Annotated in this window: 83 protein-coding genes, 1 pseudogene and 1 riboswitch (1 of these 85 cut by a window edge); of the genes and pseudogenes, 16 read left to right on the forward strand and 68 right to left on the reverse strand. The window is 39.9% G+C overall.

From position 1 onward, the window contains the following. Positions 1-145, reverse strand: partial view of a Spx/MgsR family RNA polymerase-binding regulatory protein gene (locus NFR51_RS03120; RefSeq protein WP_202230911.1) — the start only. It extends 290 nt beyond the left edge of the window; only the first 145 of its 435 coding nucleotides appear in the window; the start codon lies at positions 143-145; its stop codon lies off the left edge, out of view. A gap of 174 nt (positions 146-319) precedes the next feature. After that, positions 320-553: a 30S ribosomal protein S20 gene (rpsT, locus tag NFR51_RS03125; protein ID WP_202230910.1), complete on the reverse strand. Its 234-nt coding sequence runs from the start codon at positions 551-553 to the stop codon at positions 320-322. 152 nt (positions 554-705) lie between these two features. Here rpsT and NFR51_RS03130 point away from each other — a divergent pair, with 152 nt between their 5' ends. Then, on the forward strand, positions 706-1,215 hold the full coding sequence (locus tag NFR51_RS03130; protein ID WP_202230909.1) for an HD domain-containing protein: 510 nt from the start codon (positions 706-708) through the stop codon (positions 1,213-1,215). A gap of 42 nt (positions 1,216-1,257) precedes the next feature. Here NFR51_RS03130 and recD2 read toward each other — a convergent pair whose 3' ends face one another. From recD2 to aroA, 4 genes are read right to left on the reverse strand one after another with little or no spacing between them, the layout of a single operon-like run. Continuing rightward, the gene (gene recD2 / locus NFR51_RS03135) at positions 1,258-3,690 is read right to left on the reverse strand and encodes an SF1B family DNA helicase RecD2 (protein ID WP_251712287.1); all 2,433 of its coding nucleotides are present in this window, start codon (positions 3,688-3,690) and stop codon (positions 1,258-1,260) included. After that, complete coding sequence (locus tag NFR51_RS03140; protein ID WP_251712288.1) at positions 3,687-4,283, reverse strand: histidine phosphatase family protein; 597 nt, start codon at positions 4,281-4,283, stop codon at positions 3,687-3,689. The genes recD2 and NFR51_RS03140 overlap by 4 nt, the downstream gene beginning before the upstream one ends. Continuing rightward, on the reverse strand, positions 4,280-4,768 hold the full coding sequence (locus NFR51_RS03145) for a shikimate kinase (RefSeq protein ID WP_251712289.1): 489 nt from the start codon (positions 4,766-4,768) through the stop codon (positions 4,280-4,282). Before NFR51_RS03145 ends, NFR51_RS03140 begins: the two co-directional genes overlap by 4 nt. Continuing rightward, positions 4,765-6,069 (reverse strand): 3-phosphoshikimate 1-carboxyvinyltransferase, encoded by a 1,305-nt coding sequence (aroA, locus tag NFR51_RS03150; protein ID WP_251712290.1) that lies wholly within the window; start codon positions 6,067-6,069, stop codon positions 4,765-4,767. Before aroA ends, NFR51_RS03145 begins: the two co-directional genes overlap by 4 nt. Before the next feature lie 157 nt (positions 6,070-6,226). Here aroA and NFR51_RS03155 point away from each other — a divergent pair, with 157 nt between their 5' ends. From NFR51_RS03155 to NFR51_RS03185, 7 genes are all read left to right on the forward strand, one after another. Beyond that, positions 6,227-6,478, forward strand: coding sequence for a bacteriocin immunity family protein (locus NFR51_RS03155; protein ID WP_251712291.1), 252 nt, complete (start codon positions 6,227-6,229; stop codon positions 6,476-6,478). A gap of 160 nt (positions 6,479-6,638) precedes the next feature. Next, on the forward strand, positions 6,639-6,830 hold the full coding sequence (locus NFR51_RS03160; protein ID WP_251712292.1) for a bacteriocin leader domain-containing protein: 192 nt from the start codon (positions 6,639-6,641) through the stop codon (positions 6,828-6,830). 19 nt (positions 6,831-6,849) lie between these two features. Further along, on the forward strand, positions 6,850-7,116 hold the full coding sequence (locus NFR51_RS03165) for a hypothetical protein (RefSeq protein WP_251712293.1): 267 nt from the start codon (positions 6,850-6,852) through the stop codon (positions 7,114-7,116). Between the two features lie 116 nt (positions 7,117-7,232). After that, positions 7,233-9,380 (forward strand): peptide cleavage/export ABC transporter, encoded by a 2,148-nt coding sequence (locus tag NFR51_RS03170; protein ID WP_251712294.1) that lies wholly within the window; start codon positions 7,233-7,235, stop codon positions 9,378-9,380. A 9-nt stretch (positions 9,381-9,389) separates the two neighbouring features. Continuing rightward, complete coding sequence (locus tag NFR51_RS03175) at positions 9,390-10,811, forward strand: bacteriocin secretion accessory protein (protein ID WP_251712295.1); 1,422 nt, start codon at positions 9,390-9,392, stop codon at positions 10,809-10,811. 181 nt (positions 10,812-10,992) lie between these two features. Beyond that, positions 10,993-11,184 (forward strand): hypothetical protein, encoded by a 192-nt coding sequence (locus NFR51_RS03180; protein WP_251712296.1) that lies wholly within the window; start codon positions 10,993-10,995, stop codon positions 11,182-11,184. 9 nt (positions 11,185-11,193) lie between these two features. Then, the gene (locus NFR51_RS03185; RefSeq protein WP_251712297.1) at positions 11,194-11,490 is read left to right on the forward strand and encodes a hypothetical protein; all 297 of its coding nucleotides are present in this window, start codon (positions 11,194-11,196) and stop codon (positions 11,488-11,490) included. 124 nt (positions 11,491-11,614) lie between these two features. Here NFR51_RS03185 and NFR51_RS03190 read toward each other — a convergent pair whose 3' ends face one another. From NFR51_RS03190 to NFR51_RS03255, 14 genes are all read right to left on the reverse strand, one after another. Then, positions 11,615-13,270, reverse strand: coding sequence for a hypothetical protein (locus NFR51_RS03190; protein ID WP_251712298.1), 1,656 nt, complete (start codon positions 13,268-13,270; stop codon positions 11,615-11,617). Positions 13,271-13,525: 255 nt separating this feature from the next. Continuing rightward, positions 13,526-14,083: a GNAT family N-acetyltransferase gene (locus NFR51_RS03195; protein WP_251712299.1), complete on the reverse strand. Its 558-nt coding sequence runs from the start codon at positions 14,081-14,083 to the stop codon at positions 13,526-13,528. Beyond that, the gene (locus NFR51_RS03200) at positions 14,073-14,963 is read right to left on the reverse strand and encodes a sensor histidine kinase (RefSeq protein ID WP_251712300.1); all 891 of its coding nucleotides are present in this window, start codon (positions 14,961-14,963) and stop codon (positions 14,073-14,075) included. Before NFR51_RS03200 ends, NFR51_RS03195 begins: the two co-directional genes overlap by 11 nt. Beyond that, the gene (locus NFR51_RS03205; RefSeq protein WP_251712301.1) at positions 14,950-15,606 is read right to left on the reverse strand and encodes a response regulator transcription factor; all 657 of its coding nucleotides are present in this window, start codon (positions 15,604-15,606) and stop codon (positions 14,950-14,952) included. Before NFR51_RS03205 ends, NFR51_RS03200 begins: the two co-directional genes overlap by 14 nt. A gap of 359 nt (positions 15,607-15,965) precedes the next feature. Next, the gene (locus NFR51_RS03210) at positions 15,966-16,184 is read right to left on the reverse strand and encodes a hypothetical protein (RefSeq protein WP_251712302.1); all 219 of its coding nucleotides are present in this window, start codon (positions 16,182-16,184) and stop codon (positions 15,966-15,968) included. Further along, positions 16,185-18,152, reverse strand: a complete 1,968-nt coding sequence (locus NFR51_RS03215; RefSeq protein ID WP_251712303.1) for an FtsX-like permease family protein — start codon at positions 18,150-18,152, stop codon at positions 16,185-16,187. Beyond that, entirely contained in the window at positions 18,145-18,933 is a 789-nt protein-coding gene (locus tag NFR51_RS03220) for an ABC transporter ATP-binding protein (RefSeq protein ID WP_251712304.1), read from the reverse strand. Before NFR51_RS03220 ends, NFR51_RS03215 begins: the two co-directional genes overlap by 8 nt. Positions 18,934-18,969: 36 nt before the next feature. Then, positions 18,970-19,320, reverse strand: coding sequence for a YxeA family protein (locus tag NFR51_RS03225; RefSeq protein ID WP_251712305.1), 351 nt, complete (start codon positions 19,318-19,320; stop codon positions 18,970-18,972). Between the two features lie 129 nt (positions 19,321-19,449). Further along, positions 19,450-20,619 (reverse strand): chorismate synthase, encoded by a 1,170-nt coding sequence (gene aroC / locus NFR51_RS03230; protein ID WP_251712306.1) that lies wholly within the window; start codon positions 20,617-20,619, stop codon positions 19,450-19,452. A gap of 1 nt (position 20,620) precedes the next feature. Next, positions 20,621-21,211, reverse strand: coding sequence for a DUF1054 domain-containing protein (locus NFR51_RS03235; RefSeq protein ID WP_251712307.1), 591 nt, complete (start codon positions 21,209-21,211; stop codon positions 20,621-20,623). Positions 21,212-21,217: 6 nt separating this feature from the next. Further along, positions 21,218-22,144, reverse strand: coding sequence for a DMT family transporter (locus tag NFR51_RS03240; protein ID WP_251712308.1), 927 nt, complete (start codon positions 22,142-22,144; stop codon positions 21,218-21,220). A gap of 141 nt (positions 22,145-22,285) precedes the next feature. Beyond that, positions 22,286-23,368 carry a 3-dehydroquinate synthase gene (gene aroB / locus NFR51_RS03245; RefSeq protein WP_251712309.1) on the reverse strand — a complete coding sequence of 361 codons (1,083 nt, stop codon included), beginning with the start codon at positions 23,366-23,368 and terminating at the stop codon, positions 22,286-22,288. Continuing rightward, positions 23,352-24,218 (reverse strand): shikimate dehydrogenase, encoded by an 867-nt coding sequence (locus tag NFR51_RS03250; RefSeq protein ID WP_251712310.1) that lies wholly within the window; start codon positions 24,216-24,218, stop codon positions 23,352-23,354. The genes aroB and NFR51_RS03250 overlap by 17 nt, the downstream gene beginning before the upstream one ends. Before the next feature lie 86 nt (positions 24,219-24,304). Further along, positions 24,305-24,961 carry a VTT domain-containing protein gene (locus NFR51_RS03255; protein ID WP_251712311.1) on the reverse strand — a complete coding sequence of 219 codons (657 nt, stop codon included), beginning with the start codon at positions 24,959-24,961 and terminating at the stop codon, positions 24,305-24,307. Between the two features lie 236 nt (positions 24,962-25,197). Between NFR51_RS03255 and NFR51_RS03260 the strand changes: the two genes are divergently transcribed. After that, complete coding sequence (locus NFR51_RS03260) at positions 25,198-27,342, forward strand: amino acid ABC transporter substrate-binding protein/permease (protein WP_251712312.1); 2,145 nt, start codon at positions 25,198-25,200, stop codon at positions 27,340-27,342. A gap of 13 nt (positions 27,343-27,355) precedes the next feature. Continuing rightward, positions 27,356-28,093 carry an amino acid ABC transporter ATP-binding protein gene (locus NFR51_RS03265; protein WP_251712313.1) on the forward strand — a complete coding sequence of 246 codons (738 nt, stop codon included), beginning with the start codon at positions 27,356-27,358 and terminating at the stop codon, positions 28,091-28,093. A gap of 180 nt (positions 28,094-28,273) precedes the next feature. Here NFR51_RS03265 and NFR51_RS03270 read toward each other — a convergent pair whose 3' ends face one another. From NFR51_RS03270 to NFR51_RS03325, 12 genes are all read right to left on the reverse strand, one after another. Next, complete coding sequence (locus NFR51_RS03270; protein WP_251712314.1) at positions 28,274-29,305, reverse strand: cell division protein FtsQ/DivIB; 1,032 nt, start codon at positions 29,303-29,305, stop codon at positions 28,274-28,276. Further along, positions 29,305-30,399, reverse strand: a complete 1,095-nt coding sequence (murG, locus tag NFR51_RS03275; RefSeq protein ID WP_251712315.1) for an undecaprenyldiphospho-muramoylpentapeptide beta-N-acetylglucosaminyltransferase — start codon at positions 30,397-30,399, stop codon at positions 29,305-29,307. Before murG ends, NFR51_RS03270 begins: the two co-directional genes overlap by 1 nt. Before the next feature lies 1 nt (position 30,400). After that, on the reverse strand, positions 30,401-31,762 hold the full coding sequence (murD, locus tag NFR51_RS03280; protein WP_251712316.1) for a UDP-N-acetylmuramoyl-L-alanine--D-glutamate ligase: 1,362 nt from the start codon (positions 31,760-31,762) through the stop codon (positions 30,401-30,403). Between the two features lie 122 nt (positions 31,763-31,884). Then, positions 31,885-32,622 (reverse strand): amino acid ABC transporter ATP-binding protein, encoded by a 738-nt coding sequence (locus NFR51_RS03285; RefSeq protein WP_251712317.1) that lies wholly within the window; start codon positions 32,620-32,622, stop codon positions 31,885-31,887. After that, on the reverse strand, positions 32,623-34,194 hold the full coding sequence (locus NFR51_RS03290) for an ABC transporter permease subunit (RefSeq protein WP_251712318.1): 1,572 nt from the start codon (positions 34,192-34,194) through the stop codon (positions 32,623-32,625). Positions 34,195-34,384: 190 nt separating this feature from the next. After that, positions 34,385-34,552: riboswitch (Lysine riboswitch) on the reverse strand. Between the two features lie 142 nt (positions 34,553-34,694). After that, positions 34,695-36,185 carry a HAMP domain-containing histidine kinase gene (locus tag NFR51_RS03295; RefSeq protein WP_251712319.1) on the reverse strand — a complete coding sequence of 497 codons (1,491 nt, stop codon included), beginning with the start codon at positions 36,183-36,185 and terminating at the stop codon, positions 34,695-34,697. Between the two features lie 87 nt (positions 36,186-36,272). Then, entirely contained in the window at positions 36,273-36,968 is a 696-nt protein-coding gene (locus tag NFR51_RS03300) for a response regulator transcription factor (RefSeq protein WP_202231358.1), read from the reverse strand. 97 nt (positions 36,969-37,065) lie between these two features. Beyond that, on the reverse strand, positions 37,066-37,614 hold the full coding sequence (locus NFR51_RS03305; protein WP_251712320.1) for a YceD family protein: 549 nt from the start codon (positions 37,612-37,614) through the stop codon (positions 37,066-37,068). A 155-nt stretch (positions 37,615-37,769) separates the two neighbouring features. Continuing rightward, positions 37,770-38,012, reverse strand: coding sequence for a type B 50S ribosomal protein L31 (locus tag NFR51_RS03310; RefSeq protein WP_251712321.1), 243 nt, complete (start codon positions 38,010-38,012; stop codon positions 37,770-37,772). A gap of 124 nt (positions 38,013-38,136) precedes the next feature. After that, positions 38,137-39,462 carry a bifunctional folylpolyglutamate synthase/dihydrofolate synthase gene (locus tag NFR51_RS03315; protein ID WP_251712322.1) on the reverse strand — a complete coding sequence of 442 codons (1,326 nt, stop codon included), beginning with the start codon at positions 39,460-39,462 and terminating at the stop codon, positions 38,137-38,139. Between the two features lie 19 nt (positions 39,463-39,481). Beyond that, positions 39,482-40,783, reverse strand: a complete 1,302-nt coding sequence (locus NFR51_RS03320) for a PqqD family peptide modification chaperone (protein ID WP_251712323.1) — start codon at positions 40,781-40,783, stop codon at positions 39,482-39,484. Between the two features lie 1,366 nt (positions 40,784-42,149). Beyond that, a complete protein-coding gene (locus NFR51_RS03325) occupies positions 42,150-42,965 on the reverse strand; it encodes a hypothetical protein (protein ID WP_251712324.1) in 816 nt (271 codons plus the stop codon). A gap of 228 nt (positions 42,966-43,193) precedes the next feature. Between NFR51_RS03325 and NFR51_RS03330 the strand changes: the two genes are divergently transcribed. The 4 genes from NFR51_RS03330 (at position 43,194) to NFR51_RS03345 (ending at position 47,383) form a co-directional block, all read left to right on the forward strand. Continuing rightward, positions 43,194-43,790, forward strand: coding sequence for a TetR/AcrR family transcriptional regulator (locus tag NFR51_RS03330; protein WP_251712325.1), 597 nt, complete (start codon positions 43,194-43,196; stop codon positions 43,788-43,790). Between the two features lie 175 nt (positions 43,791-43,965). Next, positions 43,966-45,024, forward strand: a complete 1,059-nt coding sequence (locus NFR51_RS03335) for an ETX/MTX2 family pore-forming toxin (RefSeq protein WP_251712326.1) — start codon at positions 43,966-43,968, stop codon at positions 45,022-45,024. A 118-nt stretch (positions 45,025-45,142) separates the two neighbouring features. Further along, positions 45,143-46,186, forward strand: a complete 1,044-nt coding sequence (locus NFR51_RS03340; protein ID WP_251712327.1) for an ETX/MTX2 family pore-forming toxin — start codon at positions 45,143-45,145, stop codon at positions 46,184-46,186. Between the two features lie 153 nt (positions 46,187-46,339). Next, positions 46,340-47,383 (forward strand): ETX/MTX2 family pore-forming toxin, encoded by a 1,044-nt coding sequence (locus NFR51_RS03345; protein ID WP_251712328.1) that lies wholly within the window; start codon positions 46,340-46,342, stop codon positions 47,381-47,383. A 75-nt stretch (positions 47,384-47,458) separates the two neighbouring features. Here NFR51_RS03345 and NFR51_RS03350 read toward each other — a convergent pair whose 3' ends face one another. The 28 genes from NFR51_RS03350 to NFR51_RS03485 form a co-directional block, all read right to left on the reverse strand. Further along, positions 47,459-49,363 (reverse strand): PTS fructose transporter subunit IIABC, encoded by a 1,905-nt coding sequence (locus NFR51_RS03350; protein ID WP_251712329.1) that lies wholly within the window; start codon positions 49,361-49,363, stop codon positions 47,459-47,461. Between the two features lie 14 nt (positions 49,364-49,377). Then, complete coding sequence (pfkB, locus tag NFR51_RS03355; protein ID WP_251712330.1) at positions 49,378-50,304, reverse strand: 1-phosphofructokinase; 927 nt, start codon at positions 50,302-50,304, stop codon at positions 49,378-49,380. Beyond that, the gene (locus NFR51_RS03360) at positions 50,301-51,002 is read right to left on the reverse strand and encodes a DeoR/GlpR family DNA-binding transcription regulator (RefSeq protein ID WP_251712331.1); all 702 of its coding nucleotides are present in this window, start codon (positions 51,000-51,002) and stop codon (positions 50,301-50,303) included. The genes pfkB and NFR51_RS03360 overlap by 4 nt, the downstream gene beginning before the upstream one ends. Positions 51,003-52,038: 1,036 nt before the next feature. Continuing rightward, positions 52,039-52,191 (reverse strand): hypothetical protein, encoded by a 153-nt coding sequence (locus NFR51_RS03365; protein ID WP_251712332.1) that lies wholly within the window; start codon positions 52,189-52,191, stop codon positions 52,039-52,041. 40 nt (positions 52,192-52,231) lie between these two features. Beyond that, positions 52,232-52,384 carry a hypothetical protein gene (locus NFR51_RS03370; protein WP_251712333.1) on the reverse strand — a complete coding sequence of 51 codons (153 nt, stop codon included), beginning with the start codon at positions 52,382-52,384 and terminating at the stop codon, positions 52,232-52,234. A gap of 197 nt (positions 52,385-52,581) precedes the next feature. Beyond that, positions 52,582-52,980, reverse strand: coding sequence for a Spx/MgsR family RNA polymerase-binding regulatory protein (locus NFR51_RS03375; protein WP_251712334.1), 399 nt, complete (start codon positions 52,978-52,980; stop codon positions 52,582-52,584). A 260-nt stretch (positions 52,981-53,240) separates the two neighbouring features. Then, on the reverse strand, positions 53,241-55,067 hold the full coding sequence (gene dnaK / locus NFR51_RS03380; protein ID WP_251712335.1) for a molecular chaperone DnaK: 1,827 nt from the start codon (positions 55,065-55,067) through the stop codon (positions 53,241-53,243). Between the two features lie 74 nt (positions 55,068-55,141). Next, a complete protein-coding gene (gene grpE, locus NFR51_RS03385) occupies positions 55,142-55,702 on the reverse strand; it encodes a nucleotide exchange factor GrpE (protein ID WP_251712336.1) in 561 nt (186 codons plus the stop codon). Between the two features lie 36 nt (positions 55,703-55,738). Beyond that, the gene (hrcA, locus tag NFR51_RS03390; protein ID WP_251712337.1) at positions 55,739-56,776 is read right to left on the reverse strand and encodes a heat-inducible transcriptional repressor HrcA; all 1,038 of its coding nucleotides are present in this window, start codon (positions 56,774-56,776) and stop codon (positions 55,739-55,741) included. 143 nt (positions 56,777-56,919) lie between these two features. Continuing rightward, the gene (locus tag NFR51_RS03395) at positions 56,920-57,324 is read right to left on the reverse strand and encodes a hypothetical protein (protein WP_251712338.1); all 405 of its coding nucleotides are present in this window, start codon (positions 57,322-57,324) and stop codon (positions 56,920-56,922) included. 32 nt (positions 57,325-57,356) lie between these two features. Next, the gene (locus NFR51_RS03400) at positions 57,357-58,142 is read right to left on the reverse strand and encodes a M15 family metallopeptidase (RefSeq protein ID WP_251712339.1); all 786 of its coding nucleotides are present in this window, start codon (positions 58,140-58,142) and stop codon (positions 57,357-57,359) included. Next, complete coding sequence (locus NFR51_RS03405) at positions 58,126-58,830, reverse strand: histidine phosphatase family protein (RefSeq protein ID WP_251712340.1); 705 nt, start codon at positions 58,828-58,830, stop codon at positions 58,126-58,128. The genes NFR51_RS03400 and NFR51_RS03405 overlap by 17 nt, the downstream gene beginning before the upstream one ends. A 252-nt stretch (positions 58,831-59,082) precedes the next feature. Continuing rightward, on the reverse strand, positions 59,083-60,003 hold the full coding sequence (locus tag NFR51_RS03410) for a hypothetical protein (RefSeq protein ID WP_251712341.1): 921 nt from the start codon (positions 60,001-60,003) through the stop codon (positions 59,083-59,085). 98 nt (positions 60,004-60,101) lie between these two features. Continuing rightward, entirely contained in the window at positions 60,102-60,800 is a 699-nt protein-coding gene (locus NFR51_RS03415) for a hypothetical protein (protein WP_251712342.1), read from the reverse strand. A gap of 185 nt (positions 60,801-60,985) precedes the next feature. Beyond that, positions 60,986-61,411, reverse strand: coding sequence for a F0F1 ATP synthase subunit epsilon (locus tag NFR51_RS03420; protein WP_251712343.1), 426 nt, complete (start codon positions 61,409-61,411; stop codon positions 60,986-60,988). Positions 61,412-61,428: 17 nt separating this feature from the next. Next, positions 61,429-62,838: a F0F1 ATP synthase subunit beta gene (atpD, locus tag NFR51_RS03425; protein ID WP_251712344.1), complete on the reverse strand. Its 1,410-nt coding sequence runs from the start codon at positions 62,836-62,838 to the stop codon at positions 61,429-61,431. Between the two features lie 59 nt (positions 62,839-62,897). Further along, the gene (locus NFR51_RS03430; RefSeq protein WP_251712345.1) at positions 62,898-63,773 is read right to left on the reverse strand and encodes a F0F1 ATP synthase subunit gamma; all 876 of its coding nucleotides are present in this window, start codon (positions 63,771-63,773) and stop codon (positions 62,898-62,900) included. An 11-nt stretch (positions 63,774-63,784) separates the two neighbouring features. Continuing rightward, complete coding sequence (gene atpA, locus NFR51_RS03435; protein WP_251712346.1) at positions 63,785-65,293, reverse strand: F0F1 ATP synthase subunit alpha; 1,509 nt, start codon at positions 65,291-65,293, stop codon at positions 63,785-63,787. A 68-nt stretch (positions 65,294-65,361) separates the two neighbouring features. After that, positions 65,362-65,889, reverse strand: a complete 528-nt coding sequence (locus NFR51_RS03440; RefSeq protein ID WP_251712347.1) for a F0F1 ATP synthase subunit delta — start codon at positions 65,887-65,889, stop codon at positions 65,362-65,364. A gap of 14 nt (positions 65,890-65,903) precedes the next feature. Next, complete coding sequence (atpF, locus tag NFR51_RS03445; protein WP_251712348.1) at positions 65,904-66,410, reverse strand: F0F1 ATP synthase subunit B; 507 nt, start codon at positions 66,408-66,410, stop codon at positions 65,904-65,906. Positions 66,411-66,423: 13 nt separating this feature from the next. Beyond that, positions 66,424-67,137 carry a F0F1 ATP synthase subunit A gene (gene atpB / locus NFR51_RS03450; RefSeq protein WP_251712349.1) on the reverse strand — a complete coding sequence of 238 codons (714 nt, stop codon included), beginning with the start codon at positions 67,135-67,137 and terminating at the stop codon, positions 66,424-66,426. A gap of 54 nt (positions 67,138-67,191) precedes the next feature. Beyond that, entirely contained in the window at positions 67,192-67,407 is a 216-nt protein-coding gene (locus tag NFR51_RS03455) for a F0F1 ATP synthase subunit C (RefSeq protein WP_003135074.1), read from the reverse strand. 215 nt (positions 67,408-67,622) lie between these two features. Then, positions 67,623-68,399 carry an alpha/beta hydrolase gene (locus tag NFR51_RS03460; RefSeq protein WP_251712350.1) on the reverse strand — a complete coding sequence of 259 codons (777 nt, stop codon included), beginning with the start codon at positions 68,397-68,399 and terminating at the stop codon, positions 67,623-67,625. 153 nt (positions 68,400-68,552) lie between these two features. Beyond that, complete coding sequence (locus NFR51_RS03465) at positions 68,553-70,763, reverse strand: DNA internalization-related competence protein ComEC/Rec2 (RefSeq protein ID WP_251712351.1); 2,211 nt, start codon at positions 70,761-70,763, stop codon at positions 68,553-68,555. Positions 70,764-70,783: 20 nt separating this feature from the next. Then, positions 70,784-71,434: a helix-hairpin-helix domain-containing protein gene (locus tag NFR51_RS03470; RefSeq protein ID WP_251712352.1), complete on the reverse strand. Its 651-nt coding sequence runs from the start codon at positions 71,432-71,434 to the stop codon at positions 70,784-70,786. A 48-nt stretch (positions 71,435-71,482) separates the two neighbouring features. Continuing rightward, positions 71,483-72,658, reverse strand: a complete 1,176-nt coding sequence (locus NFR51_RS03475) for an SLC13 family permease (RefSeq protein ID WP_251712353.1) — start codon at positions 72,656-72,658, stop codon at positions 71,483-71,485. Positions 72,659-72,902: 244 nt separating this feature from the next. Next, entirely contained in the window at positions 72,903-74,459 is a 1,557-nt protein-coding gene (locus tag NFR51_RS03480) for an ABC-F family ATP-binding cassette domain-containing protein (protein ID WP_251712354.1), read from the reverse strand. A gap of 341 nt (positions 74,460-74,800) precedes the next feature. Continuing rightward, positions 74,801-75,067: a hypothetical protein gene (locus NFR51_RS03485; protein ID WP_251712355.1), complete on the reverse strand. Its 267-nt coding sequence runs from the start codon at positions 75,065-75,067 to the stop codon at positions 74,801-74,803. 84 nt (positions 75,068-75,151) lie between these two features. Between NFR51_RS03485 and NFR51_RS03490 the strand changes: the two genes are divergently transcribed. Then, positions 75,152-75,493, forward strand: a complete 342-nt coding sequence (locus tag NFR51_RS03490) for an MmcQ/YjbR family DNA-binding protein (protein WP_251712356.1) — start codon at positions 75,152-75,154, stop codon at positions 75,491-75,493. A gap of 211 nt (positions 75,494-75,704) precedes the next feature. Here the strand turns inward: NFR51_RS03490 and sufB are convergent, their stop codons facing one another. The 7 genes from sufB to NFR51_RS03525 all read right to left on the reverse strand — a co-directional run bounded on the left by sufB (position 75,705) and on the right by NFR51_RS03525 (position 83,194). Beyond that, positions 75,705-77,102 (reverse strand): Fe-S cluster assembly protein SufB, encoded by a 1,398-nt coding sequence (sufB, locus tag NFR51_RS03495; protein WP_251712357.1) that lies wholly within the window; start codon positions 77,100-77,102, stop codon positions 75,705-75,707. Positions 77,103-77,126: 24 nt separating this feature from the next. Beyond that, entirely contained in the window at positions 77,127-77,582 is a 456-nt protein-coding gene (gene sufU, locus NFR51_RS03500; RefSeq protein WP_251712358.1) for a Fe-S cluster assembly sulfur transfer protein SufU, read from the reverse strand. A gap of 24 nt (positions 77,583-77,606) precedes the next feature. Further along, positions 77,607-78,818, reverse strand: coding sequence for a cysteine desulfurase (locus NFR51_RS03505; protein ID WP_251712359.1), 1,212 nt, complete (start codon positions 78,816-78,818; stop codon positions 77,607-77,609). Further along, positions 78,818-80,074, reverse strand: a complete 1,257-nt coding sequence (gene sufD, locus NFR51_RS03510) for a Fe-S cluster assembly protein SufD (protein ID WP_251712360.1) — start codon at positions 80,072-80,074, stop codon at positions 78,818-78,820. The genes NFR51_RS03505 and sufD overlap by 1 nt, the downstream gene beginning before the upstream one ends. A 70-nt stretch (positions 80,075-80,144) precedes the next feature. Then, the gene (sufC, locus tag NFR51_RS03515) at positions 80,145-80,915 is read right to left on the reverse strand and encodes a Fe-S cluster assembly ATPase SufC (protein WP_251712361.1); all 771 of its coding nucleotides are present in this window, start codon (positions 80,913-80,915) and stop codon (positions 80,145-80,147) included. Between the two features lie 338 nt (positions 80,916-81,253). Next, complete coding sequence (locus tag NFR51_RS03520; RefSeq protein ID WP_251712362.1) at positions 81,254-82,507, reverse strand: glycosyltransferase family 4 protein; 1,254 nt, start codon at positions 82,505-82,507, stop codon at positions 81,254-81,256. A 3-nt stretch (positions 82,508-82,510) separates the two neighbouring features. Beyond that, complete coding sequence (locus tag NFR51_RS03525; protein WP_251712363.1) at positions 82,511-83,194, reverse strand: adaptor protein MecA; 684 nt, start codon at positions 83,192-83,194, stop codon at positions 82,511-82,513. A gap of 246 nt (positions 83,195-83,440) precedes the next feature. On the opposite strand from NFR51_RS03525, the gene NFR51_RS03530 reads away from it, so the two are divergent. Further along, the gene (locus tag NFR51_RS03530; protein ID WP_251712364.1) at positions 83,441-84,349 is read left to right on the forward strand and encodes a diacylglycerol/lipid kinase family protein; all 909 of its coding nucleotides are present in this window, start codon (positions 83,441-83,443) and stop codon (positions 84,347-84,349) included. Between the two features lie 86 nt (positions 84,350-84,435). Here the strand turns inward: NFR51_RS03530 and NFR51_RS03535 are convergent. Then, positions 84,436-85,131: pseudogene (locus NFR51_RS03535) on the reverse strand (hypothetical protein); the annotation flags it as partial.

Below are 85,131 nucleotides of genomic sequence, written 5' to 3' on the forward strand. Positions count from 1 at the left end.
TTAATGAGAGCATATTAAGAAACTCTTGTTTTTCGATATTATCCGTCAGCAAATTAATCTCTTGATACTCAATCCGGTGTTCATCCAGCCACTCTTTTGCCTTTTTAGATGAGCTACATGTTGTTACTGTATAAATTTTTAGCATAGTTATTTCTGCTTTCCTTATTTTTTTCTTATTTATTCATAAACTAATTATAACATTTATAACAGAACTGTCAAGTATATATCTAAAAAAGTTTTTTCGTAATTTATTTGTAATATAAAGAAGGTAAAAAAAGAAACCTATCATCCGATAGGAATATTTTTTGTAGTTTAAGAATTAGCCCAATTTAGCAGCCAAACGTGACTTATCACGTGAAGCCTTGTTAGCGTGGATAAGACCTTTTGATGCAGCTTTGTCAATCGCAGAGCTTGCAGCTTTGTATGTGTCTTCACTTGGTGCCTTTTCAAATTTTTTGATTGCAGTACGCATTGCAGATTTTTGTTGTGAGTTGCGTTCGTTAGCAGCCACATTCAATTCAGCGCGTTTGATTGCAGATTTGATATTAGCCATTATTTCCTCCAAATTTTTGTAATACCTATAAATTATACAGGATTTTTGGCTTTTTAGCAACTGTTTATCTGAATAAAATCCAATTATTTTCCCTTTTTTTATTTGAAAAAATTGCATATTGCTATTTACATTTTATCGATTGGTGCTATAATATGAATATGAAATTAGATGAAAATCCTTGGTTGACAGATGCCGAATTTATGAGTTACGTTGGTCACTTTCTTGAGATGCCGGAACTGAAACAACTTGATGAAATCACACATCACTATACTTCAACACGTTTAATTCACTCTATAAAGGTGAGTTATGTAAGTTATTTGGTTTGTAAAAAAATGGGCTGGAATGCTAAGTCAGCTGCACGTGCAGGACTTTTGCATGACCTCTTCTACTACGATTGGCGCGACACTAAATTTAACAAAAGTCATGCCTATGTTCATCCACGCATTGCTGCACGCAATGCTGCAAAAATCACAACACTTTCAGATCTTGAATACGATTGTATTGTTAAACACATGTGGGGCGCAACACTTGCACCGCCACGTTATAAAGAAAGCTGGGTCGTTACCCTAGCAGATGATTATGTCGCAATGACTGAAGGTATAGAAACAGCACGTTTCAAATGGAAAACGCGTAAATACTTTAAACGCCACCTCCCTATCTAAGAAAAAGACTTGCTTATCAGTTTTCTGAGCAAGTCTTTTTTTCTATTTGAAAATAAGGAAATCTTCTTCTGTCAGACCAATCATTGGGTCAAAAGCTCCCGAATTGATTAAAGCTGCAGTAAGAAAAGGCTCTCTCACTAAATCTTCCGATATATCTTCTTCTGAAAAAAGGGAAATTTCCCCCCTTGTGGTCTTTCCACTTTTTTTCTCAGTAAGGGAGTCAACCTGAGGCTGTTGTTGTTTATCCAGAAGCTCAGATTTACTGGAAAAACGCTCAATCAAATAAGTTTTACGATTGGCACTTTCTTTTTGTACAGCCTGAGCAAATGCTCTTTGCTCTCCAATAAGGATCAGACTCTGTTTGGCACGCGTGATAGCCGTATAGAGTAAATTACGCTCCAGCATTCTTGAATAAGAAGAAACCATCGGAACAACGACTGTTGAAAACTCGCTCCCTTGCGACTTATGAATAGACATAGCATAGGCAAGCGTTATCTTATACCACTCGGCACGTGGGTAAGTCACTGTTTGACCATCAAAATCCATCACAATTTCATCTTGTTTGCTTTCCGTATGCTTGGCAGGAACAAGTTCAACAATTACTCCTAAATCTCCATTAAAAACATTGCATTCTGCATCATTAACCAGATGTAAAACCTTGTCTGCTTGACGAAAATGAACATCATGGTAGTTAAACTCTTGTCGTCCTTCTAAAGGATTAAAAAGTTCTTGGAGCAAACCATTGAGTGTGTTTATCCCTGCCATTCCTTTGTACATCGGTGCCAAAACCTGTAGTTCAAAAGGATTATTTCCTCTCTTTTTCCAAGCTGTTGCAACTTGCGTCACCAGATTCGCTACCTGACCTGTATTCGCTTCAAAGTAAGAACGGTCTGGATGGCGGCTGGTAAAATCTTGGGGCAGCCGTCCCTCCCTAATCTCATGCGCAAGATCAATAATGGTTGACTCTTCTCCCTGACGGAATATTTTATCCAATCTTACTGAGGGTATTTCATCTATCTTTAAGAGATCCGCAAAAACTTGACCGGGACCAACAGAAGGGAGCTGGTCCGCATCTCCGACAAAGAGAACTTTCATAGAAGGTGGAATGGCCTGCAAAAGTTTATTTGCTAACCATGTATCCACCATTGAAAACTCATCCACAATGAGCAGGGAACCCGAAAGAAGATTGCTTTCTGTGTCCATGGCTTCATCTGTATTTAAACCCAAATGGCGATGTAAAGTTGCTGCGGGCAAACCGGTCAACTCATTCATCCGTCGGCTTGCTCTTCCTGTCGGTGCAGCCAAAAGAATGGGAAAAACATCATCATGATAGCCCTCGGGATTCAAATCAATACCATAAAGCTTCGCATATGTTTCAATAAAACCATTGATAATCGTTGTTTTCCCTGTGCCAGGCCCACCAGTTAAAATAAAGAATTGACTTTTTAGCGCTTGAATAATCGCCTCTTTCTGTAACTTATCGTATACAATCTCCAAATCATGCTCAACCTGTCCAATCTGCTCCAGAATTTTCTCATCTGAAAAAGGTTGTGAACTGGGTTGAATCAGTTTTTTTAAAGAGGCACTGATACCTTCTTCAGCAAAGTAAAGCGAGTTTTCAAATATTTTTGTGTCTTCTTGCTGAATTTTGCCTTCTTCTAAAAGAGGGTTGATTTCTTCAGCTACACGTTCTGGTGCAAGCTCAACTTGCCTAGACTCCTCCAAAAGTTGAATCGTTTCCAGTAAAAGGTCGTGTGCTTCGATATAAGTATCCCCTGTAATCATCGGTTGTGTCTTCACCACGTGCATTAAAGCTGCTCTAAAACGAGAGCTGTTGTCAGCCGCAATTCCTAACTCTTGAGCAATTTGATCTGCCGTTTTAAAACCAACACCCTTTACATCTTCTACCAGCTGATAAGGATTTTTAGCAACAATCTCTAATGTTTCGTCCTTGTAAAGCTCATGAATCTGAAATTGTAACTTGCTTGGAATACCATACTCAGCCAGCTTGGACAGAATTTTTTCAACACCATGATTGTCACGTAGACGTTTAATGAATGAATTTTTTCTTGCGAGGGGCAGTATTTCTCCTAACTCTTCAGGAGCACCTAAAATACTGTCCACAGTATTTTCAGGAAACCGTGCAACGATTTTTTCGGCCGTTTTTTTGCCGATACCCGGAAACTTATCTGATGAAAAATACTTGATTAAGCCTGCAGCACTGGTTGGCACAGCTTTTTCATAAGTTTCTACCTGTAACTGTTCACCATACCTTGGATGAGTTGTCATCTGCCCATAAAACGTATAAGTATCCCCCTCTATCAGGTCACCAATCGTTCCCGTCACGACAATCTCATAGCCCATATAATCGCTGTTTGTTTCATCAATCTCCAGCAAAAGAACCTTGTAAAAATTGCTAGGATTGCTGAAAAAAATAGCCGCAATGGTTCCTGTAAAATAAATTTTTTCCATCATAATTCTTGATTCCAATGAGTGATTTGAAAGCCTTTATCCTTTGCTTCCAAGACAGTTACACTGTTGTTCGCTAAGCCTCCTGCTGCGCGCAATTCCCATAGGGGAAACCCTGCCAGATGTCGCATACCTGCTGTTCCAGAAGCACCATGCCCGACAAGTAGGATATTTTCAGCTTCATCATTACGCAAATCTAACGCTAAGCTGTCAAAACGATTTAAAACCTGTTCTACTGTTTCAGCTCCAAAGTGTCGACCGTCAAAGTTTTGCAGTTCATTTCGAGATGCATACATTTCTTCTGGGTATTTTAAAAGCGCATCTGCAACAAGCTGTCCTTCAAGCTGGCCAAAATTCCATTCAGACAGGCGCGGATCTTTATGCACTGGCAAATCAGTCAAGAGTTCCGCTGTAGTAACCGCTCGAGCTTGCGGACTTGAAATCACCTTATCAAAGCGTACCATCTGTGACAGTTTTTCACTGACACGTGCAATGGCCTCATAGGATTCCGGCAAGAGAGGCGAATCCCCCTTCTGCCCTTGAAGCCTTTTTTCTAAATTCCACTGTGTTTTTCCATGTCTTACAAAATAGATTTTCATTTTAATTCCTGAATTTCTTTGACTACTTCCTCTAGACTTTTGCCCTGAGTTTCAATAACAATATCGGCCACTTCTTCATAAAAAGCGGCACGTTGAGTAAACAGCTTTTCAACTTCTTCCTTTGATCGCAAAGCCAAGGGACGACTGTTCTCTTTATCTGATAAGATACGACCATAAAGTGTTTCAAAATCTGCCTTGAGATAGACAACATTTTCCAGTTCTTTCAAACAGTTGCGATTTTCTGCAAGTTTCACAATACCACCGCCTGTAGCAATGACAGCATAACCTGATTGCACTGCTGTTTTGAAAACTTCCCTCTCGATTTGTCGGAATTTGTCTTCGCTATATTCTTGAAAAAACTGCGCAATAGTCATGCCAATCTCTTTTTCAATCTTTTTGTCGAGATCTATAAACTTTCCCTGATCAAAGGCTTTTGCGACAGTGGATTTCCCTGCAGCCATAAAACCTATCAAAATTACTGTCATCCCTCATCCTTTCTGCCCACAGCAAGCAAAGTTTCCATGTCATCAAAAAAAGTTGGATAACTTGTGCTTATGGCTTGACTGCCTTCTAGGATAACTTCTCCTTCTGAGACGAGAAGAGCTGCGACGGCTGCCATCATACCTATACGATGATCGCCATATGTCCTTATCTTCTTCTTTGGCGCATGCAGCTTTGTCTTACCTTTGATGATCATTCCATCTGCTGTAGGTAGAACATTGGCTCCCATAGCTTGCAAAACATCTGCCACTACTGCAATTCGGTCTGTTTCCTTTATTCTAAGTTCCTCAGCATCCGTAATGACTGTTTTTCCCTCAGCCTGAGTTGCTAGGAGCGCAAGAATAGGTAGCTCATCAATAAGCCTTGGAATTAAGGCAGCAGATATTTCCGTTGCTTTTAGGGCACCGTGCTTTACCTTAAGTGTTGCTGATAGCTCTGTCCGTTCGGCTACTTCAACTTGTCCCCCCATAGCTTCAATGACATCAAGAATTCCTGTTCGGGTTTGATTTATACCAACATTTTTGAGCTGGATATTACTCTCTGGGATAAGCAAAGCTGCCACAATCCAGAAAGCTGCGGAAGATATATCTCCAGGCACAGTTATTTCTTGTCCCTCTAGTCTCTGTCCCCCTGGAACTAAAATTCTCTTACCAGATATCTTAAGTCTTCCCCCAAATTGTTGAAGCATCTCTTCTGTATGATTACGGGTCAGCTCTTTTTCAAATATTTCTGACACTTGACCTTTCTTCGTTTGTAGGGCAGCAAATATCAAAGCAGACTTAACCTGTGCAGAAGCTACTGGAAGCTGATAGTTTATCGGCTTCAACCGCCCCCCGCGAATTTTCAAAGGGGGAAGGAAGCGTTCGCCTTCTCCCTCAATTTCCGCGCCCATCAGTGTTAGAGGTTGGGCAACACGATCCATAGGTCGTCTTGAAAGAGAGGCATCGCCATACATACCAGTTTCAAAAGGTAAACCTGCTAAAATTCCAGACATTAAACGCATAGATGTTCCCGAATTTCCCATGTTCAAAGGCTTGCGAGCAGGTCTTAACCCCTCAAAACCTCGTCCCTGAATGCAGACTATGTCTCCCCTCTCTTCAATCTTAACACCTAAAGCCTGAAAAGCTTGAATGGTTGCTGTGATATCTTCTGCTCTCAAAATGTGGTGTACTCGTGTCTGTCCATGAGCAATGGCACCAAACATAATCGAGCGATGTGAGATTGATTTATCTCCAGGTACTGTGACAGTTCCCTTAAGTGCTCTTGCATTTGTTTTGAGTTTCATCGACCTTCCAGCTTCCTTCTCTGCATTTTATCTTCTATTATAGCACAAGTCTTAAGATGAAATATTGGAGTGCAGTTATGTAATAAGAGTGGCTTAGTTAAAGGAATTATATGAAAAAAATCAAAAAAAACAGTTCGAAGCAGAACTTTTAGATAAAATGAATTATTTATTATCAATTGAACTTACTCTCAAAGAATCCGAAGCTCTAATACTTGCAAAGAAGCAATTAGAAGCATCAACATATTTACCTCGAGTAGTATCAGCTCTTAAAATAACTTTAACTCCCTTGGCACTAAAACAAACGATGACAAAAGAAATGTCAGACTTCTATCATTTTATCAATAAAGCAAGTTCAGAAAATAAGAATTTAGGAGGAGGTCTGATTTCTAGTTGGGGTAGAATATTCTAATTTAAAATCACTGATGGTAATACAAAGTAGATTATCATTTTTTGTAACATAACACCAACACATTCTTAACGCTTTTGATACTTTTGCTAAAGAGGAAAAATGTTAGAATGTGGAGTAGTTTGAGTACAAAGATTTGAATATTTCATAAAAAGGAATAAAAATGGAAAACAAAAATTATACAATGCTTTCAGATAAAGATTTACAAAAAATCGATGGTGGAATTGGTGGTCATCTTGGAAATGCTCTTAATGGACTTGGTACGTGGGCAAAAATGATGAATGATCGAGGTTTTGTTAATCAGTGGGAAGTTTATGCTAACAAAGGAAAGATAAATCAGTATCGTCCATATTAAATGCAAAGGTTAATAAGCTATGAATAAACTTGAAATTATGACTGAACTAGATTACTTGATTCAACAATCACAAATAAGTGAAGCTGAATTAATTGTTTTAAAAGAATTAAAGACAAAGTATCAAAATGATAAGAACATATCTCGTATCGCTCATGGAATTAAATCTTCTTTGACTCCTTTAGCAATACAAGGAAAGTTGTCAAAGGAAAGCCTTGCTTTATTTAAAAAACTTGCTCAAGATAATTTTTGGAATAAAGGAGCTGGGATTAGCCCATTTTCTATGTAAATCTATCTAAACTATAAAAGATGAGAAATATTAGTTCTCATCTTTTATAATGTAAATATTTCTTAAAGTTTCTAAAATGAGGCTTTATGTGAATGAAATAATTATAGAAAGGTACTATGCGTTTTAAAAAGAAATATTATACTGCACAAGTAGATGAAAGAGATTGTGGTTGTGCTGTTCTATCTATGATTCTAAAAACTTATGGGACAGAGCAGTCCCTAGCCTCTCTTCGGCTACTGGCTGGGACAACCATAGAGGGGACTTCTGCTTTAGGTATCAAAAAAACCGCAGAACATTTAGGTTTTAGTGTCCAAGCCCTTCGGGCAGACCATACTCTATTTGACATGAAAGAGATTTCTTATCCTTTTATCGTTCATGTGATTAAAGAACAGAAATATCCTCATTATTATGTTGTTAAACACTCCAACAAAAAATATATCACCATTGCAGATCCTGACCCTACGGTTAAGATAAAAAAGATGAGTTGGGAACAGTTTTATTCAGAATGGACAGGTGTAGCCTTGTTTATTGCTCCACAGCCTGATTACAAACCAATAAAGGAAAAATCAGAGTCCTTGCTTTCTTTTATACCAATCATTGTACGGCAAAAATCGCTTGTTTTTCAGATTATTGCTGCTTCCCTCTTGGTAACCTTGATTAATATTATAGGTTCTTACTATCTTCAAAATATTATTGATGAGTATGTTCCTAATGCTATGATACAAACTTTAGGTATCATTTCTCTTGGCTTAATTGCGATGTACATTATCCAACAACTCCTTAGTTTTGCCCAAACTTTTTTACTTGCCATACTGGGGCAACGTTTAGCTATTGATGTCATTCTTTCTTATATACGTCATGTTTTTCAACTCCCTATGTCCTTTTTCTCTACACGAAGAACGGGAGAGATTACCAGCCGTTTTTCGGATGCCAACTCAATTATAGATGCACTAGCTTCTACTATTCTATCGCTGTTTTTAGATGTTACCATTGTACTTATGACAGGGCTTGTTCTGGGACTTCAGAATATGAAGCTTTTCTTACTCGTATTGTTCTCTATCCCTCTTTATACCCTTATCATCTTTGTTTTTGTTCCTGTGTTTGAAAGACAAAACAATGCAGTTATGCAGGCAAACGCTGTTTTAAATTCTTCAATCATTGAAGATATTAATGGGATAGAAACCCTCAAGTCTCTTGGGAGTGAGGAAGTCCGCTATCAAAAAATAGACCGCGAGTTTACGGATTATATGAAAAAATCCTTCTCCCAACAAAAATCAGAAGCTTATCAAGCTGCCTTAAAATCAGGACTACAACTTATTTTAAATGTCCTAATTTTGTGGTATGGAGCGACACTCGTGATGGATCAAAAAATTACTTTAGGTCAATTAATCACTTTCAATGCCTTGCTTTCTTACTTTATGAATCCTCTCTCTAATATCATCAACTTACAAACAAAACTTCAAGCGGCTCGTGTGGCTAATCATCGATTGAATGAAGTTTACCTGATAGAAAGTGAGTTTGACACAAAAAAGACCGAACTCATGCTTTCTCATTTTGACGTTAAACTTGAAAATATCTCTTACCGCTACGGCTTTGGAAGAGACATTCTCTCCAATATCTCACTAACGATAAAAGAAAATGAGAAAATAACTCTTGTGGGTATGAGCGGTTCAGGGAAAAGTACACTCGTAAAATTGTTAGTAAACTTTTTTGAACCTGCACAAGGTCTTGTCCAACTAGGAGGAGTTGATGTGCAACAGCTTGATAAACATCAACTCAGAAAGCTTGTCAATTATCTTCCACAACAACCGTATATCTTTACAGGAACAATACTTGAGAATTTGACACTAGGAATTGAGGGAGAAATTACTCAAGAAGCACTTTTTCGGGCGGTAGAGACTGCGGAGATTCGAACTGATATTGAACAGATGCAGTTAGGATATCAAACCGAACTCTCCAGTGATGCTACAACACTCTCTGGAGGACAAAAGCAGAGAATTGCCTTGGCACGTGCCCTACTCTCTCCTGCAAAAGTACTTATTTTAGATGAAGCCACCAGTAATCTCGATATGATTACCGAGAAAAAGATTTTGAAAAATCTATTTAAGCTAAACAAAACCATTATTTTTATTGCTCATCGTTTGTCTATTGCGGAAAAGATCGACCGGATTATTGTTATTGAACAAGGTAAAATAATAGAGGAAGGTAACCATTTGGAACTTCTTTCTAAGGGAGGATTCTATGCACAACTTTATAATCAATAGGAGGTTAATGTGTTTGATAAACGCTTACTAGCAAGTTCGGAACTTTATGAAAAAAGATATAAAAATTTCCCCGTATTGCTGATATTTCCTGTCGCGTTTCTTTTTGTGGGGCTGTTTGTTTTTTCTTTCTTTGCTAAAAAAGAATTAATCGTCACTAATATTGCTAGTATTGAACCTCAAAAAGTTATTTCTAACATACAGTCCACAAGCAATAATCCCATTATTGAAAATTATCTGAGTGAGGGGAAAACTGTCCAAGCTAATAGTTTACTTTTAAAATATAATAATGACTCTGACAGTACCCTAATTAAAAATTTAATGAATCAGAAACAAGAGCTGTTAAATAAAAAAGAGCAGCTCCAGCTTCTTTTAAAAAGTCTAACTTCAGGTAAAAATGAGTTTCAAGTAACAGATGCTTATGGGTATGAAAAGACATTTGAGAGCTATGAAGCGCAATCTTCCAGTTTAAGGGAAAACATAAGTAAATCTAACCGAGCTATTGACGATCAAAATAATAATATTTTAAATCAACAGTCTGCAATTAGCCGACAAATTGCAAATGTCAACAACCAAATTGATGCTTATATTGAAATCCAAAATGCAGTTTCTAATAATGGCACTGTCTCCTCCAGAAACCCTTATATAGCTCAATACAATAACTATTTAATTCAAAGAAAAGCTATTGAAAGTCGTGCTCAAAATCAAGAGAAATTAGGAGAAATATCAGGACAGGATATAAATAAGCAAACAGAGAGCTTAAAAGCTCAGTTTCTTGCAGGTATATCTTCAAGCATTGATAGCTTAAGAGAGCAAGTCCAATCTTTTGATGTCCAAATGAGTGGTTTAAATGCGAGCAACAGCTATGACTACAGTCTAAACAGTCAGCTTCTTACACTTAAAACTCAGGCTTTAGCTTCTGCAAATAAGGAATTATCAGACTTTAATAGTGCTTTAACCGACTTGGAAACAAAAATAAGTTTGCAAAAACAAGCGAACAAGTATAATGAAATATTTGCGGAAAAAGAAGGAGTTTTGCATGTTTTACCAAATATCTTAGAAAATAAGACTATACCAGTAGGAACTCCTATCGCACAAATCTATCCCCCACTGAAAAACAAGACTCAAGTCTATCTCGTTTCCTATATTCCAAGCACTCAAATTTCTGGGATTAAGCGAGGTCAAAAGGTTCGTTTTACGATTCAACAGAATCTTCCGAAAACAGAAATTCTAATAGGAACAATCTACCAAATTGACAGTGCCCCAACTCCCTTGAAGAACGGGAATGCTTATAAGGTTTCGGCCTTAGTCACTTTGGATAAAAAAGAGCTTTCTTATATTCGATATGGTCTGGAAGGCAAGTGTGTCGTGATAACAGGTCAAAAGACTTATTTTAACTACTACTTAGATAAAATAAAAGGAGAGTCTTCATAAAGTTGCTTATGTTAAGCAGGATAACACAAATATCCAGAAAATAGTAAAGCATAATTTTTATTTAAATAACTACAGATAAAAAATTTCTAATTTGTCGTGTTTTGTCATTCACCACACTCTTGAAAAACCGCTTACAAAGCGATACAATCTGAATGGTTAAAATATTTAAAAGGAGCGATAAATGGAAAATAAAAAATTCACTATACTCACTGATAATGAATTACAAATTGTTAATGGTAGTGGAAAAGAAACCTTGGCTAATGGAATACTAAGAGTCTATAACTCCATATGGCCTAACCCTACTCCAATTAAACATACGCCTATACATTATTCTTATATGCCTCCATATAATCCTTATGGAAATTATAGATAAGGAGAGATAATGTTAAAAAAAAATAAAAAGACAATAAAAATTTTAGAGGATGAAATTTTAAACGATTTAAAAAGAATTCTTGAAAATACTAATACCACTAATTTCGAAAAAGAAAAAGTTTCTATTGCAATAAACTTAATTGAAAAGGGCACTCCTATATCTAATGTACTGAGACGTCTTCAAATCACATTTGTTGGTAAAACACAAAGTCCAGAAGTCAAGTTATTTAATAAAAATATTACTCAGTATCTTAGAGATAGCCAAATACTAGGAACGGCTTTTATGGGTTCCGCCCTACCTTTGTAGGTTTTATTTTAAGGAAATTGATAGTCCAACAGAAAAACGCTCACTTTCGACATTTTTTGTGTCAAAAGTGGGCGTTTTCGAACTCTGAATTTGAACTTTCGTCCAAAACTTCTGAAAGAAAGCTCTAAGGGGCTTGGTTGATGATGAGAGCGGGGCGTATGGAGTTATTTGCATTCACTTTACCATGTCCACCGCGCAATTGTCCCCTAGCATTCGGACCATAAGAATCACCAGTAACTCGCCAAGCTGCGGCTGATGTCGCCGAGGTACGCAACCACCAAGGTAGAGCATTTCCACTTGTACGCTGTACAAATGTGGGAAAAGCACGGCCTGAACCTGATAAGCGCGCCATATCAGCTAAAGAGAGGGCAAAGGCACGTGGACTCCCACTCGTGTTAACTTGAGTCACATCAGCCGCAACTTCTGGGAAGTCATCGAGATTGGCAGGAATAAAGAGGACACCGCCTGTCCAAGTAAGTTCTACCTGTTGGACTTCCCCTGTCACAAAGTTATCCGTCACTGGTCTTACCATAGCTTGAACTTCTGGCTCAAGGTCATCATACCATTCATCAAGACGAACGTTTTGATCATTCCAAGAAACATTTGCAATCGCATCGTTCCGGATAATCATATGATTCCCAGAACCCATGTTTTCAAGGTAACGGTACTGCTCCCCGGCCATGGTAAAGATACGACCCGGACGCATGGTCGAAAAGTCAAAGGCTGCAGGGGCACTGTCCTCGTTAGGCAATGGGTTTGGTCCGTCATCAAACATCACCCCGTTCTGGATGCCTCTGAGGAAGTCTTCCAGCTCCGCATGGTGTTGCTCCCCGTCATTGAGAAACTCCTCATGCTGGTCAGGACTGACTAAGCCACTCTCGACATGAATCCCATAGTAGTAAAAGCCGTTAAAAACCTTGTCCTCAATGGCAGCTGTCATCTCCGCTGCATCAAGCAGGTAAGAGCTGGCTTGATCACTGTTCAGTCTGTTGGCCCAGTAAGCCCAACCTGTGTTGTGGTCAACTACCCAGAAGTTGCCTATCTTGTCTTCGTTAGGCAAGTTGCTCCACTGGTTCATGGTCATTGGCGCACGGTCCTGTTGTAAGTTCTGAGCGGTTTGGTTGGTCACTTCTTCTCCCGGCCAGATTGGACCACTGTTGTCAAAGTTTTCGTTTGCTGACCAGTAAGCATCGGTTCCATCACCCGGATGTGTCGCGCCGTCTGTGACCGCATCTGTAGCACCGTTCCCTTCGATCCAGTCTCGCGCATGACCAGCCGCTGCTGTTCTTAAGTCCAGGTTGTCATGGTTGAAGGTGGGCATATACCATGGGGCATCTTGACCTGAACGTTCCCAACCGAAGATGAGGCTGGCATACTGGTCAAAGGCATTGGACGGATTATTGTTTGCACGGTCATTGATATTGCCTGCGCTTGGGATCCATGTGGTCCAGTTTTCTACATCGTCACGGCTGGTCCCTGCGACCAGGGGCGTGAAGTTGGCTTCATTACGCTGTCGGGTTTCGAGGAACTCGGACAGGCGTATCCGGGCCATGATTGGCCGTTCGCCGTAGTTTTCCACGAAGACGTCCTTGTTTTCGGTGTCTCGGTTGTAGTAGTCGTGGACACGGCCACCGACATTGATGTCCACTTCATTCAGCCGGTCATTGATGGCCCGTTGGTTGAAGGCTTGGAATGCGAAGGTGCCGCCTACTGCGAGTAACAGGAGCGACAGGACTGCAAGGTTGCGCAGCCGCCGCTGTTTTTTCTTTTCTGGTGTCATAAACTCCTCCTTTGGCGTAACATGTACTTTTGAGTTTTCATTACAACTACATTTCTAATATTACGTTTACTTTCTGAGTCTATAGTATAAAAAAAAAAAAGTCAAATGAAATGAGTGTTTGATGAGAAAAGCGAGAAGAGCTTTCACTTGACCTTGTTTTCAGTTTCCGTAACCAGCGCCCGAAACGCGGACAAAAAAAGCTCTTGCCTGAGCTAGAGCTTCTTAACTTCATGACATTATCAGCAATGAATACTTTTATTTACGCAGTGCTTGATACTCTGCTTTCGTCAGCGCCCAGTAATCGCAAAGTACAGAACGTTTCTCTTTCGCGATGTAAGTATAAACTTGGCCAATCTTACGCATACCTATCTTCTCCATCACACGGCCTGACTTTGGATTTTCTGCATCGTGCTCCGCAGTAATGACTTGCACTTCTAGCTGATTAAAAGCTAAATCTCTAAGGTATGCAGCAGCCTCTGGCATGAGACCTCTTCCCCAGAACTTGCGGTTAAGCACCCAGCCAAAGATAGCTTGATCCCCCTCTAACCTTAAGTCAATGGTACCAATCATTTTCCCACTTTGTTTATCCACTATTCCCCAGCATATTAAACGATTGGGTATAAAATAGTTGACAATACTTTCTTCTGTCATTTCTAAGCTTTTATGCTCCGGAAAGGAAACATAGCGCGCAACTTCTGGATCACTGGCATATTCAAACATATCCTCTTTGTCAGAAAGTTCTATTTTTCTAAAAGCTAATCGCTCCGTTTCAAAAACTTGGAGCTCCGCAAGTGTGATTTGTCTATCTTTCATCTTTTTTCACCTCCACTTTTGTTCCTCTACCAACGTCTGAACTTATTCCAATCGCAAAGTCCAGACGGTCAAAAATAAGTTTTGCCAAATAGAGTCCTAAGCCGGAAGCCTTATAGTGTCCCCGGCCGTTATATCCCGTAAAACCATGCTCAAATATCCGTGGCAGATCCTCAGGTAAAATCCCTATTCCCGTGTCACTTAATTCAATTTTGTTTTCTTCAATAGTGATTGTCAAACTTCCTTCATTTGTATATTTTATCGCATTATTAAGCAGTTGCTCTAGGGCTAGGGCTAGCCATTTTCGGTCAGTAACTACTTCCCAATCTCCCGACAGCGTGACGGATAAGTTTTTCTGGATGAAAAAACTACTGTATTTTTTAAGAAGGTCACGCATGACAAGAGCAACCGAAAATCTCTCAAAGCGAAAGTCTGTCGAAATATTAGATATACGTTGATATTCCAGTAGCATCTTCAGATAATTATCCAAAGCAAAAGTTTGATTTTTTAGCTCTGTTGGATTTATCTCCGTTTGTGCCATTAAATCTATAGCAGCCAGAGGTATCTTCATCTGATGAGACCAGACTTTGAGAATGTCTTCTGTTTCCCTAATGTGCCGCTCCCTCTCCACTAATTTTTCGCTCAAATCAGCCAACTCATGCTTGAGGTCCAGCAAGACTTCCTCCCGCTTTTCCCAGCGAAAATAAGAAGAAAGTAGATAAAGCACAAATACAATTAAGGCCAATATCGTTGCGTTTATGAGTGATTCTATCGGCAGATGCCAGAGTAGAAAATTGCTGACAAAAATAAAGAGCATGAGTAAAAAGACACCAATCTGAGCAATCTTTGTCTGTAGAAATCTCTTTATTTTATTCCAAGGCATAGCCTACACCTCGCTTCGTCACCAGATGTGCGAAACCTATTTCCGCCAGTTTCTTGCGTAAGCGCGCCATCTTCACATTTAAAGTATTGCTATCAATAAATTCATCCGTTTGCCAAAGTTCCTGAAGGATAACTTCCTTGCTGACGACTGCGCCGTTTGCTCTAAAAAGTATACTTAAGATTTTATTTTCTGATGGTGTAAGTTCAACTTGTTTTTCGCCAAACTTTACCCTATTTTCAGATAAAATAAATCCTGCAAATTCTAGTTTTTCTGGCCCTGAAAACTTATAAGAGCGGCGTAAGAGAGCCTTTATCTTTGCCTTCAATATCTCTAACGAAAAAGGCTTTGTTACAAAGTCATCTGCCCCTTGGTTCATGGCGGTCACCTGATTCATATCATCACTCATTGATGAAATAAAGATAATCGGAATTTGGGAAACTTTTCGTAGCTCTGTTGTCCAATAAAATCCATTATAAAAAGGTAAACCGATATCCATCAACACCAAATCTGGCTCTGCTTCCAAGATTTCTTGCTTTACTGCTCGAAAATTTAAAACAGAATGGACCTGAAATTCAGTTTTTAAAGCATTGGTCAACATTTTAACAATTGTTTTGTCATCCTCGACAATAAAAATCTTGGGCATTTCTCCTCCAAAAATATTTTCTATATCTCCTATTCTATAATATATAGTAGGCAAAAAGCAATATGTAAGAACAGCGGACGAAAACTCAACTAGAAAGTGCTACTTATGAAATTTTTAGGTAGCAGCTGAACAAGAGGTTAAAATCTTTTTTGACCTTTTGAAATGAGAGCTGTACGAGTTTTACAGTGCTTTTAAAACCTTGGATGAGTGTGAGTCAAGCATGAATGCCTCTATCTCTCTGAACGTTTCAAAACGAAAAGGACTTAGCCCTATACAGTACAGAACTAAATCCTTTACTCAAATAACTTGCCCAACTTCTTGAGACTCTTAGCTAAACTGGTCTCAATGCAGGAACTCTGTCAGAAAAATGCTGTTAGACCGTAGTAAACCAAACCAACAACGATGAGCAATGAAAGCGTATGTAAACTGACGGATATTTTCTGTAAGAGCTTAATATCTTTACAGTTTTGAATCTTTCTCTGGACAAAACGAAGCCCTGCCCAAGCATACCAGACACAGAAACTAAGAGCAGTGAGTGAGGCTCCGAGAACCAGTAAATAGTAGGGAATTTTTTCCATTTATTTTTTCTCCACAATATTGTAATAAACGCGACTTGTTCCCTTATAGATAAGCCAGTAAATAACGACCAAAGCAGCGATACTTCCTAAGCTTACCCAGAGAATCAATTGGTTATCCATGATGCCAAAGATTTGAATAAGTTTGCTAATCATGATGTAGGCAAAGCTGAAATGTAGAACAGTCATTGCAATTGGAAGTAGGAAAATCATGCTAACTTGTGACTTGATCGTTTTAGCCACTTGTTTTTTCGAAAGCCCTACTTCTTGGAGAATCTTGAACGCACGTTTATCTTGCGTACCTTCAGAAAGCTGTTTGTAATAGATAATCAAAGCTGCACCTAAGATAAAGCTGATACCAAGTACTAAACCTATGAAAACAAATGCACCGATACCTGTTTGCACTTCTTTCAGCTCGGTTGAGCGGAAAGTAAGTGTGCCTTCGTCCTCCTCAAATGCCTTTCTGAGCTTGTCTTGCTCTTGTTCTTGAAGCTCAAAGTTCACCGTCAAAGATGGAGTTATTTGATAAGAGTTCTCTCTCTCGCTGTTTGCCTGATTATAGGCAGCTAGAGCTTGATACAATGCCTCATCATTTGGAAATATAATAAGCATTGGTGTTGTCATGTTCAACATGATTGGATATTTCTTCAAGTCACTCGTTGCCATAATGGTTTTGACTTCATATTGAGTGCCAAACCAGTTGAGTTTTTTTAGATTTGGATAAGCTCCAAAATAATCGAGGACGTTTATCTGCTTGCCTGAAATATCTGCAACTTTTTCATTCAAGTTTTTCAATGTTTGCAAGGTTGTCATTGAGAATCGCAGGGCTGTTTTTTGAGTCGTCAATGGAGAAATACGGAGAGTATCCGTTGCTGCTTTTTGCCCATCAACCATTAAGAAATCCGCGCTTAGAGCTGTCGAAACATTGGAAATTTCAACTCCAGCTTGGTCTGCTTTTTCTTTCAGAGTTTGGACCATTTGAGCAGTTGTTTTTTCTTGGCTGTATAGAACATATCTTCCTTCTTTCGGATAAGCCCGCTCTACTGCTTGAGTGCTTCCCACAAAAATACCAATTGTGACCACTAATGTCACTAAACTCATTGATAAAAGAATCGTGATGTTTGCTAGCCCAACTGCATTGGCTTTCATCCGATAAAGCATAGAACTGATCGTGATAAAGTTTTGCGGTTTATAGTAAGAATTGCGCTTTTTACGCCATTTTAGATACCAAACAGTAAAACTTATATAAAAGAAGTATGTCCCCAGAATAACGACTAAGACCGCAATAAAGAAAGTTGTCAAAGCCTTGATCGGGTTATCGACGCTTACTGCAAGACTATATCCTACAATGAGTAAGAGAAGCCCAATGATAGCCATGAAGATATTTGACTTGGGTTCTTTTTCTCCCTTAGATTCTTCACGCAACAGGTCTAAACTTGAAGATTTCCAAATGATAAATGTTCCTATGACAAGGAGTATAGAGAAGAAAATCAAGAAAATTAATGCAACAGTAAACACAGCTCCTGCTGTAATTGCCAAATCAAACTGATTTTCTCCAATCATATTTATGAAAATAAGGAAAAAGAATTTTGAAAAGGCAATCCCAGCGATTGTACCAATAATTACTATGGCAATGTAACTCAGAACAAGTTCAAAGAAAGAAACGAGTGCTATTTTCTTCTTTCCCAGACCTAAAATATCATAAAGCCCAAACTCACGCGAACGTTGCAGTTGCAAGAAACGATAACTATAGACGAGGATGATGCCCGCAAATATAGCTAAAATCCACATTCCAAAAGTCATCAGTTGTGAAACTGCTGCGCCTCCCTTCATGTGTTCAAGAGAGGGGGACTGTCCGATAGCCACTGTGATAAAGAGCAAAACAAACATTGTCACACTTGCTACGATAAAGGGGGCAAAAGACTTGAAACCTTTCTTCAAATTTTGGACGGCCAGCTTAAAACTAAGCATTGTGTACCACCTCCGTTTCACTTGGACCTACCGGAGAACCTAAGAATGAAGTCATGGACAGTGTAATTTCCTTTGCAAAGTCTGTTGATGATTTTTCACCTCGATAAAGCTGGTGGTAAAGCATCCCATCTTTAATAAAAAGGACGCGCTTAGCGTGACTCGCTGCCAAACTTGAGTGTGTAACCATGATAATCGTTTGCCCCGCATCATTAATATTCTCAAAAAGTTCAAGCAAACTTTCCGAATTTTTATAGTCTAGAGCTGCTGTAGGCTCATCAGCTAGAACCAAATCTGGTTGCGAAATCAAGGCACGTGCCACAGCCACACGTTGTTGTTGCCCACCTGAGAGCTCAAAAGGCTGTTTTTCTAAGAGGCTCTCAATATTTAGTTTTGGTGCCAAGTTTTCCAAACGTGTCTTCATCTTGCTTACTGGAGCCTTAGACAAAACCAAAGGAAGATAAATATTATCTCTAACAGACAAGGTATCTAAAAGATTGAAATCTTGGAAAACAAATCCAAGATGTTCCCTGCGAAAAGCTGAAATATCCTTGTCTTTAATGGCTGTAATATCACGTCCTGAGAGTAAAACTTGACCGGCTGTAGGTTTTTCCAGGGTAGATAATATGTTCAACAAGGTGGTTTTTCCTGACCCTGACTCACCCATAATCGCAATATATTCGCCTTTTTCCACAGAGAAATCAATATCTGCAAGAGCTGTTGTTTCTTCCTTTGAAAAACGTGTTTTGAAAACTTTTTTGATATGTTTAACTTCTAGTAGCATTTTTTCTCCTCCGTATATCTTGCCTTGATTTTATTTTTAGTTTAACTTCTCTTTTGCTTTACTTGGCAAGTCTTTTTCTTGAACTTCTTCCCAACTTGTTATACCTTTGACTTTGTTATCTGTCAGTTTGAGGTAAGCATTTTTACGTAAGTTATGCTGTGCCGTAAAGAACACTTCTTTTTCGTTTCCTTTTTTATCATAGGAGGTCAGCTTGTATTCATAATTTATAAAACGCTCTCCCGAGTCTGCTTTAATGGTTTTTTCTCTACCATCTTCTGTGATTTTTACATAGCGTTCTGCACCACCATAGCTTGTTTTATACCAACCATAGCCTAAACCACCGATGATTACAACAAATGCAAGTAAACCAATTAGTACTTTTTTCATATTTTTTCCTCTTTCATATTAGGCGTGACTTTTACTTAAGTTTATATCTTTATTCTAGCAAATAATATTTTCTATAAACTTACACTTTTGTAATGAAAAAAAACTAGAGCCTCAATGGTTCTAGTTTTTTCAGAATTTTTTTAAGCGTGCGTTGTACTTTTGAAATGCTTCTTGAAGTTCTCTAAAGCTGTCACTCGAAAATTTATCACAAATCTCCTGAGCTAAGACAGTAGCAATAACGTTTTCCATGACGACTCCTGCCGCTGGTAAGGCTGTAGGATCGGAACGCTCAACACTTGCCTTATAAGGTTCGTGTGTTTCCGTATTTACTGACATAAGAGGCTTATACAAGGTCGGAATAGGCTTCATTACACCTCGAATAATCAAATCTTCGCCGTTTGTCATTCCCCCTTCAAAACCGCCAAGATTATTGCTCTTCCGACTGTAACCCGCTTGTTCCGACCAACAGATTTCATCCATGACCTGACTTCCTTGAAGTCGTCCTGCTTCGAAACCTAAGCCAAATTCGACACCTTTAAAGGCATTGATTGAAACAACGGCTGCTGCAATTTTCGCATCTAATTTTCGGTCGTAATGCACATAAGAGCCCAGACCAGCAGGAACATTTGTCGCACGTACCTCAACTATACCTCCTATTGTGTCCCCCTTCTTTTTTATATCATCAATATAAGCACGAATCTCTGCCGCGCGTGAGGTGTCGACCAGAGATAAGTCATTTGAACCTGCTCTTTCTTTGATTTTCTCTACTGTCAAGTCTGAAAGAGATGCTGTGGTTTCCTTGCCCCCAAAATTGACCACATGATGAGCCAGATCAATGCCTAAATTTTTTAGCAAAGTCTTAGCTACCGCACCAACCGCTACTCTCATGGTCGTTTCACGCGCTGAAGAACGTTCAAGTGTATTGCGCAAGTCATCAAATTCGTACTTCATTCCCCCAACGAGGTCTGCATGACCGGGTCTTGGTTTCGTTAACTTTCGTTGTTTCTTTACGGATGCGTCAACCGCTTCAGGAGCCATAATTTCTGTCCAGTGTGAGAAATCACGATTACTTACATTGAGCGTGAGCGGGCTTCCTAAAGTTTTTCCGTGTCGGAGACCACTCGTAATTTCAACTTGGTCATTCTCAATCTTCATACGTCCGCCCCGTCCATAGCCGCCTTGACGACGCTTAAGTTCAATATTGATGTCCTCAGCTTGCAGAGGAAGTCCTGCAGGAAGCCCCTCAATAATAGCTGTCAATCGCGGTCCATGTGACTCTCCAGCTGTAAAAAACCGCATGTTATTCCTCCATCAATTCTTTGTATATGGGAAGTAGAAGGTCAACCGTTTCAAGCATTTCTTGCAAAATTACTTCGTCTTGCTTCCCATCAAAACGCGAAGCTTCCCAAACTTTACCTATTTCTAATTCTGCCTTTTTTACCTTTTTCAAACGTGTGACCAGTTCTGAAAATTGGCTGGTTTCATAAAAGTTCGGCTGCGTATGATTCTTTGAAAGAACAAAACCAGCTGGCAATGTGCCAAATTGAGTTAATCTATCCGCATAAGCGTGCTGACCTTTTGGCTGATCAATGATTGAAAGGTAAATAAATACATAGTCTTTCCAAATGCCTAACTGAAAATGCGGTTCCATCTTATACCCCCGCTTTTGTCGCCCAATGGCTGACCATGTATTTTCTGGAGCATGGCTGGTACGACGGCGATGCTGAGCAATGTGCAGATAAAAATTCTGCTCTGGAAAGGCTTGACTGATTCTTTCTTTCAATACCTCACCAATCTCCATAAAAACAGGCTGAATCTCTGAGCGCACAGCTTGCATACGGGCCTCTAGACCTTCGATATCAAATACTTCAAATGATTTTTTCCTAAACATATAACCTCACAAAAATTTTATACAAACGATACCCGTCAGCATAATCCCAACACCAATAACTTGTGTTAGGCGTAACGGATAAGTACCTGAACGCCACCAGCCGAACTGTTGAACCAACATTGAACCAACGATTTGCCCTAGAAGAGCCATCATGATACTGAGGCCTGCTCCTATCTTTGGCACTGCCAAAACCGAACCTAAAACGAAGAAAGCCCCCCAGATACCACCTAACATGTTCCATTTTTTTATCTTTCTTAACTCTACTCTTGTGATAAGACGTCGCTCAGTCAGCAAAGTAATAATAAAAATGGCAATTAAACCGATAAAAAAGGACATAAAAGAAGCTTGAATAGGCCTCTGCAATAAAAATCCCAGATGGCCGTTAATTGCTTGCTGAATTGCCATAAATGAGCCGGATATAATTGCCCAGAGTCGCCAGGGCAACAGGTTAGAACTCGGTTCTAACTGTTTTGCTTTGTCATTTAGGCTAGGGAGAACTACGGCAATCAAGAGACCTAATATTGTAATAAGAACTCCCAAAACCCGCATCATGCGCAGAGGAATTTGGACTGCATAAAACCAGCCAAAGCTGTCAATAATAACACCTGTCACTATCTGCCCTAAAATAGGGAAAATAACGGTTTGCACAGCGCCTAATCTCGGAAAGAGAAAAACATTAGACGTGACATAGACCGGACCTAGTAAGCCACCAATCCATATCCAAACTGGATGGGACTGGACAAATTCGGCAGACGGAAACAAGTTCCCCGTTAAAAGTAATGAAGTTGTGCCTAAAAAAACGACCCCAATAATTTGAGAAATTGTTGATGCCCAAAATGGGGAATTAACATTTTTGCGAAGTTCGGCGTTAATCGGGTTTTGGTTTGCTAGTAAAAAACCCGCAAAAAGTGCTATTCCAAGATAGACAAACATTATAATTTTTTGATTATTTTCTCCATTGTATTCTTATTTATGAGAAACAAGCAGTCTTTATAAGCCCTGTTTCCAAAATCTTGGCGAAAGATGAGCCTGTATTAACTCTTTTAGTCAATCTTCATCAACAATGCCCACTCTTCAGAGACTGTCACTGCCTCCTACCTTTAGGTACTCTCGCATTTCTTCTAGGCTTATTTCATGGATTGTGGCACGTCCAATTTCTGGCACAAGTATTGTCTTTATTCTATTGCCCCGTGCCTTCTTGTCATGCACGACTATGTCAAACAAAGCCGTTTCATCCCAAGGCTGATAAGTTTGAGGAAGTTGAAACTTTTGCAGCATTTCTCTGATTTTTTCTGTCATCCCTTTGGGCATAAGCCCTTTACTTTCCGCAACCTTGCTGATTTGGACCATGCCAATAGCAACAGCTTCACCGTGCATAACTTGACCATAGCCCGCCCAAGTTTCTACAGCATGGCCAATGGTGTGACCAAAATTCAAATATAGCCGCGTTCCTTGGTCAAATTGATCTTCCACTACAAGTTTTCGCTTTACTTCACAGGCTGCATGAATAAAGTATTCTGCTTCCTGTAATAATTCTTGAGCATTTTTCAACTTGGATAGACGTTGCCACAGCTCCTTATCTGCGATAAGGGCACACTTCACAATTTCCCCGATGCCTTCACGGAAGTCTCGAGGGGGTAACGTTTTTAAGACTTCTGGATCAATCAGTACACCATCTGGCTGTGCAAAAGTGCCAATCATGTTTTTCGCATAAGCACTATTCACACCAGTTTTTCCACCAATGGAACTGTCAACTTGTGCGGTCAAGCTGGTGGGGATTTGGAGAAAATGAATTCCCCGCATATAAGTACTGGCAGCAAAAGCAGCTAGATCACCAACAACTCCTCCTCCCAAGGCAATAATGCCGTCTGAACGTGTCAGAGATTGTTCAGCACAAAAGTTCCAAAGTCTTTCTACAGTAGCTAAGTTTTTGTTCTCCTCCCCTGCTGGAAATTCAAAAGTAAAAACCTCAAAACCCTCGCGCTCCAAATGGGTTCTTACCCCAGTACCATAGAGCGCATTCACATTATTATCTGTCACGAGGACAATCTTTTGCTTCTTCCAAAGACTGCTGACCCAGTTTCCGACAGAGGATAAACTGCCTTTTTCGATAAGAATGTCATAAGGATTTCGTGGAAAATCAACTTTTAATCTCATTTTTTTCCTCCAATTCCTGTCCTATCTGCCCAATAGGCATTTTCTTTCCTGTCCATAATTCAAAAGAAACTGCTGCTTGATGAAGAAGCATTCCCAAGCCATTTTTCGTTTGGTTACCCTGTGCTTCTGCCCATTTCATCAGGGGCGTTTCCTGTAGCTTGTAAATCGTATCCACCACTAATAGGTGAGGAGGGAGACTGATAGAAGACGAGATAGGCATTGCTTTGTCTAACATACCGACTGGTGTTGCATTGACCAATAAATCTGCTTCAGTAATTTCACATTGCAGACGTGAGGTATCGGCCAAGTCAAAAACGCTGATTATACTTTGTGTTTGGGTTGCTATTTTTTCCAAGCGCTGCTCCAAAGTCTTATAAGAACTGGACCGCCTAGCAAAAACAGTGATTTCTCGCATCCCGAGTAGAAGGGCTTGAACAATAATGGCAAGGGCAGCGCCACCACCACCTATAATTACCATTTTTTTGTCCTTAGGCTCAAAACTTAAGGCATTAAAAAATCCTATACCATCCGTATTATAACCCACCAGCTTCCCGCTGTGATTGACAACAGTATTCACAGCGCCCATCAGGCGTGCTTCCTCCGATAAATCATCTAAAAACTCGATTAGCTTATGCTTATAGGGCATCGAGATGTTGAGACCGTACATGTCCAAAGTTCTAATATTATTTACCGTCTGGCCTAAATATTTCTCATCTTTAAGCTCCCAAGCCAGATATACACCATTTTCGTTCACAAGTTCAAATGCACGATTATGGATAAAGGGTGAGAAGCTGTGTTTGATCGGATAGGCTAAAACTGCCGCCATCCTCGTGTATCCATTTATCTCCATATTTTACCTGTATCTCTTTTTCGTTTTGCCCAATTGCTTTTTAATATAAAAAATAGTATTAGATAACCAATACTATTATAACTTATTTATACTGCTTTGCGTCCTGTGAAAAATCGTTTTGCCACACCAATCATTGCCGGAAGTAAGGATACAGCAACGATAGTTAACATGACCAATTCAAAATTTTTCTTAATAAAGGGAACTTGTCCAAAAAGGAAACCAGCGCCTAAAGCAACAATCACCCAAGAAAATCCACCTAAGAAATTATAGAGGACGAATTTTTTATGTGGCATACGACTGGTTCCTGCTGTGAAGGGAACTACTGTACGAATGATAGGCATAAAGCGCCCAAGGAAGATTGCCCAAGAACCCCATTTGGCAAAGAATTGCTCTGCTTCTTCAATATATTCTGCTTTTAAAAATCTGGATAAGTTTTTGTGTTTGGGAATAACATCTCCAAACCTGCGCCCAATTTCATAGTTAAGAAGATTTGCGAGAAAAGCCAAAGTGCCCATCGTTATAATTAAAAAGGGCATTGATAATTTATTTGGATATAAGGCCGCCATAGAGCCAACAAAAAAGAGAATTGAATCACCTGGTAAAAACGGAAAAATTACTAATCCTGTTTCGACAAAGATAATAGCACCCAAAAGTACATAACCCCAGATGTGAGCCCCGGGCGTATTCAGAAAACTGGAAATCCAATCGTTGAAAAAGCCAAATATTGAAAGTGTGACAAACATGTTTAAAATCTTCTTTCTGTTAAAGTGTTACCGCATTTTTAATTTTACACTAAAAAATCCCCTTTATCAAATTCTCCCTTGTGTACTTTTATAGAAAAAATTATAAATTTCATTTCTTAAGCTTTTTGCATGTCATGTTTTATAACACGGATTATTTTTTTCAAGCCTAATTTGTGGTATACTGGCATGTGTATGATTTGTTTATATAATTAATGAAACTTAGGAGAAATAATGAAATGAAGAAATTATTCTTTACATTATCTTTAATATTCGCCACGCTTACTGGAATGTTCTTTGTGACTGCTGATAAGGCCAGTGCTCAGGAAACCGTGCGTGTCGCAAGTGATAATGCTTACGCCCCTTTTGAATTTCAAGATTCAAATAAAAACTGGGTAGGTATCGATGTAGATATCATGAAAGAAGTTGCAAAAATCAATGATTGGAAGCTCGAAATGACCTTCCCCGGCTTTGATGCTGCTCTTCAAAATTTAAAGGCTGGAAAAGCCGATGCCGTTATTGCAGGGATGTCAATCACTGATGAACGTAAGAAAATTTTTGATTTTTCTGAGCCTTATTATACCTCGGCTATTACTTTGGCTACAACAAAAGCTTCTACGCTTAAGAGCTATGATGAACTTAAAGGCAAGGCTGTCGGTGCTAAAAAAGGAACAGCTGCTTATGATTGGTTGCTAAAGAATCAAGATAAATATGGCTACACCATCAAGACTTATCCTGATGGTGTACACATGTTTTCATCACTGGCTTCAGGAAATATCGTTGGTGCCATGGATGAAGCTCCTGTCATTTCTTATGCCATCAGCCAAGGGCAAGATTTGGCCATTAATCTCCCTTCTTTCTCCCTTCCGGGAGGCTACGGTTTTGCTGTGATGAAGGGTGAAAACTCAAAATTAATTGATGGCTTCAATAAGGCTCTCACTCAAATGAAAGCTAACGGCACTTATGATAAGATCGTTCAGAAGTATACGAGCGGTAAAAAGGCCGTGCCTAAAAAAGACGTTTACACTATCGCCTCCGACAATAGCTTCGCACCTTTCGAATTCCAAAATACGGATAAAAAATTCACCGGAATTGACGTTGACCTGCTCAACGCGATTGCTGAACAACAAGGTTTTAAAATCAAATGGAATCACGTTGGTTTCCAACCTGCCGTAGATGCTGTCCAAGCTGGACATGCAGATGCAATGATAGCTGGTATGTCTATCACTGATGCACGTAAAAAAGTCTTTGATTTTAGTGATCCTTACTTTGACTCCAATCTGACTCTCGCTGTTTCTAAATCTAACGACGATATTAAAACATGGGAAGATTTGAAAGGAAAACAAGTAGGGGCAAAAAATGGTACAGCCTCTTATGACTACCTCACTAAAAATGAAAGCAAATACGGCTATACTCTAAAAACCTTTACTGATGCAACTTCAATGTACTCCTCATTGAAGAACGGTTCAATACAGGCCTTTATGGATGACGAACCCGTAGTTAAATATGCCATCAAGCAAGGGCAGGAATTTAAAACACCTTTTGAAGGTATCCCAACTGGTCAATATGGCTTTGCTGTGAAAAAAGGAACAGATCCTGAGTTGATCGAAATGTTTAACAATGGTCTCTCTTCACTACGTGCTAGCGGAAAATACCAAGAAATTCTTGACAAATATCTGACTTCAAAAGCAGAGACAGCACCTGAGTCGGATACAGAAAGTACAATGTTTGGTATCTTGAAAAACAACTGGAAACAGCTGGCCAAAGGACTCTGGATTACGATTCAACTTGCTCTAGTTTCCTTTGTTTTGGCTATGATTGTAGGTATCATCTTTGGGCTTTTCTCAGCCAGTCCTTCATCAGTTTTGCGTACTATTTCACGTATTTACGTTGACCTTAATCGTTCCATTCCTCTCTTAGTATTGACTATCTTCATTTTCTATGGTATTCCAAACATGTTGCAACTCCTCACAGGTCATCAAAGTCCTCTGAATGAGTTCACTGCTGGTGTTATTGCCTTAACACTTAATGAGTCAGCCTATATTGCTGAAATCGTTCGTGGGGGAATTGCTGCTGTTCCTGCTGGACAAATGGAAGCCAGCCGTTCACTCGGAATTCCTTATGTGAAGACAATGCAAAAAGTAATCTTGCCACAGGCTGTTAAGATTACAATTCCGAGCTTGATTAACCAATTTATTATCACGCTTAAAGATACAACCTTGGTATCTGTTATCGGATTAGTCGAGCTCTTACAAGCTGGTCAAATCATCGTTGCACGTAATTTCCAAGCTTTCCGCGTTTATGGTTTGATTGGTTTGATATACATGATTGTTCTGCTTCTTTTGATGTGGGCTGGACGTCGCATTGAACAAAAAATGAAATAAGGAGATTAAAGATATGTCTGTACAAATCGAAGTCACTGATCTTCACAAAACATATGGTAAAAACGAGGTCCTCAAAGGAATCTCTGCAAAATTCAATAAGGGGGATGTTGTTTGTATCATAGGTCCTTCAGGTTCTGGTAAATCAACTTTTCTGCGCACATTGAATGGCTTAGAAAGTGCCACCAGTGGTGATGTTATTATCAACGGCTACAACCTCACGGATAAAAACACAGATATCAACTTGGTTCGTCAACATGTCGGAATGGTTTTCCAACATTTCAATCTTTTCCCTAATATGACTGTTTTGGAAAATATCATGTACGCGCCCGTTGAGCTTAAGAAACTAACAAAAGACGAAGCCAAAGAAAAAGCACTTCATTTGCTCGAAGCAGTTGGTTTAGAAGAGAAGAAAGATACCATGCCCGAGATGCTCTCAGGAGGGCAGAAACAGCGTGTTGCTATCGCTCGTGCCTTGGCTATGGATCCTGACGTCATGCTCTTTGATGAGCCAACTTCTGCCTTGGACCCTGAAATGGTTGGAGATGTTCTTGATCTTATGCGCCGTATCGCTGACGATGGTATGACAATGCTTATCGTGACACACGAAATGGGGTTTGCACGCAAAGTTGCCAATCGTGTCATGTTCACAGATTCTGGTGTTATCCTTGAAGATGGTAAACCAGAGGATATTTTTGACAATCCACAGCACCCACGTTTACAAGACTTCTTGTCAAAAGTCTTGAACGTTTAAAAATAAAAAACGGTTTTCTTTTAAGGAGAACCGTTTTTCTCTTAGCTTAAAGGGACTAAAAAAGAGGGAGATAAGGGTCTTAAAGATAAAAAAAGTTCAATCACGTGCATAAGAACGCTATGATTGAGCTTTTTTCGTTTTTGACTAAAATCAATATTTTTCTTTTTTTCTCCAATCTCTTTACTGAGCTGTAGTTTCAGCAGTATCCTCTGAGTCCTTTTTCTCTCCCTCAGGATTTTTCAAATCATTGAGATACTCTTCCTTAGATTTGGCGTATATCCCAGCCTCCATATCAATCACTTGAGGAGGTGTAAGCTGACTAGCAACGCTTGGATAGTAGGGCATCTTTTCTGCTATTTGACTCAAGGAAACACGCACCTGGTTACCGTCAGACATCTCTAAGGCAAGGAAATCACTTGTTGCTTTAGTCGGCGCTTTGCTGACCGTAGTAATGAGACTGCGAACTTCGGGTTTCAATTTCATATAAGCTGTAACAAATTTTTCTGTCTCTTGATCTGAAAAACTTTTAAGCAAAGGGTGGTTTGAAAGCTGATCACTTGGAATCTCTTCATCTCTCAGAATATACCCGCTTTCTAAAACTTGATAATTCTTTCCTTTCTGTTCAACATAAGCCACTGTCTGAAACTCAGTTACCCTGGCTTCAACATGATTAGGAAAACTAACTTGTATCTCTACTGCTTTCACACGTGGGAATTCTTGGACAATACTGTTCTCAATTCCTCGGCGATTTCTAATAACACCGTAAATTCTATCCGTTGGTTTTAATTTCGAAGCTTTTACTATTGCTTCAAAAGATTCGTGTTGATTTCCGGAGACAGTAAACTTACCAATCTTACTTATTGGTGATACAGCATAAACAGAAACAATAAAAAGTAAGACAGCCACTAATAGCAAGGGCCACATTTTTTTAAAAACTTCAAAGCTGCCTTCAAAAAAAGAGGGTTTCATTTCTTCTTCAGCAGTTTCAGAAAAATCTTCTGAGTAAGTCATTACTGAGTTATCCCCGTCTTCAACATACTGGGCCTCTGAATCTTGACCTGTGTCTTCTTGATTTTTAGCTGTATCGTCTTCTTTATTCTTCAAAAACTTCCGTTTTTTAGGCTCCTCAGACTTCTCTTGATTTTCAGCAGCTTTACGGCGCTGATATTCCAGATGTTTCTTTTGCCAAGGCGTAAGGTTTTCTTCACTCATTATTTTTCAATTTCTTTCACAAGTTTGTAAAGTCGGTCGCTTGCATCAGGAACTCCTGCTTTTTTACTGGCTTCCGACATGGCTTGATAGAGACTTTCATCAGAAAATATTTCCGAAATGTTTTCCAGCATTGTGTCAGCTGTAAGCTCTGCATCTCTAATCATCTTGGCAGCCCCAATATCAACAAGTGCCTGAGCATTTTTCGTTTGGTGGTCTGCCGTCACATTTGGACTCGGCACAAAGATAGTCGGAAGACCAAGTGCTGTAATTTCCGCAATCGTTGTTGCTCCCGCACGGCACAAAATTAAATCTGATGATGCCAGCACTTCAAGCATGTTTGAAATGTAAGGGCGAATCGCAATGTTTGCATTTTCTTTATATTTAGCAAATTCTGCATAATCTTCATCATAGTAAATCTGTCCTGAAGCGTATACAAGCTGATAGTCTTTTTCTGTAAACTTAGGAAGGGCGGCTTTCACAGCTTCATTGATGGTTTGTGCACCACGTGAACCTCCAAAAATCACCACTGTTTTTTTATCCTTTCTGAGCTTATACTCTGTTTCCAAAATATCTGTTGCTTCTAGACTGGCAACTTCCTGTGCACGAGGATTCCCAGTAAAAACGGTTTTTTCCTCTGGAAAGTAGGGTTTAGCCGCTTCAAAGGCCACCGCAACCTTATCTACGTACTTGCTCAAAAACTTATTTGTTATTCCTGGAATAGAATTCTGTTCATGCACAAGCGTTGGAATCTTAAGCTTGGCTGCAGCATAAAGAACAGGACCCGCGACATATCCTCCTGTACCAATCACCACATCTGGTTCAAAGTCTTTAATAAGCTTCTTGGCATCTGAGGTAGACTTCAAAAATTTATAAAGGGTCTTAAAATTGCTAAGGGAAAAGCTACGGCGGAAGCCTTGTACATCTACTGTCTTAAAGTTGATACCAGCCGCAGGTACAATTTTGCTTTCTAATCCCCGTTCTGTCCCAACATAAAGGATATCCGACTCTGGCTCAATCGTTTTTAGATGATTGATAAAAGCCAAAGCTGGATAGATATGCCCGCCTGTACCGCCTCCAGTTACAATAATTCTCATCTTATTTCAGTTCACCTTTCAATTCTTCAAAAGCTTTGATAAACATGTCTCCACGTTCTTCAAAGGTCTTGTATTGATCCCAGCTGGCACAAGCGGGGCTAAGTAAAATTGTATCGCCGGCTGTTGACTTCTCAAAAATTTCTTTAAGTGCAGTCGCAACATTTTTACTGTGGACTGTTGGAATGTGCAACTGATCCGCAAGCTTTTGAAGTTTAGGGGCAGTTTCTCCAAACACAGCCATTCCTTTAATGCCGGAAAGAGCAGTCACCAACTCGTCAAAGTCGTTTCCCCTATCTAGTCCGCCTGCTAAAAGCCACAGTTTACTGTTTTCAAAACCAGAAAGTGCCCGTTTGGTTGCCAAGATGTTTGTGGCTTTACTGTCATTATAAACTTTACGTCCAGCAATTTCGCCCAAGTATTGCAAACGGTGCTTAACACCCGAAAAGCGCGTTAACACTTTAATGATGGCTTGATTTTTAACACCTGATAGTTTGGCAACAGCTATTGCTGCCAGAGCATTCTCTAGATTATGTTCACCTGGTAGAGACAAAGCTGCAGTTTCCATAATGAATTCATCTCGAAAATACAGTTTACCTTCCAAAGAATAAGCACCATCCACTTTCTGATCCGTAGCAAAAGCTACGACCTGAGCAGCAGTATGTGCCGCCAAAGCGCGGCACTTCTCTTGATTAAAGTTAAGTACCAAATACTCGTCAGCAGTCAAATTTTCTTGAATACGCCATTTGGCTGCTTCATAGGCTTCCTGTGAACCATGATAGTCTAAATGTGACGAGAAAATATTTGTAATCAGAGCAATCTTTGGCTTAAAGTCAATGATTCCCATCAGTTGGAAACTTGAAAGCTCCATGACAAGCGTGTCTTCTGCAGTAGCTGTAGTGGCTACCGCCGAAGCAGGGAAGCCAATGTTTCCAGCTAATTTTGCCGACCGCCCATCAGCATTTAAAATCTCCGCGATGAGCGTTGTTGTCGTTGTTTTCCCATTTGTCCCTGTGATACCGATAATTGGCGCCTCGGAGACAAGGTAAGCCAGCTCAACTTCTGTTAGGACAGGAATTTTTTTGGCTAAGGCTCTTTTAACCATTGGATTATCGTAGCGAATGCCTGGGTTTTTCACCATATAAGCAAAACCTTCGTCCAAAAGTTCAAGAGGATGATCCCCGCAAATGACTTGGATGCCTTCTTTCAACAAGGCTTGGGCTGCTGGATTTTCATCAAAAGCTTTTCCGTCATTTACAGTAACTAAAGCCCCTAATGAATGAAGTAAACGTGCGGCAGCCTCTCCAGACTTTGCCAGTCCAAGGATGAGCACTTTTTTTTGTTCAAAAGTTGTGATTTTTTTCATTGTCCCTATTCTTTCTACGTCCCTCTATTTTACCGCTATTTACCTATTTTTTCAATATAGAGTTTGAATGACGAAAGTGGCACTAAAAAAGCAGAAAGCATTTTCGCTTTCTGCTTTTTTGTTCAAGTACGTAGGAAACGTGAGAGAAAAGCTTTTGTACGTTCTTCTTTTGGTGAACCAAAGATTTCTTCAGGACTGCCTTCTTCAGCAATGACGCCCTTATCCATGAAAATTACACGGTCACTCACATCACGCGCAAACTCCATCTCATGTGTGACGATAACCATAGTAAGCCCGGTCTCAGCCAATCCTTGCATGGTTTGCAAAACTTCGCCAACCATCTCGGGATCTAGAGCCGATGTTGGTTCATCAAAGAGAATCACATCAGGATTCATTGAAATCGCACGTGCGATAGCAACACGTTGCTTTTGTCCACCTGAGAGTTGTGCAGGTTTAGCATTAGCAAATCTAGCCATTCCTACTTTTTCTAGATTTTCCAAAGCAATCTTTCTTGCTTCTTCTTGGCTTTTTTTCAATACAGTGACCTGAGCGGCCATAACATTTTCAATGACATTCATGTTGTTAAAGAGGTTAAAGCTTTGGAAAACCATGCCCAAATGTGTACGGTACTTAGGAATGTCAAACCCTTTTTCGAGAACATTTTCTCCCTTATAAATAATTTCACCACCGCTAGGCTTTTCCAGCAAATTAATTGAGCGGAGCAACGTTGACTTACCACTTCCCGATGAACCAATAATAGAAATAACTTCGCCTGCATTAACAGTCAAATGGATGTCTTTTAAGACTTCATTGTCTCCGAATGATTTTTTTAAGTGATTGATTTCTAAAATAGCTGTCATTTAGGCCTCCCCCAATTCTTGGACTTGCATCTGGTTTTGGATTGGAACATAAGCATCTGGCCCATCCATTTTTCTTTCTATAAAACGTAGAATACGTGTTACTGTGAAAGTAAGAACAAAATAAATTGCACAAATCACAGCGAAAGTTTGGAAATACATAAAGTTTTGCTGAGCCACCGTTGTCCCTTGGAAAAAGAGTTCCGTTACTGAAATCACGGACAAGACGGATGTGTCTTTAATATTAATCACAAACTCATTACCGGTTGCAGGAAGGATATTTCGCAAGACCTGTGGCAAGACAACTTTGCGCATCGTTTGGCCATGTGTCATTCCAAGAGCCTGTGCTGCTTCAAATTGTCCTTTATCTACAGAGAAGATTCCTCCACGAACAATTTCTGACATATAAGCGCCTGTGTTAATCGATACAATGAGCAAAGCTGCCACAGTACGATCCAAGCTAATTCCAAATGCCAGAGCGGAGCCATAATAAAGGACCATCGCTTGGACAATCATCGGCGTCCCACGGAAAATTTCGATATATGCTGAGATAAGCCAGCCAAATACTTTATATAAGAAAGCGAGGAACTTATTACTGATTTCAGGGATTGTGCGATAAACACCAATAAGAAGCCCTAAAATCGTACCAACAATCGTACTGATAAGCGAGATAAACAATGTCATCCCTGTACCATTAAGGAACTGTTTCCCATTGTCTTTCACAATGCCAATAATCTGATCATACCAGGTGCCTTGCGTTTTTGCTTCTGGCTGCGCAGCAATCATTTCATCCATTAGCTCTTTTTGATCCTGCACTGTGAAACCTGTTAAAAAGCTATTAATTACTGCTAAATTAGGATCATTTTTACGAACCCCAACCGCTACTGTCGTGTCCTCTGAGTTCGTCACGAAACCTTGACCTTCTCCAAACTCAATCATTTTAAAGTCAGGGTTTGCTTTTTCTGCCGTAATCCCTTCGGGGCGCTCTGCAACATAGCCATCAATAGCCCCACTTTGTAAGGCAACTCGCATACTTGAAAAGTCTTTCATGGCTGTTTGTTTATTTACATTCTCAATCTGATCAATCATATTGTAGTGGAAAGTTCCAAGCTGAGCGGTAATTTTTGCTCCTGAGAAATCAGCCAAACTTGAGGCTTGGGCGAACGCTCCACCACTTTTTACCATCATAACAAGATTTGACGTATAATAAGGCTCCGAGAAATCAATCTGCTCTTTACGTTCTGCTGTAGGGGACATCCCTGCAATAATGGCATCTATTTTTCCTGACTTAAGCGCAGGAAGGAGTCCATCCCAGCTGGACTTTACAATGACCAAGTCTTTATTCAATTTATTCGCAATTTTTTTCGCAATCTGCACATCATAACCATTAGCCCATTGTCCATCTACACCTTCAATAGGAACTGCACCGTTGCTCTCGTCATACTGTGTCCAGTTAAAGGGAGCATAAGCTGCTTCCATCCCCACACGGAACTCCTCTGCGCTAACCTTCGAGCTACCAATGAATAATACCATAAATAACGTTAAGGCAAGTAACAATAAGTTTTTCCTTCTCATAATACTCTCTCTTTCATTTTTTACAAAATCAATATAATGTAAAGATCACGGGTCCTTATGAGACATGCGGGAAATTAACCTAGAAATGCCCTTATCATTGTCTTCGAATACACGACGACAGTAGTAATAAACATAAAAAGCAACCTTCACACAGGGAGGTTGCTAAACGTTGAATATGACGCATTTATCAATAACGAATAGCACTCCGCAAAACTGCGACAGTTCAGCAAGTATCCCTTGCTGCCCCAACAAATCTACTTGGACGGGTAGACTCATTTCGGCAATGTCTCCTCTATTTTACTTCAACGCTTGCCCAGCTCAGTAAAATTTCCTATTCATTGCGACCTCTATCATTTTATTTGTATTTTGTACTCTAAATCTTAACCTTTTTTTAAATGAATGTCAACAATTTACTCGAATTATCAAACAAATCAAATTAATTATAAGGGAATTAAAAAGCCTGTAGACAGTTTCTTTAAGCTCTCTACAGACTTTTACGTTTATTTAATTTTGGGAATTTTCAACGTGAATTTAGAGCCTTCGCCCAAAACAGAGGTAACGCTAATATCCCCTTCATAGTTTTCCACAAGACGATTAATAATAGATAATCCAAGACCTGTACCACCTATATCACGGTTTCGCGCTTTATCTGCACGGAAGAAACGCTCGAAAACATGTTTAAGGTCCTCCTCACTGATTCCATATCCCTTGTCTTCAACCGTCGTAATAATATAATCTTCGTCTTCTGCAAGATAAAGATTGACTTCTTGCCGATCTTTTGGTGAATATTTTATCGCATTATCGATCAGAATTTTTAGACCTTGCTCATAGTGATTAGGATAAATATGAGCCAAACTGTCCGGACTTAAATCGTTTTTCACAGACATTTTTAAGTTGGGATGAATGAGTAAAAAGTTTTTCATCAGAAAATTTGAAACTTCCGTTGGATCACAGATTAAATCCTCATCTTGAAAATCAATGCTCTCCAAACGGGCTAAGGCGAGCATCTCTTCAAGCATTGTCCGCATTGTTTTCACTTCTTCAATACTCGCAATCAGTGATTCATCAAGTACCTCAGGATCATTTTTCCCCCAACGATTCAACAGGTTCAAATGTCCGTCAAGTACTGCCAGAGGCGTTCTTAACTCATGACTCACGTCAGAAACAAAGCGTTTCTGCTGATCCACATAATCATTGAGTTTTATCATCATGTCATTATATACCGTAGCTAGCTCTTCAATCTCATCCCCTGTTTGAATAAGAACAGGTTTGAAATCCATGCTTAAATTGTTTGCTCTGGTCGTAATAGCATCGTGTAGTCGTTCAAGCGGTTTGATGTAACGGCTAGCCATGAAATAACCCACAAACTGAGCGATAAAGAGGGCGATAATTTCCAAAATAATGAGGGCAATAAGAAGCTTTGTGCGTACACTGTAATAATAACTCATATCGTAGAAGGCCTGAACATAACCAATCAGTTCCCCTGTCTTGCTTGAAAATACAGGGCGTTCAGCTAAATAGCCAGAATAATCACCAAAGGTTCGTATAGCAACGGTTGAATCTCCTACATCTTTTCTCAAAGGAAAGTTATAGGCCCTTGTAGAGTAGATGAGCTGTTCATTCACATCAAAAACATAAAAAGACTTTCTGGAACCAATCATGCTCCCTAAAGTTTCAAGTTCATTTTCTCGCCACTGTTTTGAAACGGTATAATCTTGTCCATAACCTAAGTAATTAAAGAGGTTTTCCTCCGTAAGCACATTTTCAGAGCGTGCCAAACGCTGCTCCACATTGTCCAAGGCTTGCAGCATGTCACCTTTTTCAGCATTAATAAAAGTGGTTATTGTGAGTTGATAAATCAGTACTGTAAAAATAGTGAAAGTGATGAAACAGAAAATCGTATTCGCAAAAGCCCAGCGCAGCATGATACTGCGCTTTCGCTCTGGAAGACTTTCTGTTTTCTCTCTTTTCAAATCAAAAAATTTTATCATGTCGCATTTTTCTATTTCTTTTAGATGACATAAAAGGAATAAATCTAGTGACAAAGCCACTAGAAATTTTCTTATTTATTCGCTATGTTATTTTCGGTCACGCATGACGTAGCCCATACCACGGACAGTTTGGATATAGCTTTCACGTCCTTCCACATCAATTTTGTTACGCAAGTAACGAATGTAGACGTCAACGACATTTGTTTCAGTACCTTCGTCATAACCCCAGACTTCTGAAACCAAGTATTCACGTGTTACGACATCTCCAACATTTTGCATGAGTGTCAAAAGCAAGTCGTACTCACGGCGGGTAAGGTCAATAACTTTTTTGCCACGATGAACCGTACGGTTTGTTTTGTCAATAACCAAGTCACGGAATGAAGTGTTGTCTGCTTTATCTGCGGCTTGGATATGATCTTCACGGCGGAAGAGTGAACGCACACGCGCTAAAAGTTCTTCAATGGCAAATGGTTTTGTGATATAGTCATCAGCCCCAATATCAAGACCTGCAACACGGTCCATTGTTGAGTCACGTGCAGTCATCATAATAATATGCGTATCTTTTTCACGGCGCAAACGACGTGCCACCTCAAAACCATCAAGTTCTGGCAGCATCAGATCAAGCAAAATCAAGTCATAATCTTTGGACATTGCTTCTTCAAGTCCTTTGCGACCATTGTCTTGAACAGCAGTTTGATAGCCTTCATGCTCAAGCTCAAGTGAAACAAATCTCGCAATGTTTTTATCGTCTTCGATAATCAAAATACGTTTAGATGAATTCATAGTTTAGCCTCATTTATATCTTTTTTAATTTTATTTCCTCTATAACAAAATTATAATACAATTGTAATTTTGTTGCAAGTGTTTTATGAGATTTTTCTTAATTCTTTTCTTCTGTGAAAAGACCCGCCAAATCTGCAAAAGGAGATTTCTTTTCTTTATCCGTCTCTTCCTCCTTTTGTTTCCGATAATCCGCTTCAGATAGGACTGTCCAGTTTTTACCTGACGGTAGGTTGGCGTTATCCCTCTCATCCTCAGCTAGAACCTGTAACGGGATTTCCAAAAGAATATTATCCGCCACAGACTCTGATAAACTGATCCAATCTTCGTCCAATGTAAAGATTATGTCATCATCCAGTAAATCTTTGTTCTCTTTAAGAAACGCTTCCGTTGTAAATGCTTCACTGACCGAAAGCTCCATCAAATAATCGACAGGCTTTAAGCTACGTGAAGAGGGGATAATCAGCTCAACTTTAAGCGTGTAGTCCAGGTAATAAATACCTGTATCATAAGAAACTTGCCCTTGAACTTTCACTGGCTTTGCATCAAGAATTTCTTCTGAACGCTGCCTAAGCTCAGCTGTCAAATCAAGTTCTTCCTCGAATTCAATTGTCTTCTTTTTTGATACTTCAAGAATCGACCACTTCATTGTTTTTTTCCTCTATCTTTATTTCAGAACAAAGGAGCACTTCATGTCCATGCACCTCGTCCCTATATCATGTGATACCTTCCTCTATTATATGATATTTTTTTATTTTTTTATAGTCCTATAAATAAAAATAAAAAAGCGCCGAAGCACTTTCTTTATTTTCCATATTTTTTGTTGAAACGAGCGATACGTCCGTCTGCCGCTTGGAATTTTTGACGGCCAGTGTAGAATGGGTGAGAATCAGAAGAGATTTCCACACGAATCAAGGGATAAGTGTTTCCGTCTTCCCATTCAACAGTTTCCTTAGAGCCTTTAGTTGAACCGCTCAAGAACTTAAAACCTGTACTTGTATCCATAAATACAACAGGTTGGTAACTAGGATGGATGTCTTTTTTCATTTTGCAAAATTTCCTTTCTGCCTTGGACTGTTTGCCAGACCAAAGTTTGTTAGACCTTAATATTCTAACAGAATTGTTCTTGAAATTCAAGCTTTGACTCAAATGAAAAAATTCCACACACATCCTATGGCATGTGCAACATTTGCCTTTCTTTATCTTCTGCTCCTGCCTCCGCTCTCAAAAGCTCTTTACGAATTTGGGCCATAAAATATAAGGAACCCGTCATGACTACTAACGCATCTGCTCCCAGCGAAATTTTCAATTGCTCATACTTCTCTCGCCAATCAGCTGCAAAGGTTACGCCTTCTTTTTCCAAGTAATAAACGTCTTTCAAATCCATGGCTTGGGGATGGTCAAAACTCGTTAAAATTAAGTCTGCTCCCTTTAGCGCCCGAAGCATTTCTACCATTTCATTGATTTCCTTGGTCACAAGAGCCGAAAAGATTATGGTTATTTTTTTATCGGGAAATTTCACTCTTAAATTTTCTAAAAGACGACCTATTGCATGGGTATTGTGTGCACCATCAAGAAGAGTGAGAGGATTTTGAGCTATCGTCTCCATACGGGCTGGCCAAAAAGTTGTCCGTAAGGCTTGCCTAACGTCTGACATATCAAGCGTGATATCGGATTCCTCAGCATAGAGCAGAGATACTTTCAATGCTAAGGCAGCATTCTCTATCTGGTGCAGACCGAGCAATGACTTTTCTAGATTTTCAAGTTGACAGTGTTTATCACGGTAATTAAAGTGCTCTTTATTTAATCGCTCAATCTGGTAATCTACACCAAATTTATAGTGTTTAGCCCTGTTTTTTTGTGCTGTTTCCTCTATTACAGTCAGTGCTTCCTCGACAATATTTCCAGTGACAAGAGGCGTTTCATACTTAATAATGCCTGCTTTTTGCGCTGCAATCTCCGCAAGGCTCGTCCCTAAAAATTCTTTATGGTCAAGCCCGATTGTAGTAATCACTGTAATCTGTGGTTGGATGACGTTCGTACTGTCTAGCAAGCCGCCAAGCCCTACTTCAATCAAGGCAACATCTACTTTTTCATCAGAAAAATACTGAAAAGCCAGCGCTGTAATGATTTCAAACTCGGTAATTCCAGCGTATCTTTCCTCTTGGTCGAGCGCATCAACTAGAGGCTGTAAACGTTCCACATACTTTATAAGTTTTTCAGCTGAAAGCGCTTGGCCATTAATTGCTATCTGCTCGCCAAAAGTTTCAATATAAGGACTTGTAAAGGTGGCGACTGTAAGTCCTGTTTGCCTTAAGATTTGCGCAGTAAAGGCAAGAGTTGACCCTTTACCATTCGTTCCAGCAAAATGCAGCATTGACAAATTTTTTTCAGGATTGCCCAAACGTTTTAAAAGTTCCTCTATCCTTGTCAAACCAGGACGAATGTTGAATTTGTGGCGGGAAAAAATCCAATCTAAAGCCTGTTCTCCGTCCATTCCCAAGACCTTTCATCACTTAAGCTTTCGCACATATATTCTTGTATTCATCTTCGTGCCAGTGACACCTTTCAACCTTATGTCTGCTTGAAAAACCTTCCGCAAAACAAGATTTACAGCTCTCTAATAACTCGCAGGAGCCGCAGATACTCTCTGAGGGCGGTGTCATACCAGAGAAAAGGCGTGTGTTTCTGGCAAAAATAGATTCAAGATTTTCTGTGTTCAGATTTCCTATATTAAGCTTGAAAATAGTGCATGGAGAAAAGGTGAGCTTAGGTGTTAAATTATACAGACGGTAACCCGCGCCACAGTTTTTAGTAGTTTGACACGCCACATCTTCAAATTCTTCAATCCTACCAATATAAAAATCTCTGGTTTGGTGCTTCTCCTTTAAATGATCCATGATATATTGATATTCTTTACTGGTAATCTGGGAAGAGATATGATTATCCTCGGCACGTCCCATATCTGTGATAATCCCCAAACGGTACTGATAAACTCCCAAGTCTTTTACCAAACCGCACAGTTCTTCTATTTCCTCCATATCTTGTTGAACTAAACAGGTGGCTACACTTGTGGAAATTTTTCGAGCAACGCTTTCCTTGATGAAACGTATCGCCTTATCGTAAGCCCGCTCATCACAACGGATTTTATTGTGATTTTCAGCTAAACCATCTAAACTGACTTGGATAGAGACTTTCTTCCCTATAAGCTTATTCATAATCCTTTCCATACGTCTATTCCAGTAAAAGCCGCTCGTGGTAATGCTGAACTTTATCTTTTTTGCCAGAAGAAAGTCAATCACGTCCTCAATATATGGATAAGCAAAGGGTTCACCACCAGTGAGTTGAAAATAGTTGGTTCCTAAACTAGTCAGCTGTTCCAGCAGCGGCATAAGCTTATCAATATCCATACTGGAACCTATGCCAGCATTAGCATAACAGTGCTTACACCGAAGCGGACAGTTATGAGTCAGTTCAAGTATCATCGAATCAGGCACAAAATATTCCTTGCTCCCTCTAATATCAACGGGAGTTTCCTGATGTTCATCATAGGACCTTAGTAATGCCCTTTCCTCCAGACTCTCGATAAATTCAGAAATGATAATGGCTGCTTTCGTTTTCTCTTCCTTGAAATGCTGACTCAACTCATCGGTAAGTGTCTCAAAGGTATGACCCCCATCCAATCGTTTTAAAATCTCGAAAGCTGTTTCATTGATCCCCATTTCATCCCAGTAGTTCTCTGAGACATACGCTAAGCTTGAACCGTCCGGCTGCTGCTTTAAGTACACTTCATCAATAAGACCAAGATATTTCTTCAAATTTTTCCTCCTCTTAAACTTCATGTTTTCTCTTTAAAACTTCAAATGCTTCCAAGGTGCACAAAAAGGTATGATTTCTGTACATGTAAACATTTTCCGTTCATAAATTTTTGCTTCTACCATTTTCCAGTCTCCTTTCTTATGGATGAGGATACTTGGTAAAACACCTATACTCCTCTCTCAATACCTGTATTATCATGCTTTACTTTCGCATTTTCAAGACCTAAAAAGTGCGCAAATGGAGCCATTTTTCTAGACAATACCGCTTTCCTCTTTTTTATAAATTAAGTTCATTGACAAAGTCGATACTTTTTTCCTTATAAAATAAAAATTTGGTAGACAAAAAGAGCCGTATTTTAGGCTCTTTCCTATAAGGTATAATATGGCAGTCATCAAGACTACTTCCAATAAGGTGGGGGACACCATGTGGTTGATATCTCGCAAGCTCTAGGGAACAAGGAAAACATTTTTGCACGCTTCATGGTGGCTTCTCCTTCCTAATGGGTTTACAGACGTATGCTCTACAGCTCCCTGCATACCTCCTGCTCCATTATCCGGTTTTAAATTGCAAATTTCAAGCTCTAAAAGGTGCACTGATGCACATATTTATCCTAAAAAGTTCTGCTTCATTCCCTTTAGAAATAAAATGTATTGCACAAAGAGATACTTTTTCTTCTTCCGTTAAAGAGAACTGGATAAACGACACTCAAAAAGAGTCTTATGTCAGACTCTTCCTTCAAAAGTATCATAGAGCAACTGTCAAGACTTCCACATAGGTGGGTGATGCCATGTAGTCAAAATCGGGCATTCTCCAACGTCCAAGGCAAAAATTTTTGCACGTTTCATAACACTTCCTCCTTTCGTTTTAAATAAAAATGCTGGACACAAAACTTACTGTGTTTTATGATTTTTATCCCACATTTTCTATATCTGACATTATCAAACTTCAAACTCAAATTTTCAAGCCTCAAAAAGTTCACGAATGCAAAATTTTAAAGCAGTAAAAGCTGTCAACCAAGGGCAGTTTATTTTTATATAAAGTGCTCAAAAAGAAACTTTTATAGTCTGTATATGCTATTTTTTCTAGCTGCTCGTCTGTGCGGGCTGGTATCTTCTTTTCCATAGCCAACTGCGCCCAGCAGAACTGACTGAAATGCAAACTAAAAAAGAGCCTTGGCTGAGGCTCTCTTGAAGTGTAATTTAATGACCAGTCTCTCTTGGAAAATCAGAAAGGCTTGCTCGATATATGATGCCAGAGCGGGCAGGCCTTAGGCTCTTGAGCACAAAGCTTTGCACGTTTCATCTTCTCATCTCCTTTCTATTAAATGGTATATTTAAGCCAAGAGACTCCAAATATCAATGCTCTTTATCTCAGATGGACAACAAGTGCAGGGACCACGGCGATACTTACCCATACCACGTAACCCCTGACATGGGAATCACGAGCATAAAGCCCAGAAGCGGCATAGCTTTCCTCTGATGGAGAACGTAACCAGGACGATAGCACACCGTTATTATACAGCCTATTTCTGTAATCAATGGCAGCTCGAGTAATCGCTCCGTTATAATGGTCTGCGGGCCAGCCATGTTTCGGCTCAGCCAAATCACTACCACTCAGAAGAAAAGCGCGTTTGGAACCATGCGCGTGATTCACTATCGTAGGATATGCACCTGGTCCAATAACATGTACGCGCCACGTATGTGTACTTATCCGCCCATCGGTATGAGACTTCCAACCCAGCTTTTTCATATCTGTAAAGGTAGGATTGTTTAAATAAACAGGGACTACGGCTTTTTCATAGTCTGTTCCCTTAATCTTTTCCTGATACCATGTATCAATCTCCTTTTTAACAAAGCTATCTCTGTAGCCATCATTTAACCAACTTAAGCTGGACGTGGGATAATAGCCGTGATGTTCAAGCGAAAAAGGCGAGAAAGCAATAGCCTGAGTGGAGGCAATCATCACATTTCCCTCTCCCATGTCCTTTATCACACTCCATGTTTGATGCATGAAAGCTACAGTCCCGTCATGATTGTCGACAGGATAAAACTCAGCATCCGTTTCTGATGTTTTGATAAAACTGGAGGGCTGTCCTCTACTCATATGTCTAGCTTTAGCACTCTCCACTCCACAAAATACAGCTATCACAACAAGTGAAGATATTATCATGAATTTGTACATTCTGTCTCCTCCTTATATTATATTTACTCTATTTATATCTTAAATTTTTCTAAATTTCCAACACATAAAGTTTACGTTTTAAAAATATCTCAACATTTTATTTTACAAGCATTCTTGTTATTATAGTGTAAAGTTTCTGTTTTGTAACTTTTTAATTTCCAGAATTTATTTCTTTTACGTTTATGTGTGGTAAAATACATTTATGAAATATTTTTGGAGGTTATAAATATGCCAAGAGGAACTCGAGAAAAAATTGTCAATGCTTTCTTTCGTTGTGCGAATAAACATCCCGATATTCATCACTTCACCATAGCCGAGATTGCTGAGGAAGCTGGTGTTAGTCGTCAGGCAATTCAGCGCAAGCATTACAGGACTGTTGAAGAACTGATACTCGATATTCGTAGGCAGGTTAATGACAAGGTTAAGAAAGAACTTGACTTTCACTATCCAAAGGAAGGAATTTCACCCTATCATGTTTTTGCAATGCACATCCTGCCTGTTATTTATGAATACAGAGATTGGCTAAAGGTGTTATGCACAACCTGCATGGACCCGCATTGGATGAACTTCATTGAAACACAGTACAAAGAGTGGTTTTCGCCTTATTTGATTGAGGATGTGAGTAGAACAGGGTTTTCAAAGGACTTTGTGAAGAGCTTTATCGTAAAGGAAGTCTTAAGCATCGTTGCAAGCTGGCTTTCTGAAGATCTCCCTGAACCTCCTGTTTCTTTTTCTAGAAAATTTTTGTTGCTCACTTTAACTTCAGAAGAACTCTTTATCGCTCCCCAATACCACTACAAGGCCCCTGTAATTTGTAAAAAATAATTCTACTAGATGCCCCTATATTTTAAGTAGAGCAAATCCCAAAGGATATGCCCTACCTAAAACATAAAGGAGGAATTTGAATGACACTTTTAAACCCATGAGCAAATAAAAGTGATACTGCTATTCCATGTTTTTGAAATAGATGTACCACACCGAAAAATCGGAGGTAATGAAAATGAAAAAAACGAAAGTGGCAATGGGGCTAGCTAGTTTGACACTACTTCTTGGAAGTAGCTTTGCTCCTCTAAAAACAGCCCATGCTGAAAGTTCGCAAATTATGCGGCAAGCAGGAAAAACAACGCAATCACAAATGGGAAATTTAAAGGACATACACAGTGATGTATACGCTTTGTTAAAGCGACTGTCCTTAGGGCTATCCGCTTACAGAGTCTCCCAAGGACTACTTGATTCTAAGTATCAAATCACTAAGGATAGCCCAGATTATTGTAGCAATCCTCTAATCTTTCAGGTAACAAAAGAGCCTTCTTTTTATTTAATCCCTGACCTCAAAGCAGAAGATGCTGGAGACATGTCCACCAATGTCACCACTTTTGACAACGATTCAGATGCTGCAATCATCTGCAGTACACCTAGCTTTTCCTACACAGGTACGGATACCACGACATCTACAAGTACGATGGGAGTAAATACTGGAATAGACACTACTGCTGGGATTAGTTTTCCTGGTGTTGGAGATACCAGCATCGTATTGTCTGTTCATTTCAACTTTTCAACCACAAAAAGTCAGACCACATCAACTACCATCAACTGGACCGTTCCACCAGAAAACATTTCCTTGAAACCTCACCATAAGATCCGTGTATACTGGATCTTGAAAAACAGGACTGCGTCAGGAACTGCAGCTATGCGCGCAAGATACCGTGCTGTTATTCCTTTTGCCTATTATCCATTTTATCCGCCTGTAGAAGGTTATTCTCTTGGACGACTCATAAAGGATCCCTCTTTATTACCAGAAAACTACTGGAGTTCTTATACTGGTGAGTCTAGAGACCGCTGGCATCCCGTTACTCCTGACGATCCTGACTATGATCCTACTGATTTTGCAGAAGGCGGGTATTACGATGTTTCACAATCCACCTATACTGCAAAATACGGTACTGAAATGTATCTCCGTGTAGATGACATTACATCTGGAGAAAACAAGGCAAAAACCATTGAGATTATCCATGTCCCCAACACCACAAGAAAAGTCCTTGGACAGCACACTGACTAAGGAGTTCTTCTATCACAGTTCACACTTGAATCCTATGATTCTGTGTACACTAAAGTGATACTGCTATTCCATGTTTTTGAAATAGATGTACCACACCGAAAAATCGGAGGTAAATAAAATGAAAAAGACAAAAATGGCAATGGGCTTAGCAGGCTTGACCCTCATCTTCGGAAGTAACTTTGCTTCTCTAGAAACAGCTTATGCTGAAAGCTCTCAAGTTATGCAGCAGTCAGGAAAAGTCACAAACACTTCTCAAAAGACTAACTTGAGAGAAATACAAGATATGTACACTTTCTTAAAGAAAGTATCCGTAGGAATGTCAGCCTCCATGGTCGAACATGGATTACTCACACTGGATCATCAGATTACAAGATATGATGTCTTCAGTGAGCCGATGAATTTTTCACTCGGGGAAAGATATCTCTTTGTGAACCATGACATCAAAACAGAAGATGGTGGAGATACCTCAACCAATGTCACTACTTTTGATAACAACTCAGATTCTGCAATCATATGCAGCACACCTAGCTTTTCCTATACAAGCACAGATACCACGACATCTACAAGTACGATGGGAGTCGATACTGGAATAGACAGTACAGCAAATATTGAATTTCCTGGTGTCGGTTCTGCCAGCGTTATGTTGTCTGTTCATTTCAACTTTTCAACCACAAAAAGTCAGACGAACTCAACTTCTATCAATTGGACTGTGCCACCGGAAAACATTTCACTAAAACCCCACCATAAGATTCGTGTGTATTGGATTTTGAGAAACGTTACTGCAACAGGTACGGCAGCCATGCGTGACAGATTTACTGCAGATATTCCTTATGGCGTCAATGTAGGCTCTTGGGGCTATACCAAGTTAGCTTACGGTCTTGGGTCTGTGATTGATAACAGTGCTTGGATTACAAATGATTTCTGGAATACCTACGTGGGAGATGCTAGAGAAAAATGGCATTCCGTAGCTCCTGGCCCCGGATACCCAGAATCATCTACGGCAGATTACGATCAGGATCAAGCAACTTTTACTGCAAAATATGGCACTGAAATGTATCTTCGAGTAGATGATATCACAGCAGGAGAGAACAAAGCAAAAACAGTTGCTGTTATTCCTGTACCTAATACCACAAGGAAAGTACTTGGACAACATGCTGGATAAGAAGAAGTCACTTAATCACTAACTGCTCTGGATGCTGTGTTCAAAAAATCAAGTTGTTAGAACAGAACTTTCAAACCAGTAAACAATTAAAAAATAACGCTATTCCATGTTTTTGAAGTAGATATGCCACACCGAAAATCGGAGGTAATAAAAATGAAAAAAACAAAAGTAATAATGAGCATAGCGGCCCTAACCACAATCATAAGCAGTAGTTTCTCCTCTTTGGGAGTAGCTTACGCTGAAAGCTCCCAAATTCAACAACCAAGAAGGAATACCTATTCTTCACAAAAAAGTAACTTGCAAAACATAGAAAACATGTATGCTTTCTTAAAGCGGGTATCCTCAGGTCTATCCTCTAGCATGGTCAATCAGGGGCTTATCACTCCTGACCAACAGATTAGAAAAGACCATGAATCTGACAGTGATCCTGAAAATTTTTCTATGATTAAAAGATATATTGCTGTAAACAGTGATATAAAAACAGAAGGTGGGGAAGACATCGCAGCTAATGTCACCTGCTTTGATAATGAGTCGGATACTCAGGCAGTGTTCAGTACGCCACGCTTTTCCTACACAAGTACGGATACTACTGAATCAACCAGCAATACAGAAATAGGTACTGGGATAGATGCCATCTCGAATATTAATTTCCCAGTTGACGGTTTTTCTAGTCTTATCTTATCCGTTCATTTCAACTTTTCAACCACAAAAACTCAGACAACTTCTACCTCTGTCAACTGGACTGTGTCCCCTCAAAACATTCCAGTAAAACCCCATCACAAAATTCAGGTCTATTGGATTTTGAAGAACATAAATGCAAGGGGAACCGTAGCCATGCGAGACAGATACACTGCCGAAATTCCTTACGGAATCAATATAGGACCTTCATGGTTTGTCAAGTTATCCCATGGTCTTGGAGCTGTGATCGATAACACTTCTTGGCTGTCAAATGATGACTGGAACTCTTGTTTGGGTGATTCCAAAGGAAAATGGCACGCTGTAGCTCCTGAACCCGGACAACAAGAATCATCTACAGCGGATTACGATCAGGATCAGGCAAGTTTTACCGCCAAATATGGGACTGAGATGTATCTCAAAATAGACGACATCACCTCAGGTCAGAACAATGCAAAAACAATTGCCGTTATCCCTGTACCTAATGCCACAAGGAAAGTCCTTGGGCAACATGTTGGATAAACAGTCAACACACTGTCATAAGTTTCTCTGAAAATCTGCGTAAAAAAATCGGGTCATTTCTGACTCGATTTTATATTATTTTGCTTTTTTCAAGTAGCCGAACATGAGGCCAGACACAAGTGCACCAATCAAGACAAAGAGGAGGTACAAAAGAGGACCATTTGTCAAAGCCAAGACGAAGATACCACCATGTGGCGCCATCAACTTGATACCAGCAGCACCAACAAGTCCCCCTGCCACTGCTGATCCGACAACAAATGAAGGAATGGCACGCGCTGGGTCAGCAGCACCAAATGGGATTGAACCTTCTGTAATAAATGAAAGTCCCATAACGATATTTGTCAAACCTGATTGACGTTCTTCTTTTGTAAATTTATTTTTGAAGAAGAGAACGGCAACTGTCGTTGCAAGAGGTGGAACCATACCACCAGCCATAACTGCTGCCATTACAACTGACCCACCAGTGGCAACACTTGCGGCCAATGTTCCTGTACCGAAGATATAAGCAGCTTTATTGATTGGACCTCCAAGGTCAACTGCCATCATTCCTCCAACGATGATACCAAGTACTAAAGCTGAATCTCCATTAAGGCTGTTCAAGAAGTTGGAAAGGCCTGTGTTGATGGCTGCCATTGGGATATTGATGAAAAGCATGAGCAATCCTGTAATCAATGTACCCAAAAGTGGGAAAATCAAGATTGCTTTAATCCCATCCAGTGATTTTGGCAAAACAGTCAAGAGTTTGCGCAAGAGAAGGATGACACCACCAGCAATGAAACCACCAACTAATGCGCCAAGGAAACCTGAAGGAATCATTGTGGCTGGATCAAGTTTGCCAAAGGCAAGACCAGATGCAGCCATTGAACCAGCGACAAAACCGGCAACTAAACCAGGCTTATCTGCAATTGAGTTGGCGATAAAACCAGCTAGGACAGGAAGCATGAAGGCGAAGGCTGCACCCCCGATATTTTTAAAGTAAGCCGCAATCGGATGATAAGAACCGAGGTTGGCTAACTGATCTTTAGGTACACCCATAGATTGGTCAATCAAGAAGGCAAGAGCAATCAAGATCCCCCCACCCACAACGAATGGCAACATTGCGGATACGCCACCCATAAGGTGTTTGTAGAAGGCCTTCCCGATGCCGCCAGCGCTTTCTTCTTTTGCCTCATCGGAAGCATCAGCTTCAAATTTTGGTGCATTGCCTGAAATTGCTTTACTAATGAGTTCTTCGGGTTGACGAATAGCTGCAGCGACAGGAACTTGCACCATAGGTTTTCCTGCAAAACGGTTCATTTCCACTTTCTTATCTGCTGCAACAATGATACCGTCAGCTTTTTGGATATCTTCAGCAGTCAGCTTGTGGTCAATCCCACGTGCCCCGTTTGTTTCAACTTTGATGGCAATGCCCATTTCAGCAGCTTGTTTTTTAAGTGCTTCTTCAGCCATATAAGTATGTGCAATACCTGTCGTACATGCTGTCACGGCTAAAACATAATGCGCGCTATCAGTGACTTGCTCAATTTCTTCTGTTTCTTCAGAGAAAAGCTCTAAGACCTGACGCGGGTATTGTGCTGCTTTTACTTTGTCTGTAAAGCCAGCTTGCAAGAGGAACTTAGAAAGTTGTGCCAGAGCTTCCAAGTGTGTGTCATTTGCGCCTTCTGGTGCTGCAATCATGAAGAAGAGATTGACAGGCTGGCCATCTAAGGCTGCGTAATCCACACCTGCGTTTGATTTTGCAAACAGGACGACAGCTTCCTCAACTGCTTTGTTCTTGCTGTGGGGCATGGCAATACCATCACCTAATCCAGTTGAAGTTTGCGCTTCACGCGCCATGATTCCAGCTTTAAATGTATCAAAATCACTGACATAACCTTCTGCGACTAACTTGTTCACCATTTCATCAACGGCAGCTTCTTTTGTCGTTGCTTGAAGGTCCAAAATCATGACTTCTGTTTTGAGTAAATCTTTGATTTCCATAATCTTCCTCTTTTCTAATCTTCCTTTATTTTTTCTATAATAACTTTTTCAAAGCATTCTTTTAAGAAGCTTTCACTCGGCATGTCTTCTGAGAAGACCTTCGCTGTACCACAGGCAACACCTTGTTTAAAGGCAGCTAAAACATCTTGACTGCGGCTCCACTCCGCAAGGAAACCTGCAACTGTCGAGTCCCCCGCGCCGATAGAGTTTTTCAGCTCTCCTTTGATTGGGGCGGCAAAGTAGGTGTCGTCTCCTGTGAAGAGTAAAGCACCATCACCTGCCATAGAAATCATGACATTTTGTGCGCCCTCTGCCAAAAGTTTTTGACCATAAGGGATAATATCTTCTTTGGATTTAAACTTAACAGCATAGATTTCTTCCAATTCTTCACGGTTAGGTTTGATGATGAGTGGCCCATGTTTCAACGTTTTCAGCAACTTTTGACCGTCCACGTCTATAGCAAACTGCGCCCCTCTGGCTTTCACTTTCTCAATCAAGACCTCATAGAAGTCTTCCCCTAAAGTTTTAGGAATAGTCCCCGCAAAAACGACGATGTCATCACTTTGCAGGTTGTCAAATTTACTTAAGAAGGCTTGAATTTCTGCATCAGATAAATCAGGACCTGCGGCATCAAAGGACGTTTCCTCTTGCGCATTGACTTTAATTTTTGTATTAATACGTGTCGTTCCTGCAATCGGCGTGAAATCGGACTGGCTTCCGATATTTTCAAGATAATCTTGGATAAATTTCCCGGGGAAACCACCAAGAAAACCAAGAGCCGTGTTTTCCACTTTTAAAAGGGACATCATCCGACTTTCAACAATCCCTTTACCTCCGGGAAGCATACGCGTTTCTGTCGCACGGTTAACTTGTCCAAGTTCAACCTGATCAAAATCCATGAAATAGTCTAAAGCTGGATTTAGTGTTACTGTGTATATCATAATTTCTCCGTTATAAGTTTTATTTGGTCACTTTCTGCAAACTTGACGAAGCTTGTTTGACCGATTTTACTGCTGTCCAAGAGGAGATAGCTTGTACTACTCTGGTGAATCGCCTGCGCTTTTATCGCTGCTTCTTCACTGTCAGGTGTCATCGCACCTAGTTCTTTCGTAAAAGCGTTGGCACCGATAAAAGCCATATTAAAACGATAAGTGCTGAGCTGTGCTATTGCTGAGCTACCGATGATAGCGTCTGTCTGCCGTTTTACTCGACCACCAAGCAGATAAACAATCAAGTTTTCACTGGTTAATTTTGGCAAGTGGCTGATTGAGTTGGTGACGATCGTTAGCCGTTTGCCCGACTGATTCAGCAAATGGCAAAGCGGTGCAACAGTCGTACCTGCATCCAAGTAGATAATATCGCCTTCTTTTATCTTTTCAAAAGCCAAAGCTGCGATTTTTTCTTTTCCTTGAACGTTTTTGGAAGATTTTTCAAAAATAGAAAGTTCTTCGGAAAGATCTTGATGAAGCGCTGCACCACCATGAACACGGCGCAAAAAATGTTCTTCTTCAAGTTCATTGAGATCTCTTCTCAAAGTCGAGACAGAGGCCTCTGTTATTGCAGTCAATTCTTCCAAGGTTGCCGTTTTCTGTTCTTTTAGTAAAGCAAGTATTTTTTCCTTGCGTTCCGTTGCCAGCATCTGACCTCTCCTCCTGAATTCGTTTACATTTATATTATACACCATTTTCGTTCAAAGTCAATCAAAAACTTTCAAAAAACTACAAACAATCTCGACGAAGACTGTTTGATTGATAGCGTATAATCGCGAAGAAAATAGCCCCAGTGCTAAGCTGAAATACGTGTTCGGTGAACCCCAGATTACCGAGGTGACCTGTGCACACACTAAATGTTGTACAAAGTAACATATTGGGAGCAGCGCACTGTTAGTAGAATTTTTGAGCTTCATTAATGGAATAAGTAAGTTTGACAGAGACTTCAAATGTGATATAATGGAGGAGAAAAAAGCGACAGGAATGGCAGTTCCCATCGCTTGATAAGTCTTCAGAGATTAGTGTGATTAGTGCTTACCTTCGGTTTGCACTTTTTTTGATGCGATAAGCCTTTGCACAAGAAACTTTATATTTCCCATACGCAATGTAAAACTTACCAAAAGCACCAAGTACAATCGCAATAGCGCAAGCTATCGTAATCATCACGAAACTCTTCTTTTACAGTAATAGACATTTGGTTTTCCTCCTGTCTTCAGGTTAATTGAGAGAATAGACCTCCTGTTTACTCTGTAAAACTTATCAGGAGCTTCAAGTAGCAAACTGTTCACTCCATAGTGCAATTATGGCATAATCAATAAGCAAGTGCGACAAGACAAAATAACCATACCAAGCTGATATAGTCTTCTTAGTTTTTCATTATCTGTGTTGGCCTTTCTTTAAGTTCCTGATTGAAAAACAAGCAATCTTCTTAATCACTCGTTTTTTTGTCTTTCCAGAGAAATTTATCATTCTTCTACTTGATGGATGATTAGGGCTGGACATGCTCCCATAATAGTCTGCGCTATTGGTCCTGCCATTACGGCCCATCCAAAACGCCCTGAACTAGGATTCTGGATATATGCAAGCTCCGCAACCACCATCCTGGAGCAACTCTACGCTGTGCAAGATTGGTAAAAGCTCTCGTCCCGGACTCCTTATAAGCGTGTTACATCAGCCAGTGATAAGCTAAAGGCTCGAGGGCTCCCGGCCGTCACCTTGCACAACCCTTGTCTCATCTGCTGCAACAGCTCCTGTCAGATTATTGGGCAGCCAGCCCTGTCCACCCTCAAATGTAAGTGCAGTCTGTGAAACTTTTCTTACTGTGAAGTTGTTGGACACAGGTTGCACTATGGCTTTAAGATTTTCTGTAATCTCCTATTTAAACCAGCTTATTCAATCGATTGTTTAGAGCTTTATAAGAAACATTAGGCGTGGGGATATTAAGGATAATCAAGTGATCTTCCTCTCCCATATTTTCAAGGTAACGGAATTGCTGGCCGTCTGATATTGTAAAGAGACGTCCAGGATTCATACTCTCAAAATTAGAAACGCTTATCGGCGTAATAATTCAAAACGATATCGTAAAAAGTTACTGATGCTGAATAAAAAGTAGAGAATAAATTCCCACAAAGAGTTCAAACAAAAAGCACTTAACCATGATATATTCTTTACACACGGTTAAGTGCTTTTTTCAATTTTGAGACTTTTCCCAGTTTCTTTTTTCAAAGCCTAGCCTGTTCGAGCTTCTTGACTTTCCAAGTCGACAATTTTCTTACTTGGTTTCTTTAAAAATTTTTGCATCTCCCCTTCATCAAAACCTATTTGAAGATGCTTTTCATCCAGCATAAGCGGCACTTTTAGTAAAGTAGCATTTTCCTCTATCAACTCCATAAAGTCTTCTAATCCCAGACCATTGGGGTCGATATCCAAACGCGTGAATGCCCTTGTTTCTGTAGAAATAATCTCTTCTATACCATTTTCAGTTAAGGAAACAATTTGTAAGATTTCTTCAGTGGAAACCAACTCTGTTAAAATGTCAATTTCCACAAATTTTATCCTGTGTGCATACAACCAACTCTCTGCTTCCTTGGTCTCTTGATTAGAGGAGACAGTATAAATCTTGAGCATGACAACCTCCTTTCTATTAAAATTCAAAACTAGACTCTCTGCTACTTTTATTATCCTATTTTATGAAAACGAATACAAACAAAATGCTTTTCATACAATGCCTAGCGAAAAAATTCAGTGATAACAACAACTCAATTTATTCTGATAAGGAATAACTGTTTTTATAATAGCTATAATAAGCATAAACCTAGGCGATATAAAACTTGCCCTTAAGGCATAAAAAAGTCCAAAGGCTCATAGCCTTTGGACTTTTGCTTTTCTTATTTCACTTCTTCAAAGTCACCGTCAACAGTGTTGTCATCTTTAGAATCATTTTCTGATCCCGCTGCTTGACCTTCTGCCGCTGCTTGTTCAGCACTTGCTTGTTCGTAAAGTTTTACTGCAAGATTTTGAGCGATTTCGCTAAGTGCTTCTGATTTTGCTTTAATGTCAGCGATATCATCGCCTTCAAGTGCCTTTTTAAGTTCGTCCTTAGCTTCTTCTGCTTTCTTAACTTCAGCTTCGTCTACTTTACCTTCAAGCTCTTTGAGTGTCTTTTCAGTTTGGAAAACAAGAGCATCTGCTTCGTTACGTGTATCCACTTCTTCTTTACGTTTTGCATCTGCTTCTGCATTTGCTTCTGCATCTTTCATCATTCTGTCGATTTCTTCATCAGAAAGACCTGAGTTAGACTTGATAACGATAGTTTGTTCTTTTTGAGTGCCCAAATCTTTTGCTTTAACAGAAACAATACCGTTTTTGTCAATGTCAAATGTTACTTCGATTTGTGGTACACCACGTGGTGCTGCAGGGATATCTGTCAATTGGAAGCGACCCAATGTTTTATTATCCGCTGCCATTGGACGTTCACCTTGAAGCACGTGGATATCAACTGCTGGTTGATTGTCTACTGCTGTTGAGAAGACTTGTGATTTAGATGTTGGGATTGTCGTATTACGTTCAATAAGTTTTGTAAAGACAGAACCCATAGTTTCGATACCCAATGAAAGTGGAGTTACGTCAAGAAGGACAACGTCTTTAACATCACCCGAGATAACACCACCTTGGATAGCGGCACCCATGGCAACAACTTCGTCAGGATTCACTGATTTGTTTGGAGTTTTACCTGTTTCTTTTTGCACAAGATCAACAACTGCTGGGATACGAGTTGATCCACCAACGAGGATAACTTCGTCAATATCTGATGTTGAAAGTCCTGCATCTGCAAGAGCTTGACGCACAGGTTCACGAGTTGCTTCTACCAATGAAGCAGTCAACTCGTCGAATTTCGCACGTGTAAGGGTCATTTCTAAGTGGAGAGGACCCGCAGCGCCAGCAGTGATGAACGGCAATGAAATTTGTGTAGAAGTTACACCTGAAAGGTCTTTCTTCGCTTTTTCAGCCGCATCTTTCAAACGTTGAAGCGCCATTTTATCTTGTGAAAGATCAATACCGTTTTCCTTTTTGAATTCAGCAACCATGTAATCAATGAGGGCTTGGTCAAAGTCGTCACCACCAAGTTTGTTGTTACCTGCTGTTGACAATACATCGAAGACACCGTCGCCTAACTCAAGGATAGACACGTCAAATGTACCACCACCAAGGTCAAAGACAAGGATTTTTTCATCTTTATCTTGTTTATCCATACCATAAGCAAGCGCTGCTGCTGTTGGTTCGTTAACGATACGTTCTACTTCAAGTCCTGCAATCTTACCTGCATCTTTTGTCGCTTGACGTTGCGCATCATTAAAGTAAGCTGGAACGGTGATAACTGCTTTTTCAACTTTTTCACCCAAGTAAGCTTCAGCTGTCGCTTTCAAGTTTTGAAGAATCATTGCTGAAATTTCTTGAGGTGTGTATTCTTTACCACCAGCAGAAACTTTTTCATCTGTTCCCATTTTTGACTTGATTGAAATAACTGTATCAGGGTTTGTTACTGCTTGACGTTTTGCAGCATCACCAACTTGAATTTCACCGTTTTTAAAAGCAACAACAGATGGTGTTGTACGATTTCCTTCTGGATTTGGAATGATTTTTGCTTCTGTTCCTTCAAGAACTGCTACTGCTGAGTTTGTTGTACCAAGGTCAATACCGATAATTTTAGACATATACTTTACCTCTTCTTATTCTATTATTTTTATCTATTCTCATAGTTTAAGGACATTTCGGTCACTTTGCTTTCTTACTGTGCAACGACAACCATCGCTGGACGAAGGATGCGGTCATGAAGCTGATATCCTTTTTGAAAGACTTGAACAACGTGATCTGCTGGATGTTCATCATCGGCTGGAACCGTTTGAACTGCCATATGGAAGTTTGGATCAAAGGCTCCATCAGCTTTAATCTCCGTTACTCCTTCTTCTTCAAGGGCATTTACCAAACTTTCCCGCGTCATTTCCAAACCTTTTTTTACGTCTTCTGCCAAGCCTTCAAGAGCAAGGGCACGCTCTAGGTTATCCAAGCTTGGCAAAATCTTTTTGGCCAAATCTTGCGAACGATATTTTAAAATACTTGAACGTTCTTCGTTGGCACGACGTTGGATGTTCTGGATTTCTGCACTGATGCGAAGAAACTTATTTTCCCATTCTTCAGCCCTTGCTAGGGCTTCGTCAAGTTCAGAAACTTCTTCTTCGACGATATCCTCAAGGGCTTCCTCTGTGAGTTCCTCAACTGCTTCCTCAGTCACCTCATCCACTTTTTCATTCTGGGCTTTTTTCATATCTTCTTTCTTTTTTTCGGCCATGTTGTTTCCTTTTCTTTTAAAAAATTTCATATTGTATTAACTTATCTCGTAGTGGTTCCCATCAAGGTAACGGTAGTAGTCCATCAATTTCATACTGAGGACTTTAGCAAGCAAGTCTAGCCTACTCAAGGTTTTTTGATAATCTTGTTCTACGGGACCGATAACTGTCAAGGTTCCCAATCCCCGATAAGGAATAACAAACTTTTGACTAATCAATGTTAAGTTTGCAAAATAGGAGGCGTTATCAATAACTACTGAACGCATCTCCTCTGTATTTGTCAGCGCTCGTATCTCTTGAGCCATACGCGCATCGTCACTTAAAATTTTATAGAGCTCAGACAGGTTGTCCGTCGCGAACTCAAAAACATGTTCACGTCCACTACTTGTCAGCTTTTCTGTAAGTAGGTCAGCAAATACAGTATCAAAGAGCCTTAAGACATCCGTTGTTACTTTAAAGTAACGCTGAACAATCTGCGGAATCTCCGTTCGTAAAGCGTAGTGCACTTCCAAAACCTTCTTGCCTACCAGACGTTCTTTAATGAGATGTGTGAAAATTTGTAAATCTTGCTCACTCATACTTTTAGGAAGAACAAATTGGTTGGTCCGAATCTCACCCGTCGCTAGACCCATCACTGTCAAGATGGAGTGATTGTCCAAAGTAACAAGTTCAAAAGACTGTAAAACTTGTTCACTTTGAGGAACATTGAGCACAAAGGAAGTTAGACCTGTCAACCTTGATAAAATCTCACTCGCTCTTTCAAATAAGTCCGAGAGACGGTAAAAGTCGCCGTCAAAGGAGCTCATAATCTCGAAAAGATCGTTTTGTGTAAATTCTTCCAAGCGTAATACATTTTCAATAAAATATTTATAGCCTGAAATACTAGGTACACGTCCACTTGATGTGTGCTCTTTTTGGATAAGACCAAGATTTTCTAGCACTTTCATATCATTTCTGATTGTTGCGCTTGAAGCCTTAATCTGTTCCAGCAAGGCATTTGAACCTACTGGTGTATGCTCTTTGGCGTAAAGAGAGACAATCAAATCCAAAATCTGCTGTTGCCGTTCTGTAATCATACTTGTCTCCTTTCTTCACATTTAGCACTCTATGTCCTTAAGTGCTAACAATATTATTATACCCCTTATTTGATAACTTGTCAAGAAAAAAACCCAAAAATTAGCACTCTTTTTTATAGAGTGCTAATTTTTGGGTTTGGTCATTAAATCAGTCCAATCTCCTTGGCGACAAAGCGAATACTAAACAAACTGACAAGGAGTACGGCTAGCGGAAACAATAGGGTTAAACTTTGCTGCTGTATGAAATACTGATAAAGCCAGTCAATAATTACCAGAGCTGCTGCAACCTCCAAAAGTAGCATTCCGATATGAAAAAACCGTATAATCAGAAGAATGATTAGAAATACAAGTAAAATTTGTATCACACCTTGCCATTGTGCGACTGGGGCTAAGAGCTGATTGATAAAACCTGTTACTGTACGACTTGTATTTTGAAAAACAGTTGTAAAGGGATTGGGTCTTGCTAAAAGTCTTTGCGCTACACTTATCAAAGTGTAGAGAAATAAAGCAAGGTTAGCATATAAAATAAGATGCGCTTTGTTCAACATAGATGCACGGCTCCTTTTAAACATGTTTCCTTTCATTGAGGCAGTAATTTCAGATATTCTTCAAGCGTGAGCTTATGTTTTGCCATATATTTTGCATTATCTATCCCTACATAGCGGAAATGCCAGTCTTCGTAATCCACTCCTGTAGAAGACTTTCCCCCTTCAGGAAAGCGTAGAATGAAGCCATAATTCGGCGCAATTTTTCTCAGCTCTGCCACAACATCTTTAGGGCTTTGATTTAGAGCATCAACAGTCGATATATCCACAGCTAACCCTGTTTGATGTTCTGAACTTCCTGCCGGCTGTGAATAAGTTTTGACATTATTCTCTGCTTCTTCCCGGGAAATCGGCTGTCCTGTATTATTGAGTGAACCTGCCGCACCAGCCATTTCACGCTCTACATAACTGTTAAAAAGTTGCTCTTGATAAGCTACTGAACGATAAGCAGAGATGAGATGTTCAGAAGGATCAATAGCTTGAGCCGCCGCTAAAAATTTCTCCAGTTCTTCCGCAATTCGGCTGTCCACTTGGACACCGCCAACTGTTGTTAAATGAGGGAAGAGTTCTTCTTTGGGATGCGCTCTATTCACCAATATTAAATTCCAGTCTGACTGATGTGCTTCGGGTAAATCTGACTTTTCATTTTCAGATTTAGGACTTGAGAGCGCCGTTTTGTTCGAACTTGTTGCTTCTTTAGTGCCTTGTGGTTTAAGCTTACTCACGGCAAGTACGCACAGAAAAATAAAGGTCAGGACAACAAAAAGCCCTCCAAGAACTCTTCCTTTTTTTAATTTTCTCGTTTTAGTCTGTCTTTGCATTTTCCATCATTTCCGCTCCAAGCTTGCGGTAAGCCATGGAACCAATTTCTCCAACTTCAAACTTCCCATTTTCAAAACGAAGATGTGTTACAGAACCATTATCTAAATTATACGGCCGTTCCTTATCGGGCTGAAGCATCTTGACATAACTTCCAATGGTCATGCCATGACTCACGACAACGATATTCTTTGCTCCAGCAGCTTCTGATTCAGCAGCCATGTCTGTAAAGCCACTCATGATACGCCCAGAAAGTTCTTCCCAGGTTTCAGCCCAACCTGCAGTATCTACTTCATAGATTGCACGCGCCAGTTCTTCATCTGTCGGAAATTTACCAGAGGCTCTCCAATCCTTTTCATCAAATACAATCGGAAGAACACCATCAAACAGCTCTCCATCGTAACCGCCATCAAAGGAGCCAAAACACCACTCACGGATACGTTTGTCCATCTTGTAAGGGATATTTTGATTGTCTGAATACTCCAAGATGAGCCCCATTGTTTGAATTGTTCTGCCAGAGTCAGAGGAGTAAGCACGATCAAATTTCAAGCCCTTCTCTTTGAAGCCTAGTCCTAACTCCACAACACCACGTTCCCCCTCTGCTGTCAAAGGGGTATCAGACCAACCTTGTGCACGACCGATTGTATTGAACATCGTTTTCCCATGCCTTACTAAATAAATCTCAACCATGAATTCACCCTGTCTTTTTCTCTATTCTATACTCTAATATTATACTTTATTTCACAACAATTGAACAGAGAAAAATAACACCTCTTACCCGAAAGGTCTGATTTCTGGCTAAACTCTCACTCTTTTCTTGGATTCCCTGTGCAGACTCTTTCAGCTTGCTTCTCCTTGGCTAAACACACTCAGCAAGCCTGAGATAAGCTTTACTTGTTGAATTGCATCAAAAAAATCCCTTCTTTCAGAGATTTCTTCCTTTCACTTTCCAAAAAATTGCCGCAACCAGCTGAGTTTTTTCAGCACGCTTAGGAACAAGGCAGAAGCACAAACGCCTGTGACAGCCCCGCCAGCACTGGCAGCATTAACTGCAATAGAGTGCTTACGCACTGCTTCTTCTTCCACCCGACTCCCTTTCTCTTCAGCATTTGTATTTTTTGCCATTTGATACCCTTCCAAAGCCACAAGTCCTTGATCTAAGCGCGTATCATCTTTAGCTGGCAAATCCTCTGTATGAGAAGCAGATACTTGTGTCTTTGAAATTCCTTTATCGACTACCTTTTCCACGTGGTCTTTTTTATTCCCTTTATCAGTCTCATCTTGAGAATTTGGTGTTCCTTGTCCCAAATTCTCAGGTTCTCCTGTCGGAAAGACTGGCGTGATTGGCACAGGATATTCTGGAACTGGTGGTGCCACAGTTGGTAGAGTTATATCAGGTTGCATTGGTATTAGTGGCGGGGCAGTTGGTGTAATAGGCTTAGGCGTTTCTACCGTTACTGGCGGAAGCGTCGGAACAGTTATATCTGGTTTTATCGGTATTATTGGTGGTCGCGTTGGCGTAATGGGTTGTGGCGGTTCCGTCGTCACTGGTGGTACGATTAAATCTGGAGTTTCTAATGCATCTTGTACTTCTGCCGTTGACGTGTCAATGTTCACTTCCCCGTATGTTAGGAAAGTGATATTTTTATCGCCTGTGTGGTACTCCGATAGTCCCCAGACGTCTTTGCCTGTATGCTGCTCGACACTCTGAGAAAAGTTGTCTGGCAAGAGGGTGTATGTTGCCGCACTTCCTTTTGTCCCATCAACAGCGGAAAGAGAGAGCGCTTTAAGAGGAACAGCACTTGTTGTGATGCTCCCAATTAAAGCAAGTGTTAAACTGATGGCTTGTTTTTTATATCTCATTATAGCTTCAAAACTCCTTTCTAATATTTTCCTTTTATTTATCGTTATTCAAAAAACATCTCAACGGTATATAAGCATTTCCCAGACATTTCCGGAATTTATTTTCTCATATGCGGACTTGTCTTGAGCAAATCTTCAAAGAAAAGTTGTCCCATGTCGCCATTGATAATTTCCGCAGCACGAAGTGTACTCGCCTTAGCCGTTAAGCTATGTTGAATCCGAGAATTTTTTACTTCTAAATCCAGCAATTTAACTGCTTCTTGTAAACTAGAGACTTCCTCTAATTTTAAAACCTGAATAATATAGCCAATGCTCTTTAAATTTAAATATCTTTCTGGAATCGGTGTATTTCTCAGGGTTTGACAGTCTAAAATCCTTTCAACATCATCCACAAGTTCTTTTCTTTTACGGCTATATTTGGGAAAAATCTGTTTGACGAGGGCTTTTCGCCCCATAGGTAATGTATCACTCCCAAATACTTTTTTGAGTAACCCATTCAAAAAAACGCCAAGTGCCCACAGGGAAAAGCTGACAATAAATGTCCCTAGAAAAGCTTCCAAAATAGAGCGTTCAGGCTGCCCTTCAATGAAAGAAAAATCGTTTGCAAGGTAGAAAAAAAGACCGACTATTGGCAATGCAAAGGCTAATAGGGCAGAACGATAATCGATTTTGTGTTGAATTTCTTCTAAAAATTCTATCTTTAAAATCTCAAATTGATTAAGCGTTTCTTCAAGAACTTCTAGAGTTTTCATAACTTCTTCGCAATAACCCAAAGCGATCTTTCCCTCCTTTCTCATATTTTCCCCTTTTTTATTTCAAATCATATTTGAAAAACATTTTGATTAATTATTTTGTAACTTTTTATGCAAATCAACGTAAAAAATGTCTTCTGTTTTACATTTTACCATTTTCATCCGTTGTTTTTTGTTACGTTTCTGTTAAAAAACAAAAAAACATCCACTGAGAGATGTTTTGAGATTTATTAATAATGTTTCGATACATTCAAACGGTTAATCGCACGGTGAAGTGCCACCTCTGCCCGCTTAACTTCATCAGCTTTATACGCTGCTTTTGCTTCTTCAAGTTCTTTTTCAGCACGAAGTTTCGCACGTTCAGCACGTGGCACATCGATATCGCGATTGCGTTCGGCAGAGTCTGCAATAACAGTAATCAAACTCTCTTTCACTTCAATAATTCCGCCATTTACAGCGATATAATCAACGTGCTTCATATCATCAGGCCGACGGACCTTAAGCTCACTGATTTGTAAACCAGCGATGGTTGAAATCATATTGGGCAAAATCCCCATGTCGCCACCGATAGTATGCGCAAGAATGTAGGTTGCATGGTGATCATAAATGACACCTGCAGGAGTGATGACCTGAACAGCCATGACATTTTCACTCATTTCAGCAACCTCCTATCTTAGTAACCCATTTTTTTAGCTTTTTCAAGGACGTCTTCGATTGGACCTACGCCACGGAAAGCATCTTCTGGGATTTCATCGTATTTACCATCCAAGATGGCTTTAAAGTCTTCCACTGTTTTTTCAATTGGTACATAAGAGCCTGGGATACCCGTGAATGTTTCAGCAACGTTAAAGTTTTGCGAAAGGAAGAACTGGATACGACGTGCGCGGTTAACCAATACTTTTTCATCGTCAGACAATTCATCCATACCAAGGATAGCAATGATGTCTTGCAATTCTCTATAACGTTGGAGAATACGTTGCACTTCCATAGCGACCGCATAGTGCTCCTCACCAACAATCTCCGGTGTAAGCGCGCGAGAAGACGAAGCTAATGGGTCAACGGCTGGATAGATACCCATCTGAGTTAAACGCCGCTCCAAGTTAGTTGTTGCATCCAAATGCGCGAAAGCTGTGGCTGGAGCTGGGTCCGTATAGTCATCAGCTGGGACATAAATCGCTTGGATAGATGTTACAGAACCTTGTTTTGTTGAGGTAATGCGTTCTTGGAGCTGTCCCATTTCAGTGGCCAGTGTCGGTTGATAACCAACGGCTGACGGCATACGACCTAAAAGAGCAGATACTTCTGAACCGGCTTGAGTGAAGCGGAAGATGTTATCAATGAAAAGCAAAACATCTTGTTTTTCGACATCACGGAAGTACTCGGCAATGGTCAAACCAGTCAGCGCAACACGCATACGTGCACCTGGTGGTTCGTTCATCTGACCGAAAACCATAGCAGTTTTTTCAATAACGCCTGATTCTTTCATTTCCCAATAAAGGTCATTCCCTTCACGTGTACGTTCCCCAACACCGGTAAATACGGAAATCCCCCCATGTTCTTGGGCAATGTTGTGAATCAACTCTTGGATAAGAACTGTTTTACCAACTCCAGCACCACCAAACAGGCCAATCTTTCCCCCTTTAAGATATGGTGCAAGCAAATCAATGACTTTAATCCCCGTAACAAGAATCTCGTTAGCTGTTGAAAGCTCATCAAAAGCAGGAGCCTTCTTATGGATAGGGCTACGTTCTATATCTTCAGCAAAAGGCTTCCCTTCATCAATAGCATCTCCAAGCACATTGAAGACACGTCCAAGTGTTTCTTTACCAACAGGTACACTGATTGCTTTTCCTGTATCGAGGACCTCGAGTCCACGTGTTAAGCCATCTGTTGATTCCATGGCGATAGTGCGCACTGCGCCATCACCAAGTTCCAAAGCAACTTCGAGGACGATTTTAGTTTTAACGCCGTCTACATCTTTGTACACGATGAGTGCGTTATTAATCTCAGGTAGAGTCGCGTCTGACGCAAATTCAACGTCAACAACTGGACCGATGACCTGAGTAATTTTACCAGAACTCAATGTTTTTCCTCCTAGTTTATTTTTCTGTCTTTAATTCTCTGAGAAAGATTACTCCATGCTTAAAGCGCTGAAGCTCCTGCAACAATTTCCGTGATTTCTTGTGTAATTGCTGCTTGACGCGCACGATTGTATTGGATTGTCAAATCATTAATCAGTGTTTTCGCATTATCGGTCGCTGTGCGCATTGCTGACATCCCGGCCGCGTGTTCTGCTGTTTTTGCATCAACAATCGCGCCATAAATCATACTTTCTGCATATTGAGGCAATAATTGATCCAAAATAGCCTCACGACTCGGTTCTAACTCGAAACTGACTGGCGCCACTGTTTCTTCTGCTTCCTCTGCTTCATCAAAAGTGATTGGCAGCATTCTTTGCATGTGCACTTCACTTGTCAATGAATTAATATGATGGTTGTAGCACACGTAAAGCTGATCAAACTCTTCTTTATTATAAAGCGACACTGCATGACCTACAATCTCACGAACTTCCTCAAAACTTGGCTGGTCAGTCAAGCCACGTAATTCATAGGACAACTTGATATTACGAGAACGGAAGAAATCTGCTCCCACACCTCCCAAGGCAAGAATACAGTAATCTTCTGGACCTTGGTGTTTTTCTCGAAGCTTGTTCATGACTGACTTCAAGATATTAGAGTTGTAACCTCCTACAAGGCCACGATCCGAAGTGATGACCAAATACCCTGTTTTCTTAACTGGACGTTTAATCATCATTGGATTTTTAGAAGGACCACGATCTGCAGCAACCAAGTCTGTTGTCACTTGGCGTACCTTATCTGCATAAATTTGATACGTTTTTGCAATCTTTTCTGACTTTTGCAGCTTAGCTGCAGAGACCATCTGCATGGCCCCAGTGATATGACTTGTTTTTTCTGTTGAAGCAATTCTTGCTTTAATTTCGCTAAGTGAAGCGCCCATAATGAACCTCCTTATTTAACGTAATTTGTAGTTTTCTTGAAGGCTTTAATCGCAGCATCAAGTTTTGCTTCGTCTGGCAAATCTTTAGTATCTGTAATAACCTGCAAAAGGTCAGCATAATTTACATCGAAGAAATCAAACATTTTTGATTCAAAATCAAGGATATCTTCTACAGGAACGTCGTCAAGATGTCCGTGTGTCAATGCATAAAGAATAAGAACTTGTTTTTCCACGGGAAGTGGCTTGTGCAAAGGTTGTTTCAAAACTTCAACTGTGCGACGTCCACGATTTAGCTTAGCCTGTGTGGCCTCGTCAAGGTCTGACCCAAATTGCGTAAAGGCTTCAAGTTCACGGTATGAAGCTAAGTCCAGACGGAGTGTACCAGCAACTTTCTTCATCGCTTTGATTTGGGCTGCACCACCTACACGTGATACAGACGAACCAGCATCGATGGCTGGACGAACCCCTGAGTAGAAAAGGTCATTTTCAAGGAAGATTTGTCCATCTGTGATAGAGATGACGTTTGTCGCGATATAAGCCGATATATCTCCGGCTTGTGTTTCAATAAAAGGTAAGGCAGTCATTGAGCCACCACCTAAGTCATCACTCAGCTGTGCCGCACGTTCCAAGAGGCGTGAATGGAGATAGAAAACATCCCCTGGATAGGCTTCACGGCCTGGTGGACGACGGAGCAAGAGTGAGAGCTCACGATAAGCCACGGCCTGTTTAGACAAATCATCGTAGACAATAAGTACGTGCTTACCATCGTACATGAATTCTTCACCCATAGCTGCACCGGCATAAGGTGCGATATAAAGTAATGGTGAAGGTTGTGATGCTGAGGCTGTTACAACGATTGTGTAATCCATTGCTCCAAGCTTTCGAAGTGCCTCAACCTGTGTACGGACTGTTGATTCCTTTTGACCGATAGCGACATAGATACAGATGATATCTTTCCCTTTTTGGTTCAAAATAGCATCGATAGCTACGGATGTTTTACCCGTTTGACGGTCACCGATAATCAACTCACGTTGACCACGACCAATTGGTACAAGAGCATCAATAGCTTTAATTCCTGTTTGTAGTGGTTCTGAAACTGATTTACGTTGCATAACACCTGAAGCTGGAGCTTCAACCGGACGCGTTTTACCCGTGTTGATATCTCCTAAGCCATCAACAGGTTGTCCAAGTGCATTTACAACACGGCCGATGAGTTCTTCACCGACTTGAACTTCCATGATTTTACCTGTACGTTTTACTGTATCTCCTTCACGGATATTAAGAAAATCACCAAGTACGATAATACCAACATCTGTACTGTCTAAGTTTTGTGCCATACCATATACGCCATTCTCAAACTCGACAAGCTCACCGCTCATCGCATTTTCAAGACCATAGGCACGGGCAATACCGTCACCAACATATGTGACAACACCAGTTTCGGCGACTTCAAAATCTGGTGTGAAATTTTCAATTTGTTGTTTAATCAGTGAGCTGATTTCATTCGCTTTGATTGCCAAATGTATTTTGCTCCTTTCTGAGTTTTCATGTTAAATGGCTTGAGAATTTTTTCCCAAAGAAGAGATTATTAGAGTATCTCTTTGGAAATTTTTGCCAATTGTGATTTGACGGAAGCATCAATGATTTTTCCACGTGAATTTACGATAAAACCACCGACAATCTTTTCATCTACTGTGTTCACGATTGTTACTTCGTTCAAATCAAATTTCGATTTAGCGAGAGCAACAAATTTTTCGATTTGTGTTTCAGTTAACTTTACGCTTGAAACGACCTCTACATCCGCAATTTTAAACATGTCATCTGCTGTATTTTTGATTTCAGCAAGAATGTCTGATAAGTCTGCCAAGCGTCCGTTTGCACGCACAGTGTTAAGGAAATTTTTCATCAAGTCTGATGCATTTTCCTTAATCATGTCAATGACTTGCGCTTTTGCAGAGGCAGAATAAACCTCTGTCTCAAAGAATGAAGCCAGGTTTTCTTCTTTAAAAAGCTGCGTCAGTTCGTTTACCTCAGATAGAATAACTTCTAGCTGAGACCGTTCTTTCGCAACTTCAAGCAAGGCTTTACTGTATTTTTGAGAATTGACTGTTGTCATTTACAACCAACCTCCTATTCGCCAAGTTTAGCAATATAGCTGTCAATAAGTTCTGATTGTGCTTGCGCATCCAAAGATTGTCCAATAAGCTTTTCAGCAATTTGCACAGAGATATCCGCAACATCTCCTTTAACCGAACTTAGGGCTTCTTTGCGCTCTTGTTCAATGTCTTCTTGGGCACGTTTCTTCACATTTGCCGCTTCTTCATTGGCTAGAGCTAAGATATTTGCACGATTTTGTTTAGCTGTGTCATTAGCTGTTTGGATAATATTTGCGGCTTCTTCTTTTGAACCAGCAAGTTCAGCTTCACGTTGCGCTAATAATGTTTCTGCTTCTTTTTTTGACAGTTCTGCGGTGGTGATATCGTTGCTAATCTTATTTGCACGTTCTTCAAAGATTCCAGTAATAGCTCCCCATGCAAATTTCCGAATCAAGAGCAGCAAGATGATAAAGGCACCACTGACAACGATAATATTACCCAGAACTGTGTTCGGAGCAGTTTCTAATAATGTAATAAGCATTTCTACTCCTTTCCTAGTGTTCTGCTAAAATTTTGTGACTAATATAAAGATTTGTCAAAAGGACAAACACATAAGCCTGAAGGGCTGAAATAAAGATTGAGAATGCTATCCAAGCCATCTCCAAAACCCAAACAACAGGAAGAAGGAACCACCCAGAATGAATCATCTCAGCAATAATCCCTAAAAGGACTTCACCTGCAAAAATATTACCGTAAAGACGAAGCCCCATAGACAAGGCATTTGTAAATTCTTCCATAATTGTCATCGGAAGCATAGCTTTCGGCTCTTTCCAAAAGGAATTTTTAATATAACCTTTAAAGCCAAATTGTTTTACACCAAGAGTATTAGCAAGTACAACGATTAAAATCGCCAAGGTCAAGTCAACTGTTGAGTTGGCTGTTGGGGAGCGCCACAAACTAACATCTCCTGGTGCAGTGATTTTAGTCACCAGCCCAATAATATTTGAAATCAGAAGGAAAGAAAAGAGTGTAAAACTCATAAGGGCATACTTTGGTGACTCTTTGGCACCTAGGTTTTCACGACCGATGCCATTAATAAAGTCAACTACCCATTCAAGGACGTTTTGCTTACCTGTAGGCTTAAGTTGCATGTTGCGACTTGCCCAATAAATCAAACCAAAGACGATGAGCACGGTCAAAGCTGTCATATAGAGAATGACACCGTCAAAAGTCACTGGTCCAACATTAAATGTCCATGTCGATTCCATAGCTCGTCTTCCTTTCTAAATAATTGTTGAATAAATAAGTTAAATCAACCTTTTTTAGAACAAGAAAGCCATAGCCAAAGCGATAAAGAATGTACCTTCGGCAAAGGCAACACCAAGGAACATGCTTCCACGGAGCTTGCCTTCCATTTCTGGTTGGCGTGCAACAGCGTTAATAAATGCTGATACAATCAATCCATCACCGATAGCGGCACCAAGTGCACTAATACCAATAGCTACTGCCTTAAGAGCTTCAATTGAGATTGTTGTCATTTAATGACCTCTTTCTATATGCGATTTTTCGCAAATTTTTATTACTATGAAATTATAGTCCTATTCAATCCGTTTGTCAAAACTTAACCCAAGATTATCATACATTTTATCTGGAATTGTTCGGTCTTTTTCGAGCAAGCGTTTTCTTTATGAATGGTTTAAGTTTTCTAGGAACTTTCTCTTATTATTGTTTATTTTTATAAGTTTAAATTTTTTTAACTTAGGCGTTCTTCTTGCTTGTATTCAATGGGCAACCATTTAAGAACTTCTTCAATCTGCTTGCTCCAATAATACCATTCATGCGTTCCCGGAGATTTCTTATAGATTAAGTCAAATCCGTTATCTTCAAGCACAGCTGCTGCATGATCATTTCCTGCAACAAGATAATCTTGTTCGCCACACCAACTGTAGAGTTTAGGTTTGGGCCCTGTATGATGCTCTGTCAGATAGAGGATACTGTTCTCACTCTCATTAAACTGGTCAAGATTCCCAAATAACCCTGTCCAATAAGCCTGGTTTTCAGCACTTTGTTCTTTTAAGTCTGACAGATCTAAAGCCCCTGATAAACTGGCCGCATAACTAAAATTATTTGTTGCCAAAGCCAGTTTGAAGGCACCATATCCTCCCATAGATAAGCCTGCAATAAAGTTTTTCTCTCTTTTGGTGCTTAAATTAGGAAAGAAATTATGAAGAACTTGTGGTAATTCCTTAGCAATCGCATCAAAATACTTCATGCCATAGTTTGTGTTTGTATAGAAGCCCAAATCAGTCGAGGGCATAACAAGTGCAAGCTGAGTATGTCGAATCAATCGGTCAATCCCTGTTCGTATCAGCCATGAATCTTCGTTTCCTGACATCCCATGTAAAAGATACAATACCGGGATGTCACTGTTCACTTCTTTTCCTGTCTTACTGGACTCTGGATAAATCACATTAAATTTACGATTCATTCCCAGTGCTTCAGAGTAATACTCAACATTTATAATAGCCATTTTTCCTCCTATCCTATTTACTTTTATCTACCCAAGTAAACGTTTCCTACTATTATAACATAAGAAATATTACATATCTCTATAATCTTATGTCTATTCAATCAAAAAAAGAGTTCTTGTCATACAATTTGACATACTCATTTTTAAGAGAAACTATTTAACCGTTTGAATGGTCCAACCCTTCTTTTTATAAATAAATCGAATTGCCCCTTGTTGATCGGTCCGATAAATTTTTATATTTTCCGCAGACAGATTCTCTAACGTTTCTTGACTCGGATGCTTGTAGCGGTTGTTTTTTCCCACGGAGATAAGGGCAATTTGTGGCTTAAGATTTTTCAAAAAACCTACTTTTGAAGAGCTCTTACTCCCATGATGACCGACCTTCAAAACATCCGTCTGCAAATTGGGATAACGTTTCTGCAAGTCCCTCTCCCCTTCTTCTTCCAAATCCCCCGTAAACAAAAATTTTTTTCCATAAAAATCACCAAAGGTTACGAGGGAGTTATCGTTGTTACTCCTACCTTCAAGGCCTGTGGCTAAAAAGTGAAGATGACCATCAAATATCGGGAGCTTATCTCCTTCTCGTGCAAAATGGACCTTACTTTTTAACTTGGACAACTTTTTGACAAAGCTTTCTTTCTCCAAGGCTGTTTCAGAGATGTAAATATGTTTTATCTTCATCTTCTGCGACAATATCTCCAAATCCCCCATATGATCTTCATCTGGATGAGTCAAGATTAGAGTTTCAACAGTCCCAATTCCTTGTGATTTAAGATAGGGAATAAGTGTCTTCTCAGCGTTACTTTTATGGGAGGCGATTTTCCAACTCTCATCTGAGCCTAAGTTGAGTTTTCCTCCAGTATCAATGAGAATATTTCGACGGTTCCATTTATCTTGCAAAAGAATACTGTCTCCTTGACCTACATCTACCATCGTGATGCTTGCCTGACGTGGATTTTTAACGAGAAAAAACAATAGAAACAGAGCAGAAAGTAGCACCAGATTCCAAGTTTTTTTCCTGTAAAAATCAATAAAAAGACCGCTAAATCCAAAAAGTAAAAGCAAAAACAAAACATCCGGCTTCCCCAATACCAAGGGATACTGGAACAAAGACTCCACAGCTTTTACTATACTTTCTAAAAATATAAAAAAGTCATTGAAAAAAATTAAATTGATACCCAGAAATGAAAGGAGGAAAATAAGAAGTAAGCCAGGCAAGAGTAAAAAGTCAAAGATTAAGCTGAAAAGTAGGGTCAGTAAGATAGATAAAGGCTGGAAACTGTGAAAATGAAAGATTAAAAGCGGGAGCACACCAACAGCTAATACCGTAGAATCAAGCAAGGTTTTTTTGATTCCTTTGGCATGACCGAATTTCCCAGAGAAAATGACCAATAAAAAGGAGTAAATCATGGTTAACTGGCCACCTGCTGTCATTAAAAAATTCGGCTTAAACAGAAGCAAAAGAATAAAAGTCAGAGAAAATTTATCAACCGTTCTTTTCATGGGGAGATTTTTTTGAAGAAGGGCACGCAAAATCGACACAGATAACCCTGTAATAAAGGCATAGAAAATTGAAAAAGGCACTTGGATAAAAAATACGATAGATTGTGACAAGCCCAGTCTTAGCAAAATTTTTCGCAGCAGTTCAATGAAAAAATTTACCTGCATACCCGAAAGCGCAAAAAGATGAATAATACCAAGACTTGTATAAATGTCATTCATTTCTTCAAAATCTTTATCAAGCCAGCCAAAAAGCAAACCTGTCATATATGAGGACATGGGTCTTGGAAAATGTTGCTGTGTCCAAAGAATAGCTTGCCTACGTAAAAGCCGCATGTCAAAACTATCCAAGCGCTCCAAGCCCTGAATCTTTTCTACCTGTACCAGACGATAAATTCCTTGACTTTTTAAATACTTTTTGTAGTCAAAACCCGAAAAATTACGCTGCTCCTCAGGTTCTTCTAGCTGCCCTTCAAAGTAAATAAGGACGTTTATATCTAGCTTTTTAAAATATTCTTGTTCCTTTTGACTTTTAAAAGTATAAAAAACTTGATAATCTTGTCCACTTGTTTCTCCTCTAAAACTTAATCGATTCCCATTGACTTCAATTGTATCAATATAGGGTTTAATCCTCGAAATTTTATCTGGCTGCCTACTTTCTTTTATTCTTTCCGCTTCTTTAACCCAAAAGAAAAATAAGGCAAAACCTAACAAAATCAGGAGTAAGCCATAATAACCTCTACAAAAAGAAAGGACCGTACTCGCCAAAGTCAGAATGCACAGTGGCCAAGAAAAGCTGAAAATAAGAAAATAAAATAAAACCAAGAGATAGATCAAATAAATAGGAGAAAAATTTTGCTTCATATGTTACCTGTGGTCTTCCTCTAATCTACAGCTATTGCATCTCTTAACTTTTCTAATGTTTTGGGACCGAAGCCACTCACTTTTCCCAAGTCCTCCACACTCTTAAAATTTCCATTCTCAGAGCGATAATCAATAATATCTTGTGCTTTTTTAGCGCCCACGCCACTAAGCTGCTGCAGTTCCGTTAAATCAGCCGTATTAAGGTTTATTTTTGATTTTTCTTCTTTCTCACTTCCAGCTGCTCCTCCAGACTCTCCCTCCAACAGTTTCCTTGTATCCACCTCGCCACGTGCCGGAACATAGACCTCTGCTTCATCTTGCAGCTTCTTCGCAAGATTTACAGCCTTTCTTTCTGCTTCTTCAGTAAAGCCTCCGGCACGTGCAATTGCATCGGATACACGATGTTTGGCTGAAAGTTTGTAAATACCAGGATTTTGTACAGCTCCTTTGACATCAACAAAAATATCATCCCCAGCACTTTTTTCTTCCTTCGTTTCTTTTTCTGGTTCTGATTTTTTGTTATTTACAGCAGACCATTCAAGATTTTCTGGTTTCTTGTCGCTGCTTTTTTCCTGCTTGCTCAGGTAAAAAACACCTAGAGCAACTATGATTACAAGGCTTCCGATAATTATTTTTAAATTATCTCTGATGTATTCTGATATTTTTTCCATAGTTTTAAGTACGAAAAAACACACAGTTTTTCACTGCATGTTTTTATTTTAAGTTCCAAAGCTAACAATGATTAAACCTATCAGCACTAAGACTGCAAGAAAACCTGCGTTTACTAAAGCAAAATATTTTATAAATCCTGCTGTTTCTCCCCTTGCTTGTATGTGGATAATCTTGTAAGCAATCAATGTTGCCATTGAAGCTACAAGCGTTCCAATACCTCCAATATCAGCACCGATAACAACCGAAACAGCATGGGGTGTAAAAGGTGAAATAAGAATCGGAGCTGCAACATTAGAGATGATTTGACTCATAAAAACCGTGCCTAAAAAGGACATTTGTGGTCCAACAAAAGCATTACGAATAAAGTCAGTTAAGCTTTGGATATGAGCGATATTTCCCACAATTAAGAAAAAGAAAACAAAGGTAAAGAGCAAATGGTAATCTACCCCTTTAAAAAGAGTGGGACGATAAAAAAGAACAATAACAGCCACAATAGCTACAGCCAAATAAAAGTTCACATAACCAAAGACTGCCGCTGCCATCAAAACCATCAAAGCAATAAAGACTGAAATTTCCATTCTCTTAAACGTGTTCACCTTAGTCTCAATAACCAGAGGTTCATTATCAATAAATTGGCAGGCCAAATTGAGGAGAAGAAAACCAGCAAGCCAAAGCAGGCCCGTCCCCTTGAAAAATTCTAAATTTGTCAAGGCTTGTCCCAAATGATGGTCTGGGTTTTGATAGAAAGAGTACAGATAAAGGTTATGAGGATTTCCTTGCGGAAGAAGACTTGACCCTGTGTGGCAGGCCGGAACAATCATGGCTGCACCGATATAGACCGATTTACGATTTTTTATCTCTCGTGTAATGGTTAAATAAAGGGGTAAGATGGTCAAAATAGTTAAATCGTTAGTAAAAAATAAGGCAAAAAAGAAGGCCAGCATTGTGGTAAATCGTACAAGCTGACGCGTTGTTTTACTTCTCTTGACCAAGCTTTGGCCTATGTAGGATAAAATACCTGTAGAGCGAAAACCAGCAATAACCAGCATGAGACCAAAAACACTTACGATAACTTTATCGTCAAAAAATTCAGTCTGGATGCCACCCATGCTTACTGAAATCACCGCAATTATAAAGGATACAAGAAAAACCTTATCAACAATAAAAAAATGGGTCAACTTTTTGAAAGTACTGTTTGGCTTTCCTGTGATTTGCTGTTCCATATTTTCTCCTAAAAAAACTGATTAATTACACTCTTATAATTATACAACTTTTTTCCACGAATTTACGAAAAAGATTATAAAAAAGCACATTTTTTTAGAAGGAGAAGTCTGGCAGATAGAAGGCAGCTAAAAAATGGACAAAGTTGACCTTTTTAAGCAACTGACGGTTCACAACTCACTGCACTTTTTGCGTCTCGTCATTCTGATCTGCTAAAGCAAAAAGGCCGATAATAAAAAGCACCTTTTACAGTACTTTTGTTGTCCAAGATTCACAATTCCAAGTTTCCGTGGCCACATCTTGGTAAAATTCTGGTTCATGGGAAATCAAAAGAATCGTTCCCTTATATTCTTGTAAGGCACGCTTGAGTTCATCCTTAGCATCGACATCCAAATGATTGGTTGGCTCATCAAGGACAAGCACATTGCTTTCAGCATTCATCAATTTGCAGAGGCGAACTTTAGCTTTTTCACCCCCACTTAAAACAGCGACCTTGCTTTCGATGTGTTTTTTTGTTAAGCCACAACGTGCCAGGGCAGCACGAACTTCTGCCTGATTCATTGCCGGGAAAGTATCCCAAATCTCTTCCAAACATGTTTTCCCGTTGTCGCCCTTTACTTCTTGTTCAAAATAGCCAATTTCTAATTTTTCACCACGCTGAACTTCTCCACTAAGCGCTTTTATTTCACCCAAAATGCTGCGCAAGAGTGTTGTTTTACCGATTCCATTTGCCCCTGTAAAAACAATCTTCTGGCCACGTTCAGCCCGTAAGTTGAGTGGACGTGACAAGGGTTCATTGTAACCGATAACCAAATCTTTTGTTTCAAAAATAAGCTTGCTTGAAGTCACACCTTTTTTAAAGTCAAATTGTGGTTTTGGTCGTTCGGCGCTTAACTCAATAATATCCATTTTATCCAGTTTTTTCTGACGGGACATCGCCATATTTCGTGTCGCCACACGGGCTTTATTTCGCGCAACAAAGTCTTTCAAATCTGCTATCTCTGACTGTTGGCGTTTATATGCGGCTAACTCTTGTTTTTTCTTCATTTCATAGACAGATTGAAAGGCTTCGTAATTACCAACATAACGGTCTAAGGAGCCATTTTCCATATGGTAAATGATGTTGATGACAGAACTTAAGAACGGAATATCGTGGGAAATCAAGATAAAGGCATTTTCATAGTCCAGAAGATATTGTTTGAGCCACGTGATATGCTCCTCGTCCAAATAGTTTGTGGGTTCATCCAGCATCAGGATTTCGGGTTTTGTCAGCAAGAGTTTTGCCAAAAGAACCTTGGTGCGTTGGCCACCAGAAAGATCTTCAACATCACGCTCAAAACCAATCTCGTGAAGACCAAGTCCGCGCCCGATTTCTTCCACTTTAGAGTTAATTTGATAAAAGTCACTTTGCTCCAGAATATCTTGCAGCTCGCCGACTTCTTCCAAAAGCTGATCCATCTCTTCTGGCGTCACATCTCCCATTTTCAGATAAAGAGCATTGATTTCTGCCTCAATATCAAAAAGGTACTGAAAGGCACTTGAGAGAACATCACGAATCGTTTGTCCTTTTTGCAACACTGCATGCTGATCCAAGTAGCCAACACGGACTTTTTTTGACCATTCCACTTTTCCTTCATCAGGTTGCAAGGCTCCCGTGATAATATTCATAAAGGTGGATTTACCTTCACCATTTGCCCCGACAAGCCCGACATGTTCGCCTTTAAGCAGACGAAAAGACACATTTTCAAAAATCACGCGCTCGCCAAAGCTATGGGATAAATTTTTTACATTGATAATACTCATATTACTGCTCTTTCTTTTACATACTGTTTAATAGTTTAACACAAAAAATTGAAAGTAGAAAGTTGTGTTATTTAATCCAAAAATATTAGATATATTTGAATTTCTGGTCAGAATAATTTGAAGAACTACAAATAAATATGCCCTTCTGACATTTCAGGGCATATTTTTATCTACAATACTTGTTTCATCGGAAAAGCAATTCCTTCTTTATTACCCGATACGTATGATGTTTTAATCTAATTTTTCCGTCATCGTAATAATAGAAAATGATAAAATAGGATTATAGAACTTCCAGCTATTTGCTGTTTTATCAAATAGACTAACTTTCTGGAAACTAGAAGTTATTGAGCGATGACTTCATATTTCTTTGAAAATTTTGCATTCGACATAAAATCGATAGTTTTTCCATCATAGATAAAGACATCACCTATGTAAAGTCTTGAACCCGTTGAACGAATGTAGGCAAGACCATATCTCAACGATTTCTCATCAATCCAGCCCATATAACCTGTATAAAATTCCCTCTCTATCCAAGCAGGTTGAGGAGCTTCACGACTTACCACCCAAAACTCTACTTCTTTTCCCGTTTTCAAATTTATCGCCTTCATAACTCTCTAATTATACCATATCTACGATAACCCTTTTGACAAACGACTGAAATGCTATAATGAATACAAATAAAAGGAGGATATATGGAAAGACAAGAACTAATCAATCTAGTATTGAAACTAACAAACTCATATGAAGACTACCCCTTTAACAACAATAACCGTGAAAAAATTCTTTGGACAGCTATTAGACAAAAATCCAACAAAAAGATAATTTGCTTAATATTTGAAAAAGATAATGAATTATTAATCGACTTAAAACTTTCTCCTGAACACGGCGAAGAAGCTAGACAAATTTCTGGTGTTTTTCCTGGCTACCATATGAATAAAACGCACTGGAATACTGTGAGTGTAAACCATACTACTCTTACACAGGAAGGTCTAATTCAAATGATTAAAGAAAGCGACAATCTTACCCAGAAATGAAAAACCACGCGGGTAAGGCGTGGATTCTAAACAAATATTTGTATTTTTTGCCATGACTATCATAACAAACTAAAAATATAAGGGGCACTTCTTTATTAATTTGCTATTCGTTAGTAATACAGTATTTATTGCTTTTTATCATTCTGCTCCTTTGAATTTTTAGAGCAGGAAATACTAGGCGCAAAGTCCATCATAAAGGCACTTGTGAAACTTACCCGATTGAACCCTCCATACTGTAAGAAATCAATCGGTTGAGTTCTACGGCGTATTCCATTGGGAGCTCTTTAGTAAAGGGTTCAATAAAGCCCATCACAATCATGTCTGTGGCTTCTTTTTCCGTTAAACCGCGGCTCATCAGATAGTACAACTGTTCTTCTGAGATTTTAGATACTTTGGCTTCATGTTCCAAGGCAACTTGTGAGTTATGAATCTCATTAAATGGAATTGTATCTGATTTTGAAATATCATCCATAATAATCGTGTCACATTCAATATGTGATTTAGAATGTGCAGAGTTTTTATTGAAGGTTACTTGACCACGATAATTTACGGCTCCACCAGATTTAGAGATGGATTTAGAAATAATCGATGAGCTTGTATTTGGTGCATTGTGAATCATTTTGGCACCTGTATCTTGCTCTTGGTTTGCGTTAGCAAAGGCTATCGAAAGCATTGTGCCACGTGCGCCAGGACCGTCCAGATAGACAGCTGGATACTTCATAGAGACACGTGAACCTAAGTTACCATCAATCCATTCCACAGTTGCATTTGCCTCTGCCTTGGCACGTTTTGTTACCAAGTTGTAGACATTATCTGACCAGTTTTGAATGGTTGAATAACGCATGTACCCACCTTCTTCACAGAAGATTTCAACAACAGCAGCGTGCAAGCTGGCTGATGAATATGTTGGTGCAGTACAGCCCTCCACATATTGGATAGAGGCTCCTTCATCAACAATGATTAAAGTACGTTCAAACTGGCCTGATTTTTCGTTATTGATGCGGAAATAGGCTTGGATAGGAATTTCACATTTTACCCCTTTAGGCACATAAACGAAACTTCCGCCAGACCAAACTGCTGAATTCAAGGCGGCTAATTTATTGTCTGTGGGTGGGACAAGTTTTGCAAAGTATTTTTTGAAAAGTTCTGGATATTCCTTCAGAGCAGTATCCGTATCGGTGAAAATGATACCGAGCTTTTCAAATTCTTCCTTCATGTTGTGGTAAACAACTTCTGACTCATACTGTGCCGAAGCTCCTGCTAAATAAGCACGCTCTGCTTCTGGAATACCGATTCTTTCAAAAGTTTCCTTAATTTCATCAGGAACTTCTTCCCAAGTGCGGGCAGGTTTATCCGTTGGTTTTTGATAATACACCACATCATCAAAGTCAATGTCTGACAAATCAGGGCCCCATTCTGGGAGATCTAATTTTTTGAAGGCTTCGAAGGATTTGAGGCGGAAATCCAGCATCCATTCTGGTTCTTCTTTTGCGGCTGACATCGTACGAATAACCTCTTCTGTCAGACCTGTTCCTGTAGACATGACTAATTCAGCATTATCATGAAAACCAAATTTATATTCTTCTAATACTGGAACTTCTTCTGTCATTATTTTCCTCTCTTTATTTGCATTCTAATGTGACTCTGATACGGTAGCAGTACCCTCTGTCTCAATCGCTTTTTTCAGGGCATTCCAGGCTAGAGTTGAACATTTTACCCGTTGCGGAAATTTAGAAACTCCTGCAAGATATTGTGCATCTCCTAAACGTTCTTGCGCTGGATCTTCATGTCCTGTCACCATTTCTGAAAAAATTCGTGCCAATTCCAAAGCTTCTGTTTTTGTCTTGCCAATCACAGCTTCCGTCATCATTGAAGCGGATGCCGTTGATATTGTACAACCGTGCCCACTAAAGGCAATATCGCTAATCTTATCTTCTGTAAACGCAACAGTTAAGCGTATCACATCACCACAGGTTGGATTGTTCAAATCAACAACACAAGCCTGCTGTAATTCACCTGCATGACGGGGAGCAGAAGAGTGATCAAGAATTACTGCACGGTATAAATTATCTAATTTTGAAAGTGCCATTATCTGTCTCCATTCTTCTCATTACTACAAGCCGAAAAACTCTTTTGTCTTCAAAAGAGCATCCACAAGTTTATCGCAGTCTGCTTTCGTATTATAAATGTAAAAACTTGCCCGTGCTGTTGACGATTGCCCAAGATAATTCAACAAAGGCTGTGCGCAATGATGCCCCGCGCGTACAGCAACACCTTCCATATCCAAGGCTGTTGCTAAATCGTGAGGATGAAGCCCACGGATATTAAAGGCAATCACACCACTTCGCGCTTCGACTGCTTCTGGACCATAAATTTCTAAACCTTCAATCGCTTTCAGCTTAGGCATCACATAAGCCACAAGCTCTTGCTCATAGCGATGAATATTGTCCATTCCTATTGTTTCAAGGTAGTCAATAGCTGCCCCAAGGGCAATAGCGCCTGCAATATTTGGCGTGCCTGCTTCAAATTTCCAAGGTAACTCCGTCCATGTTGAGTGACTTTCATAAACGAAGTCAATCATTTCCCCACCAAACTCGATTGGGTTCATTTGATTAAGCAAGGTCTCTTTTCCATAGAGAACACCAATTCCTGTTGGTCCACACATTTTATGCCCCGAAAAAGCAAAGAAGTCTACGTCCAAGTCTTGGACATCAATTTTCATATGCGGAACAGACTGCGCACCATCAACAGCAAAATAGGCACCGTAGTGATGAACCCACTCAGCAACTTCCTTAATCGGAGTAATCGATCCTAGGACATTCGAAGCGTGTGTTAAACTTACGAATTTTGTTCTACTTGTCAGTTTTTCCTTTAAGTCATCAATGTCCAAAGCACCATCTTTCAGATAGACAATTTTTAGAATTGCTCCTGTTTTTTCAGCAACTTGTTGCCAAGGGACAAAGTTTGAGTGATGCTCCGCAACGGAAATAATAATCTCATCACCTGCTGTTAAGACCTGCTCCGCAAATTTTGTGACCCAGTTTAAACTCGTTGTTGTTCCACGAGTGAACAATACTTCTTTCGTAGATGCAGCATGAATAAACTTTCGCACCTTTTCACGTGCTGCCTCATAATCTGCAGTTGCACGCTCTGCAAGGGTATGAACCCCACGATGAACATTGGCATTATCATGCTCATAATAGTTTGTCAAAACATCCAACACCTGCTGTGGCTTTTGGGTGGTGGCTGCATTGTCCAAGTAGACTAAGGGTTCATCATTAACTTTTTGGTTAAGAATTTTAAAGTCTTTTTTTAAGTCAATCATTAGATTGCCAACTTTCTCTCGATAATTGAGATAAATTCATCACGAACGGCTTTAATCGGAATCTCAGTCACAACTGCACCGAGGAATCCGCGAATAACAAGGCGTTTAGCTGTTGTTTCATCTAAGCCTCGACTCATAAGGTAGTACATATCCTCAGGATCGACTTGACCGATAGAAGCTGCGTGTCCTGCAGTTACGTCATTTTCCTCAATGAGCAAAATAGGATTTGCATCACTGCGGGCACGGTCTGAAAGCATTAATACTCGGCTTTCCTGTTGCGCATCCGCACCTTTAGCGCCACGCATGATTTGACCAATTCCATTAAAGGTTAATGTACCTCGGTCAAGAATAACGCCATGTTGCAAGATATGCCCTACTGAATGACGGCCAAAGTTTGTCACACGCGTATCAATCCCTTGGATTTGTTTCCCCATAGATAATCCAACAACCTTGATTTGTGAATGACTTCCATCACCTTTAAGATCGCTATCAAAGTCACAAATAACGTTGCCATCATTCATGGTTCCGATAGACCAATCGATTGTGGCATTATTTGCTAAATGACCGCGGCGGCTGATATAAGCTGTCACATGTTCCCCTAAACGGTCGATAGCAGCAAATTTTACCTGCGCCCCTTCAAGAGCAATGACTTCGACGGAGACGTTACCTGTCACTTTAATATTTCCGTCCCCAATACTTTCCAAGCGTTCCAAATAATCGAGCTTACTGTTACGGCCAGCAATAATTAAGATGTGTTTATTGAAAGGCAAATCTGACTCAGAATCTTGATAGAACTTTGCTTCTACAGGGACATCAATTTCGACATTATCCGGTATATACAAGACGGCACCGGAATTAAAACTGGCAACGTTGCTTGCTGCTAAGCGATCTTCTTTATAACTTACAGCTTTACCAAAATACGTTTCGACTACTTCAGGAATTTCTTCCATTGCTGAAGCAAAATCAGTGAAAATCACTCCTTTTTCAGCCAAATCTGGACGCATTTGTTCCATAACATTTTGACTTCCCACTTGTACCAAAAGTGGATGGTTAGGCAATTCTGTAAAGCTTGGTACGTTTCCACTTGGCTCAGAATCGCCTATCTCTGTATTATCCAAGCCCCAACGATTGAATTTCACACGCTCAATATTTGGCAGTTCCAGCTCTGCCATAGCTTCAAAGGCTGTTTGACGTAAATCTGACAGCCAACTTGGTTCAGCATGCATGAGCGAGAAATTTTTTATTTTTTCATTCATTTATTGTATCTCCATGATAATGTTAGGTAGTTTAAAATTTTCTGATTTCTAACCACCTAAAAAACTCAGCTTATGCTTCTTCCTCGTACTCAATCCCTAACTCTTCAGAGATTTTTGCATAACCTTCTTTTTCAAGACGTTTCGCAAGTTCGGCTCCGCCTGTCATAACGACACGGCCTTCCATCATGATGTGAACGACATCAGGTGTAATATAGTCGAGCAGACGTTGATAGTGCGTAATGATAAGTGCCCCAAAACTGTCACCACGCATAGCATTCACACCTTTGGAGACTACCTTAAGCGCATCGATATCAAGTCCAGAGTCAATTTCATCCAAGATAGCAAAAGTTGGCTCTAACATCAGGAGTTGGAGGATTTCATTACGCTTTTTCTCTCCACCAGAGAAGCCTTCGTTAAGGTAACGTTCTGCCATTTCCTCTTTCATGTTGAGCAGTTCCATGTTTTTATCCAATTTTTTAATGAAATCCATAACAGAAATTTTGTCATCTTCTGCGCGTTGTGCATTGATGGCTGCACGCATAAATTCTGCGTTCGTAATTCCTGGGATTTCTGATGGGTATTGCATTGCAAGGAATAACCCAAGACGCGCACGTTCATCAACTTCTAATTCAAGGATATTTTCACCGTCTAAGAGAATTTCTCCTTCAGTAACTGTATAAGCTGGATTTCCCATGATTGCTGCGGATAAGGTTGATTTACCTGTACCGTTTGGGCCCATGATTGCATGTACTTCATTGGTATTAATTGTAAGATTTACACCTTTAAGGATTGCTTTGTCTTCAATACTTACATGAAGATTTTTAATTTCTAAAGTTGCCATTCTAACTCCTTCAATTCATAAGTAAAATATCTTTTACACTTCATCCTTCATTATATCAAAAAAGGAGTAAATCTGCTTTTTATCCGAATTATCCTTGATAAAATTCAAACATATTTTTGAATGCATTTTTTAAGGTAGTCAAGAGTAATGTACATCACTCATTCCCCATCATTATCAGCTTTGAGAACGAAAAAGATAGCTGTGGCAAAAATAACCACAAACGATATTTTTTTGATTATTGACTAGTAAAAACCTCAGGAAATTTATATAAAAATTTCTCTTCTTCATTAGTGCCTTTAGGCACAAGGAAGATCGCGTATTAAAAAACAGGCGAAAAATCATTTCCGTCCTGTTTTATCATGTTTATACCTTTTTTTTCGTTTCTTGTTTATAAGTTGCTCACGGTAGTCTGAACTCCCAATAAATCGCAATACATTAAGGAAAGGCTGTCGATTCTTACCCAATATTCCGACCATATCAATAAAGAGCCCTAAGCCAAGTAGCAGAGCAATAATCAAGAAGATACCACCAATACGACTTGAGACTTGTAAAATCAAGGAGATGAATGCAAAGATACCCGCGATACCATAAATAACTAACACAGCCCCACGGTGCGTGAAGCCGATCTGCATCAAGCGATGGTGCAAATGCATCTTATCTGCACTAGAAATACTTTGATTGTTGAGCTTACGGCGAACCATGGCTACGATAGTATCTGTCAATGGAACACCCAAAATTAAAAGTGGTGTCAAAACGGCTACAGCAGTTGCATTCTTCAAACCTTGTAGAGAAACAACAGAAATCATAAAGCCTAAAAACAAGGCGCCCGTATCCCCCAGATAAATAATTGCCGGATGATAATTATAGGGGAAAAAGCCCATAATTGCGGCTACCAAAGTAAAAATGGTGATGGGCAAGAATATGTTTGGACTAGGTAAAAAGAAGTAAGACACAATTCCCATCGTAAATAGGGAAATGACGGAAACACCACTAGCCAGCCCATCCAACCCATCGATTAGATTTACCGCATTTGTAATAGATACAATCCAAAAGACTGTAAAAATGAAAGACAACCAAACTGGAAACTCCAAAAAAGGACCACCAAAAGGAATTTTCAAGTTATCAAACCGCGCATGCGTAAAGAACCAGGTGATTGAAGCTGCAATGAGGAGCCCAAGCATCTTCATCTTCGGCGATATTTCCTTGACATCATCAATAAGCCCTGTAATAACTACAACTCCCCCTGCAAAGATAAAAGGAAGAATATAGCTCGTATAGGTAACCAGTTGAGAACGAGGAGCGAGGGGCTGGCCTACCCCCACCCAAGGAAGTTGTGGATGTACAATTAGGGGAAGAATAAAGAGAGTAGAAATAGCAAAAGACAGGAAAACTGCAAGTCCTCCTGCTGAAGGCATGACTTTCGTATTGATCCGACGTTCATTTGGCTTATCTACTGCTCCTATGCGGCGTGAGATAAAGGTCATTAAGGGTGTAAATATCAAGGACATCCCAAAAGTAACAAAGAGAACAATAAAGAACTCAACCGTAAAAGGGATACCTTTGATAGGGATTTCTTTTATAGTATCTATCATATCTTAAATTTTAGAGAGAACTTCCAAAGCACGAGTGGTTATCAATAATTCTCCATACTCCTGTAATGTTTCACGACTTTTTGCTGTTTCCTGCCCATATTCTAACATGCGTGCCCGCATTGCACTTACCTCTGTTTTACCTTTTGCTCTTTGATTATCAAGAATAATCAGATAAAACTTATCCTTATAGCCGTAAAGCTCTGACTCCTCTGCCTCAATTTTGACATTTTTCACAGCTGCCAAAAGTTGCGTCATGTTATCAAACTCGACAGAATAAAAGACAAAGTCCGGGTCCGGCTTACTTTTTACTTTTGTTTCTTTATTTTCAGTTGTGTTTTTATCTGGACTTGCTCCGCCATTTTGCTTCAAATCTTCAACACGACCAAAAAAATCTGTCATGAGCTGCTCGAACTCTTCTGGATCATCCGGAAGCGTGGTCGGATCAATGTCAATGTTTTCCTCTGTAACAATGATGTTTACACCTTTTGGAAAAGGCTGAATTTGGAAAGTCAAAAGTCCTGATGAAAATCTTTCTTCAAGTCCAAGCTCCTCTACAAGCTCATAAAAAAGATTTTCAACCATGGATTGATTGGTAAAAAAATCTGAGAGCTTCACATCGTGATCAACCAAGTCTTGAAAAGTTAGGCTAATCTTTATCGTTTTTTCGTTTATTTCTTCGTATTGCATGTTTTAACCTATATTTTTCTATGCCGGTCAGCTTACCGATAACCCTTAGTTCTATTTTTATAAACCGACATTCTTCACTTATAATTAACTGTTTCTCTTAATTATAACATATAAAAGACTTTTCGCGTTTTTTTGCCTCATTCAAAATCCTCCTGTTGGCTTGTTACTTTTACGAAAAAGTTTCGTATCATTCGCAATCCTTATGTTATTTACCTCTAAAATATATTTTTTTGATAGAATAGTTCTATGATTTATTACATTCTTGCCAATCCAAATGCCGGTTCCCGCAAAGGGGAGCGTTCATTGAAACTCCTGTTGCCTTATCTTGAAGAAAACGGCTTATCATATAAACTCTTTGCGACTGAGCGTACGGGTCAAGAAGCATCCTTTATCCAGCAAATTCTTGAAGAAAAAAAGCCCGAGGATCAACTCCTTATTTTAGGTGGAGATGGCACCATCTCTCTCGCCCTCAACGCCTTACCCGCTGATTTTTCCTTTGGCTATATTCCCTCAGGCTCTGGCAATGATTTTGCCCGCAGTCTCGGACTGTCCCTCGATCCTATTCAAGCCTTTAAAAACATCCGCCATAATCAGGCAAAAGATTTTTATGTCATGCGATACAAATCCCAATCTTTTTCAGGATATGCCCTCAATAATGTAGGAATAGGACTGGATGCTGCTATCGTCAAGGCTACAAACGGCAGTCACGTAAAAAAGCTCCTGAACTCTATCAAACTGGGCAGGCTTTCTTATCTTATGACAGCTCTACACGTTTTGTTCAGCAAAAAATCTTTCTGTATTTCTATTTACAATCTAAAGGATACATTCAAGTTTGACAATGCTTTTCTCCTTACTTTTACCAAACACCCTTATTTTGGTGGTGGGGTTAAAATTGCTCCCGAGGCTTCAAACCTCAATCAAGAGATACATCTTATCGAGCTGGACAAATACAGTATGCCTAAAATATTTTCACTTATCCCGAGTGTCCTTCAAGGAAGACATTTAGAAAACGATATTTTCCACCACAGTGTTTCTACTGCCGTGTCTGTCACACCTCATTCCACCCAACCTGTACAGATTGATGGAGAAACTTTTGAGATACAAGCCAATGACACTTTGACTTTAACTTCTGAAAGAAGAAGTATTATTTGTTAATAAAAAAGAGGAATCACCTGTCTGAGCGATTCCTCTTTTTTTCATACCGTCTTACACTTATCCATGTCTCTCGAAAAGAAGGCTTACTAACGCACAATTAAGGCTGGGCGCACACCACCGTATCCTAAAACAGAACCTGCATGGTGACTGGACAATACCCCAATAGAGGGATAACGTTGCACTCGCCAGGCACCATCTGTCGCGAGCGTGCGCAGCAACCACCAGTCGCCTTCTGGTCCTGAGCCCACACGTGCCTCATGATCAGGGAAAGCACGTCCTGGACCTGACAAGCGGACCACATCTGCTAAGGAAAGGATAAATGCCCGTGGACTCCCACTCGGGTCAACTCGAGTCTCATCCGCCGTAACTTCAGGAAAAGTATCTAGGTTCGTTGGTAACCAGCGCCACTGACCTGCTGTCCAAGTGAGTTCATCACCGTTAACACTTCCCGTCACAAAGTTGTCAGATACCCGCTGAACCCGCGCTTGAACGGAGGAGTCAAGGCCAGCATACCAGTCGTTGGTCCGTTGGTCCATCGTCGAGAAGTTTGTATTACGAATTGCCGCATTACGTATAATCATGTGATTATTGTCTCCCATATTCTCCAAATAACGGTACTGCTCCCCAGCCATGGTGAAGATAGTCCCCGGTGCCATGATGCTAAAGTTGATTTGGTCAGGTTGGACATCATCATTTGGTCCCGGATTCCCCCAGTTGTTATCGATAGAACCGTTCTGTACGGCTGTCAGGAAGTCTGACAAGTCATCATGATGCGTATAGTC

The organism is Lactococcus ileimucosae, assembly GCF_943193185.1.
Taxonomy (GTDB): domain Bacteria; phylum Bacillota; class Bacilli; order Lactobacillales; family Streptococcaceae; genus Lactococcus; species Lactococcus ileimucosae.

Coding starts and splice junctions, on each gene's coding strand:
- rpsT (WP_202230910.1), bottom strand. CDS start 553: ATGGCTAATATCAAATCTGCAATCAAACGCGCTGAATTGAATGTGGCT.
- NFR51_RS03130 (WP_202230909.1), top strand. CDS start 706: ATGAATATGAAATTAGATGAAAATCCTTGGTTGACAGATGCCGAATTT.
- recD2 (WP_251712287.1), bottom strand. CDS start 3,690: ATGATGGAAAAAATTTATTTTACAGGAACCATTGCGGCTATTTTTTTC.
- NFR51_RS03140 (WP_251712288.1), bottom strand. CDS start 4,283: ATGAAAATCTATTTTGTAAGACATGGAAAAACACAGTGGAATTTAGAA.
- NFR51_RS03145 (WP_251712289.1), bottom strand. CDS start 4,768: ATGACAGTAATTTTGATAGGTTTTATGGCTGCAGGGAAATCCACTGTC.
- aroA (WP_251712290.1), bottom strand. CDS start 6,069: ATGAAACTCAAAACAAATGCAAGAGCACTTAAGGGAACTGTCACAGTA.
- NFR51_RS03155 (WP_251712291.1), top strand. CDS start 6,227: ATGAATTATTTATTATCAATTGAACTTACTCTCAAAGAATCCGAAGCT.
- NFR51_RS03160 (WP_251712292.1), top strand. CDS start 6,639: ATGGAAAACAAAAATTATACAATGCTTTCAGATAAAGATTTACAAAAA.
- NFR51_RS03165 (WP_251712293.1), top strand. CDS start 6,850: ATGAATAAACTTGAAATTATGACTGAACTAGATTACTTGATTCAACAA.
- NFR51_RS03170 (WP_251712294.1), top strand. CDS start 7,233: ATGCGTTTTAAAAAGAAATATTATACTGCACAAGTAGATGAAAGAGAT.
- NFR51_RS03180 (WP_251712296.1), top strand. CDS start 10,993: ATGGAAAATAAAAAATTCACTATACTCACTGATAATGAATTACAAATT.
- NFR51_RS03185 (WP_251712297.1), top strand. CDS start 11,194: ATGTTAAAAAAAAATAAAAAGACAATAAAAATTTTAGAGGATGAAATT.
- NFR51_RS03190 (WP_251712298.1), bottom strand. CDS start 13,270: ATGACACCAGAAAAGAAAAAACAGCGGCGGCTGCGCAACCTTGCAGTC.
- NFR51_RS03195 (WP_251712299.1), bottom strand. CDS start 14,083: ATGAAAGATAGACAAATCACACTTGCGGAGCTCCAAGTTTTTGAAACG.
- NFR51_RS03200 (WP_251712300.1), bottom strand. CDS start 14,963: ATGCCTTGGAATAAAATAAAGAGATTTCTACAGACAAAGATTGCTCAG.
- NFR51_RS03205 (WP_251712301.1), bottom strand. CDS start 15,606: ATGCCCAAGATTTTTATTGTCGAGGATGACAAAACAATTGTTAAAATG.
- NFR51_RS03210 (WP_251712302.1), bottom strand. CDS start 16,184: ATGGAAAAAATTCCCTACTATTTACTGGTTCTCGGAGCCTCACTCACT.
- NFR51_RS03215 (WP_251712303.1), bottom strand. CDS start 18,152: ATGCTTAGTTTTAAGCTGGCCGTCCAAAATTTGAAGAAAGGTTTCAAG.
- NFR51_RS03220 (WP_251712304.1), bottom strand. CDS start 18,933: ATGCTACTAGAAGTTAAACATATCAAAAAAGTTTTCAAAACACGTTTT.
- NFR51_RS03225 (WP_251712305.1), bottom strand. CDS start 19,320: ATGAAAAAAGTACTAATTGGTTTACTTGCATTTGTTGTAATCATCGGT.
- aroC (WP_251712306.1), bottom strand. CDS start 20,619: ATGCGGTTTTTTACAGCTGGAGAGTCACATGGACCGCGATTGACAGCT.
- NFR51_RS03235 (WP_251712307.1), bottom strand. CDS start 21,211: ATGTTTAGGAAAAAATCATTTGAAGTATTTGATATCGAAGGTCTAGAG.
- NFR51_RS03240 (WP_251712308.1), bottom strand. CDS start 22,144: ATGTTTGTCTATCTTGGAATAGCACTTTTTGCGGGTTTTTTACTAGCA.
- aroB (WP_251712309.1), bottom strand. CDS start 23,368: ATGAGATTAAAAGTTGATTTTCCACGAAATCCTTATGACATTCTTATC.
- NFR51_RS03250 (WP_251712310.1), bottom strand. CDS start 24,218: ATGGAGATAAATGGATACACGAGGATGGCGGCAGTTTTAGCCTATCCG.
- NFR51_RS03255 (WP_251712311.1), bottom strand. CDS start 24,961: ATGTTTGTCACACTTTCAATATTTGGCTTTTTCAACGATTGGATTTCC.
- NFR51_RS03260 (WP_251712312.1), top strand. CDS start 25,198: ATGAAGAAATTATTCTTTACATTATCTTTAATATTCGCCACGCTTACT.
- NFR51_RS03265 (WP_251712313.1), top strand. CDS start 27,356: ATGTCTGTACAAATCGAAGTCACTGATCTTCACAAAACATATGGTAAA.
- NFR51_RS03270 (WP_251712314.1), bottom strand. CDS start 29,305: ATGAGTGAAGAAAACCTTACGCCTTGGCAAAAGAAACATCTGGAATAT.
- murG (WP_251712315.1), bottom strand. CDS start 30,399: ATGAGAATTATTGTAACTGGAGGCGGTACAGGCGGGCATATCTATCCA.
- murD (WP_251712316.1), bottom strand. CDS start 31,762: ATGAAAAAAATCACAACTTTTGAACAAAAAAAAGTGCTCATCCTTGGA.
- NFR51_RS03285 (WP_251712317.1), bottom strand. CDS start 32,622: ATGACAGCTATTTTAGAAATCAATCACTTAAAAAAATCATTCGGAGAC.
- NFR51_RS03290 (WP_251712318.1), bottom strand. CDS start 34,194: ATGAGAAGGAAAAACTTATTGTTACTTGCCTTAACGTTATTTATGGTA.
- NFR51_RS03295 (WP_251712319.1), bottom strand. CDS start 36,185: ATGATAAAATTTTTTGATTTGAAAAGAGAGAAAACAGAAAGTCTTCCA.
- NFR51_RS03300 (WP_202231358.1), bottom strand. CDS start 36,968: ATGAATTCATCTAAACGTATTTTGATTATCGAAGACGATAAAAACATT.
- NFR51_RS03305 (WP_251712320.1), bottom strand. CDS start 37,614: ATGAAGTGGTCGATTCTTGAAGTATCAAAAAAGAAGACAATTGAATTC.
- NFR51_RS03310 (WP_251712321.1), bottom strand. CDS start 38,012: ATGAAAAAAGACATCCATCCTAGTTACCAACCTGTTGTATTTATGGAT.
- NFR51_RS03315 (WP_251712322.1), bottom strand. CDS start 39,462: ATGGACGGAGAACAGGCTTTAGATTGGATTTTTTCCCGCCACAAATTC.
- NFR51_RS03325 (WP_251712324.1), bottom strand. CDS start 42,965: ATGTACAAATTCATGATAATATCTTCACTTGTTGTGATAGCTGTATTT.
- NFR51_RS03330 (WP_251712325.1), top strand. CDS start 43,194: ATGCCAAGAGGAACTCGAGAAAAAATTGTCAATGCTTTCTTTCGTTGT.
- NFR51_RS03335 (WP_251712326.1), top strand. CDS start 43,966: ATGAAAAAAACGAAAGTGGCAATGGGGCTAGCTAGTTTGACACTACTT.
- NFR51_RS03340 (WP_251712327.1), top strand. CDS start 45,143: ATGAAAAAGACAAAAATGGCAATGGGCTTAGCAGGCTTGACCCTCATC.
- NFR51_RS03345 (WP_251712328.1), top strand. CDS start 46,340: ATGAAAAAAACAAAAGTAATAATGAGCATAGCGGCCCTAACCACAATC.
- NFR51_RS03350 (WP_251712329.1), bottom strand. CDS start 49,363: ATGGAAATCAAAGATTTACTCAAAACAGAAGTCATGATTTTGGACCTT.
- pfkB (WP_251712330.1), bottom strand. CDS start 50,304: ATGATATACACAGTAACACTAAATCCAGCTTTAGACTATTTCATGGAT.
- NFR51_RS03360 (WP_251712331.1), bottom strand. CDS start 51,002: ATGCTGGCAACGGAACGCAAGGAAAAAATACTTGCTTTACTAAAAGAA.
- NFR51_RS03370 (WP_251712333.1), bottom strand. CDS start 52,384: ATGAATCCTGGACGTCTCTTTACAATATCAGACGGCCAGCAATTCCGT.
- NFR51_RS03375 (WP_251712334.1), bottom strand. CDS start 52,980: ATGCTCAAGATTTATACTGTCTCCTCTAATCAAGAGACCAAGGAAGCA.
- dnaK (WP_251712335.1), bottom strand. CDS start 55,067: ATGTCTAAAATTATCGGTATTGACCTTGGTACAACAAACTCAGCAGTA.
- grpE (WP_251712336.1), bottom strand. CDS start 55,702: ATGGCCGAAAAAAAGAAAGAAGATATGAAAAAAGCCCAGAATGAAAAA.
- hrcA (WP_251712337.1), bottom strand. CDS start 56,776: ATGATTACAGAACGGCAACAGCAGATTTTGGATTTGATTGTCTCTCTT.
- NFR51_RS03395 (WP_251712338.1), bottom strand. CDS start 57,324: ATGTTGAACAAAGCGCATCTTATTTTATATGCTAACCTTGCTTTATTT.
- NFR51_RS03400 (WP_251712339.1), bottom strand. CDS start 58,142: ATGCAAAGACAGACTAAAACGAGAAAATTAAAAAAAGGAAGAGTTCTT.
- NFR51_RS03405 (WP_251712340.1), bottom strand. CDS start 58,830: ATGGTTGAGATTTATTTAGTAAGGCATGGGAAAACGATGTTCAATACA.
- NFR51_RS03410 (WP_251712341.1), bottom strand. CDS start 60,003: ATGAGATATAAAAAACAAGCCATCAGTTTAACACTTGCTTTAATTGGG.
- NFR51_RS03415 (WP_251712342.1), bottom strand. CDS start 60,800: ATGAGAAAGGAGGGAAAGATCGCTTTGGGTTATTGCGAAGAAGTTATG.
- NFR51_RS03420 (WP_251712343.1), bottom strand. CDS start 61,411: ATGAGTGAAAATGTCATGGCTGTTCAGGTCATCACTCCTGCAGGTGTC.
- NFR51_RS03430 (WP_251712345.1), bottom strand. CDS start 63,773: ATGGGCGCTTCACTTAGCGAAATTAAAGCAAGAATTGCTTCAACAGAA.
- NFR51_RS03440 (WP_251712347.1), bottom strand. CDS start 65,889: ATGACAACAGTCAATTCTCAAAAATACAGTAAAGCCTTGCTTGAAGTT.
- atpF (WP_251712348.1), bottom strand. CDS start 66,410: ATGCTTATTACATTATTAGAAACTGCTCCGAACACAGTTCTGGGTAAT.
- atpB (WP_251712349.1), bottom strand. CDS start 67,137: ATGGAATCGACATGGACATTTAATGTTGGACCAGTGACTTTTGACGGT.
- NFR51_RS03455 (WP_003135074.1), bottom strand. CDS start 67,407: ATGACAACAATCTCAATTGAAGCTCTTAAGGCAGTAGCTATTGGTATT.
- NFR51_RS03460 (WP_251712350.1), bottom strand. CDS start 68,399: ATGGCTATTATAAATGTTGAGTATTACTCTGAAGCACTGGGAATGAAT.
- NFR51_RS03465 (WP_251712351.1), bottom strand. CDS start 70,763: ATGAAGCAAAATTTTTCTCCTATTTATTTGATCTATCTCTTGGTTTTA.
- NFR51_RS03470 (WP_251712352.1), bottom strand. CDS start 71,434: ATGGAAAAAATATCAGAATACATCAGAGATAATTTAAAAATAATTATC.
- NFR51_RS03475 (WP_251712353.1), bottom strand. CDS start 72,658: ATGGAACAGCAAATCACAGGAAAGCCAAACAGTACTTTCAAAAAGTTG.
- NFR51_RS03480 (WP_251712354.1), bottom strand. CDS start 74,459: ATGAGTATTATCAATGTAAAAAATTTATCCCATAGCTTTGGCGAGCGC.
- NFR51_RS03485 (WP_251712355.1), bottom strand. CDS start 75,067: ATGAAGGCGATAAATTTGAAAACGGGAAAAGAAGTAGAGTTTTGGGTG.
- NFR51_RS03490 (WP_251712356.1), top strand. CDS start 75,152: ATGGAAAGACAAGAACTAATCAATCTAGTATTGAAACTAACAAACTCA.
- sufB (WP_251712357.1), bottom strand. CDS start 77,102: ATGACAGAAGAAGTTCCAGTATTAGAAGAATATAAATTTGGTTTTCAT.
- sufU (WP_251712358.1), bottom strand. CDS start 77,582: ATGGCACTTTCAAAATTAGATAATTTATACCGTGCAGTAATTCTTGAT.
- NFR51_RS03505 (WP_251712359.1), bottom strand. CDS start 78,818: ATGATTGACTTAAAAAAAGACTTTAAAATTCTTAACCAAAAAGTTAAT.
- sufD (WP_251712360.1), bottom strand. CDS start 80,074: ATGAATGAAAAAATAAAAAATTTCTCGCTCATGCATGCTGAACCAAGT.
- sufC (WP_251712361.1), bottom strand. CDS start 80,915: ATGGCAACTTTAGAAATTAAAAATCTTCATGTAAGTATTGAAGACAAA.
- NFR51_RS03520 (WP_251712362.1), bottom strand. CDS start 82,507: ATGATAGATACTATAAAAGAAATCCCTATCAAAGGTATCCCTTTTACG.
- NFR51_RS03525 (WP_251712363.1), bottom strand. CDS start 83,194: ATGCAATACGAAGAAATAAACGAAAAAACGATAAAGATTAGCCTAACT.
- NFR51_RS03530 (WP_251712364.1), top strand. CDS start 83,441: ATGATTTATTACATTCTTGCCAATCCAAATGCCGGTTCCCGCAAAGGG.